We start from the raw sequence: 115,343 nt of genomic DNA on the forward strand, positions 1-115,343 counted from the left end.
ACGCCCGGTTACATTCCGAACCCGGAAGCTAAGCCTTTCAGCGCCGATGGTACTGCAGGGGGGACCCTGTGGGAGAGTAGGACGCCGCCGAACAATTATTCAAAGGGTTGGACCCCGAACTTCGGTTCCGGGTCCAACCCTTTTTTGTTCTCCGTCACTTGCAGTTCACGTGGCGCTACGACCATCGCCGGTATGGGTACTGCAGCAATGCTCAGGGCCGCCGGCGTAGGAGTCGGCGATGAGGTCGTCGTACCTGCCTTCGGGAACGTGGAAGTCGCCGAGGCCGTGGCCCTGGCCGGCGCGTTGCCGGTGTTCGCCGACATAGATTCGGCGACGTACTGCCTCGACGCGGACGCGGTGGAGGCGGCGCTGACGTGCCGGACCGCTGCCGTGGTCGCGGTGCATCGGTTCGGGCGGCCGGCGGACATGGGGCGGCTGCACGGGATCGGGCAGCGGCACGGGTTGCTCGTGCTGGAGCAGAGCGAGTCCGAGGTGCCGTACGACGAGATAGCGCAGCGCAGGCAGCGGGCGGCCTATCTGGACGGGAAGTTGAGGGGCGTGCGGACCCCGGACTGGAGTGACGGGCACACCTATCAGCAGTACGTCGTGCGGGTGCCGGGCAACGGACGGCCGGATCGCGATGCGTTCGCCCGGGCCGTGCGGGGAAGGGGAGTCGAGTGCCGGGTGCCGGTGAAGACGCCCGTGCACCGGATGCCGGGTTTTCGGCGGTGCGTGTCGTTGCCGGAGACGGAGCGGGCCACCGACGAGACGCTGGCGCTGCCGGTGGAGGCTTCCCTGACCAAGCGGGACATGCAGCGGATCGTGTCCGCGTGCAATGCTCTCGGCGGCCTGTTGCAGACCGCGCACTGAAATCGGTGGTTGGGAGCACCCGTCTGTTCGGGGTATGATCTATTCCGTTGCCGCGAGGGAAACCTCGGAAAGCGACAGGCCCCTATAGCTCAGTCGGTAGAGCGTCTCCATGGTAAGGAGAAGGTCAACGGTTCGATTCCGTTTGGGGGCTCCAGACGAAAGGCCCCGCCCGATTAGGCGGGGCCTTTCGCATGCCCTGGTTCGATGACTAGTCGGCGTGGGGCTCCGGGACGCGCATCGCGAGAATCGCCATGTCGTCGGACGGGGCGTCGGACGCGAAGCGCTCCACCGCACGCATGATGCGGGCGGCCACCGCGCCCGCGGTCAGTCCCGTGCAGGTGGTGAGGACGTCGGCGAGGCCGTCGTCGCCCAGCATGCGCGTGCCCTCGCGGCGCTCCGTGACGCCGTCCGTGACACAGAGGAGGACATCGCCCGGGTCGAGGGTGACCGTCTGCTCGTAGAGCTCCAGGTCCTCGATGACGCCGAGGAGGGGCTGGGGCTCGGCGGCCGGCTCGACCGTGCCGTCCTGACGCAGGCGGAGCGGGAGGGGATGGCCGGCGCAGACCACCTTCAGCTCCGCGCTGCCGTCCTCCTGCGGGCGCATCTCGCCGTAGAGGAGGGTGAGGAAGCGGCTGCGGGCGCCCTCGTCGAGGATGGCCGAGTTGAGGCGCTCCAGGACGGCGGGCCCGCTGAGGCCCTCGCGGGCCAGCAGGCGCAGGGCGTGGCGAGCAAGGCCCGTGACGGCCGCGGCGTTCGGTCCGGTGCCGCAGACGTCGCCGATGGCGAAGCCGTAGGCGTCGTCGCTGATGGGGAAGAGGTCGTAGAAGTCGCCGCCGACCTCGTTGCCCTCGCCGGCCGCGCGGTAGATGACCTCGACTTCCACGCCGTCGATGACGGGGAGCTCCGGGGGCAGCAGGCTGCGCTGGAGGGACTGGCTGATGGCCGTGCGCTCCGAGTACAGGCGGGCGTTGTCCAGCGCGAGGGCGGCCCTGCGGGAGAGGTCCTCGGCGAGCTCGAGGATCTCCTGGCGGAAGTGTTCGTCGGTGGGCTTGCCGAGCGTGAGCATGCCGATGACGCGGTTGCGGGCGACCAGCGGGAGGACCACGGTCTCGCCGCCGACCGCGGACGCCGTGGCCAGGGTGGGGCCGATACTGGAGCTCGGCTGGGGGGCCGGGCTGCCGGTCAGGCCGAGGTCGCGCATGGAAATGCGCAGCGCCGCCTGGTGGGCCAGCTCGCCGGGGGCCGTCCAGACGCGGGCGCCCGGGGTGGGTACCGGGTCGGGCGGGGCCATCTTGGACAGCAGGGACTTGATGCCGTCGATGAGCTCCTCGTCCTCGTGCAGGACGTAGGAGAGATAGGGCTCAGACGCCTGGTCGGCGATCGTGTAGACGGCGCACCAGGTGGCCAGGGTCGGGACCGTCATCTGGGCCATCAGGGCCAGGGTCTGGTCGCGGTCCAGGGTGCCGGCGAGGAGGTCGGAGGCCTCGACGAGGAAGCTGAGCGAGCCGCGGCGCAGGCGTTCGAGCTCGCCGAGGCGCGCGGACTCGACGGCCAGGGCGATGCGGTCGGCGGCGAACTGGAGGCGCAGTGCCTCTTCGTTGGAGTACCGGCCGGCGGATTCGGCCGCGACGCCGAGGGAGCCGGTGAGGCGGCCCTCGACCTTGAGCGGGACGGTGACGACCGAGCGCATGCCGGTGCCGTTGAGCAGCGGGACGGCGCCGGGGACTGCCGCGAGGTCGTCGTGCACGGCGGGCATGCGTGCCGAGCCGTAGCGGCCGGGGCCGGCCTCGACCGGGACGCGGGCGAAGCGCTGGCGGGCGGAGGGCAGGCCGGTGGAGGCGCGGACCTCCAGCTCCGTCTCGTCGTCGGTCGCCAGGAGCAGGAAGGCGGCGTCCGCGTCGAGCATGTCGCGGGCGCGTTCGACGGTGCGCTGGAGGAGGCCGTCGAGGTCGTCCGGGGCGGGGGAGCCGATGAACACCTCGAAGGGGTCGGTGCTCTGGCCCTCGGAGGAGGCGGCCGAGTCGGAGGCCGGCACACGCAACGGCGTCTGCAGGACGGCGCGTTCGTGGTCGCGGACGAGGAGGCAGACCGTGGACGGTTCACCGCCGGCGTCGCGGACACGGAGGTGGGAGGCGTAGACCGGGGTGACGCGGCCCTTGACGTCCCTCATGCCGTAGCTGCCCTCCCAGCGGGAGAGCTGGAGCGCCTCGGCGATGCCCGTGCTGGTGCCCGGGGTGTGCGGCCAGGCGGCGAGGTCGGTCAGTGGTTTGCCGACGACCTGCTCGGCGGGGTAGCCGAAGAGCTCCTCGGCGTCCTCGTTCCACGACGTGACGGCGCCGGTGCGGTCGATCTGGACCACGGCGACGCGGACGCGGCCGTCGGCGAGCGGCAGCAGTTCGGTGGGGAGGGCGGGGCCGGCGGTGCGGGTGCCGATCGGGCGTTCGGGCAGGTGCAGGTGGAACCAGACGTTCTTCAGTGTGGGCGTGTACTCGACGCCCCAGCGGTCGGCCAGGGCCGCGCACAACTGGAGGCCGCGGCCGCCCTCGCGGTCGAGGCTGCCCATGTCGGCGGGGGAGCCCTGAAGGGGGACCTCCCGCTCGGGGTAGTGGTCGGCCACCTCGATCCGTACGCCGTCGTCGCTGCGCAGGCACAGGACGTCGGCGGTGGTGCCGGCGTGCACCACGGCGTTGGTCACCAGTTCGCTGGTGAGGACCACGGCGTCGTCGACGATGTCGGCATGGCCCCAGCCCTGGAGCGTGTCGCGGACGAAGGACCGCGCGCTCGCCACCGATCGTCCGACGGGCTCGAAGCTGGCGGCCGCGCGCGCGGTGATCACAGAACTCCTCGACCCTCTCTCCCCGTGCACGGCCTCCTGGCCGACCGGCTCGCGCCGCTGCTGCGGCAGTCCACCCGTCGGCCCGGGATCCGGGGGCTGCTCCCCCGGGATCAGTCCGGTGGTCATTCCGGCCGCCCCTCCGATGCCCGCTTCGTCTCCGTGCCACCGCCCAGGCCGGACGGACCGGCGTGGCTGGACAGCCGCATGCAAGGTTACTTACCTTCGCCGCCCGTGCGGATGCCGGTCTGCAGTGTTTCCGCCCAGAGGGTGTGCGGACGGTGTGCGAAGCTGCCGAACTGTTATGGCCTGGTTCGGCCGAGGTGAAACACTGGGCAGGCTTCTTGTGCGGGTCCGGGCAGGTTGAATGCGCACGGAGTGTGGTGGGCAGCAGCCCTGGAAGCGGTCCGGAGTGTCTGGGCGGACCGCGCGGCAGCATGAGGAAGTACGCGGCAGAAACCGGTCGCCGAGCGTGGTAGCCGGGCACAGCAGTATCGGTCGACCCCTGCGGGAGGGACACAGTGGAGTCTGGCGCAGCGACGCGGGGCACGAAGACGCGCGCGAAAGGCGGACAGTCCCTGAGTAACCAGGGCAGAACGCGGGGTGGCAGTACGACGGTGGACACGGCCGCGTTGAATCGGCTGCTGGCGGCCCTCGTGGCCATGCGGGAGGGGAACTTCCGCAAACGGTTGACGGTCTCCGGCGACGGAGTGATGTCGGAGATCGCGGCGGTCTTCAACGAGGTGGCCGACCGCAATCTCCACCTCACGGGTGAGCTGGCGCGGGTGCGGCGCGTGGTCGGACGTGAAGGCAAACTCACGGAGCGGCTGGAGACGGGGGCTTGTGAGGGGTCCTGGGCGGCGGCGATCGACAACTCGAACGCGCTCGTGGACGACCTCGTACGGCCCGTCTCCGAGGTCAGCCGGGTGCTGTCGGCGGTGGCCGACGGTGATCTGTCGCCGCGTATGGAGCTGCGGACGCAGTCGGCGGAGGGCACCGGGCAGCCGCTGCGCGGTGAGTTCCTGAAGGTGGGCCGGACCGTGAACAACCTGGTCGACCAGTTGTCGACGTTCACGGACGAGGTCACGCGGGTGGCCAGCGAGGTCGGTACCGAGGGCAAGCTGGGCGGGCAGGCCCGGGTGCGCGGTATGTCCGGTTCCTGGAAGGACCTGACGGACTCCGTCAACACGATGGCGTACCGGCTCACCGCTCAGGTGCGGGACATCGCGCTGGTGACGACGGCGGTCGCCAAGGGTGATCTGTCGCGGAAGGTCACGGTGCACGTGGCCGGGGAGATGCTGGAGCTGAAGAACACCGTCAACACGATGGTGGACCAGCTGTCCGCGTTCTCGTCCGAGGTGACGCGCGTCGCCCGTGAGGTGGGCACCGAGGGTGCTCTGGGCGGGCAGGCCCAGGTTCCGGGTGTGGCCGGGGTGTGGAAGGAGCTCACCGACTCCGTCAACACCATGGCCGGGAACCTGACGGCCCAGGTGCGCGGGATCTCGGAGGTGACGACGGCGGTCGCCAACGGTGACCTGTCGCGGAAGGTGACCGTGCCGGCCCGCGGTGAGGTGGCGCAGCTCGCCGAGACCATCAACCAGATGACCGAGACGCTGCGGATCTTCGCGGACGAGGTCACGCGTGTGGCCAATGAGACCGGTGGTGAGGGCCAGCTCGGCGGTCAGGCGAACGTGCCGGGTGCGGCGGGCATCTGGAAGGACCTGACGGACTCCGTCAACACCGTCTTCCGGAACCTCACCACTCAGGTGCGGGACATCGCTGCGGTGACGACGGCGGTGGCCAACGGTGACCTGTCGCAGAAGGTCACGGTCGACGTGGCCGGCGAGATGCTGGAGCTGAAGAACACCGTCAACACGATGGTGGACCAGCTGTCCGCCTTCGGTGCCGAGGTCACGCGGGTGGCCCGGGAGGTCGGTGTCGAGGGTGAGCTGGGCGGTCAGGCGCAGGTGCCGGGTGCGGCGGGGACGTGGAAGGACCTGACCGACTCCGTCAACACCGCGTTCCGGAACCTCACCGGTCAGGTGAGGAACATCGCGCAGGTGACGACGGCGGTGGCCAACGGCGACCTGTCGCAGAAGGTCACCGTGGACGTCTCCGGGGAGATGCTCCAGCTGAAGAACACCGTCAACACGATGGTGGACCAGCTGTCGAGCTTCGCCGACCAGGTCACCCGGATGGCCCGGGACGTGGGCACGGAGGGCCGACTCGGCGGTCAGGCCCGGGTCGACGGGGTCTCGGGGACGTGGAAGGAGCTCACGGACTCCGTCAACTCGATGGCCTCCAACCTGACCGGTCAGGTGAGGAACATTGCGCAGGTGACGACGGCGGTGGCGCGCGGTGACCTGTCGCAGAAGATCGACGTCGACGCGCGCGGGGAGATCCTCGAGCTGAAGAACACCATCAACACGATGGTGGACCAGTTGTCGTCGTTCGCCGAGCAGGTCACGCGCGTGGCCCGTGAGGTGGGCACGGAGGGCCGTCTCGGCGGGCAGGCGCAGGTGCCGGGCGTGGCCGGGGTGTGGCGTGACCTGACCGACTCCGTGAACGGCATGGCCGGGAACCTCACCGCGCAGGTCCGCAACATCGCGCAGGTCGCCACGGCGGTGGCGCGCGGTGACCTGTCCCAGAAGATCACCGTGGACGCGCGCGGGGAGATCCTGGAGCTGAAGAACACGCTGAACACGATGGTGGACCAGCTGTCGTCGTTCGCCCAGGAGGTCACGCGTGTCGCGCGCGAGGTGGGCACCGAGGGCATCCTCGGCGGCCAGGCGGAGGTGCAGGGCGTCTCCGGCACCTGGAAGGACCTCACGCAGTCCGTGAACGGCATGGCCAACAACCTGACCATGCAGGTGCGCAACATCGCCGAGGTCACCACCGCCGTCGCCAAGGGCGACCTGTCGAAGAAGATCACTGTCGACGCCAAGGGCGAGATCCTCGAGCTCGTCACCACCGTCAACACGATGGTGGACCAGTTGTCGTCGTTCGCCGAGCAGGTCACGCGCGTGGCCCGTGAAGTGGGCACGGAGGGCATCCTGGGCGGCCAGGCGCACGTGCCCGGCGTGGTCGGCATCTGGAAGGACCTCAGCGACAACGTCAACCTGATGGCGAAGAACCTCACCGTTCAGGTGCGGAACATCTCCCAGGTGGCCGCGGCCGTCGCCAACGGCGATCTGACGCGGACGGTGACGATCGAGGCGCGCGGTGAGGTCGCGCAGCTCGCCGACACCTTCAACACCATGGTGAAGACGCTGAGTTCCTTCGCGGACCAGGTCACCAAGGTGGCCCGCGAGGTGGGCACGGACGGCATCCTGGGCGGCCAGGCGCACGTCCCGGGCGTGGCCGGTACGTGGAAGGACCTCACCGAGTCGGTGAACCAGATGGCGTCCAACCTGACCGGTCAGGTGCGCAACATCGCCATGGTCACGACCGCCATCGCCAAGGGCGACCTGACCAAGAAGATCGACATCGACGCGCGCGGGGAGATCCTGGAGCTGAAGACGACCATCAACACGATGGTCGACCAGCTGTCCTCGTTCGCCGAGGAGGTCACGCGCGTGGCCCGCGAGGTGGGCACGGAGGGACAGCTCGGCGGGCAGGCACGCGTGCGTGACGTCGACGGCACCTGGCGGGACCTGACCGAGTCGGTGAACGAGATGGCCGGGAACCTGACCCGGCAGGTGCGCGCCATCGCGCGCGTGGCGACCGCGGTGACGCGCGGCGATCTGAACCTGAAGATCGACGTGGACGCCTCCGGGGAGATCCAGGAGCTCCAGGACTACATCAACAAGATGATCGCCAACCTGCGCGACACCACGATCGCCAACAAGGAGCAGGACTGGCTCAAGGGCAACCTGGCCCGGATCTCCGCGCTGATGCAGGGCCGCCGCGACCTCCAGGACGTGGCCTCGCTGATCATGAGCGAGCTCACCCCGGTGGTCTCGGCGCAGCACGGGGCGTTCTTCCTCGCCATGCCCCTGGTCGACGGCCAGGAGCAGCCCGGCGGCGAGGGCGACCAGTACGAACTGCGCATGCTCGGGTCGTACGGCTACTCGATGGGCTCCATGCCCACGTCGTTCCGGCCGGGCGAGGCGCTGGTGGGTACGGCAGCCCAGGAGAAGCGCACCATCCTGGTGGAGCACGCGCCGAGCGGCTATCTGAAGATCTCCTCCGGGCTCGGGGAGGCGCCGCCCGCCCAGGTGATCGTCCTGCCGGTGCTGTTCGAGGGGCAGGTGCTCGGGGTCATCGAGCTGGCGTCCTTCAACTCCTTCACACAGATCCAGAAGGACTTCCTCAACCAGATCGCCGAGATGATCGCGACCAGCGTCAACACCATCTCCGTCAACACCAAGACGGAGGTGCTGCTGAAGCAGTCCCAGGAGCTGACCGAGCAACTGCGCGACCGTTCTGAGGAGTTGGAGCAGCGGCAGAAGGCGCTCCAGTCGTCCAACGCCGAACTGGAGGAGAAGGCCGAGCTGCTGGCGCGGCAGAACCGCGACATCGAGGTGAAGAACACCGAGATCGAGGAGGCGCGGCAGGTTCTGGAGGAGCGTGCCGAGCAACTCGCGGTCTCCATGCGCTACAAGAGCGAGTTCCTGGCCAACATGTCGCACGAGCTGCGCACGCCGCTCAACTCGCTGCTCATCCTGGCCAAGCTGCTCGCCGACAACGCCGACGCGAACCTGTCCCCGAAGCAGGTCGAGTTCGCCGAGACGATCCACGGCGCCGGCTCCGACCTCCTCCAGCTCATCAACGACATCCTGGACCTGTCGAAGGTCGAGGCGGGCAAGATGGACGTCTCCCCGACGCGCATCGCCCTCGTCCAGCTCGTCGACTACGTGGAGGCCACCTTCCGGCCGCTGACCGCGGAGAAGGGCCTGGACCTGTCGGTGCGGGTGTCGCCGGAGCTGCCCGCCACGCTGCACACCGACGAGCAGCGGCTGCTCCAGGTGCTGCGCAACCTGCTGTCCAACGCGGTGAAGTTCACCGACTCGGGAGCGGTCGAGCTGGTCATCCGGCCGGCCCGGGACGACGTGCCGCAGGCCATCCGGGAGCAACTGCTGGAGGCCGGTTCGATGACCGACGCGGACGCGCAGCTGATCGCGTTCTCGGTGAGCGACACCGGGATCGGCATCGCGGCCAGCAAGATGCGGGTCATCTTCGAGGCGTTCAAGCAGGCCGACGGCACCACCAGCCGCAAGTACGGTGGTACGGGCCTGGGGCTGTCCATCTCGCGGGAGATCGCGCAGCTGCTGGGCGGTGAGATCCACGCGCAGAGCGAGCCGGGCCGCGGGTCGACGTTCACGCTCTACCTGCCGCTGCACCCCAGCGAGCTGCCCCCGCACGGCTATCAGCAGGCCATGCCGGCCCTGGAAACGGGCGAGCTGCCGGCGTCCTCGGGTGCGACGGTCGAGCTGTCCGCGGCGGAGTCCGGGATGCCGGGCGAGGTGAAGTCGTACCAGGACTCGCAGAACGGTGCGGCGGCGCTGTTCCGGCGTCGACGTCGGGCGGTTCCGGAGGCCGAGGAGCGGTCCGCGAACCAGCCGCAGGAGCGGCAGGCGGCCGCCGGGCAGGAGGCGGAGCCGCAGTCGCACCGCGGGATCAGGTTCGGCGGTCAGAAGGTACTGATCGTCGACGACGACATCCGTAACGTCTTCGCGCTCACCAGCGTCCTGGAGCAGCACGGTCTGTCCGTGCTGTACGCCGAGAACGGGCGGGAGGGCATCGAGGTCCTGGAGCAGCACGAGGACGTGGCCGTCGTCCTGATGGACATCATGATGCCCGAGATGGACGGATACGCGACGACCACGGCGATTCGCAGGATGCCGCAGTTCGCCGGTCTTCCGATCATCGCGCTGACCGCGAAGGCGATGAAGGGTGACCGGGAGAAGGCGATCGAGTCGGGTGCCTCGGACTACGTGACGAAGCCGGTCGACCCCGATCACCTGCTGACGGTGATGGGGCAGTGGATGCGGGAGGAGTGAGGGGGCACGGCCCGGACGGGGCCGTGCGGTACGTCCGGCCGGGTGCCGGGTACCGGCTGCGCGGCACGTTCGGGCGGTGTGGGAACGTGGGGTGCACGAGCGTGGCGGGAACCTCGGGTGTTCACGCGGAGTTGCTGACTCAGTGTGCCCGAAGCCGTGTAGAAGTACGGGATTCGGGGAACCTTCTGGTCTCCCGCTGCGTTTCTGCTACGTGCACAGTGACATCGCGGTGACAGGGTGTGGCGACGGGCGGGGTGCGGCTACGATGACCGGCACAAGGACGGGCGGCGCAAGGGAGCCGTCCCCTGGGGCGGCGCTCGCCGGTGCTGCCCCAAGTCCTGCGGACAGGGGAGGCCCCACGCCGGGGCGAGGAGGGCGGGCCATGGTGCAGAAGGCCAAGATCCTCCTGGTCGATGACCGGCCGGAGAATCTGCTGGCGCTGGAGGCGATCCTCTCGGCGCTCGATCAGACGCTGGTGCGGGCATCGTCCGGGGAGGAAGCGCTCAAAGCACTGCTCACGGACGACTTCGCGGTCATTCTGCTGGACGTCCAGATGCCGGGGATGGACGGTTTCGAAACCGCCGCGCACATCAAGCGACGGGAGCGGACCCGGGACATCCCGATCATCTTCCTCACGGCGATCAACCACGGGCCGCACCACACCTTCCGCGGGTACGCGGCGGGCGCGGTGGACTACATCTCCAAGCCGTTCGACCCGTGGGTGCTGCGTGCGAAGGTGTCGGTCTTCGTCGAGCTGTACATGAAGAACTGCCAGCTGCGGGAGCAGGCGGCGCTGCTGCGGCTCCAGTTGGAGGGCGGCAAGGCCGAGGCCGGTGAGAGCAAGGAGCCGGCGGGGCTGCTCGCCGAGCTGTCGGCGCGGCTGGCGGCCGTGGAGGAGCAGGCCGAGGCGCTGTCCAAGCAGCTGGGTGACGAGTCCACGGACGCGGCGGCGGTGGCGACGGCGGCCCATCTGGAGCGCAAGCTCACCGGGCTGCGGCGGGCGCTGGACGCCCTGGAGCCGGGCTCGTCCGGAGGACCGGCCGCGGTCAACTGAGGCCGGTCGGCGGGGCGGCCCACGCCGGATGTGGCGGGCGGGCCGTGAGCGCCCGTCAGCCGCCATGGCGGAAACGTCAGTTCCGGATTTGCTCGCGGACGACACGAACGGGTGAAGCGGTGGGCACACGTGTCGACCGCCGTCTCCCCCGGTAACCTCACACCCATGGCCTCACGTCCCTCCGCAGCCAAGAAGCAGCCCGCGAAGAAGCCGGCCGCTCCCGCGAAGGCTCCGGCGAAGAAGGCCGCTGCGAAGAAGGCACCCGCCAAAAAGGCACCCGCGAAGAAGGCACCCGCCAAGAAGGCTGCGACGAAGAAGCCCGCGCCCGCACCGGCGCCCAGCCCGACCGGCGGTGTCTACCGTCTCGTACGCGCGCTCTGGCTGGGCATCGCGCACGCGGTCGGCGCCGTCTTCCGCGGCATAGGCCAGGGCGCGAAGAACCTCGACCCGGCCCACCGCAAGGACGGCGTCGCGCTGCTGCTGCTCGCCATGACGCTGATCGTCGCCGCGGGCACCTGGGCCGACCTCAAGGGCCCCGTCGGCGACCTGGTCGAGATCCTGGTGACCGGCGCCTTCGGCCGACTGGACCTGCTGGTGCCGATCCTGCTCGGCGCCATCGCCGTACGCCTCATCCGGCACCCGGAGAAACCCGAGGCCAACGGCCGGATCGTGATCGGTCTGTCCGCACTGGTCGTCGGCGTGCTCGGGCAGGTGCACATCGCCTGCGGCTCACCGGCGCGCGGCAACGGCATGCAGGCCATAAGGGACGCAGGCGGCCTCATCGGCTGGGGCGCGGCGACCCCGCTGTCGTACACGATGACCGACGTCCTGGCCGTACCGCTGCTCGTCCTGCTCACGGTCTTCGGGCTGCTGGTCGTCACCGCCACTCCGGTCAACGCCGTTCCGCAGCGGCTGCGGCAACTCGGGGTGCGGCTCGGCCTCGTCCGCGACGTGGAGACGGACGAGTTCACCGACGACGACGAGCGGTACGACGAGCAGTGGCGCGAGGCCCTGCCCGCGCGGCCCCGCAGGCGCGGGGGACCGGCTGCCGCCGAGCCGTACGACCCCGACGGGGCGGAGCAGGAGGCGCTCGCCCGGCGGCGCGGCAGGTCCCGGCGGTCCGCCGTGCCGCAGCCCGACATGAACCGGCCGATGGACGCCGTGGACGTCGCCGCCGCGGCCGCCGCCGCGCTCGACGGTGCCGTGCTGCACGGGATGCCCCCCTCGCCGCTGGTCGCCGATCTCACCCAGGGCGTGAGCGCGGGGGACCGCGAGTCGACGACGCCGACTCCGACGCCGGTCCCGGCCGCGCGTCCGCAGCCGGGGAAGCTCAAGAAGGACGCCGTTAAGGACCCCGAGCAGGGCCCGGTGGGCGGAGTCCCCGACCTCACCAAGACCCCCCTCCCCAAGGAGCGGGACCTGCCGCCGCGCGCCGAGCAGCTCCAGCTCTCCGGTGACATCACCTACTCCCTGCCGGCCCTCGACCTCCTTACGCGCGGCGGCCCGGGCAAGGCGCGCAGTGCCGCCAACGACGCCATCGTCGACTCGCTCACCACCGTCTTCACCGAGTTCAAGGTCGACGCCGCCGTCACCGGCTTCACCCGCGGCCCGACGGTCACGCGGTACGAGGTCGAGCTCGGACCGGCCGTGAAGGTGGAGCGGATCACCGCGCTGACCAAGAACATCGCGTACGCCGTCGCCAGCCCCGACGTACGGATCATCAGCCCGATCCCCGGCAAGTCCGCGGTCGGCATCGAGATCCCCAACACCGACCGGGAGATGGTCAACCTCGGTGACGTGCTGCGGCTCGCCGAGTCCGCCGAGGACGACGACCCGATGCTGGTCGCCTTCGGCAAGGACGTCGAGGGCGGCTACGTCATGCACTCGCTGGCGAAGATGCCGCACATGCTGGTCGCCGGCGCCACCGGCTCCGGCAAGTCGTCCTGCATCAACTGCCTGATCACCTCGATCATGATGCGGGCGACCCCGGAGGACGTCCGGATGATCCTGGTCGACCCCAAGCGCGTCGAGCTGACCGCGTACGAGGGCATCCCGCACCTGATCACGCCGATCATCACCAACCCGAAGCGGGCCGCCGAGGCACTCCAGTGGGTCGTACGCGAGATGGACCTGCGCTACGACGACCTCGCGGCCTACGGCTACCGGCACATCGACGACTTCAACCGCGCGGTGCGCGAGGGCAAGGTCAAGCCGCCCGAGGGCAGCGAGCGGGAACTCCAGCCCTATCCCTACCTGCTGGTGATCGTGGACGAGCTGGCCGACCTGATGATGGTGGCGCCGCGGGACGTCGAGGACGCGATCGTGCGCATCACCCAGCTCGCGCGCGCGGCCGGCATCCACCTGGTGCTCGCCACGCAGCGGCCGTCCGTGGACGTCGTCACCGGCCTGATCAAGGCCAACGTGCCCTCCCGGCTGGCGTTCGCCACCTCCTCGCTGGCGGACTCGCGCGTCATCCTCGACCAGCCCGGCGCGGAGAAGCTGATCGGCAAGGGCGACGGCCTCTTCCTCCCGATGGGCGCGAACAAACCGACCCGTATGCAGGGCGCGTTCGTGACCGAGGAGGAGGTCTCGGCCGTCGTCCAGCACTGCAAGGACCAGATGGCGCCCGTCTTCCGGGACGACGTCACCGTCGGGACCAAGCAGAAGAAGGAGATCGACGAGGACATCGGCGACGACCTCGACCTGCTGTGCCAGGCGGCCGAGCTGGTCGTCTCCACGCAGTTCGGGTCGACCTCCATGCTCCAGCGCAAGCTGCGCGTCGGCTTCGCCAAGGCCGGGCGTCTGATGGACCTGATGGAGTCGCGGAGCATCGTCGGACCGAGCGAAGGCTCAAAGGCTCGTGACGTTCTTGTGAAGCCTGACGAGCTGGACGGCGTGCTCGCGGTGCTCCGGGGGGAGTCTGAAGGGTAGGAACGGTATGCGAGGGGTTCCTGCGGTGGCGGGCCGGGCGGCCGGGTGGCCGATTCGTGACTCACCCGTTAGGGATCATTGAGCAACCGTTTCCCCATGGCGTACGTCAAGTTGAGGGAATCGACAAACAGGTGGTCCACCATGGGGACACGGTGCCATTCCGATGGCGTACAAAGTCCCGTCGTCCGGTTGCCCCACCCGTTTGTACCCCCCCTAGACTGAACGTCCAGCACAGGCGGCTATACGCTCGAAAGGCGCCCCCGTGTCCAACGGCAACTCCCCTGAAGACGAGCGTCCGATCGAAGACGTGTACCACGACGTTTCCGAAGACGTCTCCGAGGATGACCGCCCCTCGATCGGCCGTGCCCTGCAGCAAGCGCGGATCGCCGCCGGGTTGACCGTCGACGACATCAGCACCGCCACCCGTGTCCGGATCGCCATCGTGCACGCCATCGAGGCGGACGACTTCACGCCCTGCGGCGGCGACGTGTACGCGCGCGGTCACATCAGGACCCTGGCCAAGGCCGTCCGGCTCGACCCGGCGCCGCTGCTCGCACAGTTCGACGCCGAGCACGGCGGACGCCCGGCGCCCACGCCCGCCGCGCCGCTGTTCGAGGCGGAACGCATCCGTCCCGAGCGGCGCGGACCCAACTGGACCGCCGCCATGGTCGCCGCGATCGTCGCCGTGATCGGCTTCGTCGGGTTCACGTTCGTCAAGGGGGGCGACGACGGCGGCTCCGAGGCGAGCGTCGCCGAGGGGTCCGAGCCGACGGCCGGAGCAACCGCCTCGCCGAGCGCCAAGCCCAAGAAGCCGGCCGCCCCCAAGCCCGACCCGACCGACAGCGCCATCGCCGCGGCGCCCCAGGACAAGGTGACCGTCAAGGTCAGCGCCAGCGAGGGCCGCAGCTGGATCTCCGCCAAGGACCACAACGGCCGGCTGCTCTTCGACGGGCTGCTCAAGCAGGGCGACTCCAAGACGTTCCAGGACAGCGAGAAGGTCAACCTCGTCCTCGGCGACGCCGGTGCCATCGAGCTGTACGTCAACGGCAAGAAGATCGAGGACGACTTCCAGCCCGGCGCAGTGGAACGCCTCACGTACACGAAGGGCGACCCGGAGGTCGGATAAGGGGACCGAGGGGACGAGTCACTACGGGGTTGGCCAAGATCGGCCAACCCCGTCGACGTGGGCTGTCCGCGGGACGAAGTAGTCTTGAGCCCATGCCTGAAAGCCGTACCGTCGCACTCGTCACCCTTGGCTGCGCCCGTAACGAGGTGGACTCGGAGGAGCTCGCAGGCCGTCTGGAGGCGGACGGCTGGAAGCTCGTCGACGACGCCGAGGAAGCGGACGTCGCCGTCGTGAACACGTGCGGCTTCGTCGAGGCCGCCAAGAAGGACTCCGTCGACGCCCTCCTGGAGGCCAACGACCTCAAGGGTCACGGCAGAACCCAGGCCGTGGTGGCGGTGGGCTGCATGGCCGAGCGGTACGGCAAGGAACTCGCCGAGGCCCTCCCCGAGGCCGACGGCGTGCTCGGCTTCGACGACTACGCCGACATCTCCGACCGCCTGCAGACCATCCTCAGTGGCGGCGTCCACGCCGCCCACACCCCGCGCGACCGGCGCAAGCTGCTGCCGATCAGCCCGGCCGAGCGCCAGGAGGCCGGCGCCTCCGTCGCCCTGCCCGGGCACGCCCCGGCCGACCTTCCCGAAGGCGTCGCCCCCGCCTCCGGGCCCCGCGCGCCGCTGCGCCGCCGCCTGGACGGCTCTCCGGTCGCCTCGGTGAAGCTGGCCTCCGGCTGCGACCGGCGCTGCTCCTTCTGCGCCATCCCGTCCTTCCGCGGCTCCTTCATCTCCCGCCGCCCGAGCGACGTGCTGAACGAGACGCGGTGGCTGGCCGAGCAGGGCGTGAAGGAGATCATGCTGGTCTCCGAGAACAACACCTCCTACGGCAAGGACCTCGGCGACATCCGTCTGCTGGAGTCGCTGCTGCCCAACCTCGCCGACGTCGACGGCATCGAGCGCGTGCGCGTCAGCTACCTCCAGCCGGCCGAGATGCGCCCCGGCCTCATCGACGTACTGACCTCCACCCCGAAGGTCGTCCCCTACTTCGACCTCTCCTTCCAGCACTCCGCGCCGAACGTGCTGCGCGCGATGCGCCGCTTCGGCGACACCGACCGCTTCCTGGAACTGCTGGACACCATCCGGAGCAAGGCCCCCGAGGCCGGCGTCCGCTCCAACTTCATCGTCGGCTTCCCCGGCGAGTCCGAGGCCGACCTCGCCGAACTGGAGCGCTTCCTGAACCACGCGCGGCTGGACGCCATCGGCGTCTTCGGCTACTCCGACGAGGAGGGCACCGAGGCGGCGACGTACGACGACAAGCTGGACGAGGACGTCGTCGCCGAGCGGCTGGCACGTGTGTCCCGGCTGGCCGAGGAACTCGTCTCGCAGCGGGCTGAGGAGCGCGTGGGCGCGACCGTGCGTGTGCTCGTCGAGTCCGTGGATGCCGACGGCGAGGGGGACGGCGTCCGCGGCCGCGCGGAGCACCAGGCGCCGGAGACGGACGGCCAGGTGGTGCTCACGAGCGGCGAAGGCCTGAGTGTCGGAAGTATGGTCGACGCGAAGGTGGTCGGTACGGAGGGTGTCGACCTGGTGGCCGAACCGCTGCTGGGCTCGCCCGCGTGGAGTGAGGAGGCCGGCAGATGACGGGAGTCCCGGCGTCCGCGGCGGGCGGTTCCTCCGGTGCGCGCAGGACCGGCCCGCGCGGAGCCTCGGGCTCCGCTCAGGAACCGCCGGAGCGCACGGCTTCGGGGAGCGCCCTGCAACGGGGCTCGACCGAGGGCGGCGGAGCCGGACGCGGCGGCAAGATCGCAGCCGCCGCCGTCAACCAGGCGAGCGTCTGGAACGTCGCCAACCTCCTGACGATGCTCCGGCTGCTCCTCGTGCCGGCCTTCGTCGCGCTGATGCTCGGCAACGGCGGATACGACCCCGCCTGGCGTTCGTTCGCCTGGGCGGCCTTCGCCATCGCCATGATCACCGACCTCTTCGACGGTCATCTGGCGCGCACCTACAACCTGGTCACCGACTTCGGGAAGATCGCCGACCCCATCGCCGACAAGGCGATCATGGGGGCGGCGCTCGTCTGTCTGTCCGCGCTGGGCGATCTGCCCTGGTGGGTGACGGCCGTCATCCTCGGCCGGGAACTCGGGATCACGGTCCTGCGTTTTGTGGTCATCCGGTACGGCGTCATTCCGGCGAGCCGCGGCGGCAAGCTCAAGACCCTCACCCAGGGCGTGGCCGTCGGCATGTACGTCCTGGCACTGACGGGGCCCCTGGCGACCCTGCGGTTCTGGGTGATGGCCGCGGCGGTCGTCCTGACCGTGGTGACCGGACTGGACTATGTGAAGCAGGCCATTGTGCTGCGTCGGCGGGGAATCGCCGAGCGCCGGGCGGCGTTGAAGGAGACGGAAGTTTGAGTTCCACGGCCGCCGAGGTGGTGCGACTACTGACGGTGAGGGGCGAGACCCTCGCCGTCGCCGAGTCGCTGACCGGTGGGCTCGTGGCGGCCGAGATCACGGCGGTGCCCGGCGCGTCCAAGGCGTTGCGGGGGTCCGTCACCGCCTACGCGACGGAGCTGAAGCGGGAGATGCTCGGCGTCGACGCCACGCTGCTCGCGGACCGCGGCGCGGTGGATCCGCAGGTCGCCGCCCAGATGGCGGCGGGTGTGCGCAAGGCGCTGGGTGCCGACTGGGGCATTGCGACGACGGGTGTCGCGGGCCCGGATCCGCAGGACGGGCAGCCCGTCGGGACGGTGTTCGTGGCCGTCGAGGGCCCCTTTGCGGCGGACGCCGGCCCGGGTTTCGGTTCCGCCGGTGGCGGAAAAGTGGAGGCGTTGCGGTTGAACGGCGACCGCGCGGAAATTCGTATGGAGAGTGTACGGAGCGTACTCGCACTCCTTTTGAGGGAGCTTGCGGGCGAACAGACCGGGAATGAGCGGGCACAGGATACGGAACGGAACGGGGGGTTTTGATGTTTGCAGCCCTGAGTGAACACGACATCGCTCCCCGCACGGCCGCGGCGCGAGGCGGTACGGTGGGGCGTGAAGGATGCGGTTACGCGGTCCGAGGAGGGAGCCACCGATGATTCTGCTCCGTCGCCTACTGGGTGACGTGCTGCGTCGGCAGCGCCAGCGCCAGGGCCGTACTCTGCGCGAAGTCTCCTCGTCCGCCCGAGTCTCACTCGGCTATCTCTCCGAGGTGGAGCGGGGGCAGAAGGAGGCGTCTTCCGAGCTGCTCTCCGCCATCTGCGACGCGCTGGACGTACGGATGTCCGAGCTCATGCGGGAAGTGAGCGACGAACTCGCCCTCGCCGAACTGGCCCAGTCCGCCGCCGCCACGCCCAGCGAGACCGTACCCGCACCGGTGCGTCCGATGCTGGGTTCCGTGTCGGTGACCGGTGTGCCACCGGAACGGGTGACCATCAAGGCGCCCGCGGAAGCGGTGGACGTCGTCGCCGCCTGATCGCAGGCACGTGTGCGTGTGAGGCCCCGGCCGGGGTCTCTCCGGGAGACCGGAGAGGTGCGGTCGGGGTTTTTGCGTGCGCGGGCGAGTGCCGTCGGCGGTGCCCTCGCCGGTTTGCCGGTCCCCGGCGAGGCGGTCATCGTGGAGAGACATGGCCGGGGGGCGAACCGACGGAGGCGTGGATGTACGTCGTGAAGAGCCCGTTGTCCGACGCGAATCTGAAGACCGTGTCCGAGGCCCTCCAGGGCGGCCTCGTGGACCTGGTGGACCTCGCCCTGGTGGCCAAGCAGATCCACTGGAACGTGGTCGGCCCGCGGTTCCGCTCCGTGCACCTCCAGCTCGACGAGCTCGTCTCCACCGCGCGTACGCACTCCGACACCGTGGCGGAGCGCGCCTCGGCGCTCGGTGTGTCCCCGGACGGGCGCGCCGCGACGGTGGCCGTCGGAAGCGGCATCGACGTGACCCCCGAAGGGTGGGTCGACGACAACACCGCAGTACAGACCATCGTGGACGCGCTGGGCGCGGTGATCGGACGGATGCGCGAACGGATATCGGCGACCGGGGACCCGGATCCCGTCAGCCAGGACATCTTCATCCAGATCACGGCCGATCTCGAGAAGCAGCACTGGATGTTCCAAGCCGAGAACGGATGACTCGGACGGGCGGCCCCGGATGACCTGGGCGCGGACGGTTCGTCGGGCGGCCGCGCTGGGGCTCGGTGCGCTGTGGTGGTGGGCCGTGCTGCGACTGGCGCTGGAGCCCGGCGCGGGGGTGCTCGAGGGGGCCGTCGCGGTCGGCGGGTGGGGGCTGAGTGTGCTGCCGGTGCACTGTGTGCCCCAGCGCCGGGCCGCTGGGGCCGTGGCGGCGGGGCGGTGGCGGCGTGCCCTGCGAGCGGCCCTTTACGACGGTCGGTGACGGAGATAACATACAACCAAATGGTTGTAGATGGATTGACCGAAGAGGCCGAAGGCGGAGAGACCGAGGAAGGCGTGGACCGTCTGTTCCATGCCCTGGCCGACATGACGCGCCGCGACATCCTCCGTCGCTGTGTACGGGACGACCTGTCGGTGTCGCGGCTGGCCGAGGCCTACCCGATGAGCTTCGCCGCGGTGCAGAAGCACGTCGCGGTGCTGGAGCGGGCAGGGCTGGTGGTCAAACGGCGCCGCGGACGGGAGCAGCTCGTGCGCACCGACCCCGATGCCGTGGGGCGGGCGCGGCAGGCCCTCGACGAGCTGGAGACGGTCTGGCGTGGCCGGGTGGAGCGGATGTCCGGTCTGCTCGCCCGGGAAGTGGACTCCGACGTGCCCAACCCGACGGAAGGACCGGAACGATGAGCGTCACCAGCTTGGACAAGGACCTCGACCATCTGACCCTCACCCTCGTCGCCGACTTCGCCGCCCCCGTGGAACGGGTGTGGCAGCTGTGGTCCGACCCGCGGCTTCTGGAGCGCTGGTGGGGTCCGCCGACCTACCCGGCGACGGTCGAGGAGCACGACCTGACCCCGGGCGGGGACGTCAGGTACTTCATGACCGGCCCCGAAGGGGACAAGTACCGCGGCTGGTGGCGGATCGCCACGGTCGACGCACCCAGGTCGCTGGAGTTCACCGACGGGTTCGCCGATGCGGACGGGGTTCCGAACGCCGACATGCCGACGACCACGAACCGGGTGACGCTCACCGAGCGCGACGGCGGCACCCGCATGGAGATGCGTGCGGTCTTCGACACCCGGGAAGGCATGGACCAGCTCATGACGATGGGCATGGAGGAGGGACTGCGGGAGGCGGTCGGCCAGATGGACGGCCTGCTCGCCGGTTGAGCCACTCCTGGGCCGCACCAGATCCCTTGCCGGCCCTCCGAGTCACCTCGTTGCGCGCCACGGCCCGGTGCCGGTACGGCCGCCCGGACGCGGCGCGGGCCCGGCCTGGCAGGTGGGGCACCAGTACGTGGGGCGCTCGCGGGAACCGTCGCCCTGGTCGGCCACGCGGAGCGACGTGCCGCAGCGCAGGCAGGGGCGGGGTGCGCGGCCGTACACGAACAGGTCCTGGCCGCGCAGACCCGTCGTACGGCGGATCGGGCGGTCGCGGTTGGCGTCCAGGAGCCTCTTCGCGAGCGCGGGCAGCTTCGCGGCCCGGTCGGCGGGCAGCTCGCCGACCGGGAGCCACGGGGTGACGCCGAGCAGAAAACAGAGCTCACTCTTGTAGACATTGCCGATACCGGCGAGATTGCGCTGGTCGAGCAGGGCCTCCCCGAGGGGGCGGGCCGGCTCCGCGCGCAGATTGGCCAGGGCCTGCTCGGGGTCCCAGTCCGGGCCGAGCAGGTCCGGGCCGAGGTGACCGACGGCGCGCTGTTCGTCGGCGGTGCGGAGGATGTCCAGCACCGGGAGGCGGTAGCCGACGGCCGTGCGGTCGGCGGTGCCGAGGACCACCCGGATCTGGTGCGCGGGACCGCCGCTCCAGCGCTGACCGGCCGCGAACACCTTCCACGAACCGTCCATCCGGAGGTGCGAGTGCACCGTCAGGCCGCCCTCGACCCGGGTGAGCAGGTGCTTGCCGCGCGGGGTGACGTCCAGGACCGTGCGGCCGGTGAGGTCGACCGTGGCGTACCGGGGCACGCGGAAGTCGCTGCGGGTCAGCACCTTGCCCGCGAGGGCGTCGTGCAGCCGTCGCGCGGCCTGCCAGACCGTGTCTCCTTCGGGCATGGGACAAGGGTGACAGGCTCAGGCTCTGATGCGCAGGCCACGCGGGGTGGCGATGAACCCCGCTTCCTCCAGGAGCGGGCCGAGGGGGGACGTCAGCGCGGCCGCGCCGTTGACACGCTCGACCGTGACCGTGCCGAGGGAACCGGCGCGGGCGGCCGCTGCGAGTGCCTCCGTGGCCGCCCGCAGACGGAGGTCGTCGGCGGGCTCACCGTCCGGATCGGAGGGCCAGAGCAGGAGCGTCTTGCCGCCGCGCTCCATGTAGAGCGCCGGCTCGCCCTCGACGAGGACCACCAGCGACCCCGCTTTACGGCCCGGCTTGTGGGTGGCACCGGCCGGGGGCTCGGGCCAGGCGAGGGCCGCGCCGTACGCGTTCGCCGGATCCGCGGCAGCCAGGACGACGGCCCGCGGGCCGGCGGAGGGGCGGCCACGGCGACTGGAAAATCCGGGGTCGTACGCGGCGTACGGGCGCGCACCGCCGAAGCCGCCGTGCGTGCCGCCGCTCTGTGCGCCCCCGCCGCCGCGTGGGCCGCCGGCGCCCGGTTCGGCGTAGTCGCGGGGGGAGATGTCATCGCCCCGGGAGGGGGACCGGCCCAGGCGGTCAGGGTCTGCGAAGACGTCGTCGAAGGGGTCCGGGGCGCCGGGGCCCTGGCGACCGCCGGACGTGAAGACGAGGGGGGAGCCGGAGGCCCGGCCGACGGAGCCGTCTCCTGCGGCGCGGTCCTCGGGGTCGCCGCCGGTGTACTCCGTCCCCCCGGGTGAGCCGTCGCCGCGCTCGCGGGCGTTCGCCACCGCACGCAGCCGGTCCACGGCCCCCTCCATGGCGAACTGCGCCGCGCCGAGCCCCTCCACCACATAGCCGCGCCTGGCCTGCCCGCTCTCCTCGAAGGCGGCCAGGATGCGGTACACCGCCGAGAAACCGCCTTCGACGCCCTCGGCCGCGACGGCACCGCGGGTCACCACGCCGTGCCGGTCGAGGAGCGTGCGCGCCAGGGCGTGGGCACGCACCGTGGTGTCGGCCTCACGGGCCGGGAGCAGCGACCAGCGGCCCGCGACCGTCGGCGGGCCGGAGCGGGAGGCGGGCCGGGCGGCGGCCGTCAGCGAGCCGTAACGTCCGCGTGGCACGGCGCGCTTGGCGCGGTGGGCCGTGGAGCCCGCGGTGCGGCCCGAGCCCAGCAGGGAGCGCAGGGGCGCGAGCGTGTCGTTCGTCAGCCGTCCGGACCAGGCCAGGTCCCACAGGGCGTCGGCCAGCTGCGGATCGGTGACGTCCGGGTGGGTGGTGGCGCGGACCTGGTCGGCGATCTGCCGGAAGAACAGGCCGTAGCCGCCGGCGAGGACGGTCAGGACGGACTCGTGGAGGGCGGTCGGCTCCAGGGGGTGCGGGGGCGGCAGGAGCAGTGGGGCCGCGTCCGCGAGATAGAGGGAGACCCAGCCGTCCTTGCCGGGGAGCGAGCCCGCACCGGCCCACACCACCTCACCGGCGACCGTGAGCTCGTCCAACAGCGCAGGGCTGTAGTTCGCCACCCGGGACGGCAGGACCAGCTTCTCCAGGGCCGAGGCGGGCACGGAGGCACCCTGCAATTGTTCGACGGCCCGTACCAGCCCGTCGATGCCGCGCAGCGCGTGTCCCTTGCCGATGTGCTGCCACTGGGGGAGGAACTGACCGAGCGCGGCCGGCGGCACCGGCTCCAGCTCGTGCCGCAGCGCCGCCAGGGAACGACGGCGCAGCCTGCGCAGTACGGTCGCGTCGCACCACTCCTGGCCGATTCCGGCCGGATGGAACTCGCCCTGTACGACCCGGCCCGCCGCCGCCAGGCGCTGCAGGGCGCCCTCGGTGACCGCGACGCCCAGGCCGAAGCGGGCCGCCGCCGTGACCGACGTGAAGGGGCCGTGGGTGCGCGCGTGGCGGGCGAGGAGGTCGCCGAGCGGGTCCTTGACCGGCTCGGTGAAGGCCTCGGGGACGCCCACGGGCAGCGCCGTGCCCAGCGCGTCGCGCAGTCGGCCCGCGTCCTCGATCGCGGCCCAGTGGTCGGCGCCGGCGATGCGTACCCTGATCGCCCGGCGGGCGGTGGCCAGCTCCGGGGCCCACTGCGGCTCGGCACCCCGCTCGGCCAGCTCGGTGTCCGTGAGCGGGCCGAGCATCCGCAGCAGGTCCGCGACGCCCTCCGGGTCCTTGGCACGGCGGTCCTCGGTGAGCCACTGCAGTTCGCGCTCCAGCTCGGTCAGGACCTCTGCGTCGAGCAGCTCGCGCAGCTCCGCCTGGCCGAGCAGCTCGGCCAGCAGCCGCGAGTCCAGGGAGAGGGCCGCGGCACGGCGCTCGGCCAGCGGCGAATCCCCCTCGTACAGGAACTGGGCGACGTATCCGAAGAGCAGGGAGCGGGCGAAGGGGGACGGCTCGGGAGTGGTGACCTCGACCAGGCGCACCTTGCGCGACTCCAGGTCGCCCATCAGCTCGGCCAGCCCCGGCACGTCGAAGACGTCCTGGAGGCATTCGCGGACCGCTTCCAGGACGATCGGGAACGAGCCGTACTCGCTCGCCACCTCGAGCAGCTGCGCGGCGCGCTGGCGCTGTTGCCACAGCGGGGTCCGCCTGCCGGGGCTGCGGCGCGGCAGCAGCAGCGCGCGGGCGGCGCACTCGCGGAAGCGGGACGCGAACAGGGCCGAGCCGCCCACCTGGTCGGTGACGACCCGGTCGACCTCGCCCTTGTCGAAGACGACGTCGGCCGCGCCGACCGGCGCCTGCTCGGCGTCGTACTCGAGGCCGGGCTTCGCGGGGTCCTGGTCGAGGAAGTCCAGGCCCATCAGGTCGGCGTCCGGCAGGCGCAGCACGATGCCGTCGTCGGCGTGCATGACCTGCGCGTCCATGCCGTACCGCTCGGTCAGCCGGGCGCCGAGGGCGAGCGCCCAGGGAGCGTGGACCTGGGCCCCGAAGGGGGAGTGGACCACGACCCGCCAGTCGCCCAGCTCGTCCCGGAAGCGCTCGACGACGATGGTGCGGTCGTCGGGGACGTGGCCGCAGGCCTCGCGCTGCTCGTCGAGGTACGCCAGGACGTTGTCCGCGGCCCAGGCGTCCAGGCCCGCGGTGACGAGGCGCAGCCGGGCGTCCTCCTTGGAGAGGGAACCGACCTCGCGCAGGAACGCGCCCAGTGCGCGGCCCAGCTCCAGGGGGCGGCCCAGCTGGTCGCCCTTCCAGAAGGGCAGCCTGCCCGGGACGCCCGGTGCGGGGGAGACCAGGACCCGGTCGCGGGTGATGTCCTCGATGCGCCAGGAGCTGGTGCCGAGCGTGAAGACGTCCCCCACCCGGGACTCGTACACCATCTCCTCGTCGAGCTCGCCGACCCGGCCGCCGCCCTTCTTCGGATCGGCGCCGGCGAGGAAGACCCCGAAGAGCCCGCGGTCGGGGATCGTGCCGCCCGAGGTGACGGCGAGGCGCTGCGCGCCCGGGCGGCCGGTGACCGTGCCGGCGACCCGGTCCCACACCACGCGCGGGCGCAGTTCGGCGAAGGCGTCCGAGGGATAGCGGCCCGCGAGCATGTCCAGGACGGCAGTGAAGGCCGACTCCGGGAGGGAGGCGAAGGGGGCGGCGCGGCGGACGGTGGCGAGGAGGTCGTCGACCTGCCAGGTGTCCAGCGCGGTCATCGCCACGAGCTGCTGGGCCAGGACGTCCAGCGGGTTGGCGGGGATCCTGAGGGCCTCGATGGCGCCGCTGCGCATCCGCTCGGTGACCACGGCCGCCTGGACCAGGTCACCGCGGTACTTGGGGAACACCACGCCCGTGGAGACGGCACCGACCTGGTGCCCCGCGCGGCCGACGCGCTGGAGGCCGGAGGCGACGGAGGGCGGTGACTCGACCTGGACGACGAGGTCGACGGCGCCCATGTCGATGCCCAGTTCGAGACTGGAGGTGGCGACCACCGCGGGCAGGCGCCCCGCCTTGAGGTCCTCCTCGACGAGGGCACGCTGCTCCTTGGAGACCGAGCCGTGGTGGGCGCGGGCGATCACTGGTGGGGCGCCCTGGGCAGCGCCCGAGCCGCCCATGAGTTCGGCGGGGGAGTGGTGCTCGTCCAGGGGCTCGCCGGTCGCGCGTTCGTACGCGATCTCGTTGAGCCTGTTGCACAGGCGCTCGGCCAGGCGCCGGGAGTTGGCGAAGACGATCGTGGAGCGGTGCGACTGGACGAGGTCGGCGATCCGCTCCTCGACGTGCGGCCAGATCGACGGGCGCTCGGCGCCGTCGTTGCCGTCCGCGACCGGGGAGCCGCCGAGCTCCCCCAGGTCTTCGACCGGGACGACGACGGAAAGGTCGAACTCCTTGCCCGAGACCGGCTGAACGATCTCCACCTTGCCGCGGGGCGCGAGGAACCGGGCGACCTCGTCCACCGGGCGGACCGTCGCCGACAGGCCGATGCGGCGGGCCGGTTTCGGAAGCAGCTCGTCCAGCCGCTCCAGGGTGAGCGCGAGATGGGCGCCGCGTTTGGTGCCCGCGACCGCGTGCACCTCGTCCAGGATCACCGTCTCGACGCCGGTCAGCGCTTCACGCGTGGCCGAGGTGAGCATCAGGAACAGGGACTCGGGGGTGGTGATCAGGATGTCCGGTGGGCGGGTGGACAGGGCGCGGCGCTCGGCGGCCGGGGTGTCACCGGAGCGGATGCCGACCTTGACCTCGGGCTCGGGCAGGCCGAGGCGTACGGCTTCCTGGCGGATGCCGGTCAGCGGGCTGCGGAGATTGCGCTCGACGTCGACGGCCAGGGCCTTGAGCGGCGAGACGTACAGAACGCGGCAGCGCTTCTTGGGGTCGGCGGGCGGGGGCGTCGAGGCCAGCTGGTCCAGGGCGGCCAGGAAGGCGGCCAGCGTCTTGCCGGAGCCGGTGGGGGCGACCACCAGCACGTCCGAGCCCTCCGAGATGGCCTGCCACGCACCCGCCTGCGCGGCGGTGGGCGCGGAGAAGGCCCCCGTGAACCAGCCGCGGGTCGCGGGGGAGAAGCCGTCCAGGGCTCGATGTGCGGAGCTGACCATGGATCCATCGTGCACCCGAGCACTGACAATCGGCCTGACCTGGGCGGATGTGGTCGGCGGTGCGGCGACTTCTCGGCGGGGACGGTGAGGGCAGCCCCCGCGGGGGAGCCGGTGGCGTCGAACCCGTGTCGGAGAATAGGGGCATGGCGGGATCGGACGAGCGGGCACGGCACTGGCGGTACGCGGAACTGCCCGACGTCGATCTGCTGCGGGCCCAGTACATACGGAAGACCTTCGTACGCCACACCCACGAGCACTTCGTCATCGCCGCCATCGCCGACGGCGTGGAGATCTTCCACCACGGTGGGAGCGATCAGTACGCCGGTGCCGGATCACTCGCCCTGGTGAACCCCGACACCCCGCACACGGGACGGGCCGGCGTGCCGGAGGGATGGCGGTACGGGGCCGTCTATCCGGCGCCCGAACTGGTGTCCCGGATAGCGGCGGAGACGACCACACTGCGCGGCACGCCGGGGTTCGTCCGACCGGTGCTCGACGATCCGTACACCGTCGAGCTGGTGCACCGGGTGCTGCGGGCGGCCGACGAGGGGAACGCGCTTGCCGCCGACACCCTGCTGCGCGTGGCCGTGACCCGGCTGCTGCGATTGAACGGCGGTCCACTGCCGCGACGGGAGGTGCGGACGGCCGGGTCCCGGATCGCGGCACGCGCGCGTGCCGTGCTCGAGGAGCGGATGGCCGACCCGCCGACTCTGGAGAAGCTTGCCGCGGAGCTCGGGAGCAGCCCCTTCGCCCTGCTGCGCGCCTTCCGGGACGCCTACGGGATGCCGCCCCACGCCTGGCTGACGGACGCCCGGGTGCGCCGGGCGCGGCGCCTGCTCGACGCCGGGACGACGCCGTCCGAGGCCGCCGTCAGCGTGGGTTTCACCGACCAGCCGCATCTGAACCGGCACTTCGCGCGAATCGTGGGCGTACCGCCCGGCGCGTACCAACGGGAGCGCAAGAACGTACAAGACGCGCGGCGGCGGCTTCTCCTACCGTCCGAGGCGTGACAGAACAGACAGCCGTCCCCAAGGGCACGGCGGGCACGGAGGGCACCGAGGACTCGGGGAACACGGGCGACACGGGCGCCGGGGGCAAGCCGGACGTCGCCGTCGTACGGGACGCCCTGGGGGTCGGAGTCGCCGTCGGGCTGTCCGGGTTCGCCTTCGGCGTGACCTCGGCCGGCAGCGGTCTGACCCTGATGCAGACCTGCGCCCTCAGCCTCCTGGTGTTCACCGGTGCGTCCCAGTTCGCGCTCGTGGGCGCGCTCGCGGCCGGCGGCAACCCGCTCACCGCCGCGGCGGGGGCCTTCTTCCTGGGCGTGCGCAACGCGTTCTACGGACTGCGGCTCTCGCAGTTGCTGGCCCTCCCGCGCGCGGTGCGGCCGTTCGCGGCGCAGTGGGTCATCGACGAGACGACGGCTGTGGCCCTCGCCCAGCCCACACGGCGCAGCGTCCGGATCGGGTTCACCGTCACCGGACTCACCCTGTACGTGCTGTGGAACCTCACCACGCTGCTCGGCGCGCTGGGGGCGGAGGCCATCGGGGACACCGACGCCTGGGGCCTCGACGCCGCCGGACCCGCGGTCTTCCTGGCGCTGCTCGCACCGATGCTGAAGACCACCACCGAGCGCGCGGTCGCCGCTGGGGCCGTCCTCCTGGGGCTCGGCCTGCTGCCCGTGCTGCCCGCCGGCGTGCCCGTCCTGGTGGCCGCGCTGGCGGCGCCGGCCGTCCTGTGGGCGGAAGGGCGCCGCCAAGGAGATCGAGTGCGAGAGGGAGATCGAGAGCGTTGAGTGTCTGGATCGCGATCGGTGTGACTGCAGTGGGTTGCTACGCCGTCAAGCTCCTCGGGCTCCTGGTCCCCGCGGGCGCCCTGGAGCGGCCTCTGGTCCGGCGCCTCGCCGCCCTGCTGCCCGTCGCCCTCCTCGCCGCGCTCACCGCGCAGCAGACCTTCGCCGACGGGCAAGCGCTCGTGCTGGACGCGCGCGCGGCGGGAGTCGCCGCTGCCGCCGTGGCACTGGTGCTGCGGGCTCCGTTCCTGCTCGTCGTCGCGGCGGCCGTGGTGGTGACCGCGGGGGTGCGGGCCTTGGGCGGGTAATCGGATCAGCAGCCCAGGGAGCGGCCGTACGCGCGCAGCGTGCGCAGGGCGTCGAGCGTGACCCCTGGGCGGGCCTCCAATGTGGGGGCGGGCGCCCAGTGGCGCCAGCGGACGGGCCAGCCGCCGTCCTCCTCCTGCTCCGCCGCGAGGAAGTCGAGGGAGCGGGCCATCTCGTCGTCCGTGAACCACGCGCGCGCGAGGGACTTCGGGCTGCGCGCGTAGTCGTGGGGGAAGTGGTGTTCTCCCGGGGCATAGCCCGGGGCGACCGGGTATGCGTCGAGCTCGTCCGGGTCCAGCACCGCGAGGCGCTGGTCGCGCACCAGGCGGCCCAGCCGGTGGGCAGCCGCCTGCGCGCGCGGGCGGTCGGGAGCGGCATCAAGGAAGGCCACGGCGGCCTCGACCTCATAGGGGTGCGAGGTGCCCAGCGACTCGACCGCCTGCCAGCAGAAGTCCGTGGCCCGGAACAGCCAGGCGTGCCAGACCTCGTTGCGGTGGAGCAGACCGACCACCGGACCGGTGGCGAGGAGCTCGCCGGGAGGGTCGTCCACGACCGGCACGAAGGGCGCGGCCGGGTACCCGCGCAGGCAGGGATGGATCGCCGGCAGGGCACCGTCCGGGGTGGACACCGAGGTCAGATAGCGGCACATCCGTTCCACGCGCTGCCCGCCGCAACGTCCCACGGCGTCCAGGACGCGCAGGGCGCGCGCGGTGTGCAGCGGCTGGCTGACCGGGCCCCGGAGATCGGGCTCCAGTGCGTGGCCGTATCCGCCGTCCTCGTTGCGGTAGGCGTCCAGCGCGGTCTCCACCGGTGCGGCTTCGCCGTCGCGGAAGTGGTACGCGAAGAGGCGCTGCTCCAGTACCCGCGCGGTCAGCCAGACGAAGTGCTCCGCGCGCGCGAGCATCGAGCCCGACGGAGGCGTGAGGGGTGTCGGGGGGAGTGCGGAAGCTCCGGTTTCGGCCATGGGGCAGACCGTAGGCCGAGAACGGGCTCGCCACGGCGCCCCGGCGCGGGGCCCACCCTCAGGAGCGGGATACTGGAGTCATGCGGTTGACGGTCTTCTGGGAGCGGATGACGGATCACTTCGGTCCGGGGTACGCCGACACGTTCGCGCGCGACCATGTGATGGCGCAGCTGGGCGGGCGTACGGTGCACGAGGCGCTGGACGCCGGCTGGGACGCCAAGGACGTGTGGCGGGTGGTCTGCACCGTCATGAACGTGCCACAGGAACAGCGCTGATCGGTCACGAAGATCACCCGACCGGACTCCACGGCCGACGGAGTGGGCGAGACTTGGTCCGTGGCACCCACTGACGAGACCGGGCAGGCGGCCCGGCACCCCTCCTCGACCGGCACGACGCCCCCCGCCGAGCCCCCGTCCCGGGGCTCCGCCGGGCCGGGTGCCCGTATGCCGAGCTGGCTGCCGCGCGCCATGGTGCTGGCCCTCGCGCTCATCGCCGTCTTCCAGCTGGGCAGCTGGGCCTTCCACCAGCTCACCGGCCTGCTGATCAACATCCTCATCGCGTTCTTCCTGGCCCTCGCCATCGAACCCGCGGTGAGCTGGATGGCGGGCCGCGGTCTGCGCCGCGGGCTGGCCACCTTCCTCGTCTTCCTCGCCGTGCTGGTCGCGGCGGCGGGGTTCGTCACGCTGCTCGGATCCATGCTCGCGGGCCAGATCGTCAAGATGGTCGAGGACTTCCCCGACTACCTCGACTCGGTCATCAACTGGGTCAACGGCCACTTCCACACCGAGCTGCGCCGGGTCGACATCCAGGAGGGCCTGCTCCGTTCCGACTGGCTGCGCAACTACGTGCAGAACAGTGCCACCGGCGTCCTCGACGTGTCGGCCCAGGTCCTCGGCGGGCTCTTCCAGCTGCTGACGATCCTGCTGTTCTCGTTCTACTTCGCAGCCGACGGCCCCCGGCTGCGGCGCGCGCTCTGCTCCGTCCTGCCGCCCGCCCGGCAGGCCGAGGTCCTGCGCGCGTGGGAGATCGCCGTGGACAAGACCGGCGGCTACCTGTACTCGCGCGGTCTGATGGCGCTGATCTCCGGCATGGCGCACTACGTCCTGCTGGAGGTCCTGGAGGTGCCCTACGCGCCCGCACTGGCGGTGTGGGTGGGCCTGGTGTCGCAGTTCATCCCCACCATCGGCACCTATCTCGCGGGCGCCCTGCCCATGCTGATCGCCTTCACGGTCAACCCCTGGTACGCGCTGTGGGTACTGATCTTCGTGGTGATCTACCAGCAGTTCGAGAACTACGTACTGCAGCCCAAGCTGACGTCGAAGACCGTGGACATCCACCCCGCGGTCGCCTTCGGCTCGGTCATCGCGGGCACCGCGCTCCTCGGCGCGGTCGGCGCCCTGATCGCCATCCCGGCGATCGCCACGCTGCAGGCGTTCCTCGGGGCGTACGTCAGGCGCTACGACGTCACGGACGACCCTCGTGTCCACGGCCGCCGGATCCGCCGATCGGGGCCCGGTGAAGCGACGCGCCTGCGCAGACTGTGGACCCGGCGACCGGATCCGGAGAACCCACGGACGGAGGGGCCCGGGGGCGGCAGCTCCTCCTGAAGGGCCGCCCCCGGGTACGTGCGGCAAGGCCCAGCCGTCGGCTCTTGTGTCTCCGGCGGCCCACCGCGGCAGACGTACGCTCGGAGGTGCCGCGTGGTGCGCTTGACACAAAAATCGAACATCCATTCTTATGGAGGCTCCGGCGAGGCTCGTGACGGGCGATTCGACTGGGTTTGTATGGAGAAATGCCCGAGTTATCCACAGGCCGGACCCGCATCGGGGCGCATTGTCAGTGGCAGGCATTAGCGTCTTTGACGTGAAGCGATCGAATCAAGCAAACCGGGTGGAACCCATGGCAGGAACCGACCGCGAGAAGGCCCTGGACGCCGCGCTCGCACAGATTGAACGGCAATTCGGCAAGGGCGCGGTCATGCGCATGGGCGAGCGGTCGATGGAGCCCATCGAGGTCATCCCGACCGGGTCGACCGCGCTCGACGTGGCCCTGGGCGTGGGCGGCCTCCCGCGTGGCCGGGTCGTGGAGATCTACGGCCCCGAGTCCTCGGGCAAGACGACCCTCACCCTGCACGCGGTGGCCAACGCGCAGAAGGCCGGCGGCCAGGTCGCGTTCGTGGACGCGGAGCACGCCCTCGACCCCGAGTACGCGAAGAAGCTCGGCGTCGACATCGACAACCTGATCCTGTCCCAGCCGGACAACGGCGAGCAGGCCCTGGAGATCGTGGACATGCTGGTCCGCTCCGGCGCCCTCGACCTCATCGTCATCGACTCCGTCGCCGCGCTCGTCCCGCGCGCGGAGATCGAGGGCGAGATGGGCGACAGTCACGTCGGTCTGCAGGCCCGACTGATGAGCCAGGCCCTGCGGAAGATCACCAGCGCGCTCAACCAGTCCAAGACCACCGCGATCTTCATCAACCAGCTCCGCGAGAAGATCGGCGTGATGTTCGGCTCCCCGGAGACCACGACCGGTGGCCGGGCGCTGAAGTTCTACGCCTCCGTGCGCATCGACATCCGCCGCATCGAGACGCTGAAGGACGGCACGGACGCGGTCGGCAACCGCACCCGCTGCAAGGTCGTCAAGAACAAGGTCGCGCCGCCCTTCAAGCAGGCCGAGTTCGACATCCTCTACGGCCAGGGCATCAGCCGCGAGGGCGGCCTGATCGACATGGGCGTGGAGCACGGCTTCGTCCGCAAGGCCGGCGCCTGGTACACGTACGAGGGCGACCAGCTCGGCCAGGGCAAGGAGAACGCGCGCAACTTCCTGAAGGACAACCCCGACCTCGCCAACGAGATCGAGAAGAAGATCAAGGAGAAGCTGGGCGTCGGCGTGCGTCCCGAGGAGCCCGCCACCGAGCCGGGCGCGGACGCCGCCTCCGTCGCCAAGGCCGACGCCGCACCGGCGGTGCCCGCCCCCGCGACCGCCAAGGCGACCAAGTCCAAGGCCGCGGCAGCCAAGAGCTGATCCGTGACACGACGAACCGACTGGGCCGAGTACGCGGACGGCTCCGCCGGGACGGCTGACGGCGCGTACGGGGCAGCCGCGGCCCCGTACGAGACGGACCCGCACGAGATCGACCCATACGGGTCGGATCCGTACGAGACGGCTCCGACCGCCGTCGGTCCCTGTGACAGAGGCGAGGCGCGCCACGGTGACGGCGGGGCGCGCCGAGCAGGCGGACGGGGCCGTGGAACGGGCGGTGCGCGCGGGCGCCGGCGGCGCGAGCGCGGGGAGTCGTCCGCAGAGGACGGAGGTACCACTTCCTCGTCGAGGGCCGAGAAGGGGGAGCCTCCGCGGGACCCGGTCGAGCAGGCACGGGCGATCTGCCTGCGCCTGCTCACCGGGACCCCGCGCACGCGCAAACAGCTGGCCGACGCCCTGCGCAAGCGGGAGATCCCCGACGAGGCTGCCGAGGAGGTGCTGTCCAGGTTCGAGGAGGTCGGCCTGATCAACGACAGCGCCTTCGCGGACGCCTGGGTGGAGTCCCGGCACCACGGCCGCGGGCTGGCCCGGCGCGCCCTCGCCAGGGAGCTGCGGACCAAGGGCGTCGACGCCACGCTCATCGACGTGGCGGTCTCGCAGCTGGACTCCGAGCAGGAAGAGGAGACCGCGCGCGAACTCGTCGCACGGAAGCTGCGTACCACCCGGGGCCTCGACCGCGACAAGAGGCTGCGCCGCCTCGCGGGCATGCTGGCCCGCAAGGGCTACCCCGAGGGCATGGCCCTGCGGGTGGTCCGCCAGGCGCTGGAGGAGGAGGGCGAGGACACGGAGTTCCTCGGTGACTGACGCGGATTCCTGACCCGACGTCGCGGCGGGGCAGCACGGGAGATGGGGGCACTCTCCGGCCCGTACCGCGCAGGATTACCTTGCGCTCCCGGAGGGGTGAACCCCTCGCGTACGGCGGTACCGTCTGCGCCGTCGCGCGGCTGTCCGAGCCGCGTTCACTGCGCGCGTACGCCGCCCCTGGAGCTCCGGTCGGCGAACGGACCCGCACGGACACCCCGGTATGTCCAGAAAGGCGGCCCCGCCATGTCTCTGTCCGCGCGCCGCCGAAGAGCGACGCACATGCTGCTCCTCGGCGCCGGCCTGCTCCTGAGCTGCTGTGGTCCGAGCGGTTGTGCTCTTGGCGCATCCGCCTCCGGAGACAAGGACGACGGCCCGCTCACCCTCGGGTTCGTCAACGGCGGCGACAGCCAGTTCCACACGTGCCTGCAGCGGTCCGTGGAGATCACGGCCAAGAACAACTTCGCGAGGCTCGTCACGGCTAACTCCGCGCAGGACGCCACGACGGAGCTGTCCAACATCGAGGACATGATCGCGCGAGAGGTCGACGCGATCATCCTGCAGACCGTCAGCACGGACGCCTTGAAGAGCGGTCTGGCGAAGGCCAGGAGCGCGGGCATCCCCGTCTTCCTGACCTCGGTGAGCGCCGACCCGGACGACATCCTGGGCGCGGTGGTCGTCGACCTGACGGCCATCGGGCGACTGGACGCCCAGTGGGTTGCCGACGACGCGGCGGGCCGGGACGTACAGGTCGGCGTCATCGCAGGCGCGCCGGGCGGCGCCTCCGACCTGCTCGTGGACGGCTTCACCGAGGCGCTGCCGGCCAACGCCGAGGTGGTCGCCGACCAGCCCGGCATGTTCGATGCCGGCAAGGCCGGCAAGGTCGCGGAAACCATGGTCCGGGCCCACCCCGAACTGGACTACGTCTTCGTCGCCAACGAGCAGATGGCCTTCGCCGCCCGCAAGGCCTTCGACGCGGCGGGAGCCGACGAGGTCAGGATCGTGACGGTCAACGGCACCGACGAGGCCCTTGCCGCACTCAAGGACGGACGTTTCTCGGCGACGGTCTCCAACTCGGCAGGGAACACCGGCGAACTGGCCGTTCGCAACACCATCGCCCTGCTGCGCGACAGAAAGGCGGAGAAGATCGACAACACGCCGATCCGCCTGGTCACCGAGGACAACGCCGACACGGCACCGCTGTACTGCCCCGCCGCCGACTTCTGAGCCCGGCAGTCCGCACACCCTTCGGCGCGTCCGGCCGGCGGGCGGGCTACGGAACGGCCACCGGCAGTCCCGCCGCCCGCCACGCCTGGAAGCCGCCGATCAGATCGGTGGCCCGGTGCAGCCCCAGACGGTGCAGGGACTCCGCCGCCAGGCTGGAGGCGTAACCCTCGTTGCACACCACCACGACACGCAGATCGTGGTCCGTGGCCTCGGGGAGACGGTGGCTGCCCTGCGGATCCAGGCGCCACTCCAGTTCGTTGCGCTCGATCACCAAGGCACCCGCAATTACGCCGTCCCGCTCGCGCAGGGCGGCGTAGCGGATGTCCACGAGCAGCGCCGTACCCGCCTCGGCGGCGTTGTGGGCCGCACGCGGTTCGATCCGTCGGTAACCGCGGCGTACTTGTTCCAGCAGCGCGTCGATCCCGACCGGCTCGCTCACTGCCAGTCCTCCGGGCGCTCGACCTGCTCCAGCCGCAGGATCTGCCCGCTGCGGCTGTAGCGGCGGATCCGCGGCAGCGGCGGGTAGTAGGCGTGCACGGAGACCGCGTGCCGGTCGGGCGACTCGTTGAGCACCTCGTGGACGTGGTGCCGGCCGAATGAGCGCCCCTTTCCGGCGGACAGCCGGCGTTCCCGGTCCACGCCGTCGGTGAGTTCCAGTGTCCTCCAGCCGTCGCTGGGCAGCCGGGCGGCGAGCGCGTTCTCCTTGAGCTCGCCCGCCGCGGTCACGAAGGCGCCCACGGATTCGGCGTGGTCGTGCCAGCCGGTGCCGGTGCCGGGCGGCCAGCCGATCAGCCAGGCCTCGCTGCCGCCGGGTCCGTCCAGCCGCACCCAGGTGCGGCCCTCCGGGTCGAGCGGGAGGGAGGCGATCAGCTCGGCGTCGGCCGCTGTCCGCCGTACGAAGTCGAGGAGCTCGGCCTGCGTGGGAGGGGCCGAGGGCGCGGAGGAAGGGGCTGGAGAGGAAGGGGCGGAGGGGAAGACAGACACGGGTACCGTCCTGGGATGTTCGCGAGGAGCGCGCGACGGCACGTCGGAGCGGCGCGCGCGGGAGAAAGTGATGCGAATTCAGCAGGACGGGCGACACACGCAGCCCGCATAGCGGACGAGGTCCATATGGACCCTCCGCCACAGGCGCACATCGGTGTCGGTCACGATCCGGAGTAGACCATGACCGTGTGGGCCGGTCAACTCGCCGTCACCATACGGACAGCGATCGGCGACCCGTCGACGGGCGCCGGCGACCGCCGCCCCGCCTCTCCAGCGAACGCGTGCACGATCGCTCAGCGGACCCCGGCCGCGGCTCCTGCCTCCGCCTCCTCCTCCACGACTGCCTTCGTCGCCCCGCCCAGCGCCGCCTCCGCCGCCGCGTACAGATCGGCCGGGCGCACCCCGCTCAGCGCCGTGACGAGGAGGCCGTCGGGCCGCACCAGCAGCACCGTGTGGGCCGCGGCACCCGGGTAGCTCTCGGCGACCAGCAGCTCGGCCCGGTGCGGCAGCGCCGTCACCGCCGCCGCCAGCCGGGGCATGATCCCGGCGGTCATCCAGTGCTTGCGGTCCCACACACCGGTGCCCGGCGCGATCAGCAGTACCAGGAGCGCCCCGCGTCCGAGCCGGTCGCGCAACCGTACGAACGTGCCGTCCTCCGCCGTGACCACCACATCGTTGACCGGCGTACCGGGCGGTGTGCCGACGGAAACCTCTCCCGCGAGGTGCTCGGGCGCGAGCGGTGAGCCGGCGTACGCCCCCGGCGCGCCCAACGTCCCGCGCCCCAGATGGCCGTCGGCGAGCAGCGCGTCGTGGCCGCGGGCCGAACCGGGTACGAAGGAGCGCAGTCCGCCGCCGCCGCGCAGCAGCGGCAGCGCCTGGTCGGCGGCGCGCAGCCGTGCGGCGACCGCCGTGCGCCGCTCCTTCTGGTAGCTGTCGAGCAGCGCCTCATGCGGCCCGTGATGCCAGGCCAGGGCCAGCTTCCAGGCGAGATTGTCGGCGTCCCGCAGCCCTTCGTCGAGGCCCTGTGTGCCCAGCGCGCCCAAGAGGTGCGCCGCGTCTCCGGCGAGGAGGACCCGGCCCACCCGCCAGCGACGGGCCAGCCGGTGGTGGACCGTGTGGACCCCGGTGTCGAGGAGTTCGTACGACGGCGTCCCCCCGTCGGCCCAGCCGGTGAGGGTCTCGCGGACCCGGTTCACCAGCAGCTCCGGAGTGACCAGGTCCTTGCCGGGAGGCAGCAGCCAGTCCAGGCGCCATACACCGTCCGGCAGCGGGCGGCCGACGATCTCGCCGGCCGACGGGCCGGACGTCCGCCACGGTGGCATCCGGTGGAGCAAGGCCTCGCCGGTCCAGGGAAGTTCCGTGCGCAGCGCGGCGACGGCGTATCGTTCCACCGCCGTGCGGCCGGGGAAGCGGATGTCCTGGAGCTTGCGGACGGTCGAGCGGGGGCCGTCACAGCCGACCAGGTAACTGCCGCGCCACCAGGTGCCGCTGGGGCCGCGCGTGTGGGCCGTGACGCCTGAGGTCTCCTGCTCGACGCTGTCCAGGCGGCTGTCCGCCGCGACCTTGACGAGCGACTCGCGGGCGAGCGCCGCGCGCAGAATGCCGGTCAGCTCGTGCTGGGCGATGTGCAGCGGCGCCGGGTCGGTGTCGCCGAACACGACCTCGCGCGTCACCTGCTTGCGCCGCATCGACCGCCATCCGGCCCAACGGAAACCCAGCCCGGTCAGCGACGCGCCGGTCAGCCGCTCGACGAGCGTGACGGCGTCCTCACGCAGGACGACGGTGCGCGCGTGGCGCGGTTCGTCCTTGCCCGGCCCTTCGTCGAGGACGACACAGGGCACCTCCTGACGCGCCAGTGCCAGGGCGAGCGTGAGCCCGACGGGCCCAGCTCCGGCGATGATCACCGGGTCCACGGTGCGGCGCCCCCTGCCCGTGGCGGTGTCCCGGAGGACGTAGGTGAACAGGACGTTGGAGCAGGGTGCACGGTCACAGAACGTATGCAACCTACTGCCGCTGCTTGCGTCAAGCGACGGAGGCAGTGGCGAACACGCCACTGCCTCCGTTGGTGGTCATACGAGGTGACCGAGTGTCAGGTGTGCTAGACCTTGCCGACGGTTCCGGCGTCGGCGGTCTCCACGTCGTCCGCATGGAGCACCGCACCCGTCGACTTCTTCGCCCGCCGCAGCCGGCGCTCCAGCCAGCTCGCAAAGCTTGTGAGGGCGAAATTGAGCGCGATGTAGATCACGGCGACGACGGTGTAGCTGGCGATGACGTTTGCGCCGTAGTAGCCGCTCATGGTGTTGGCCGATGCGAGCAGCTCGGGGAAGGTGAGAATGGCGCCGCCGAGCGCAGTGTCCTTGAGGATCACGACGAGCTGGCTGACGATCGCCGGCAGCATCGCGGTGACTGCCTGCGGCAACAGGATCAGTCGCATGACCTGCCCCTTGCGCAGACCGATCGCCATCGCGCCCTCGGCCTGCCCCTTGGGGAGGGCCAGGATGCCGGATCGGACGATCTCGGCGAGGACGGAGGCGTTGTACAGCACCAGGCCGGTGACGACGGCGTAGAGCGGGCGGTCGTCCGAGCTGACGTTGGTGTACTCGGCGAACAGGGCCAGGCCGAAGATCATCAGGACCAGGACAGGGATGGACCGGAAGAACTCGACCACGATCGCAGCGGGAACCCTGACCCAGGCGTGGTCCGACAGTCGCGCGATGCCGAGCACGGCGCCGAGCGGCAGCGCGATGATCACCGAGAGTGCCGCGGCCTTCAGAGTGTTCTGCAGACCTGGCCAGATGTACGTCGACCAGGCCTCGGTGCCGGTGAAGAACGGCTTCCACAGGGCCCATTCCAGCTGGCCCTTGTCGTTGAGAGTGCTGAACACCCACCACAGCAAGGCGGCGAAGGCGACCAGGAAGACGATCGTGAAGACGACATTGCGTCGCTTGGCCCGGGGCCCCTGGGCGTCGTAGAGAACCGAACTCATCGCTTCACCGCCACCTTCTTGCCCACCCAGCCCAGGATCAGGCCGGTCGGCAGCGTCAACGCCACGAACACGAGAGCAATGACCGCGGAGATGAGCAACAGCTGGGCCTCGTTCTCGATCATTTCCTTCATCAGCAGCGCCGTTTCGGCCACGCCGATGGCGGCGGCCACCGTGGTGTTCTTGATGAGGGCGATCAGCACGTTCGCCAGGGGGACGACGGAGGAACGGAATGCCTGGGGCAGCACCACGTGGCGCAGCACCTGCCCGAAGCTGAGCCCGATCGCCCGGGCCGCCTCCGCCTGGCCGACGGGCACCGTGTTGATGCCGGAGCGCAGCGCCTCGCATACGAAGGCCGAGGTGTAGAGGATCAGACCGAGGACGGCGAGCCGGAAGTTGATCGTCTCGAAGTCGTCGCCGCCTCCGAGAGCCACGCCCAGCGTCTGGTTCAGGCCCAGTGACGCGAAGAGGATGATGACGGTCAGCGGGATGTTCCGCACGATGTTCACGTACGCGGTCCCGAAGCCGCGCATCAACGGCACCGGGCCGACCCGCATGGCGGCCAGTATGGTGCCCCAGATCAGGGAGCCGACGGCCGAGAGCACAGCGAGCTGTACTGTCGTCCAGATGGCTCCCGCCAGGTCGTAATCCTGAAGAAAGTCGAACACGATCTCCCGCGCTTCCGCGTGTAGGGATGCCCGCCCCGGTGCGCCGCCCCTTCCGGAGGGCGGCGCACCGGGACGGGCCCGGCCTCAGCTCTTGATGTCGCCGATCTTCGGCGCCGGCTCGTTCTTGTAGTTGGCCGGGCCGAAGTTGTCCTTGACGGCCTTCTCCCAGGACTTGTCGGCGACCATCTCCTCCAGGGCCTTGTTGATCTTGTCCTTGAGGTCGCTGCCCTTCTTGACGCCGATGCCGTAGTTCTCGTTCGTCAGCTTGAAGCCGCCGAGCTTGAACTTGCCCTTGAACTGCTCCTGGGAGGCGTAACCGGCGAGGATAGAGTCGTCCGTGGTCAGCGCGTCGACGGCGCCGTTCTGCAGGCCGGGCAGGCAGGCGGAGTACGTCGGGTACGGCTGCAGCTGTGCCTTGGGCGCCAGCTTCTTCTTGACGTTCTGCGCCGAGGTCGAGCCGGTGACCGAGCACAGCTTCGCGTCGTTCAGGTCCTCCGGCGCCTTGATCTTGTCGTCGTCGGCGCGGAGCAGCACGTCCTGGTGGGCGAGCAGGTACGGGCCGGCGAAGTCGACCTTCTCGGAGCGCTCGGGGGTGATCGAGTAGGTGGCGGCGATGAAGTCGACGTCGCCGCGCTGCAGCATGGTCTCGCGGTCGGCGCTCTTCGACTCCTTCCACTCGATCTGGTCGTCGGTGTAGCCGAGCTTCTTGGCGACGTACGTGGCGACGTCCACGTCGAAGCCCTCGTAGCCGTCCGGGGTCTTCTGGCCGAGGCCCGGCTGGTCGAACTTGATGCCGATGGTGATCTTCTTGCCGTCGCCACCGGAGGAGCCGCTGTCTCCGTCGTCGGAACCGCACGCGGTGGCGGTCAGGGCGAGGGCGAGAACGGTGGCCGAGGCGGCGGTGACCTTGCGGAGCTTCATGGTGAACATCCTTTGGCTGTGATCGAACTGCGATCGGACGATCAGAGGATCAGGCGATCGGATGCGGCCGACGGGTGCGGGCCGCCTGGGCGGGCGACGCAGGACGTCGGAGCCGCGCCGGGAGCGTCAGTGGTGGAGGATCTTCGACAGGAAGTCCTTGGCACGGTCGCTGCGCGGATTGCTGAAGAACTGGTCCGGCGTGGCCTCTTCGACGATGCGACCGTCCGCCATGAACACCACACGGTTGGCCGCGGACCGGGCGAAGCCCATCTCGTGGGTGACCACGACCATGGTCATGCCGTCACGGGCGAGCTGCTTCATGACCTCCAGCACCTCGTTGATCATCTCGGGGTCGAGAGCCGACGTCGGCTCGTCGAAGAGCATGACCTTCGGGTCCATGGCAAGCGCCCGCGCGATGGCGACGCGCTGCTGCTGGCCACCGGAGAGCTGCGCGGGGTACTTGTCCGCCTGGGCGCCCACGCCGACCCGGTCGAGCAGGGCGCGGGCCTTCTCCTCGGCCTTCTTGGCGTCGACCTTGCGGACCTTGACCTGGCCCAGGGTGACGTTCTCGAGCACGGTCTTGTGCGCGAAGAGATTGAACGACTGGAAGACCATGCCGACGTCGGCCCGCAGCCTCGCCAGCTCCTTGCCCTCCGCGGGAAGCGGCTTGCCGTCGATCGCGATCGTTCCGGAGTCGATGGTCTCCAGGCGGTTGATGGTGCGGCACAGGGTGGACTTGCCGGACCCGGAGGGTCCGATGACCACGACGACCTCGCCGCGGGTGATCGTCAGGTCGATGTCCTGGAGCACGTGCAACGCGCCGAAGTGCTTGTTGACACTCTTCAGGACGACCAGTTCGCCGGTCGAGGCCTTGTCTTCCTTGGCCACCGATACTTCGGTCATCGCTCTCGGGCTCCGTCCTCCTCGGTTTCGGAGGACAGTAGTAACGCCGAACGACCTGCGTCTCTACATCTGAGGGGAATCTGAGCATCACGATCCGATAGCAATCGGACACGAGTCGTAGCACTGATGAGCGGGGCTCATATCGGCCGGATAACTTCGAGCGGCCGCACCCGGAACCCTCTTGACGCCGTCCCCTTCCATCGGCGTCACTGCACAAGGCGCACGCGCGCGTGCGCCAGTCTTTCTACCCATCCCGATCGTACGGCCGATGAACCGAAGGGGGCCCGGATGAGACTGCTGCTCGTCGAGGACGACAACCACGTGGCCGCCGCTCTGTCCGCGATCCTGGCTCGGCACGGCTTCGACGTCACCCACGCGCGCAGCGGCGAGGAGGCACTCCAGGCGCTCGTCCCCGAAAGCGACTGCTTCGGGGTCGTCCTCCTCGACCTGGGCCTGCCCGACCAGGACGGCTACGAGGTCTGCGGCAAGATCCGCAAGCGCACCGGCACCCCCGTCATCATGGTCACCGCCCGCTCCGACGTCCGCTCCCGCATCCACGGCCTGAACCTCGGCGCCGACGACTACGTGGTCAAGCCGTACGACACGGGTGAGCTGCTCGCCCGCATCCACGCCGTCAGCCGGCGCAGCGTCCACGAGGACGCCACGGGAAACACCGAGACCGTGGTGCGGCTCGGAGCGGTGCGCATCGAACTGCCGACGCGCCAGGTCAGCGTGGACGGTTCGGTTGTCCAACTCACCCGCAAGGAGTTCGACCTTCTCGCCCTGCTCGCACAGCGCCCGGGAGTGGTCTTCCGCCGCGAGCAGATCATCAGCGAGGTCTGGCGCACCAGCTGGGAGGGGACCGGGCGCACGCTGGAGGTGCACGTCGCCTCCCTGCGCGCCAAGCTGCGCATGCCGGCGCTCATCGAGACCGTCCGCGGCGTCGGCTACCGCCTCGTCGCCCCCACCACGTAGCGGGGCCGGGTGAGCACACGCCTGCTCCCGCTGCTCATCGTCCTGATGGCGGCCGTACTGCTCGCGCTCGGTGTCCCGCTGGGCGTGAGCGTCGCGCGCGCGGAGCAGCAGCAGGTCGTCGTCGACCGCATAGACGACACGGCACGCTTCGCCGCACTCGCCCAGTTCGTCACCGAGGACACGCCCGGCGGCTCCCGCCGGACGACCACGGACGAGCGCCTGGAGACCCTGCAGACCGAGCTCATCAGCTACTACGAGGTCTACGGAATCAAGGCGGGCGTCTTCTACCGCAACCACATCCCGATGGCCAACGCGCCCACGACCTGGTTCCTCCCGCCGACGGGCGAGGTGCGGGACGCCTTCGACGAGGCGCTGCTCAGCCGCCGCAGCCATGATCCGCAGCAGGTGTGGCCCTGGGAGGAAGGCCGGCTCGTGGTCGCCTCACCGGTCATCCGGGACGGGGACGTCGTCGCGGTGGTGGTCACCGACTCGCCGACCGACTCGATGCGCTCGCGCACCCTGCGCGGCTGGCTGCTCATCGGAGCCGGCGAGGTCGCTGCCATGCTGCTCGCCGTAGGCGCCGCGCTCCGGCTGACGGGATGGGTGCTCAGACCGGTACGCGTCCTGGACGCCACCACCCACGACATCGCCACCGGACGGCTCAAGTCCAGGGTCGCGCCGGCCGGGGGACCGCCGGAGCTCCGGCGCCTGGCCCGGTCGTTCAACGAGATGGCGGACCACGTGGAGGACGCACTCGAGCAGCAGCGTGCCTTCGTCGCCGACGCCTCGCACCAGCTGCGCAACCCGCTCGCCGCTCTGCTGCTGCGCATCGAACTGCTCGCCCTGGAACTGCCGGAGGGCAACGAGGAGATCGCCTCCGTCCAGACCGAGGGCAAGCGCCTGGCCCGGGTCCTGGACGACCTCCTCGATCTGGCGCTGGCCGAGCACAGCGAGGCGGACCTGAAGGTCACCGACATCGGCGCGCTGGCCGCCGAGCGGCTGGCGGCCTGGTCGCCGACGGCCGAGGCCAAGGGCGTGAGGCTGGTGGGGGACTGCCCGCCGACCACGGGCTGGGCCGACCCGGTGAGCCTGTCCAGCGCCCTGGACGCGGTCATCGACAACGCGGTGAAGTTCACGCCGCGGGGCGAGACCGTCCGGGTCACGGTCGGCTCCACCGGGGAGGCCACCGACGTCGTCGTCACCGACAACGGGCCCGGGCTGACCGACGAGGAGCTCGCGCGCGTGGGCGACCGTTTCTGGCGCAGCGGCCGGCATCAGAACATCAAGGGATCCGGCCTCGGGCTGTCCATCTGCCGGGCGCTGCTCGCGGCGGGCGACGGCTCGATCTCCTTCGGCCACCACGAGCCGCACGGCCTGGAGGTGACGGTCACGGTGCCGAGGTCGGCACCGCGGAAGGAACCGGAACGGCCCTACGGCTTCACCGACGGTAGGCCTTACGGCTTCACCGACCGGTAGTAGCGCCGGGCCCCCTCGTGCAGCTCCAGGGGGTCGGTGTAGATCGCCGTACGCAGGTCCACCAGTTGCGCGGAGTGGACGTGTGCCCCGATGCCGTCGCGGCTGTCCAGCACCGTCCTGGTCAGCCACTCGGTGAGCCGCGGATCCACGTCCGCGCGGGTCACCAGCAGGTTGGACACGGCCATGGTGGGAACCACCGCGCCGTTCTGCACGGTGGGGTAGGCCGACTCCGCCATGTTGGTGGTGCGGTAGTAGCGGGTCGCGCCGCCGGACTCGTGCAACTTGGTGACGAGGTCCTCGCCGATCGGTACGAACCGGAAGGCGGAGTCCTCCGCGATCTTCCTGAGCCCGTCCGTCGGCACCCCGCCCGACCAGAAGAACGCGTCGAGCCCGTCGCCCAGCCGCCCGGGGCCGGTGTCGATGCCGTCCGCGCGGGGCGTGATGTCCGTCTCCGGGTCGATGCCCACGGCCCGCAGCAGCCGGGTGGCGATCAGCCGTACGCCCGAGTTGGGCAACCCTATGGCGACCCGCTTGCCGCGCAGGTCCGCGACCGACTGGATGTCCGAGTCGCTGGGTACCACGAGCTGCACATAGTCGTCGTAGAGGCGGGTGACTCCGCGCAGTTCCTCGGCGCCGGGCCCTCCGGCCATCTTGTACGTCTCCACCGCGTCGGCCGCGGCGATCGTGAAGTCGGCCTCCCCGGACGCCACCCGCTCGACGTTCTCCTGCGAGCCCGCGCTGGTCATCAGCCGTACCTTCAGACCCGGCATGTCCTTGCGCAGCTCGGTGCGCAGCAGCTCGCCGTACCGCTGGTAGACCCCCGCGCGCGTGCCCGTGCTGAACGTGATCGTCCCGCTCGGCGGCTCCTCGCCCAGCGGCAGCAGCCACCACAGGAGCAGCCCGAGGGCGACGACGCCGGCGACCGCCGCCCGGACGGCCCGGCGCCTGCCTGTGCGGGACAGCAGCGTGGACATGTGCGCGATCCTGCCAGCCCGCAACCACGCTGACCAGGGCCGAGCTCACACGACGGCCGTGCGGAAAGCGCCAGGGCCGACTGTCGGTGGCGCTCGCTACAGTCGTCGGCATGAGTACCTCGCCCGCCGACCTGGTCCGCGTCTTCCACCGTGCCTTCGGGCTGGACGCCCGCAGCACTCCGACGGAGGTCTCGCCCGAGCTGGCCGCCCAGAGAGGCGAGCTGCTCGCCGAGGAGGCCGCGGAGGTCGCAGAGGTGTCGGTGACGGGCCCGCTCGACCGGCTCGCTCACGAACTGGCCGACGTCGTCTACGTCGCCTACGGCACGGCTCTCGTCCACGGCATCGACCTGGACGCGGTGATCGCCGAGGTCCACCGCTCGAACATGACCAAGCTGGGTCCCGACGGCCGGGTCAGCCGCAGGGCCGACGGCAAGGTCCTCAAGGGCGAGCACTACGAGGCACCGGACGTGTCGGGCGTACTGCACCGCCAGGGGTGGACGCCCGGGACGCCGGAACAGTCGGGGGCCCTGGGCGCCTGACGCGCGATGCCGTATCCATGCCGCCGGCACCGACGCGGGCCGACCCCGGCACCCGCGTGCCGGGGTCGGGGTCGGCGTCAGTCGCCCACCGACGCCTCCGCACCGGCGGTCCGCGGCGTGCCGTCCGGTCCGCCCGGGACGCCGCCGGGACGGTCGGGGTCGTCGCGGCGGAACAGGCGGGTCGCCAGCGGCTCGGTGAAGCGGGCGGTGAGGGGGCCGAGGACGACCAGGATGAGCACGTAGGCCGTGGCCAGCGGGCCCAGGGACGGTTCGATGCCGGCCGAGACCGCGAGGCCCGCGATGACGATCGAGAACTCACCACGAGCCACCAGCGCGCCGCCCGTACGCCAGCGGCCCTTGACGGAGATCCCCGCACGCCGGGCGGCCCAGTACCCGGTCGCGATCTTCGTCACGGCGGTGAGCAGGGCCAGGGCGAGCGCGGGCAACAGGACCGGAGGAATGCTGGCCGGATCGGTGTGCAGCCCGAAGAAGACGAAGAAGACGGCGGCGAACAGGTCCCGCAGCGGGCTCAGCAGCGTGTGCGCCCCCTCCGCGACCTCCCCGGACAGCGCGATGCCCACCAGGAAGGCGCCCACCGCGGCCGACACCTGGAGCTGCTGCGCGACACCCGCGACCAGGATCGTCAGCCCGAGCACCACCAGCAGCAGCTTCTCCGGGTCGTCACTGGAGACGAACCGGGAGATGAGCCGGCCGTAGCGCACCGCCACGAACAGCACGAGGCCCGCCGCGGCCAGCGCGATCGCCAGCGTGATGCTCCCGGTCATCAGCCCGGCGCCGGCCACCAGAGCCGTGACGATCGGCAGGTACACCGCCATCGCCAGGTCCTCCAGGACCAGCACACTCAGGATCACCGGGGTCTCCCGGTTGCCGACCCGGCCCAGGTCGCCCAGCACCTTGGCGATGACGCCGGACGACGAGATCCAGGTCACACCCGCCAGGACGACGGCGGCCACCGGACCCCAGCCCAGCAGCAGCGCGGCCACCGCGCCCGGTACGGCGTTGAGCGCGCAGTCGACGAGGCCGGCCGGATAGTGGGCCTTGAGGTTGGTGACCAGGTCACCGGCCGAGTACTCCAGGCCCAGCATCAGCAGCAGCAGGATGACGCCGATCTCGGCGCCGATGGCGACGAATTCCTCGCTCGCGCCCAGCGGAAGCAGACCGCCCTCACCGAACGCGAGACCGGCCAGCAGGTACAGCGGGATGGGGGAGAGGCGGTAGCGGCCGGCGAACCGGCCGAGCAGCCCGAGCCCCAGGATGATGGAGCCGAACTCGATCAGGAGAACCGCGGAGTGCACCGGCTCACTCCTGCCCGAGTATCGCCGCGGCCGCGTCGACGCCCTCACGGGTGCCGATGACGATCAACGTGTCACCACCCACCAGACGGAAGTCCGGCGCCGGCGACGGAATGGCCTCGGCGCGGCGCAGCACCGCCACGACCGACGCGCCGGTGTCGGTCCGCATCCGCGTGTCGCCGAGCACCCGCCCGTTCCAGCGGGACGTGGCGGCCACCTCGATCCGCTCGGCGACCAGCCCGAGATCCGTGGTGTAGAGCAGGTTCGCGCTGTGGTGGGACGGCTTCAGCGCGTCGATCAGCGCGCTCGCCTCCGGGCCGGCCAGCCGAAGCGAGTGGGCGCAGGAATCGGGGTCGTCGGCCCGGTACACGTTCACCGTCCGGGTGCCGTCGCGGTGCGCCACCACCGACAGATGGCGGTGTTCGCGGGTCACCAGGTCGTACTGGACCCCGATACCCGGCAGCGGCGTCGCCCTGAGGCGTGGAGCTGACACGAGTTTCCCCTCATTCTCTTGCGTCTCTGGCTGCGCCTGGCGCACGTCAGTGACGTGCTCGCGGCCTCGCCATGCTGTCATCCGCACGTACGGTGGCGATATGGGTGTCGTGACGGATATACGCGGCCGGTCGCGGGCGGCGAAGCTGGTCGCGGCGGTGTTGCGCGCGAAGGCCGGGAGGAGCGGGAAGGGAACCGTGTCGCTGTTCTGGCGGATCTTCTCGCTCAACGCCGCGGGTCTCGTCGCGGCCACGGCGCTGCTGCTGGGACCGGTCACCGTGTCGACCCCCGTCCTGCCCGGCGAGGCACTGATCCTCCTCGGGGGCCTCGCGGCGCTGCTGGCCGGCAACGCGGTCGTCCTGCGCATAGGACTCACCCCACTGCACCGGCTGGGCCGGGCCATGGCCACCGCCGACCTGCTGGTCCCGGGGGCCCGCCCGACGGTCGCCGGGCCTGCGGAGGCGGCCCAGCTGATCGCGACGTACAACACCATGCTCGACCGGCTCCAGGCCGAACGGGCTGCCGGGGCGGGCCGCGCCCTGCACGCACAGGAACGCGAACGCCACCGCATCGCCAGGGAACTCCACGACGAGGTGGGCCAGACCCTCACCGCCGTCCTCCTCCAGCTCAAGCGGGTCGCCGACCGGGTCCCCGGGGAACTGCGCGAGGAAGTGTCCCTCGCCCAGGAGGCGACCCGGTCCGGCCTGGACGAGATCCGGCGCATCGCCCGCCGGCTGCGCCCCGGCGTCCTGGAGGAACTCGGCCTCGCCAGCGCCCTGCGCTCGCTCGCCGCCGAGTTCACGCACCACGGGCTCACCGTCCACCACCACGTCTCCGGCGACCTCCCTCCGCTCGCCCCCGAGGCGGAACTCGTGATCTACCGGGTCGCCCAGGAGGGTTTGACCAACACCGCCCGCCACGCCGCCGCCGACCGCGCCGAACTCAGCCTCCGCCCGCTGCCCGACGGTGTCGAACTACTCGTACGGGACAACGGCACCGGCCTCGGTGCGGCCCCCGAGGGCGCCGGAATCCGCGGCATGCGGGAGCGGGCCCTGCTGATAGGAGCCGAGATCCATTTCGAACCCGCCCCCGGACGGGGCACCGACGTACACCTGCGCGTCCCCGCTCATCCCGGGGAGGGCCGCGGTGACCACCACGGAGGCGACCCGACCGAAGGTCGAACCGAAGACCGACCCGGAGACCGCGCCTGATGCCCGCCCGGCCCCCGATCCGCGTCCTGCTCGCCGACGACCACACCCTCGTACGCCGGGGAGTGCGCCTCATCCTGGACGGAGAACCGGACCTGACGGTCGTCGCCGAGGCAGGCGACGGCGCCGAGGCGGTGGCGGCCGCGAGGGCCACCGAGGTCGACCTGGCCGTCCTGGACGTCGCCATGCCCCGCATGACCGGCCTCCAGGCAGCCCGCGAGCTCTCCCGCCGCCTGCCCGAGCTGCGCATCCTGATCCTGACCATGTACGACAACGAGCAGTACTTCTTCGAGGCCCTCAAGGCCGGGGCCTGCGGATACGTCCTCAAGTCCGTCGCCGACCGCGACCTGGTGGAGGCGTGCCGGGCAGCCGTGCGCGACGAGCCGTTCATCTACCCGGGCGCCGAACGTGCCCTGGTCCGTTCCTACCTGGACCGTCTGCACGGCGGCGGCGGTCTGCCCGAGCGGCCCATCACCGAGCGCGAGGAGGAGATCCTCAAGCTCGTCGCCGAGGGCCACACCTCCAAGGAGATCGGCGAGCTGCTCTTCATCAGCGCCAAGACCGTCGAACGCCACCGCGCGAACCTCCTCCAGAAGCTGGGCGTGCGCGACCGTCTGGAGCTCACCCGGTACGCGATCCGCGCGGGCCTCATCGAGCCCTGACCAGGTGCGATCGCGGTTGTCCACAGGTGGCCCGGGCCACCACCGCCGACCGCCTACCCTTATTGCCATGAGCAGCATCGACCGGAGCCAGTCAGCGGGCGGCACGCGCACCTACGAAGTACGCACCTACGGGTGCCAGATGAACGTCCACGACTCCGAGCGATTGTCCGGGCTGCTGGAAGACGCGGGTTACGTCCGCGCCCCCGAGGGCGCCGACGGCGACGCGGACGTCGTCGTCTTCAACACCTGTGCGGTGCGGGAGAACGCCGACAACAAGCTGTACGGCAACCTGGGCCACCTCGCCCCGAAGAAGGCGAGCCGCCCCGGGATGCAGATCGCCGTCGGCGGCTGCCTGGCGCAGAAGGACCGCGACACCATCGTGAAGCGGGCCCCCTGGGTCGACGTCGTCTTCGGCACCCACAACATCGGCAAGCTCCCGGTGCTGCTGGAGCGCGCCCGCGTGCAGGAGGAGGCGCAGGTCGAGATCGCCGAGTCCCTGGAGGCGTTCCCGTCCACGCTGCCCACCCGGCGCGAGAGCGCCTACGCGGCCTGGGTCTCCATCTCCGTCGGTTGCAACAACACCTGCACCTTCTGCATCGTCCCGGCGCTGCGCGGCAAGGAGAAGGACCGCCGGCCCGGCGACATCCTGGCCGAGATCGAGGCCCTGGTCGCCGAGGGCGTCTCCGAGATCACCCTCCTCGGGCAGAACGTCAACGCGTACGGTTCCGACATCGGCGACCGCGAGGCCTTCAGCAAGCTGCTGCGCGCCTGCGGGTCCATCGAGGGCCTGGAGCGCGTCCGCTTCACCTCCCCGCACCCGCGCGACTTCACCGACGACGTGATCGCCGCCATGGCCGAGACGCCGAACGTGATGCCGCAGCTGCACATGCCGCTCCAGTCCGGCTCGGACCCGGTGCTCAAGGCGATGCGCCGCTCGTACCGGCAGGAGCGCTTCCTGGGGATCATCGAGAAGGTGCGGGCCGCCATCCCGCACGCGGCGATCACCACCGACATCATCGTGGGCTTCCCCGGCGAGACCGAGGAGGACTTCCAGCAGACGCTGCACGTGGTGCGCGAGGCCCGGTTCGCGCAGGCCTTCACGTTCCAGTACTCGAAGCGGCCCGGCACCCCGGCCGCCGAGATGGACGACCAGATCCCCAAGGCGGTCGTCCAGGAGCGCTACGAGCGTCTTGTGGCCCTCCAGGAGGAGATCTCCTGGGAGGAGAACAAGAGGCAGGTCGGCCGCACCCTGGAGCTGATGGTCGCCGAGGGCGAGGGCCGCAAGGACGGCACCACTCACCGGCTCTCCGGCCGCGCCCCCGACAACCGCCTGGTGCACTTCACCAAGCCCGACCAGGAGGTCCGCCCGGGTGACGTGGTGACGGTCGAGATCACCTACGCCGCTCCGCACCACCTCCTCGCCGAGGGCGCGGTGCTCGACGTGCGCCGCACCCGCGCGGGCGACGCCTGGGAGAAGCGCAACGCGGCCGAGCAGGCCAAGCCCGTCGGCGTGATGCTGGGCCTGCCGAAGATCGGCGCTCCCGAGCCCCTGCCGGCCGTGGCGAGCGGCTGCGGCTGCGACTGACCGCAGGGCGGGCGCCTGCGGAGGGCGGTACGGGGTTACGCTGCCGATCATGCTTGTCGCCGCCGCCGTCTGTCCCTGCCCGCCGCTCCTCGTACCGGAGGTCGCCGCGGGCGCCGCACCCGAGCTGGACGCCGCGCGCGCCGCGTGCACGGACGCGCTGGGCGTGCTCGCCGCCGCCCGGCCCGACCGGCTGGTGGTCGTCGGACCCGCGGACTCCACGGGTCCCGAGGTCCACCCGCAGGGCACACGGGGCTCGTTCCGCGGCTTCGGCGTGGAGCTGGACGTGTGCCTGGGCACCGACATCGGCGCGGCCGCCGGACTGGGCCTGCCGTACGGGTTTGCCGTGGGTGCCTGGCTGCTCGGGCGGACCGGGTGGGTCGACGCCCCCGTCGAGGGGATCGGCGTGGGCGAGGCCCTCCCCGCCGAGCGCTGCGCCGCCGTCGGACGGGACGTCGCCGCGCGGGCCGGGCGGGTCTCGCTGCTGGTGCTGGGCGATGCCAGTGCGTGCCGCACGATCAAGGCCCCCGGCTACCTGGACGAGCGGGCGGCGCCCTTCGACGCCGCGGCGGGGCGTGCCCTGGGATCGGCGGACATGGCCGCTCTCATGGCGCTGGACGCCGGCCTGGCCCGCGAGCTGAAGGTGTCCGGCCGGGCGCCGTGGCAGGTCCTGGCGGGCGCGGCAGAGGGCACGTCCCTCACCGGTGAGCTGCTGTACGAGGACGCCCCGTACGGGGTGGGGTACGTGGTGGCGGCCTGGTCGTAGCCGTAGGAGGACGTTCGGGGGCGCACAGGCGGACGGCCCGGTGCAGATCGGCTGATCCGCGCCGGGCCGTCCGCCTGCGCGCCGGTGACCCGCCTGTGCGCCGAGGCGCGCGGATCCCGTGGTTCCTGCGGGTCAGGAAGCCGGCGGCGGCCCGGCGGGCGGGGGACCGCCCGGCGTGCCTCCGCCCCCGTCCGTGCCCTCGGCGTCCTTGTGGGCGAGGCGGTCCATGGCGCCCTTGGCCTTGTCCGTACCCGTGTGGATCCGGTCGCTGTACTTGTGCTTGGTCCTCTCGTCGACGGTCTTCGCCACCTTGTCGAGACCGCGATCGATCTTGTCCCCGTGCTGCTGTGCGAGGTCGGAGACCTTGCCCTTCGCAGGTTCCAGTCTGGCCTTCAGATTGTGCAGGAGACCCATGGTTCACCTTCCCTAGCGGGGCGTCAGGTGCGGGCGCCCTCGTCGGACTCGTTGTCCACGGCCTCCCCGGCGGACTGCTGCTTGGGGATCCCGACGCCTTCCGAGTCGGTGGCCGCGGCGGCCTCGTCCGGCTCCGCGGGCCGCGCCGTGTTGCGGGGCCCGGCGTCGGTCGATTCCGCGGCCTCGGCAGCGTTCTCCTCCGTCGCACGCGCGGGGCTCGGGGTGTCGGCCCGTGTTTCGGCGGCCGACGCCTCCTCCGTGGTCTTTGACCTCCGAAGAATCCGTGCAAAAACGCCCATATCAACTCCATACGTTACTCGTGCGGGCGAAATCCCGCGGTCATCCGGTGCGTCCGTTTGCGTGACCCGGGTCGCGGGCCCGGCGGTCCGGAGCCGGGAACCTCGCAACGGGCAACGACCCCGGCCGCGCCCCGTCACGTAACTCGTTCGAGGGCGGGCCGAGAGGTTTGCGAGACTGGGGCGGTGAGCAGCGCACCCCCCGCCCCCCGCGTCATCGCCGTCGTCGGACCCACCGCGGCCGGAAAGTCCGATCTGGGCGTTTTCCTGGCCCAGCGGCTCGGCGGCGAGGTCGTCAACGCCGACTCCATGCAGCTCTACCGTGGGATGGACATCGGCACCGCCAAGCTGACGCCCGAGGAGCGCGGCGGGGTCCCGCACCACCTCCTCGACATCTGGGACGTGACCGTCACCGCGTCCGTCGCCGAGTACCAGCGGCTGGCCCGGGAGCGGATCGACGCGCTGCTCGCCGAGGGACGCTGGCCGATTCTGGTCGGCGGCTCCGGCCTCTACGTCCGCGGCGCAGTCGACAACCTGGAGTTCCCCGGAACCGACCCCGAGGTCAGGGCCCGGCTGGAGGAGGAGCTCGCGCAGCGGGGGTCGGGAGCACTGCACACCCGCCTGGCCGCTGCCGATCCGGAGGCGGCGCGGGCCATCCTCCCCAGCAACGGGCGGCGGATCGTGCGGGCCCTGGAGGTCATCGAGATCACCGGCAGGCCCTTCACCGCCAACCTTCCCGGCCACGACTCCGTCTACGACACCGTCCAGATCGGCGTCGACGTGGCCCGCCCGGAGCTGGACGAGCGCATCGCCCGCCGGGTCGACCGGATGTGGGAGCAGGGCCTGGTGGACGAGGTGCGCGCCCTCGAGGCGCAGGGGTTGCGCGAGGGGCGTACGGCGTCGCGCGCGCTCGGCTACCAGCAGGTACTCGCGGCGCTCGAGGGCGAGTGCACGCTCGACGAGGCGCGGGCCGAGACCGTCCGTGCGACCAAACGCTTCGCGCGCCGTCAGGATTCATGGTTCAGGCGCGACCCGCGGGTGCACTGGTTGAGTGGGGCTGTGGTGGACCGCAGGGAACTTCCGCAGCTCGCGCTGTCGTTGATCGAACGACCGGTTACAGCCTGATCACGTGATGGCATCGGGACGCCCCGGCCGCCATCCCGGCCTTCGGCGGCGTGCCATCATCGAGCTTCGATCGACCGAGTGAGTCCTAGTTGGGAGGGCGCGTGGCGATGGAGGCCGGCCCTCGCGACACCGCACCGAGTACCGAACACGTCACCGCCGACCACGGTGACCCGGAGTCGGACGGAGCCGCTCTGAGTCCCGACGGCCCCGACGAGACGCCGGAGGGCGTGGCCGCCGACGGCCCCGAGCCCGACGCCATGTACGGGGACGAGGTGGAGGTCGAGCTGCGTCCGCAGCGGCGGCTGCGGCTCTGGCAGCTCGCCCCCATCGTGTGCCTGGCCGCGGTCGGCTCCCTGATGTTCGCCTTCCCGCTCGCCTTCGACTTCGGTGACAGCGGCGCAGTGATCGCGATGCTGGGGCTGCTGATCTGCTCGTGCGCGGCCGGCTGGGGCATGATGGCCGCCCGCCGCGTCGGTTACACGTGGCCGGGGTTGCCGCAGCGCGGCTCGGGTCGGCGCGCCGACTGGCGGATGATCCTCGCCTACGCCCTGGCGGTCGCCGCCGTCGTCGTCCTGGCCGTGTGGCGGGTGGCCCGGCTGCGGGGCTGACGCGAGCCCACCGCCGGGGACCGACGGCCACGCGCGCGTGGCCGTGCGGGTGACCAGGAGCACCGCCCGCTCCGTCGTACCCACCCCGTACGATTGAGGAATGAGCACGCGGATCGCCTTCCTCAAGGGTCACGGCACCGAGAACGACTTCGTGATCGTTCCGGACCCGGACAACGTCCTCGACCTGCCTCCCGCCGCCGCCGCCGCCCTGTGCGACCGCCGCGCGGGCCTCGGCGGCGACGGACTGCTGCACGTGGTGCGGTCCGCGGCGCACCCCGAGGCCAGGGCCATGGCCGCCGAGGCCGAGTGGTTCATGGACTACCGCAACGGCGACGGCTCGGTCGCGGAGATGTGCGGCAACGGCGTGCGGGTCTTCGCGCGCTACCTCCAGCGCGCCGGGCACGTCACCGAGGGAGACCTCGCCATCGCCACCCGCGGCGGCGTGAAGACCGTGCACCTCGCCAAGGACGGGTCCGGCAGCGGCGACGCCGCGGGCGACATCACCGTCGGAATGGGCCGGGCGCTGCTCCCCGAAGGCGACGTCGAGGTGAGCGTGGGCGAGCGCAGCTGGCCCGCACGCAACGTGAACATGGGCAATCCGCACGCCGTGGCCTTCGTCGCCGACCTGGACCACGCGGGCGACCTGTTCTCCCCGCCGCCGTTCCGGCCGGCCGCCGCCTATCCGGACGGAGTGAACCTCGAGTTCGTGGTCGACCGAGGCCCCCGCCACGTCGCGATGCGCGTGCACGAGCGCGGCTCCGGGGAGACCCGCTCGTGCGGCACGGGCGCGTGTGCCGTCGCCGTCGCCACCGCCCGCAGGGACGGCGTCGACCCGGCGGTCACCGGCACGCCGGTGACGTACACCGTCGACGTGCCGGGCGGCACCCTGGTGATCACCGAGCACCCCGACGGCGAGATCGAGATGACGGGCCCCGCGGTGATCGTCGCCGAGGGCGAGTTCGATGCCGGATGGCTGGAAGGGGTACTCGCCTGAACCACAGCCCGGTCCATGACACTCAGTGCGAAAACATAAACCCTCGGTCCATCGCTCGAATGGGTGATCCGTTTCACGCTCGGCGAGAGGCGGTCAGCGGCACGTGATGGGCTCGATAGCATCAAGCACCGGCCCGGACGGGGGACCGACACCATCCCCTGAGCCGTGTCCGCCCTGGGATACCCCGTCCGCCGGTCCGTGCAGCCGGAGGTGCCCATGAATGCGGAGGCCGTCAATCCATCCAGTCCGGGCGCAGTGCCGCCCGCGACCAACGGCGCCGTCGCGCCGACGGCGTCTCGCAGGAAGGCCCGCGCCCGGATCGACCTGCGCAGGCTGGGCCGCGTCGCGCTGCTCGGCCCCGCCGCCCGCGGCCGGCTGCCCGACGCCATCAGCCACGTCGTCGAGGCCCACCGCGCCCATCACCCCGACGCCGACCTCGACCCGTTGCGCCGCGCCTACCTGCTGGCGGAGTCCTCGCACCGCGGCCAGATGCGCAAGAGCGGCGAGCCGTACATCACCCACCCCCTCGCCGTGACGCTGATCCTCGCCGAACTCGGCGCGGAGACCACCACCTTGACCGCCTCCCTCCTCCACGACACCGTCGAGGACACGGACGTGACGCTGGACCAGGTCGGCGAGCAGTTCGGCGCAGAGGTCCGCTACCTCGTCGACGGCGTCACCAAACTGGAGAAGGTCGACTACGGCGCCGCCGCCGAGCCCGAGACCTTCCGCAAGATGCTCCTCGCCACCGGCAACGACGTCCGGGTGATGTCGATCAAACTCGCCGACCGGCTCCACAACATGCGCACCCTCGGCGTCATGCGCCGCGAGAAACAGGAGCGCATCGCCAAGGTGACCCGGGACGTGCTCATCCCGCTCGCCGAACGGCTCGGCGTCCAGGCGCTCAAGTCCGAGCTGGAGGACCTCGTCTTCGCGGTCATGCACCCCGAGGAGTACGAGCACACCCGGAAGTTGGTCACCGAGAACGCCGCCCGCGCGGACGACCCGCTCGCCGAGGTGGCCGACGAGGTGCGCAGGGTGCTCCGCGAGGCGGACATCACGGCCGAAGTCCTCATCCGGCCCCGCCACTTCGTCTCCGTGCACCGCGTCTCCCGCAAGCGCGATCCGCTCCGCGGCGCCGACTTCGGACGCCTCCTGGTGCTCGTGCAGGAGGACGCCGACTGCTACGCCGTCCTCGGCGAACTGCACACCTGTATGACGCCCGTCGTCTCGGAGTTCAAGGACTTCATCGCCGTACCGAAGTTCAACCTGTACCAGTCGCTGCACACCGCGGTGGCCCGCGCGCAGGACGGCCAGGTCGTCGAGGTCCTCATCCGCACCCACCAGATGCACAAGGTCGCCGAGGCCGGAGTCGTCGCGCTCGGCAATCCCTACGCACCGCCGTCGGAGGAGCAGACCGCGGGCGACGGCGAGCGCGTCGACCCGACCCGGCCGGGCTGGCTCTCCCGGCTGCTCGACTGGCAGCGCGGCGCCCCCGACCCCGACACCTTCTGGTCCACCCTCCGCGAGGACCTCGCGCAGGACCGCGAGATCACCGTCTTCCGGCCCGACGGCGGCACCCTGAGCGGCCTGCCCGAGGGCGCGACCTGCGTGGACGCCGCGTACGCCCAGTACGGCGAGGACGCGCACGCGTGCATGGGGGCCCGGGTCAACGGCCGCCTGGCGACCATGAGCACGGTGCTGCGCGACGGCGACACCGTGCAGCTCCTGATGGGGCAGGACCCCGCCTCCGAGCCCTCCCGGGAGTGGCTGGAGCACGCCCACACGCCTGCCGCGCGGATCGCCATCCAGCGTCGGCTCGCGGCCCACCCGGCACCGGAGCCCGCCGAACCGGACGAGACGACGCGCGGTCCCGTCGCCGGCGACGCGCCCGCCCCGCGTCCGACGGCCGACGGGCCGGCACCCCGGCTCGCCTTCGCCGACGTCCTCGTCGACGTGCCCGGGGCGACCGTGCGACTGGCCGGGTGCTGCACCCCCGTGCCACCCGACGAGATCACCGGCTTCGCCGTGCGCGGGGGAGTGGTGACCGTGCACCGCGCGGAGTGCGCCGTGGTGACGCGCATGAAGAGCGCGGGGCGCTCCGAGGTCGGTGTGCACTGGGGCGAGAGCCCCGAATGCCGGGTCACCCTGCTCGCCGAATCGTTCGGCCGACCGCATCTCCTGGCCGACCTCACCGAGGCCATGGCCCTCGAAGGCGCCGAGATCGTCTCCGCCACCGTCGAACCCCCCGACCGGCAGCGGGTCCGCCACACCTACACCGTCCTGCTCCCGGACGCCGCCCGGCTGCCCGCCCTCATGCGTGCCATGCGGGACGTGGCCGGGGTGTACGACGTCAGCCGGGCACAACCGCAGCCGACCGGCGCCTGACCTGGTATCCCACCGCAGAGCCGGAGCAGGCCACGGACGGACGGACGTACCCGTTCGGGTGCTCCGGGCGCGCGCCGTCGCCGCGGCGCACACCCGCGCTGATAGCCGTGGGGCATGCCGCACACCCCCCACTCCCCGGCTTCCCGACCCCGCGCCCGATCCCACCGCCGGTCCACAGCCGTCGCGCTGCTCGCCTCGGCCGTCTCCGTCTGCCTGGTCGCCGCGAGCGCCCCACCGGTCCCCCTGGGCGTCGGCGACCGCCTCTTCCCGTACCTGGGCAACCCCGGGTACGACGTGGCGGCGTACGACCTCGCCTTCACCTACTCCGGCAGCAACCGTGAGCCGCTGAAGGCCGTCACCACCATCGACGCCCGGACCACCGCCGACCTGGACCGGATCAACCTCGACTTCGCCCACGGAAAGGTCGTCTCCGTCGAGGTCGACGGCGAGCCCGCGGGCTTCGCCACCGCGGCCGAGGATCTCGTCGTCACGCCCGACGTCGCGCTCCACGAGGGCGAGCAGGTGCGGATCACCGTGCGGCACAGCAGCGACCCCGTGTCCCCCGAGGACCGCCAGGGCGGCTGGGTGCGCACCGCCGACGGACTCGCCATGGCCAACCAGGCCGACGTCGCCCATCTGGTGTTCCCCTGCAACGACCACCCCTCCGACAAGGCACGGTTCACCATCCGCGTCACCGCCCCCGACGGGCTCACGGCCGTCGCGGGCGGCCTGCCCACGGGCGTGGAACGGGCCGGCGGATCGACCACCTGGACGTACCGGACCGCGCACCCCATGGCCACCGAGCTGGCGCAGGTGTCCATCGGCCGCTCCACGGTGCTGCGCCGCACCGGCCCGCACGGACTGCCCGTCCGGGACGTCGTGCCGACGAAGCACCGCGCGGCGCTCGAACCGTGGCTGAAGAAGACCCCCGACCAGATCACCTGGATGGAGAACAAGGTCGGGCGCTACCCCTTCGAGACGTACGGCCTGCTCATGGCCGACGCCACCACCGGCTTCCAACTGGAGACCCAGACGCTCTCCCTCTTCGAGCGGGAGCTGTTCACCGAACGCGCCTACCCGAAGTGGTACCTCGAGTCGATCATGGCGCACGAGCTGGCTCACCAGTGGTTCGGCAACAGTGTCAGCCCGGGCACCTGGTCCGACCTGTGGCTCAACGAGGGACACGCCACCTGGTACGAGGCCCTCTACGCGGAGGAGACCGCGGACCAACCCCTGGCGGCGCGGATGAAGGCCGCCTACGGCGCCTCCGACCGCTGGCGCGCGGCCGGCGGACCGCCGGCCGCCCCGAAGCCGCCCGCACCCGGCAGCAAGACCGGCATCTTCCGTGCCAACGTCTACGACGGTGCCGCGCTCGTCCTCTACGCGCTGCGCCAGGAGATCGGCCGCACCGCCTTCGACCGCCTCGAACGGGCCTGGGTCGTCCGCCACCGGGACGGCACCGCGACCACCGCCGACTTCGTCCGGCTGGCCTCGGAGATCTCCGGCCGCGACCTGGGCGGCTTCCTCCGGGCCTGGCTGTACGACCAGAAGACCCCGCCGATGCCCGGCCACCCGGACTGGAGGCCGACGGAGAACGGCCGGGCGCCCGCGGCCGCCGCCGGGAAGGCACGCGGGGAATAAGCCGGTGACGAGACGACCCGTGCCGTGCGACCATCTTCGGGACGGCGCGGCACGGGCCGCGGGAATCTTCCCGGCGGCTCGCGCGTTGTCCCGAGTGCGGCGGTATCCGTGCCGCGCGCATCGTTTCCCAGCTACGTAAGGATCCAATGACCTCCTCTTCTTCCCCCTCCCAGGACACCAAGCGTCTCGCGCAGACCTACCCCGAGGGCCTTCGGGCCGATGCCCTGATGGAAGAGGACGTCGCCTGGAGCCACGACACCGACTCGGAGTGGGACGGCGAGCAGTTCGACCGCTCCGACCGCGCGGCTCTGCGCCGGGTGGCGGGCCTCTCCACCGAGCTCGAGGACGTCACCGAGGTCGAGTACCGCCAGCTCCGCCTGGAGCGTGTCGTCCTCGTCGGCGTATGGACCTCGGGCACCGTGCAGGACGCGGAGAACTCCCTCGCCGAGCTGGCTGCCCTCGCGGAAACCGCGGGCGCGCTCGTGCTCGACGGCGTCATCCAGCGCCGCGACAAGCCCGACGCCGCGACCTACATCGGCTCCGGCAAGGCCGAGGAGCTGCGCGACGTCGTCCTCGAGACGGGCGCGGACACCGTCATCTGCGACGGTGAGCTCAGCCCCGGTCAGCTGATCCACCTCGAGGACGTCGTCAAGGTCAAGGTCATCGACCGGACCGCCCTGATCCTGGACATCTTCGCCCAGCACGCCAAGTCCCGAGAGGGCAAGGCGCAGGTCGCGCTCGCGCAGATGCAGTACATGCTGCCCAGGCTCCGCGGCTGGGGTCAGTCGCTGTCCCGTCAGATGGGCGGCGGCAAGGGCGGCGGTCTCGCCACCCGTGGTCCCGGTGAGACCAAGATCGAGACGGACCGGCGCCGGATCCGCGAGAAGATGGCGAAGATGCGCCGGGAGATCGCGGAGATGAAGACCGGCCGCGAGATCAAGCGCCAGGAGCGCAGGCGCAACAAGGTGCCGTCCGTCGCCATCGCGGGCTACACCAACGCCGGCAAGTCCTCGCTGCTCAACCGCCTCACCGGCGCGGGCGTGCTGGTGGAGAACGCGCTGTTCGCCACCCTCGATCCGACCGTGCGCCGCGCGGAGACACCGAGCGGTCGGCTGTACACGCTGGCGGACACCGTCGGCTTCGTCCGGCACCTGCCACACCACCTGGTCGAGGCGTTCCGCTCCACGATGGAGGAGGTCGGCGACTCCGACCTGATCCTGCACGTGGTGGACGGTTCGCACCCGGCTCCGGAGGAGCAGCTGGCCGCCGTGCGCGAGGTGATCAGGGACGTCGGTGCCACCGACGTGCCAGAGATCGTCGTGATCAACAAGGCCGACATGGCCGACCCGCTGGTGCTCCAGCGGCTGCTGCGGGTCGAGAAGCGGTCCATCGCGGTCTCGGCGCGCACCGGTCGGAACATCGACGAGCTGCTCGCGCTGATCGACAACGAGCTGCCGCGGCCCGCGGTCGAGATCGAGGCGCTCGTGCCGTACACCCACGGCAAGCTGGTCGCCCGCGCCCATGACGAGGGCGAGGTGATCTCCGAAGAGCACACCCCGGAGGGCACCCTGCTCAAGGTGCGGGTGCACGAGGAACTGGCGGCGGAGCTCACGCCGTACGTTCCGGCCCAGCTGGCCTGAGGCTCGCACAGCGACGACCGAGGCCCGCCCCCTGCCGACGGCAGGGGGCGGGCCTCGGTCACGTCCGTGTCACTGACCGCCGTACGTCCTGCTCATGTTCTGGTACATCGCCTCGGCGTCGCGGCCCAGCTGCGGGCCCGCCAGCCAGGTGTTGTCGAGGGGACCGATCGAGGTGTTCGAGACCAGCTTGGTCTCTCCGTCCACCACCCGGAACCAGCCGCCACCGGACGAACCGCCGGTCATGGTGCAGCCGATGCGGTACATCGTCGGCAGCGACGCGCTCAGCGACAGCCGGCCGGGCCGGTCGATGCACTTGAACATCTTCAGGCCGTTGTAGGGCGGGGCGGCCGGATAGCCCCAGGCCCCCATGCTGCCGGCCTCGGAGGCGGACGGCGTGGAGAAGTCCACGTCCAGCGCCGCGCCCACCGTCTCCTCCAGGGACTTGCTGCCCTGCTCCGGCTTCACATGCAGCACGGAGTAGTCGTACGCGGCCCCGTCGCCGCCACTGCCCGAACCACCCTGGATCCACTGGTTCGAGGTCGACGCCCAGTCGGCCCACCAGGTGCCGTACGGGGCCATCTCGGTGGTCGTCGCACCGGCCAGCTCCGCCTCGGACTTGTCGAGGTCGTTGTACGACGGCACGAAGGCGATGTTGCGGTACCAGCCGCCGCTGCCGCCGGCGTGCACGCAGTGGCCCGCCGTCCACACCAGGTTGGACTTGCCCGGGTGGTTCACGTCCTTGATGACGGTGCCGGAGCAGACCATCGATCCCTCGGGGGAGTCGAAGAAGACCTTGCCGACCGGGGCGGCGTTCTGGTGGTACGGCGTCTTCTCCGCCACGGCCTCGACGGGCACCGGCTCCGGGTCGCTGACGCCCGGGTCGGCGGTGGCGTCCTGGGTCGTGATCGTCTTGTCGGCCTCCTTCGCGGACTTCATCCGGTCCGGCTTCCACAGGCCCTCGATCACCGGGTTGACGAAGTCCTTGGCCTCACTGAGCCACTTGTCCTTGTCCCAGTTCTTCCAGCCGCCGTCCTTCCACTGGTCGACGTCGATGCCGTGCTCCTTGAGCCGGTCCGTGAGACCGGCCGGGAGCTCGGCCCCGCCGTCGCCGCCGGTGTCGGCCGCCTGGGAGGTGCCGCCACTGGGCTTGGCGTCGGCCTCGTTCTTTTCCGCTCCGCCGCAGGCGGTCGCGGTGAGCGCCAGGGAGGCGACGAGACCGGTGGCGGCGAGTGCGGTGCGCCGGCCGCGCCGTGGCACGGCGGGCATGAAGGTGAAACGCATGATGTGGTGACCCCCGTTGAGAATGTGAGACATACGAATGTCGGGAGAGGCTGCGGTGGGGTGTGCCGGCGTGCTCGCCCGACCCACCCCACCGTCCTCCGAGTTGAGCGCGGTGTTCAGCGCACGGTCACTGGCCGGCGAACTTGTCACTCACCGCGTCGAACACGCCCTTGGCCTCCTCGCCCAGCCGCGGACCCGCGAGCCATCCGGCCGTCACCGGGCCGATCGAGGTATTGGACACCAGCGCAGGCTTGCCGTCGGAACCGGCCGCGACCCAGCCGCCACCGGACGAACCGCCCGTCATGGTGCAGCCGATGCGGTACATCGTCGGGTCGGAGGCGTTGAGCGACAGCCGCCCGGGCTTGTCCTCGCACTGGTACATCTTCTGACCGTCGTACGGCGGCGCGGCCGGGTAGCCGATCGCCTTCATGCTCTCGATCTCCGGCACGGCGGGCGCGTCGAAGTCCACCGGCAGCGCCGCGCCGACCGTCTCCTCCAGCGACTTGCCGTCGCTGCCCTTCTCCGGCGTCACATGGATGACGGCGAAGTCGTAGGAGGCGCCGGCACCGCCGGTCGCACCGCCCTGCTCGATCCACTGGTCCGAGGTCTGCGCCCAGTCACCCCACCAGACACCGTAGGTAGCGAGCTCCTCCTTGGTGGCGTTCGCCAGCTCCTCGAGCGACATGCCCGCGTCGTTGTACGACGGGACGAAGGCGATGTTGCGGTACCAGCCGCCGCTCTTGCCGGCGTGCACGCAGTGACCGGCCGTCCACACCAGGTTGGACTTGCCGGGGTTGGCCGGGTCCGCCACCACCGTCGCCGAGCAGACCATCGAGCCCTTGGGGGAGTCGAAGAGGAGCTTGCCGGCCGTGGCCGCGTTGTCGTGGTACTTGGCCGGGACGGCCGCCGCCTCGACGGGCGCCGGCTCCGGGTCGGTGACGCCCTGGTCACCCGAGAGGTCGCTGTCGTCGACCGGCTGGTCCGCCTCCTCGGCGTCGCGCATCCGGTCCGGGTCCCACAGGTCCTCGATGATCGGGTTGACGAAGTCCTGCGCCTCGCGCAGCCAGTCGTCCTTGTTCCAATTCTTCCAGGCGCCGTTCTTCCACTCGTCGACGTCGATCCCGTGCTCTTTGAGCTTGTCCTTGATGTGGTCCGGGATACGGATCTCGCCGTTGCCGCCGTCCGAGGCGGCCGCGGAGGCCGAGGCGTCGCCGCCCGCCTCGGGATCGCCCGACTCGCAGGCGGTGGCGGTGAGCGCGAGCGCCGAGACGAGCGCCACGGTGACGGGTACGGGGGAGGTCCTACGCCGCCCGTGCCTGTGCCCGCGCATGGTGAACGACGGCCGTATGGATCGCATGGTGCTGACTCCCCCTGCTGTGAACGAACGTGGTGCCGCGGCCGTGCCCCTCCGCCGGTCCCGGGTCAGGTTCCCGGGCTCCCGCGGAGCTGACGGCGCTCTGGGACGGCACCACACACTATTCGTTCGCTGTGGGGGAGTTCCGATGGAACGGCAACGGTTCGGATACAGCCGTCTGACCTGGCACACCGCACTCGGGCGGCCCCGAACGACCCGGAGAGCCGTGCCGTGACCGGGGACGAGGAGCGAACGACCCTCACCCGCGCGGTCCCGGCAGCGGTCTCCGTGTGAACCCGTAACCCGGTGCACGATGCGCGGTTGGTAGGGGGGCGGGGCCCGCTGACCGGATGCGGCCCCCTGTGCCGAGGGCGCCCCGACACGTCGGGCGTGTCTGGACAGCGGGAGGGTCGGAGCCGTGGCGGAATCCGCGCGTGGGGGGTTGGTGTCCGAGGGCGGGTGCGTCGGGCCGACCGCGGGGAAGGGGCTCATGGGCGAGGCGCCCGTGCGGGCGCGCGCCGGGCAGGAGGGCGCACCGAAGCGTCAACCGGCGCGAGAGGCCGCGGCCCGCACCTACGCGCACGCCCTGCCGGTCGTGCCGGTCCGGGCCCGGGGCCTCACCATCGAGGGCGCCGACGGCCGCCGTTACCTGGACTGCGTCTCGGGCGGCGGGTCACTGGCACTGGGGCACAACCACCCGGTCGTCCTGGAGGCGATCCGCAAAGTGCTCGACTCGGGCGCTCCGTTGCAGGTCATGGACCTCACCACGCCCGTCGAGGACGCCTTCGTCACCGAGTTGCTGCGCACCCTGCCGCCCGGCCTCGCCGACCACGCGCGCGTGCGGTTCTGCGGGCCCACCGGGGCGGACCCGGTCGCCACCGCCGTAGGCCTCGTCCGCGCCGCCACCGGGCGGACCCGGATCGTCGCCTTCACCGACGCCCACCACCGGGCGGGCGCAGAGGCGTGCGCGGGTCCGGGCGACGCCTGTGGCACGCGGCTCGCGCGCCTGCCGTACCCGCAGGACCCGTACGGCCCGTTCGGCGTCGACGGCGAGCGCGGTGCCGAACTCGCCGCGCACGGGGCCGAGTCGGTGCTGGACGACCGTATCTCGGGGGAGGCACTGCCCGCCGGGGTGATCGTCGAACCGGTCCACGGCGAGGGCGGGGTGCTCACCGTGCCGGACACCTGGATGCGGTGCGTGCGCCGCACCACTGCCGAACGGTCCGTCCCGCTGATCGCCGACGAGACCGGGACGGGTGTCGGGCGGACCGGCGCCTTCTGGGCGGTCCAGCACAGCGGAATCACCCCCGACGTGCTGGTCCTCTCCAAGGCGATCGGTGGCAGCCTGCCGCTGACCGCGGTGGTGCACCGCGACGATCTGCACCCGGGGGAGCCCGGTGCCGGTGCCTTCCGCGGCAACCAACTCGCCCTCGCCGCGGGCGCGGCGACCCTCTCCCACGTCCGCGAGCACCGCCTCGCCGACCACGCCGCCGCACTGGGGTCCCGGACACTGACCCGACTGCGCGCCCTGGCCGAGGAGTTCCGGTGCGTCGCCGACGTACGGGGGCGAGGTCTGATGCTCGGCATCGAGCTGGCGGCGCCGGACGGTGTGCGCGACAGCGTCGCGAGCGGCAACCGCCCCGGAGACGCCGCCGAAATCGCCGCCGCCGTCCAACGGGAGTGTCTGCGCCGCGGGTTGATCGTGGACGTCGCGGGTCCGTCCGCGAACGTCGTCCGTCTCCTGCCGCCGCTGATCGTCACCGAGGAGCAGATGACGGCGGTGGTGGACCGACTCGCCGACGCGGTGAAGGCGGTCGCGGTGACCGGGCAGGTGAGCCGAGGCCGTAACGACCATGCGCCGCCGCGCCCGGAACGCACCGCACATTGAGACCCGCTCCTGGCCACCGCACGTCACAGGGAACCGCGTTGCACACCACCACCCCCGCACTCGCAGTCAGCACGTCCGTATCCATGGTCGATGCCGAGCCTGCGCCCCGGCCCGTAGCGGCGTCCGCCGACGACCCCGCGCCCTCCGACCTTGGGGGCGGCCCCGACCCGTACGGCGTGGCCCAGGCCGCGGCCGTCGAACACCTGCTCCGCTGCTGGGCCCGCGAGGCCGACGTGCCCGCCCCCGACAACGGCGTCCTCCGGGTGCCGCTCCCGGGCAGCGGCACGACCCTGGCCGTCCCCGTCCACTACTGGTCCCCGACGGGCCAGCACCGTTTCGGCCTCCCGCGCCTGGCCCACGCCCCCGTCTCGGCGCCGCCCGTGGACGCGGTGACGGTGGCCGCGCTTCTGGCCCGGGAGACGTCCGGCGTCCTGGGGCCCGACGGTGCCGACCTCGTCGCGCGGGTCGCCGACTCCGTCCGCCGCACCGCGGTCTTCCTTCGCGCCCGGCGGGAGGAGCAGGAGCGGCAGGAGGGCGGCGAACGTCCCTCCGACGGCACCGACCTCTTCCTCGACGCCGAGCAGGCCCTCCTCCTCGGACATCCCCTGCACCCCACTCCGAAGAGCCGCGAAGGCCTCACCGAGGGGGAGGCCCGTCGGTACTCACCCGAACTGCGCGGCTCCTTCCCCCTGCACTGGGTGGCCGTGGCCCCCGGCGTACTCGCCACCGACTCGGCCTGGACCGAGCGCGGCCGCCCGGTCACCGCGGCCCGGCTCACCGCGCGCCTCGCCGGGGACGTGCCGGTACCACCGGACGGGTACGCGGTCTTTCCCCTGCACCCTTGGCAGTTCCGTGCCGTGGCGCACCGACCGGAGACCGCGGCCCTGCTGGACGCGGGGCTGCTCCGGGACCTCGGCGCCCAAGGCGCCCCCTGGCACGCCACCTCGTCCCTCCGGACCGTCCACCGAACCGGCGCCCCCGCCATGCTCAAACTCTCGCTGGCCCTGCACATCACCAACTCCCGCCGGGAGAACCTGCGCAAGGAACTCCACCGCGGAGTCGAGGTCCACCGTCTGCTGCGCGGCGGCCTGTTCCGTCAGTGGCAGGCCGCCCACCCGCACTTCGACATCGTCCGCGACCCGGCCTGGCTCGCCGTCGACGGACCCGACGGCCGGCCCCTGCGCGGGCTCGACGTGGTCATCCGACACAACCCGTTCCGGCCCTCGGACGACGTCTCCTGCGTCGCCGGCCTCGTAGCCCCCCGGCCCCACGTGCGGCCGGACGCCCCCGGCGGGCAAGCCGCCTCCGCGGCGCCCTCCCGGCTGGCCGAGGTCGTCGCCCGACTCGCCGGGCGGACCGGCCGGACGCGCCGAGCCGTCGCCGCCGAGTGGTTCCTGCGGTACCTCCACCACGTCGTACGTCCCGTCCTGTGGCTGGACGCCAACGCCGGGATCGCCCTGGAGGCGCACCAGCAGAACACGCTGCTTCTGCTGGACGCACACGGCTGGCCCGCCGGCGGCCGCTACCGCGACAACCAGGGCTACTACTTCCGTGAGTCCCGACGCGCGGAACTCGACGCCCGGCTCCCCGGCATCGGCGAGCGCAGCGACACGTTCGTCGCCGACGAGGTCACCGACGAGCGCTTCGCGTACTACCTGGCCATCAACAACGTGCTCGGCGTCATCGGTGCCTTCGGCTCCCAGCACCTGGCCGACGAACGGCTGCTGCTCGCGGCCTTTCGCCGCTTCCTCCGCGAGCTCGCCTCCGGGCCCGCCCCGCTGAGCAGTCCGCTGCCCGCGCACCTCCTCGACTCACCCGTACTGCGCTGCAAGGCCAACCTGCTGACCCGGCTGCACGGCCTCGACGAACTCGTCGGCCCGGTGGACACCCAGTCCGTCTACGTCAGCATCACCAACCCACTGCATGCCTGAGCCCACCGCTGCACCTCTGAGCCCACCGCCGACCGGCCCCACCGGTCCTTCATCCGACGCCCTCTTCGTCTTCCGAAGGAGTGACACCGTGGCTTCCACCGATGCGAGCGCCGACGACACCCTGGATCTCCACCTGCCCGAGGAGTTCGTCGCCCTCTTCGGGAAGCAGAGGAACGCCCCCGCCGGGACGCCGGTGCCGCCGACCGGCCCAGACCTGCTCGACCGCGTCGCCGACTGGGGCCCGGCCCTCACCCCCGCCGGGGTGTTCCACCTGGTGCCCGTCGACGCCGAACGGGACGTTCCGCTCATCGGCCGCTGGATGAACGACCCCGCCGTCGCCGCGTTCTGGGAGCTGACCGGCCCCCGGAGCGTGACCGAGGACCACGTACGCGCCCAGCTGGCCGGCGACGGACGCAGCGTCCCGTGCGTCGGCCTCCTGGACGGCGTGCCGATGAGCTACTGGGAGATCTACCGCGCCGACCTCGACCCGCTGGCCCGGTACTGCCCCGTCCGGCCGCACGACACCGGCATCCACCTCCTGATCGGCGATGCCGCCGACCGGGGCCAGGGCATCGGGACCGCCCTGATCAGGGCCGTCGCCGACCTCGTGTTCGCCGCGCGGCCCGCCTGCAGACGGGTCCTCGCCGAACCCGACGTCCGCAACGCGCCGTCCGTGGCCGCGTTCCTCGGCGCGGGGTTCCGGTGTGCCGGCGAGGTCGTCCTGCCTGCCAAGCGCGCCGCCCTCATGGTGCGGGAGCGGTCGTCGCGCGAGGCGCCGTAGCACCGACCAGCACCGCGCCCGACCGCCGACCGGCACACGCGCCCGCCCGCCAAACAACCCCTGCCGGCTCGCCCGCCAGTCCGTCCGCCACAGGAGCCTTCCTTGTCCCAGCTGTCCCCTCCGGCCCTTGTGCCTCTCACATCCCCTCTGACTCTCGCGTCGCCTCCTCCGCCCCTTGCACCCGTCGCGCGCACTCGCTTGTCAGTCCCGGGCCGTAGGCTGGTCGCGCTATGACGAAGCCCTCACTCCCCGAACTCCTGCACGCCGCCGTCACCGCCGTCGGCGGTACGGAGCGTCCCGGCCAGGTGGCCATGGCCGAAGCCGTCGAGGAAGCGATCGACAGCGGCTCCCATCTGCTGGTCCAGGCCGGCACCGGCACCGGCAAGTCCCTGGGCTACCTCGTGCCCGCGCTGGCCCACGGGGAGCGGGTCGTCGTGGCCACCGCGACCCTGGCCCTGCAGCGCCAGCTCGTGGAGCGCGACCTGCCGCGCACGGTGGACGCGCTCCATCCACAGCTGCGCCGCCGCCCGGAGTTCGCGATGCTCAAGGGCAGGTCGAACTACCTGTGCCTGCACCGCCTCCACGAGGGGGTCCCGCAGGACGAGGAGGAGGGCCTCTTCGACCAGTTCGAGGCCGCCGCCCCCACCAGCAAGCTGGGCCAGGACCTGCTGCGGATGCGTGACTGGGCGGACGAGACCGAGACCGGCGACCGTGACGACCTCACGCCCGGCGTCTCCGACCGGGCCTGGTCGCAGGTGTCGGTGTCCTCCCGGGAGTGTCTGGGCGCCTCGAAGTGTGCCTACGGCGCCGAGTGCTTCGCCGAGATGGCCCGCGAGCGCGCCAAGCTCTCCGAGGTCGTCGTCACCAACCACGCGCTGCTCGCGATCGACGCCATCGAGGGTGCCCCCGTGCTTCCGCAGCACGAGGTGCTGATCGTCGACGAGGCGCACGAGCTGGTCTCCCGGGTCACCGGGGTGGCCACCGGCGAGCTCACCCCCGGGCAGGTCAACCGGGCGGTGCGGCGCGCCGCGAAGCTGGTCAACGAGAAGGCGGCCGACCAGCTCCAGACGGCCGCCGAGGGCTTCGAGCGGCTGATGGAGCTGGCGCTGCCCGGCCGGCTGGAGGAGATCCCGGAGGACCTCGGTTACGCCCTGATGGCGCTGCGCGACGCCTGTCGTACGGTCATCTCCGCCATCGGGACCACCCGGGACAAGTCGGTGCAGGACGAGGACGCGGTCCGCAAGCAGGCGCTGGCCTCCGTGGAGTCCGTGCACGACGTGGCGGAGCGGATCACGAACGGCTCGGAGTGGGACGTCGTCTGGTACGAGCGGCACGAGCCCCGCGGCGGAGCCGCATATCGATACAGCGGGGCCTCGCTGCGGGTCGCCCCCATGTCCGTCTCGGGCCTGCTGCGCGAGAAGCTCTTCACGGAGCGCTCGGTCGTCCTGACCTCCGCGACCCTGAAGCTGGGCGGCGACTTCAACGGCGTCGGCGCCTCCCTGGGCCTCGCCCCCGAAGGCACCGAGGGCGACGACGTGCCCCAGTGGAAGGGAGTCGACGTCGGCTCGCCCTTCGACTACCGCAAACAGGGCATCCTCTACGTCGCCAAGCACCTGGCGCGCCCCGCCCGTGACGGCGACCGCGGCGACATGCTCGACGAGCTCACGGAATTGATCCAGGCGGCGGGCGGCCGCACTCTGGGACTGTTCTCGTCCATGCGCGCGGCCCAGCTGGCCGCCGAGGAGCTGCGCTCCCGCATTCCGGAGTTTCCGATCCTCCTCCAGGGCGAGGAGACGCTCGGCGAGCTGATCAAGAACTTCGCCGCCGATCCGAAGACCTGTCTCTTCGGCACACTGTCGCTGTGGCAGGGCGTCGACGTTCCCGGGCCGAGCTGTCAGCTGGTCGTCATGGACAAGATCCCGTTCCCGCGCCCCGACGACCCGTTGATGAGTGCACGCCAGAAGGCGGTGGAGGAGGCCGGGGGCAACGGCTTCATGGCGGTGGCCGCCACGCATGCCGCGCTGCTGATGGCCCAGGGCGCCGGCCGGCTCGTCCGGGCGTCGGGCGACCGCGGCGTGGTCGCCGTACTGGACCAGCGGCTGGCGACGGCTCGGTACGGGAGCTATCTGAAGGCGTCACTGCCCGACTTCTGGTTCACCACGGACCGCAACCAGGTCCGCAGGTCGCTCGCCGCGATCGACGCGGCGGCGCGGCAGACGGAGGGCGACTGAGCGCGGGGCCCTCACGTCGCCCGGGGCGCGACAGCGCAGGGCCCCGGAACCGGCGCAGAGGTTCCGGGGCCCGGTCGGGTCGGCGGGTCGCTGTCGTGGCGCACCCGCCCGCCGTGGCGCTCAGACGCGGCGCAGTACGGCCACCACCTTGCCGAGGATGGTCGCGTCGTCGCCGGGGATCGGCTCGTATGCCGCGTTGTGCGGGAGGAGCCAGACGTGGCCGTCCTCGCGCTTGAAGCGCTTGACGGTGGCCTCGCCGTCGAGCATGGCGGCGACGATGTCGCCGTTCTCGGCGACGGGCTGGCGGCGGACCGTGACCCAGTCGCCGTCGCAGATGGCCGCCTCGATCATCGAGTCACCGACGACCTTCAGGACGAACAGCTCGCCGTCACCGACCAGCTGCCGGGGCAGGGGGAAGACGTCCTCGACGGACTCCTCGGCGAGGATCGGTCCACCGGCGGCGATGCGCCCGACGAGCGGGACGTACGACGCGGCGGGCTTGCCGGCGGTGTCCGTGGGCTGCACGGAGGCGGCCTGGTCCGAGCCGCGCACCTCGTAGGCGCGCGGACGGTGCGGGTCGCGGCGCAGGAAGCCCTTGCGCTCCAGCGCCATCAGCTGGTGCGCGACCGACGAGGTGCTGGAGAGGCCGACGGCCTGGCCGATCTCACGCATCGACGGCGGATATCCACGCCGCTGCACGGAGTCCCGGATGACCTCGATCACCCGGCGTTGGCGGTCGGTGAGTCCGGAGCTGTCAGCCCGGATGCCGGGAGGTCGGCCCGGCAGGGAGCGCTTGTGCCCCTCGGGATTCGTGGCGTCGCTCATGGTGTGCACCGGCTCAGGTCGGCCCTGGGGGCGGTCCTGGGCAGTGATGGTGGCACTGTCGGCGGTGGTGGTCACGTCGGCCCCTCTCGATGGTCTCCCTGCTGCACAACGGTAGTAGCTTTCGAAAGGTTGCGCCAAACACACGTTCGAGTGAAAAAACGCGAATCACTCGCCCTGATCGTGTGTGTGGGTGTATGGCTACCGCGGTGCCCGGCGGGCGAATGGGCTCACTGCTGTACCCTTCACCGCCGTGGTGGCAGCCTCGAGGACGTCGCTCCAGTCTGCCATCCGGCATCCCCGCCGGCGGGGCCGGTTCCCCCTCTGTGCGGTAGTCGCACGTCCCCTCCCCGCGGCGCCCACGGTATCTCCGCATGCTCGGAGGGGTGCGGTCGGCGCGTCCGCGTCCGCCATATGGCCGTGTCCGTGCGCCACCTGTACGTATGGGCACGACACGCGTGCAGGGCGTGAAAGTGTGAGTCAAGCCCCACATCTAGTGGTTGGATTGCGGTAGCAGCCCACAAGTTGTGGTCCCCTGGGTCTTCGGGCCCGCCGCGATCGCCTATGCTGGGGGCTGCTTCGAGAGGCCTGAGGGGCCTTTCGGGGCTGTTGAGTCTGCTGTGAGGAGGGTTCGGAGTTCATGCACTGCCCCTTCTGCAGGCACCCCGACAGCCGGGTCGTCGACAGTCGTACGACCGACGACGGCACGTCGATCCGCAGGCGCCGCCAGTGCCCTGACTGCTCCCGTCGTTTCACGACCGTGGAGACGTGCTCGCTCATGGTGGTGAAGCGGTCCGGGGTCACCGAACCGTTCAGCCGCACCAAGATCATCAATGGTGTGCGCAAGGCCTGCCAGGGTCGGCCCGTCACCGAGGACGCCCTCGCCCAGCTCGGCCAGCGGGTCGAGGAGGCGGTGCGGGCCACCGGAAGTGCCGAGCTGACCACCCATGACGTGGGGCTGGCCATACTCGGCCCGTTGCAGGAGCTCGACCTTGTCGCCTATCTGCGGTTCGCCTCTGTCTACCGGGCGTTCGACTCGCTCGAGGACTTCGAGGCCGCGATCGTGGAGCTCAGGGAGGCGACGGGACGCCCCGGCGCGGTCGGTCGGGAGGCCGACGCGGGGAGCCAGGAAGACGGCCGCGGGTCCACGGGGGCGGCACAGGTCCCCGAACCCGCCGGCGCCGCCGACTGACCGGCGGGTCGGACCCGGACTTCGGCGCCCGGGCCCGGCCGGACGGCGGCGAGTGAGAAAGACCTGTTGCGGGCGGAGCGAGACATGCCCGCAACACCAGACAGAACACCGTGCCACGGGAACAATCGGGGCACTTCAGGGCGTTTTCGCCCGTACCAGGGAGGCGGCATGACAGAGACGGCGAGCGGTCCGGCACGGAGTTCCCGCGCCAAGGGCACCAAGGCGGGCAAGGGACTCCGCGTCGAGCGCGTCCACACCACTCCCGGCGCCCACCCCTATGACGAGGTGGCCTGGGAGCGTCGTGACGTCGTCATGACCAACTGGCGCGACGGCTCGGTCAACTTCGAGCAGCGCGGCGTCGAGTTCCCCGACTTCTGGTCGGTGAACGCGGTCAACATCGTCACCAGCAAGTACTTCCGGGGCGCCGTCGGCACCCCGCAGCGCGAGGTGAGCCTGAAGCAGCTCATCGACCGCATCGTGAAGACGTACCGGAAGGCCGGTGAGGACCACAAGTACTTCGCCTCGCCCGCCGACGCCGAGATCTTCGAGCACGAGCTGGCCTACGCCCTCCTGCACCAGATCTTCAGCTTCAACAGCCCCGTTTGGTTCAACGTCGGCACGCCCCAGCCGCAGCAGGTCTCCGCCTGCTTCATCCTGTCCGTCGACGACTCCATGGAGTCGATCCTCGACTGGTACAAGGAAGAGGGCATGATCTTCAAGGGCGGCTCGGGCGCCGGCCTGAACCTGTCCCGCATCCGCTCCTCCAAGGAGCTGCTCTCCTCGGGCGGCAACGCCTCCGGCCCGGTCTCCTTCATGCGCGGCGCCGACGCCTCCGCCGGCACGATCAAGTCCGGTGGCGCCACCCGCCGCGCCGCCAAGATGGTCATCCTCGACGTCGACCACCCCGACATCGAGGACTTCATCGAGACCAAGGTCAAGGAGGAGGAGAAGATCCGCGCCCTGCGCGACGCGGGCTTCGACATGGACCTGGGCGGCGACGACATCACGTCCGTCCAGTACCAGAACGCCAACAACTCGGTCCGCGTGAACGACACGTTCATGAAGGCCGTCCAGGACGGCGGCAAGTTCGGCCTGACGTCCCGCATGACCGGCGAGGTCATCGAGGAGGTCGACGCCAAGGCGCTCTTCCGCAAGATGGCCGAGGCCGCCTGGGCGTGTGCCGACCCCGGCATCCAGTACGACGACACCATCAACGCCTGGCACACCTGCCCGGAGTCCGGCCGCATCAACGGCTCGAACCCCTGCAGCGAGTACATGCACCTGGACAACACGTCCTGCAACCTCGCCTCGCTGAACCTGATGAAGTTCCTGAAGGACGACGGCAAGGGCAACCAGTCCTTCGACGCCGAGCGCTTCTCCAAGGTCGTCGAGCTGGTCATCACTGCGATGGACATCTCCATCTGCTTCGCGGACTTCCCGACCCAGAAGATCGGCGAGAACACCCGCGCCTTCCGCCAGCTCGGCATCGGCTACGCCAACCTCGGCGCCCTGCTGATGGCGACCGGCCACGCGTACGACTCCGACGGCGGCCGTGCCCTGGCCGGCGCCATCACCTCCCTGATGACCGGCACGTCGTACCGGCGCTCCGCCGAGCTCGCCGCGATCGTCGGCCCGTACGACGGCTACGCCCGCAACGCGCAGCCGCACCTGCGGGTCATGAAGCAGCACTCCGACGAGAACGCCAAGGCCGTCCGCATGGACGACCTGGACACGCCGATCTGGGCGGCCGCCACCGAGGCCTGGCAGGACGTGCTGCGCCTCGGCGAGAAGAACGGCTTCCGCAACTCCCAGGCCTCCGTCATCGCCCCGACCGGCACCATCGGTCTCGCGATGTCCTGCGACACCACCGGTCTCGAGCCCGACCTCGCCCTGGTCAAGTTCAAGAAGCTGGTCGGCGGCGGCTCGATGCAGATCGTCAACGGCACCGTCCCGCAGGCCCTGCGCCGCCTGGGCTACCAGGAGGAGCAGATCGAGGCGATCGTCGCCCACATCGCCGAGCACGGCAACGTGATCGACGCCCCCGGCCTCAAGCACGAGCACTACGAGGTCTTCGACTGCGCCATGGGCGAGCGTTCCATCTCCGCGATGGGCCACGTCCGCATGATGGCCGCGATCCAGCCGTGGATCTCCGGTGCCCTGTCCAAGACGGTCAACCTGCCGGAGTCGGCGACCGTCGAGGACGTCGAAGAGGTCTACTTCGAGGCCTGGAAGATGGGCGTCAAGGCGCTCGCCATCTACCGCGACAACTGCAAGGTCGGCCAGCCCCTCTCCGCAAAGAAGAAGGAGCAGGAGAAGGCGGAGGTCACCGAGAAGGCCGAGGCGACCATCCGCGAGACGGTCGAGAAGGTCGTCGAGTACCGCCCGGTCCGCAAGCGCCTCCCGAAGGGTCGTCCCGGCATCACCACCTCCTTCACGGTCGGCGGCGCCGAGGGCTACATGACCGCCAACTCCTACCCGGACGACGGTCTCGGCGAGGTCTTCCTCAAGATGTCCAAGCAGGGTTCGACCCTCGCGGGCATGATGGACGCCTTCTCCATCGCGGTCTCCGTCGGCCTCCAGTACGGCGTGCCGCTGGAGACGTACGTCTCGAAGTTCACCAACATGCGCTTCGAGCCGGCCGGTATGACGGACGACCCGGACGTGCGGATGGCGCAGTCGATCGTCGACTACATCTTCCGCCGCCTGGCGCTGGACTTCCTGCCCTTCGAGACGCGCTCCGCGCTCGGCATCCACTCCGCCGAGGAGCGCCAGCGTCACCTGGAGACGGGCTCGTACGAGCCGTCCGACGAGGAGCTCGACGTCGAGGGCCTGGCCCAGTCGGCGCCGCGCGCCCAGGAGCTGAAGGCCGTCGCCACGCCGAAGGCCGAGGTCGAGGTGGCCAAGCCCGCTCCCCAGCAGGCGCACACCAGCGCCGAGCTGGTGGAGATGCAGTTGGGTATCCAGGCCGACGCCCCGCTGTGCTTCTCCTGCGGCACGAAGATGCAGCGCGCCGGTTCCTGCTACATCTGCGAGGGCTGCGGCTCGACCAGCGGTTGCAGCTGACCTGTAGGGCTTCATGAGTAAGGGGCGTCCACTCTGGTGGGCGCCCCTTACTCAGCTGTTCATGAACAGCGCCGTCAGGACCGGCGTACCGCGCCCATCGTGGCGGCGAACGTCGCGGCATCGCCCTCGAAGCCCTGCACGCCGGCCCGGAACTCCCAACTCCCCGTCTCGTCCCGCACGAACTCCGCGACCGTCGCCGCCGTCGCGCCCAGGACCCCGCCGAAGTCGTCCGTGGCCAGGTCGGTGTAGCCCTCTCGGATGCGCAGGCCTGGGTTGGTCACGTCACCGAAGGTGCGGTCCTCGGTGCGCTGCTGGATCGCGACCCCGACCACCACGCGCGCGTACCGCGCGTCGAGACGCTCCAGCTCCAGGGTCATGACCTCGTCGAATCCGAAGCCCTTGCCGTCCCGGCTGTCCCGGTTGAGATAGATGGTGCCGTCGGGGGAGCGGCTGTCGAAGTGCACCACGTACGCGGGAGCGCCGTACGGGTCCGCCGCCACGTATGTCCCGGCGACGACGTCCAGGTCGGCGGGCGGCTCACCCGCCGGACTCGGGTCCCACCGCAGCGCGACCTCGACCTTTCGAATGCCCTTGCTGAGGCCGTTCACAGACTTCCCCTTCCCAGGTCCCCCGCCCTGCCCGGCCACCTCAACTGCCGAGCGATGACGGCCGGTTGCCCATCCTGCCACGCGCGCGGAGGCGGGCGGGGGCAAGTGGTCACCAGGAGAGTGACCGGTGCCACGTTCCTGGCCTTACCATGGCGCGGTGCTGGTCAAGTGGATTCGCTGCACCGTGGTGGACCGCCGCGGGTTCGAGCGGGGGCAGCGAAAGTGGGCGGGGCTTCCGGGGGAGCCGGGTTTTCGGGGGCAGGGGGGTGGCTGGAGCCGCGGGCGGCCGGACGTGGCGCACGTCTTCGCCTTCTGGGAGAGCCGCGCCTTCTACGACTCCTTCATGGCTCGATCCCATGACCGCCTCGCCTCGGCACAGGCGGGCACCTTCAAGGACGCCCAGGTCAGGCTCTTCGACCACCGGTTCGATGTGAAAACCGGCTTCGAGCCGCGTTTCACGGACGCCGACCTGCTGCGGGTGGCGCTCTGCCGTGTCCACGAGGAGCGGGCCGAGCACTACGTCCTCATGCAGGAGAAGGTCTGGAACCCCGCGATGGCCGGCTCGCCCGGTATGGTCCGGGGGCTGTTCGGTGAGGCGCCGGGGTACGAGTACCTGGTCCTGTCCATGTGGCGGTCGGCCGCCGAGCACGGCAAGTACCGCACCGAACGGGTGGAGCGGCTCGCGCTGCGCGCCCAGACGGAGGCCGACATCGCGGCGCTGACGGGGGACATCGTGCAGCTGGAACCCTCGTGGACCGTTTGAGAACCGGACTGACTCGCCCGGTGCCGTATGGCGACCGCGGTGTGGAAACCGTGTGATGTACACCGTGCGAGGCCGGTACGAGTCCATGATTTCACCCGGCTCGATCTAGGGTTCTGACATGGCACGACCACGGCGCATCGTTCTTGTCCGGCACGGCGAGTCGACCGGCAACGTCGACGACTCCGTGTACGAGCGCGAACCCGACCACGCGTTGGGCCTCACCGAGCAGGGCCTGGCGCAGGCGGAGAGGACGGGCAAGGCGCTGCGCGAGGTGTTCGGACGGGAGCGGGTCAGTGTGTACGTGTCCCCGTACCGCCGGACGCACGAGACACTGCGCGCCTTCCACCTCGACCCCGGGCTCATACGGATACGGGAGGAGCCCCGGCTGCGGGAGCAGGACTGGGGCAACTGGCAGGACCGCGACGACGTGCGCCTGCAGAAGGCCTACCGGGACGCCTACGGCCACTTCTTCTACCGCTTCGCCCAGGGCGAGTCCGGGGCCGACGTGTACGACCGGGTCGGCGGCTTCCTGGAGAGTCTGTTCCGCAGTTTCGAGGACCCCGACCATCCGCCGAACGTGCTCCTGGTGACCCACGGTCTGGCCATGCGCCTGTTCTGTATGCGCTGGTTCCACTGGACGGTCGCGGAATTCGAGTCGCTGTCGAACCCCGGGAACGGCGACATGCGGATGCTCGTTCTCGGGGAGGACGGCAAGTACACCCTTGACCGGCCCTTTGAACGCTGGCGAGATCCGGAACCGTACGGGATCACCGGATAGAGTGGCAGGGCGATGACCGCTCATTCATCTCCTGACGGGCGCCTGGACCGGGCCCTGTCCAGCCTGCGCGGACTCTCGGTGGGGGACGCGCTCGGCTCACAGTTCTTCGTGCCCGCGAACTACCCGCTGCTGAAGTGCAGGGAGCTGCCTCCCGGGACCTGGCAGTGGACCGACGACACGGAAATGGCCTGCTCCGTGGTCTCCGTCCTGGCCACCCACCACCGCATCGACCAGGACGCACTGGCACACTCCTTCGCCCACCACCACGACTTCGACCGCGGCTACGGCCCCGCGGTCAACCGGCTGCTGCGACTGGTCCGGGAGGGCGGCGACTGGCGCGAGCTCGCCGCCGCCCTGTTCAACGGGCAGGGGTCCTGGGGCAACGGGGCCGCGATGCGCATCGCGCCGCTGGGCGCCTGGTACGCGGACGATCCGGAGCAGGCGACCCACCAGGCCGAGATCTCCGCGTACCCCACGCATCAGCACCGCGAGGCGGTGGTCGGTGCCATGGCGGTCGCCGCGGCCGCGGCACTGGCCGCCGACCCCGGCGGCCCGCCCGATCCCCACGCGCTGCTCGACGGAGTGATCGCGCTGGTCCCCAAGAGCGCGGTCGGTGCCGGGCTGCGCCGTGCCCGGGACATGCTCGACTACGACGACGCGGCCACCGTCGCGGCCGTGCTGGGCTGTGGCAGGCGTACGACCGCGCACGACACGGTTCCTTTCGCCCTCTGGTCCGCCGCGCGCTCTCTCGGGGACTACGAGCACGCCTTCTGGACGACCGCACAGGTCGGCGGGGACGTGGACACGACCTGCGCCATCGTGGGCGGGGTGGTCGCCGCCACGAAGGACGGGGCGCCGCCGGCCGAGTGGGCCGGGCGCGTAGAGGCGCTTCCGGAGTGGATGGCCGCGTCGGTCTAGCGACGCCGCTTCCGGGCGGTGCTGCACATGGCTGCCGGAACTCTCCGTGCTCACCGGGAACTCTCGGTGACCGCGCATCCGTTGTCGTGACATCCGCTGTGTGAGGCCCGGGTCGCGCACGGGGGCCGGAGGGTCGCGAGGGGGTGGGGCATGGAGTCGGCGTTGGTGCAGGTCGGCGCGCTGCTGCCGGCCGTGCTGCTCGCCCTGCTGATCACGCTGCCGACCGCGAGCCGGCGGGGCGAGCGCCGAGCGGCGTGCGCGACGCCCTTCGGCGGTTCCCGGCCGGCTCGTGGTGGCGCACGGTCAGCCCATCCCCGGCCCGGCCGAGCCGGACAGGGCGTCGAGATCGCTCTTGCGCACCCGGATCACCAGCCATGCCGTGGCCAGGGCGAGTACGGCCATGGCGGCAGCCGGTATGAAGGCCGCCGAGATGCCCTGCGCCAGCACGTCGTGCCCCCAGGGAGCGGGCAGCTGGTGCGTCTGGGCGAACTCCGCCTTCTGCTCCGCCGAACCGTGGGCGAGGAAGTCCGGCACCTGCTTCTCGGCCTCGTTCTTGCTGGCCGTGCCGAACACCGTCGTCAGGATGGCCAGACCGATCGATCCGCCCACCTGTTGCATCGCGTTGAGCAGCCCGCTCGCCGCGCCTGCTTCGTGCTGGGCGACCCCGGACACCGCGGTCAGCGTCAGTGTCACGAAGTTCAGCCCCATGCCGAAGCCGAAGATCAGCATCGGTCCGAGGACTCCGCCGACATAGGAGCTGTCGGAGCTGATGAGCGCCTGCCAGCCGAGCCCGGTCGCGGCGAGCGCCGAGCCCACGAGCATGAACGGCTTCGGGCCGAACACGGGCAGGAGCCGTTGCGACAGACCCGCGCCCAGCGCGATCACCACCGTGACCGGCAGGAAGGCGAGTCCCGCCTGGATGGGGCTGTAGCCCAGCACGTTCTGGACGAACAGCACGATGTAGAAGAACATGCCGAACATCGCCGCGGCCAGGCTCAGCATGATCACATAGGTGCCGGAGCGGTTGCGGTCGGCGAACATCCTCAGCGGAGTGATCGGCTCCTTGGCCCGCGACTCGATGAAGACGAAGGCCAGCAGCAGCACCACCGCGGCCGCGAAGGAACCGATGGTCAGCCTGTCCCGCCAGCCCTCGTCCGCGGCGCGGATGAAGCCGTAGACGAGGGACGCCATGCCCGCCGTCGAGGTCACCGCCCCGGCGATGTCGAAGCGGCCGGAGTGCCGTTCGGACTCGCTGATGTACAGCGGGGTGAGCACGGCGATCAGGACGCCGATCGGCACATTGACGAAGAGCACCCAGCGCCAGTCGAGCCATTCGGTGAGCATGCCGCCCGCCAGCAGACCTATGGCGCCACCGCCCGCGGACACGGCCGCGAAGACACCGAAGGCCCGGTTGCGTTCCGGACCCTCGGGGAAGGTCGTGGTGATGAGGGCGAGCGACGTCGGCGAGGCGATCGCACCCCCCACGCCCTGCAGGACGCGCGCCGCCAGCAGCTGCCAGGGTTCCTGCGCGAAGCCGCCGAGCAGCGAAGCGAAGGTGAACAGCAGGATGCCGGTCATGAAGACCCGGCGCCGGCCGAGGATGTCACCGGCTCGACCGCCCAGCAGGAGCAGACCGCCGAAGGTGAGCGTGTAGGCGCTGACGACCCAGGTGAGGTCGGTGGTGCTGAACTTGAGCGCTTCTTGAATATGCGGGAGCGCGATGTTCACAATCGTCGCGTCGAGTACGACCATGAGTTGACAGGCCGCGATGACGGTGAGCGCGATGCCGGGGCGTCCCTCCCGGCGAGCCGCTCCCGGCTTCTGGTCTTTGAGCAGAGAAGAGGTTGTCACTATGTGTCCCCCACGAACGTCTTAGTGAACGCTCGCGTTCACTGTTGCTTCAACGTTAGTGACTCCCCGACAGTGAACGCAAGCGTTCACTTGTTGTGCCGCCGAGTGCCCCGTCCCCCGTTGTGGTCGCGCGGTAGGTCCCCCGTCCCCGAAAACCCGCCTTTCCTGTTCCCTGGAGATCCTCGACATGGTTGCTTCGCACTGGGCGGCCGCCTCCGCCCAGACGTCCTCCCGCCGGCGTGGCGCGGTCCTGGAGCGCGCGATCCTCGACGCCGCACTGGACCAGCTCGGCACCGTCGGCTGGAACGGCCTGACGATGGAGGGTGTGGCCGCCGGCGCCCAGACCGGCAAGGCGGCGGTCTACCGCCGCTGGCCTTCCAAGGAGGATCTGGTCGCGGACGCGCTGCGGTCCGGGTTGCCGCAATTCGATACGGTGCCCGACCTCGGGAATGTGCGTGATGACCTGCTGGCGCTGTGCCGGCGGGCGCGCGACGCGATGTTCTCCCGTCCTGGGTCCGCCTTGCGATCGGTCATTCACGAATGCGACAGCATGCAGGCGGAGCGCTTCCATGCGGTGATCATCGCGGGCGTGATCGAGCCGACCCTTGAGATGCTCCGCGAGGTCATCACCCGTGGAATAGAGCGGGGAGAGGTTCGGCGTGACGCGGCGAACGGCTATGTCTTCGATGCCATCCCGGCGATGATGATGTACCGGTCAAAGATTTGTGGAAGCGAATGGTTGGACCAGGAGCTCGAGGAAATGGTCGACCAGCTGATGGTTCCGCTGCTCCGGCCGGACGGCGTCTGATCCCGGGCTGCCCGGGGCCCGGTCGCGCTGGGGGAACCAGGGTGTCGCCGACGGTTCGGGGCGGCGTAGGCTAAGACCGCCATGCCGTACGAACCGCCTACTCACACCGTCGAGCGCTCACTCCGCGCCACGACCGGAGCGAAGATCATTGCCGGTGTCGACGAGGTGGGGCGCGGTGCGTGGGCCGGTCCGGTCACGGTCTGCGCCGCGGTCACCGGGCTGCGCCGACCCCCGGTCGGCCTCACCGATTCCAAGCTGCTGACCGTCAAGCGTCGCGTCGCACTCGCCGCGGAGCTGCGGACCTGGGTGACGTCCTACGCCCTGGGGCACGCCTCTCCGCAGGAGATCGACGCGCTGGGGATGACCGCGGCGCTGCGGCTGGCGGCCGTGCGCGCTCTGGAGACCCTGCCGGTCCGTCCCGATGCCGTCATCCTCGACGGCAAGCACGACTACCTCGGGGCGCCTTGGAAGGTCCGTACGGTGATCAAGGGCGACCAGTCCTGTGTCGCCGTCGCGGCCGCTTCGGTGCTGGCCAAGGTTCAGCGCGACAAAATGATGGCCGAACTGGCTATCGACCATGCAGACTTCGGTTTTGCGGACAACGCCGGGTATCCGTCACCCGTGCACAAGGCGGCACTGGCGGAGCGGGGACCCACCCCGCACCACCGGTTGTCGTGGGCGTATCTTGATGCGCTGCCCCAGTGGCGGCACCTCAAGAAGGTCCGCAGTTGGGTGGACGGAAGCGTTCCGGAAATCGAGGGTCAGCTCGGATTCGATTTCTGACGGTTCCGCTCGCAGGCATGTGCCACCCGCCGACGCGAGCCGCACCAACGTTTGATAAACATCAGCTCATGCCTCTCAGTCCCGAGGAGCCTCAGATTCACGAGAAGGCCCAGGGTCCCCGCGCCACTCCGGCCGGCGGCCGCACCGCGTCGACCCCCCGCCCCGTACCCGGCCCCCGTCCCGCGGCCCCGCCGCGCCCCGGCCGTCCCGGCCCGGTGCGGCCCGTGCCACCGGCGCAACGTGCGTCGCGCGACACGGCCGCGGCCAAACCCGGACCGCCGGGTCCGGCCGCGCCGGCAACTGCCCCGGCCAGCCCGCAGATCCAGCTGATCCCGGCTTCGCCCGAAGGCGCGCTCGACGCCGCCGATGAGGCCGTGGACCTGCTTCTGGACTCGGGCCGTGCCCCCGGTGACGTGCTGGTGATCACCACCGGTAAACCGCACCCGTGGGCCGCCCACGAACTGTCCTTCGGCGATGCCGCCTACTGGGCGCAGCACGACGCGGGCGACGACGTCTTCTACGCGGACGCCGCCGTCGCGGACCGTGCCGCGTCGCGGGCCGTGGTCGTGGTCGTGGTCAACGGCGGCCCCGAAGCCGCCGCTGCCACCGCCCTGTCCGTGGCCCACTCGAGGGCCGGCGCCCTGCTGATCGTCTGTGGTGACCCACAGCGGATCAACTCGGTGCTGGGCGCGGGCGTCTGAGCCCACCGCCGCATGTGCGGCGGGCGCCGGTGCGACCCAAGGGTGCCGGAACGGCTCGCACAGTGGCGGCCCAGTGGTGGCCTCGGCGTGCCTGTGCCCTTGGGTGGAGCCTGCCCGGAGGACGCCACACGGCGCCGCAGCGGGGACCAGTCTCCGTGCTCAGCGGGCCGCCGCGCGGCGCAGCACGTCCGAGGCGACGCCCCCGGTGCGCGGTGGCGGGGGCGGCGCCTCCGACGTGGCGAACGGCTCCGGCGCCGATGCCGCGTTGGGCCGACGTCCACCGCGTCCCTCACCGAGGACCTGCCAGCCGTCACGGGTCAGCGTGATGTACGCGCCGCAGCGCAGCCCGTGCAACGTGCAGGCGTCCCGCAGCCCCCACATCCACGCGCCGTCCTCCTCCGTCCAACGAGCGTCGCCCTCACGGCAGTAGAGCAGCACGGCGGTGCGCACCGGGGTACGGCGCCGCAGGTCGTGCGGGATGACCCGGCGCAGTTGGGCGAGCAGCGCGTTGCGGAACATCCACCCGTCGGCCGGAGCCCGGCGGTTGGTGAACGAGGCGCTCGCGCGCAGTCGTTCGTCCGGATCGAGTACGGCCACGATCGCGGTCGCCGGCCTGGGGCGGTGCCGTGCGTGCAGTCCGCTGACGACTTCCCGCGGGTTGCGCAGCAGCGGAATCCCGGCGGCGGCCCACTCCGCCGGTTCGAGCAGGCGAGTGGCGGAAGCGGCGGGCGACGACAGTGACGCCGCCGAGGACGGAGCGAATCCGAAGGTCACGTTCCTCCCTTCGGCTACGCGCCCACACTGCGGGCGGGGTCGGATTCGGGGGAGCGCGCACCGCAGTGAAGCCCTGCCGGATCACGGACGAGCCGTGCGGGGAGCGGACTTCAATTCTTCCTGTCGAACTTGAATGCGGCAACGAGCAATTGGGACCGACGACCGTTATCGGATGATGCGCGTCCTATCTCCCTACCCACAGCACAGCCGGGTGACGCACGGGGCGCGCCACTCGGGGTCGCGCTAGGCCGTCGGCCGGTGCGGTGCCCCGAGGCGGGCGATCAGCCCTGCACGGCCAGGACCAGCGGCAACACCCCGTGGGCACCGGCACGACGCAGCAGCCGGGCCGCCACCGCCAGGGTCCAGCCGGTCTCGGTGCAGTCGTCCACGAGGAGCACCGGGCCCTGGAGGCCGCTCAGCGTCGCGGCCAGGGCGGGCGGCACCGACAGCGCGCCGTCGAGCACCTTGAGCCGCTGCGCGCTGTTGCTGCGGGACGCCCTCGGCGCCTCACCCGTGTACTCGACCGCACCGAGCAACGGCAGCCGGCCGACCTCGGCGATGCGTGCTCCCAGGGACTGGATCAGCTGAGGCCGGGTGCGCGAGGCGACGGTCACCACCCCGGCCGGGCGTGGCAGGCCGTCGGCCTCGCCCGAGGCCCAGCCCCCGGGCCCCTTGGCCCAGTCGGCCAGCACCGCCACGACCGCCTTCGCGACATCGTCCGGCACCGGACCGTCCGGCGCCTGGGCGGAGAGCATCGGCCGCAGCCGGTTGCCCCAGCCGATGTCGGAAAGCCGACCCAGTGCCCGGCCCGCAGCGGCCTGTTCTCCTGCCGGAATACGCCCCTTCAGGTCGACGCCGATCGCCGGAAGCCCGGTCGGCCACATACGGCGCGGTTCCACCTCGACTCCGGCCCGGCCCAGGTCCACGCGCGCGGCGTCGAGGGCGTCGGTGGAGGTGTCCGCGGTGAAGCGGGCGCCCGCGCAGTTGTCGCACTGGCCGCAGGGCTTGGCGCCCTCGTCGTCCAGCTGACGTTGCAGGAACTCCATCCGGCACTCGGTCGTCGAGGCGTAGTCCCGCATCGCCTGCTGCTCGGCCTTTCGCTGCCGCGCGACCCAGTCGTACCGCTCCGCGTCGTACGTCCACGGCTGGCCGGTCGCGATCCAGCCGCCCTTGACCCGCTTGACCGCGCCGTCCACGTCGAGGACCTTGAGCATGGTCTCCAGCCGGGAGCGGCGCAGCTCCACCAGGGGCTCCAGGGCGGGCAGCGACAGGGGCCGTTCCGCGCGCGCGAGGACGTCGAGAGTGCGGCGCACCAGATCCTCCGACGGGAAGGCCAGTGAGGCGAAGTACTCCCAGATCGCCTCGTCCTCCCTGCCCGGCAGCAGGAGCACCTCGGCATGCTCGACACCGCGCCCGGCCCGGCCGACCTGCTGGTAGTAGGCGATGGGTGAGGACGGCGAGCCCAGATGGACCACGAAACCGAGGTCGGGCTTGTCGAAGCCCATGCCCAGCGCCGAGGTGGCGACCAGCGCCTTGACCCGGTTGGCGAGCAGGTCGTCCTCGGCCTGCTGCCGCTCCGCGTTCTCGGTCTTGCCGGTGTACGACGCGACGGCGTGGCCGCGCTGCCGCAGGAAGGCCGTGACCTCCTCCGCGGCGGCCACGGTGAGTGTGTAGATGATCCCGGAGCCCGGCAATTCGTGAAGGTGGTCGGCGAGCCAGGCCATCCGGTGCGCGGCGTCGGACAGCCGCAGCACACCCAGGCTGAGGCTCTCCCGGTCCAGCGGGCCGCGCAGCACCAGCGCGTCCGACGTGCCTCCGGTCCCCAGCTGCTCCGCGACGTCGGCGGTCACACGTGCGTTGGCGGTGGCGGTCGTCGCCAGGACGGGCACCCCTGGTGGCAGGTCGGTGAGCATCGTGCGCAGCCGCCGGTAGTCCGGGCGGAAGTCGTGGCCCCAGTCGGAGATGCAGTGGGCCTCGTCCACCACGAGCAGTCCGGTCGCGGCGGAGAGCTTGGGCAGCACCTGATCGCGGAAGTCCGGGTTGTTGAGCCGCTCCGGACTCACCAGCAGCACATCGACCTCGCCCGCGGCGATCTCGTTCTGGATCGCGTCCCAGTCCTCGGTGTTGGAGGAGTTGATGGTCCGGGCGTGGATGCCGGCCCGGGCCGCGGCCTCGACCTGGTTGCGCATCAGCGCGAGCAGCGGCGAGACGATCACCGTGGGGCCGGCACCTCTGGCGCGCAGCAGCGCGGTCGCCACGAAGTAGACCGCGGACTTGCCCCACCCCGTGCGCTGGACGACCAGGGCCCGACGCCGGTCGGCGACCAGCGCCTCGATCGCCCGCCACTGGTCCTCCCGCAGCCGGGCGCCGCCCGAGGCGTCCCCGACGAGGCGGGCGAGGACCGCATCGGCCGCTGCCCGGAGATCCGCATTGCTCGTGTGCTCCATGCATTCCATACAACAGGACAGGACTGACAGCCGGGCCCGGAGGGACGCGGCGCGGTCGCCGGACGCATGGCGTGACGTGACCCTGATCAGAGTTATCCACAGGGCAAAGCGGAACTCCTTGATCTGCGAGATCGTCGGGCCATGACGAACCACAGCGAAACGACCGGATCCTCCGAGAACGGCGACATCCCGGGCCCGGGACAGCCGGGCCGCGCGGCCCCCGGCCCGTACGACAGCCTCGTCGACGAAGGCCAGGTCACCCTGCGCACCCCCGGCGAGCTGGCCGATGCCCTGCCCTACCTGCTGGGGTACCGCCCGGAGGACAGCATCGTGCTGGTCGCCCTGCGTGACAGGGACGGGCGTGGCCGGTTCGGCGGCCGTGCCCGTCTGGGCATCCCCGCGAACTCGGACGACTGGGCGAGTGCGGCCGGGCAGCTGGCCCACGGCCTGGTGACGGGCAGCGAGCGCCGAGGGGCCCGGCCCGAGCAGATGGTCGCCTACCTCTGCCAGGAACCGGGGCGGGGCGAGACCGGCCGAGAGGTCATGGAGCGGCTGCGTCCGCTGGCCCAGAAGCTGCGCGTCGAGTGCGGCGCCCTCGACGTACCGGTGGTCGAGGCGCTGTGCATCTCGGACGGGCGCTTCTGGTCGTACTGCTGCGACGACGAGGCCTGTTGCCCGGCCGAAGGTGTCCCGATGGGGCTGCCGGGCACGTCCGTGCTGGCCGCGGCGGCCACCTACGCCGGCATCCAGGTGCGAGGCTCGCTGCGCGAGCTGCGGGCCAGGATGCTGCCCTGGGAAAGCGGCGCGGCACGCGAGCAGACGGCCGCTCTGGACGCGGCCGCCATGACGGTGGTCTCCCGGATCCTCGACGACGCGGGCCGCGCGGAGGTGGCGGAGGAGACGCTGTGCCTGGCGCAGCGGGTCATGCGACGGCTCGGCGAGGCCCCGCCCGTGTCCGGCGTTCCCGCGGAGGACCTGCGCGACGACCAGCTGCTGGCGCACGACGAGGCGGCGGCGCTGATCCTCGGCCTCCAGGACCGTACGACCCGTGACCGTGCGGCCGCGTGGATGGAGGGCGACGAGGCCGGACCCGCGCTACGCCTCTGGCGGGCCCTGGCCCGCCGCTGCGTCGGCCCCTACGGCGAACACGCGGCTGCGCCGCTGACCCTCGCGGGGTGGGTCGCCTGGTCCGTCGGTGACGAGCTGGAGGCCCGAGAGGCTCTGGCCATGGCCTTGGGCGCAGATCAGGACTATCTGTTCGCCCGGCTCCTGCACCAGGCGTGCAACGAGGGCCTCGATCCCGAGTCGATTCGCCGCTGTCTGCGGGCGGGGCGTGAGGGCCGTGACGGCACCGGCGGTGGCACGTCGGGCGGTGAGGAGCAGGCCGGTGGGTCCGGGGAACGCGAGCCGGCCGATCCCACGCCCGCTCCGGCGGCGCGGGTCGGCCGACGGCGCCGCCCGCGCTCCGTCGCCTCGCCCGACGGTGTCCTTGGCCGTGCGAGGGTGCAGGGTCGTGAACCGCGCGCGAAGATCGTGCGTCCGCGCACTCCGGCGGGCGGTGAACGCCCTGGCGGGGCTCGGACGGGCCGCACGCGTCCGCGCGCCTCGCGGAAGGAGTCGACGGGTCAGGAGGGCGTCTGCCGAGGAGGTGGACGTACGGGAGAGCAGGGGGCCGAGGGCGGGAGCGAGCGCCTCTGAAGCGGGCGGCCCCGCCGAAGACAGCGGCGGTTCCCGGCTGTGTCCCGGACGCGGGCCCGGCTCTGGGCGAGCTCGGCCGACCGTGCCGTGCCGTGCCGGAGCAGCCTGCTCCGTGCGGATCGGCCGCTTCGGCCCGGTCATGGCCGAAGCGGCGGGGACTACGGGCGCAACCGGGTCGTGACCTGGCCTGACGAGACATGGAGGACACCCGGGCGCGGTTGGCGTGATGGATGTCCGACCGATGTGGATCAGTCGTCGGAGCGGCCGACGAAGGGAGTGTTTATCGTCAGGCAGACGACTATGATCGCCGCATGCCCTACGACCCGTCAGCCTTTCCGCCCTTCGCCGTCACCGTGGACCTGGTCGTGCTGACCGTGCGTCGCCACTCCCTGTGTGCGCTGGCGGTGCGCAGGGGTGAGCCGCCCTTCCAGGGCCGCTGGGCCCTGCCCGGTGGTTTCGTACGGGCAGACGAGGACCTGGCGCAGGCGGCGGCGCGAGAGCTGGCCGAGGAGACGGGACTGTGCGTCCACGACCCTGCTGCTCCCACCCAGGACAACGGTGCGCACCTGGAGCAGCTCGCGACGTACGGCGACCCCGAGCGCGATCCCCGGATGCGTGTGGTCAGCGTCGCCCACCTCGCGCTCGCTCCCGACCTGCCCGCTCCCCGGGCGGGCGGTGACGCCAGCAACGCGCGCTGGGCGCCGGTCGAGGAACTGCTGGAGCAGGGCGGTTACGGCCGTGACGGCGAGCCGACGGCGCTGCTCGCCTTCGATCACGCCCAAATCCTGGCGGACGGGGTGGAACGAGCCCGCTCCAAGATCGAGTACTCCTCACTTGCCACCGCGTTCTGCCCGCCCGAGTTCACGGTCGGCGAGTTGCGCCGCGTCTACGAGGCGGTGTGGAGCGTGTCGCTCGATCCGCGCAACTTCCACCGCAAGGTGACGGGAACCCCGGGCTTCCTCGTCCCCACCGGTGGGACGACCACCCGCCAGGGCGGCCGCCCCGCTCAGCTCTTCCGGGCCGGGGGCGCGACTCTCCTCAACCCCCCGATGCTGCGTCCCGAGGTCTGACACCGAGGCCCGGGCGGGCCCCGAGGTGAACGGCGAGCAAGGGGTCGGCCAGGGAATCGACCAGGAAATCGACCGGGGAGTCGACCAGGGAATCGTTACGCGGCACGTCACCTCGGGTCCGACAGGCCGCGCGATGCCCGAAAATACCGATATGGCACGCTATCTTGCTCAGGGTGATCCAGGCCTTCGGACTGACCAGCAACCCTCGCAAGGAGTTTCCGCCCGCAGCCGACGACGTCTCCTTCGAGGCGCGCGCCGGCCGCGTCACCGCACTGCTCGGAGCATCGGGCGCCGGCAAGACGACGGTGCTCAGACTCATGCTCGAACTCGAACGCGGTCGTGGTCTCACCCACTTCAGAGGCCGCCCCCTGCACCGCATCGCCCATCCTTCGCACGAGGTCGGCGTACTGCTGGGCGATGTGCCGGGCCACCCCGCCCGAACGGTTCGCGGCCATCTCCGCATGCTGTGCGCGGCGGCCGGTGTGCCGGTCCGGCGCGCCGACGAAGTCCTGGAGTCGGTCGGACTCGTGAGTCTGCGCGGCGAACGCCTCGGCGCCCTCTCGCGCGGCATGGACCGACGTCTCGGACTGGCCTGCGCCCTGCTTCCCGACCCGCACACCCTGGTCCTCGACGACCCCGCCGGCGCGCTCTCCGCCCGCGAGGCCCGCTGGCTCCACGGCATGCTGCGCGCTCACGCCGCTCAGGGTGGCACCGTTCTGTTCAGCACGGGGGACCCCAAGGAGGCCGCGCGTGCCGCCGACCACGTCGTCACGCTGGAGCGGGGCAGAGTCGTCGCCGACCAGGAGGCCGCGGTCTTCTCCCGCACCCGTCTGCGCCCCCGTGTCGCCGTCCGCAGCCCGCACGCCCCCCGCCTCGCCGCCGTCCTGACCAAAGAGGCCCGCGCGGCCCGCCGTTCCGTCGAGATCGTGCGCGAGGGCGGCAACCGCCTCGCCGTGTACGGCAGTACGTGTGCCGACATCGGCGAAACCGCGTTCCGCCACGGGGTTCTGGTACACCAACTGGCCGACGAGGTGGGGGACATGGGGCCCGGGGCGGGCACGACCGCCGCAGCCCGGCAGCAGCAGACGCAGAGCCGCCCACTGTCGGACACCGCGCCTGCCGCCTCGGAGCCGCTGCCACCCCCCCAGGGACGTCGTGCCGCTCCCCAACCCGGCAACGATCCCGCGCCCGACGGCGTCCCCGCCCCCGACGGCGTCCCCGCCCCCGATGGCGTCCCCGCCCCCGATGGTCAGCAGGAGCAGGAGCAGGAGCAGGAGACTGACCACCACGCCCCGTCCGCGACCGCCACCCCCGGGCCCCGGCCGCGCCCCTACACCGCGCTCAACCCCACCGCACGTGGCGCCCTCTCCCCGCTCCCACCCCCCATTTCCGTCAGCTCCGCCCCCAGCCCGCTGCGCCCCCTCCGCTACGAACTCCGCCGTGCGGTCGGCATCAGCACCGGGTTCGTCACCGGTGCCGTGGTGCTCGTCGTGTCCGCCGTCACCGCACTGGTGCTGGCCCGCATCGGGCACACCCCGCAGCCGCGTCTCCTGGCCGCGTGGCCGCGGGAACTGCCCCTGCCTCCCGCGGCGCTCGGCGCCGGGCTGCTCGGTGCGCTCGCCTTCGGCGACGAGTTCCGCCACCCCGCGCTGGCGGCGGACCGCGGCACCGTGCCCCGCCGGATCGGGCTGCTGACCGCCAAACTTCTCGTCTCCGCGGCCGGCGCGCTGGTGCTGGCCGCCCTGACGGTGGGCTGCAATGCCGAAGTGCTCCATCTCTTGTACGGACAGGAACTGGTGCGGCTCCCCGCCGACTGGCCCGCACTGAGCGCCGGTTGGCTCGGGCTCGTCGTTGGATGCGCATGGTCCGGCGTGCTCGCCGCGGGCGTCTTCCGGTCCACGACGGCCGGGCTCGCCGCGGTGGTCGCCGTTCCCGTCCTGGTCCTGCCGCTCGTACAGGAGCTCTGGGAAGGGCCGTCCGTGCGGACCGCCGCCGGCCTCCCGATGCGGGTGCGCGAGGTTCTCCTGACGCAGTGGCCGTTCGGTGGTGAGCGGTATGTGGCCGAAGTGCTGCGCGTGCTCGTCCAACCCGTGGGCAGCGCAATGACGTTGTCCCTCACCGTCTTGCTCTGCGCGTATCTGCTCATGACCCTGCGCAGCAGGGCCCGGTGAGGCCCGCCCACCCCTCCGGTCCGACCGTGTGCACAACTCCCCGGGGAAAGCACATTTCTTTCCGATAAGGCGTCAATTGCGACGGGGTGAGCGATCACCCTTTCGTGTGCTTTTCACCAAAGCCCTCAAGGGAGTTGAAGACGACGCCGACAAAGGATGCGTGACTACCCTTGCGCACTCCATGATGACCGCCGCCCGCTCCGCCGACTCCGGCCTCGCGAACCCGGGCGAACTCGACCGCTACCCCTACGCGGAGACGCCCGCCGTCGACCGCGTCGGGGCGCCCGCCTGGGAGGGGCCGGAGCCCGAGCTGGGCCGCGTGGGCCGGCGCACTGCGGGCAGCCGTGGCCGCGGACTGCACGGGCAACTCGTCCAGCAGCTGGGTCAGATGATCGTTTCGGGTGATCTGGGCGCCGACCGCCCGCTGGTGCCCGAGGAGATCGGCCAGCGTTTTGAGGTGTCCCGTACCGTTGTCCGTGAGTCCCTGCGCGTGCTGGAGGCCAAGGGCCTGGTCAGTGCCCGCCCGAACGTCGGCACGCGTGTGCGTCCCGTCAGCGACTGGAACCTCCTCGACCCGGACATCATCGAATGGCGTGCCTTCGGGCCGCAGCGCGATGACCAGCGCCGTGAGCTCAGCGAGCTGCGCTGGACGATCGAGCCGCTCGCCGCGCGCCTCGCCGCCGGGCACGGACGCGAGGACGTCCAGCAGCGTCTGTCCGACATGGTGGGGATCATGGGGCACGCCATGGGGCAGGGTGACGCTCTCACCTTCTCCCGTGCCGACGCCGAGTTCCACACCCTGCTCATCCAGGTCGCGGGCAACCGGATGCTGGATCACCTGTCCGGGATCGTGTCCGCCGCCCTCCATGTCTCCGGTGGCCCGGTCACAGGATGTGACCGGCCGAACGACGTGTCCCTGGCGCAGCACGGCCGGATCGTCGATGCCCTCGCCACGGGGGACGGCGCGGCGGCCGAGGCGGCCATGCGCCAGCTTCTGACCGTCCACCCCGAGGTGGAGCGCGTGGTGCCTGCACCGCGCGATCACTGACCGCGTTCCGCCGGAACGGCATGGGCCGGTCGCTCCAGACTCCTCCTATGGCAGTGGCCGGCCGGTGCGCCGCCGCGGACCCCGCGGAATCCTCGGCGATTCCGCGGGGTCCGACGGTGTGAGGGGTACGACGGTGTGATGAGAGGCCGAGCCTTCTCGGGCGGTCGGCGGTCGGCGGTCGGTATCCCGGCTCGACCGGGGCATATCCGTCGGCGACCGACTTCGTCCTTGTATGACCAATTTTGATAGCTTACGGGGTGTGACTCGGGCCACGCGGATTGGGCGTAACGCTCGTGGGAACAACGCGATGACCTAAGAGGTGACAGCCGCGGAGGGAATACGGACGCCGTTCATGGCGCTGTGCTTCTCCCCGGCCCCCGCCCGCGCCGTCGGCCCACTCCCAAGCCGGCGGTCGGCTCCTGTCCGCCTGGACGGGGCCGGAAGCCGTTTTCCAACGTTCCGAGAGGTTGTTCGTGTCGGCCAGCACATCCCGTACGCTCCCGCCGGAGATCGCCGAGTCCGTCTCTGTCATGGCGCTCATTGAGCGGGGAAAGGCTGAGGGGCAGATCGCCGGCGATGACGTGCGTCGGGCCTTCGAAGCTGACCAGATTCCGGCCACTCAGTGGAAGAACGTACTGCGCAGCCTCAACCAGATCCTCGAGGAAGAGGGTGTGACGCTGATGGTCAGTGCCGCAGAGCCCAAGCGCACCCGAAAGAGCGTCGCGGCGAAGAGTCCCGCCAAGCGCACCGCCACGAAGGCGGTCGCGGCGAAGACGGTGACCAGCAGGAAGGCCACCGCCCCCGCCACCCCGGCGGCGCCCGCCGCCGACCCCGCCGTCGAGGAAGAGACGACCGCCAAGAAGGCGGCGGCCAAGAAGACGACCGCCAAGAAGGCGGCCGTGAAGAAGACGACCGCCAAGAAGACGGCGGCCAAGAAGACGAGCGCCAAGAAGGAAGACGGCGAGCTTCTCGAGGACGAGGCGATCGAGGAGCCGAAGGCCGCGACGGACGAGCCCGAGGGCACCGAGAACGCGGGCTTCGTGCTGTCCGACGAGGACGAGGACGACGCTCCGGCCCAGCAGGTCGCCGCGGCCGGCGCCACCGCCGACCCGGTCAAGGACTACCTCAAGCAGATCGGCAAGGTCCCCCTCCTCAACGCGGAGCAGGAGGTCGAGCTCGCCAAGCGCATCGAGGCGGGGCTGTTCGCCGAGGACAAGCTGGCGAACTCCGACAAGCTCGCTCCCAAGCTCAAGCGTGAGCTGGAGATCATCGCCGAGGACGGCCGCCGCGCCAAGAACCACCTCCTGGAGGCCAACCTCCGCCTGGTGGTCTCCCTGGCCAAGCGCTACACCGGTCGCGGCATGCTCTTCCTGGACCTCATCCAGGAGGGCAACCTCGGTCTGATCCGCGCGGTGGAGAAGTTCGACTACACCAAGGGCTACAAGTTCTCCACGTACGCCACCTGGTGGATCCGTCAGGCGATCACCCGCGCGATGGCCGACCAGGCCCGCACCATCCGTATCCCGGTGCACATGGTCGAGGTCATCAACAAGCTCGCGCGCGTGCAGCGCCAGATGCTCCAGGACCTGGGCCGCGAGCCCACCCCGGAGGAGCTGGCCAAGGAGCTCGACATGACCCCCGAGAAGGTCATCGAGGTCCAGAAGTACGGTCGCGAGCCCATCTCGCTGCACACCCCGCTGGGCGAGGACGGCGACAGCGAGTTCGGTGACCTCATCGAGGACTCCGAGGCCGTCGTCCCGGCCGACGCGGTGAGCTTCACGCTCCTGCAGGAGCAGCTGCACTCCGTCCTGGACACCCTGTCCGAGCGTGAGGCCGGCGTCGTCTCCATGCGGTTCGGTCTCACCGACGGTCAGCCGAAGACCCTCGACGAGATCGGCAAGGTGTACGGCGTCACGCGCGAGCGCATCCGCCAGATCGAGTCGAAGACCATGTCGAAGCTGCGCCACCCGTCGCGCTCGCAGGTGCTGCGCGACTACCTCGACTAGGCCGCACTCGTACCACCGCGAAGGCCCGGTTCCCGCTCAGGCGGAAACCGGGCCTTCGCGCTGACCAGCGGGTGCGCCGTACCGCGGTCTGAATCACTCTGGGTGTCCCATGACCACCTCAAAGTGAGGAGCCTGCATGCGTGGCCTCGTTGCCCGGGCGCTGGCCCGGCCGCTGGTCCTGGCGGCCGCGGCGACCGCGATACCTCTGGTGTCCGCCGCTCCCGCAGCCGCCGACAGCATCGTCGTAGGGGGGTTTCCGGTCGATGTGGCAGAGAGCCCCTGGACCGTCGCCCTGTCCAGTCGTGACCGGTTCGGTGGTACGCGGGCGGGACAGTTCTGCGGGGGAGTGGCCGTCGGCCGGACCACCGTACTCACGGCGGCGCACTGTCTGGGGGAGGAGGTTCTCGGGTCGCCGCCCCAGCAGGTGCGCGACCTGAAGGTCATAGCGGGTCGTACGGACCTGCGCTCGGACCAGGGTCACGAGATCCCCGTGCGCGACGTCTGGGTCAACCCGGCGCACGACGATGTCACCAACGCAGGTGACTTTGCCGTACTCACCCTGTCCAAGGCGCTTCCCACCGGCTCGGACATAGGCATGGCGGCGGCCGGCGATGCCGCCTACGAACCGGAAACGGGGGCGCTCGTCTACGGATGGGGAGACGCCTCGGGCACCGGGGACTATGCGAACGGGCTGCGCGCGGCACGCGTGCGTGTGCTTCCCGACGCGGACTGTGAGCGGGCATACCCCGGAAGCCATGACGGGCGGTATCACGCCGACACCATGCTGTGCGCGGGGGAGCAGGGCGGCGGCCGCGATGCCTGCCAGGGGGACAGTGGTGGGCCGCTGGTCGCCAAGGGCAAGCTCATCGGACTCGTGTCCTGGGGGAGTGGCTGCGGGCGCCCGGGCAATCCCGGGGTGTACACGCGCGTCTCCGCTGTTCTACAGGCGCTGGGCTGGGGCGGCACCGCCGAACGGCAGCACGAGGGCGTCTGACGGCCCTCTGACGCCTCCCCGGTACCCGACGAGTACGAGCGGCCGCCTCCGGACTGCGGAGACGGCCGCTCGTTCAATCGGCCTGTGCCGGGTTCGCTCGTCGTCGGGCGCGTAGTGTCAGCGCTCTTCCTCGGCGGAAGATGCCGGAACGGCCGTGAGCCGCTCCGTCTCGTCCTGTATCTCAGCGGCGATCTTCTTGAGTTCCGGCTCGAACTTGCGCCCGTGGTGGGCGCAGAAGAGCAGTTCTCCGCCGCTCAGCAGGACGACGCGCAGGTATGCCTGGGCGCCGCAGCGGTCGCACCGATCGGCGGCCGTCAGCGGGCTTGCGGAAGTCAGAACAGTAGTCACGTCGCCTCTTCTCTAGCTCGACGAGCTGTCGTACCAGGGTCAACATCCAACCAGCCCCAAAACGTTCCCGCTCGTGGCTTTTCCTCGAAAAAATTTTCCGAGGGGCCGGCTGTTGCCGGTTGGCGGCGAATGTGCCGTATTGCGTGTCTCTGTGTCGTACGGGTTCGCGCAGTCGGTCAGGGTCGGTCCCGCCGGCTGGGTTGCCGGTTTGTTCATGAGGACGTGCCCGGAGCCTAAATGGTTCATGCCTCGAAGGGAACGTGATGTGCACTTCACCCCATCGAGGGATCGAACAGGCATGCGACCCTGGACTAGGGTGAGTCTTCGACGAGGGTGGCATTACAACGGCTCTACCAGGCCTCGGTACCCTCTGACCGGTGAACCGAGCCGCGCCCTTACCCAGCGGGGCCCCATCTGAAATTCAGCGAGGAGCGAACCGCGTGACCGCCGAGACATCCGTGCCGTCCACTGCGCTGCTGGCAGGAGCAGACCGGGACGGATCCAACTACACCGCGCGGCACCTGCTCGTCCTCGAGGGGCTCGAGGCCGTGCGCAAGCGTCCGGGCATGTACATCGGATCGACCGACAGCCGTGGTCTGATGCACTGCCTCTGGGAGATCATCGACAACTCCGTCGACGAAGCTCTCGGTGGTTACTGCGACCACATCGAGGTGATCCTCCACGACGACGCCTCGGTGGAGGTCAGGGACAACGGCCGCGGCATCCCGGTCGACGTCGAGCCCAAGACCGGCCTGTCCGGTGTCGAGGTCGTCATGACCAAGCTGCACGCCGGTGGAAAGTTCGGCGGCGGCTCGTACGCCGCTTCCGGCGGTCTGCACGGCGTCGGCGCCTCCGTGGTGAACGCCCTGTCGGCCCGGCTGGACATCGAGGTGGACCGTGGCGGGAACACCCACGCCATCAGTTTCCGGCGCGGTGTTCCGGGTGCGTTCGCGGGGGCGGGGCCGGAGGCCAAGTTCGAGGCCAAGAACGGACTGCGCAAGGCCAAGAAGATCCCCAAGTCCCGCAACGGCACGCGCGTGCGGTACTGGGCGGACCGCCAGATCTTCCTCAAGGACGCCAAGCTCTCCCTGGAGACGCTGCACCAGCGCGCCCGCCAGACCGCGTTCCTGGTGCCCGGGCTGACGATCGTCGTCCGTGACGAGTTCGGCCTCGGTGACGGCGGCAGCAAGGGCGAGGAGTCCTTCCGCTTCGACGGCGGCATCAGTGAGTTCTGCGAGTTCCTGGCCGGCGACCGGCCCGTCTGCGACGTCCTCCGCTTCAGCGGGCAGGGCAGCTTCAAGGAGACGGTCCCGGTGCTCGACGAGCACGGCCAGATGACGCCCACCGAGGTCACCCGCGACCTCGGCGTCGACGTCGCGATGCGCTGGGGCACCGGTTACGACACCACCGTCAAGTCCTTCGTCAACATCATCGCCACGCCCAAGGGCGGGACCCACGTCGCCGGCTTCGAGCAGGCGGTCGCGAAGACGATGAACGAGGCGCTGCGGGCCAAGAAGCTGCTGCGCGTCGCCGAGGACGACATCGTCAAGGACGACGCCCTGGAGGGACTCACGGCGGTCGTGACGGTCCGTCTCGCCGAGCCCCAGTTCGAGGGGCAGACCAAGGAGGTCCTCGGTACCTCCGCCGCCCGCCGCATCGTGAACAACGTGATCACCAAGGAACTCAAGGCGTTCCTGACCTCCACCAAGCGGGACGCCGCCCAGCAGGCGCGTGTGGTCATGGAGAAGGCCGTCGCCGCGGCGCGCACCCGCATCGCCGCCCGTCAGCACAAGGACGCCCAGCGCCGCAAGACGGCTCTGGAGTCCTCCTCGCTGCCCGCGAAGCTCGCCGACTGCCGCAGCGACGACGTCGATCGCAGCGAGCTGTTCATCGTCGAGGGCGACTCCGCGCTGGGCACGGCGAAGCTCGCCCGGAACTCCGAGTTCCAGGCGCTGCTGCCGATCCGCGGCAAGATCCTCAACGTTCAGAAGTCGTCCGTGACGGACATGCTGAAGAACGCCGAGTGCGGCGCCATCATCCAGGTCATAGGGGCCGGGTCCGGCCGTACCTTCGACATCGACGCGGCCCGCTACGGCAAGATCATCATGATGACCGACGCCGATGTGGACGGCTCCCACATCCGTACGCTCCTGCTGACCCTGTTCCACCGCTACATGCGGCCCATGGTGGAGGCGGGCCGGGTCTTCGCCGCGGTGCCGCCGCTGCACCGCATCGAGCTCGTCCAGCCGAAGAAGGGCCAGGACAAGTACGTCTACACGTACTCGGACCGCGAGCTGCGCGACAAGCTCATGGAGTTCCAGAGCAAGGGCATCCGGTACAAGGACTCGATCCAGCGGTACAAGGGCCTGGGCGAGATGGACGCCGACCAGCTGGCCGAGACGACCATGGACCCGCGGCGCCGTACCCTGCGCCGGATCAACCTCACCGATCTGGACTCCGCCGAGCAGGTCTTCGACCTGCTCATGGGCAATGACGTCGCTCCTCGCAAGGAGTTCATCTCCAGCTCGGCGGCGACGCTGGACCGCTCGCGCATCGACGCGTAGCCGTCGGGCCTGCCCGGGACCGAGTCCCGGGCAGGCCCGGGGGGGGAGTCACCTGATGGGGTGAAGTACGCAGGGAAGAAGAGTCAGGGATCTTCCCGTTCTGTCCATCCTTGGGCATGCAGCCAAGCAACGATCGCCCACGCGGTGCCGGGGGTGGTTCCGAAAGCGTGGTCGACCCCCGCGACGGCCTGGACCCGGCCTTCGGTCAAGGGTCTCCGACTCCGCGGTACGACGATCCGTGGTATGACGCCCTCGCCTCCGGCTGGGGCGAGCCGGCGGGCCCGGCGGCCTCCGACGCGGCGCTGCCCTGGATGCGCCCGCAACCGGCCGGGGAGCCGCCTCGGGCCGCAGCCGACGTGTACCTGGAGGTTCAGCGCAGCGCGGCCTTCCGAGAGGTCCGCAGCCGGTACCGCAGGTTCGTGGTCCCGGCGGTGGCCGCCTTCTTCGTCTGGTACGTCGCCTACGTCGTGACCGCCACCACCGCGCCCGCGCTGATGGCCCGGCCGGTGGCAGGGGCGGTGAACGTGGCGATGCTCGCAGGGCTCGGGCAGTTCCTCACCACGTTCCTGCTCACCTGGGCGTACGCCCGGCACGCTCGGCTGCGCAGGGACCGGGCCGCGCTCGAGCTGCGCTGGGACACCCAGGAACTGACGCGTGGCGTACGAGGCGGTGCCTCGTGACCGGCGACCATCAGTCACTGGCGCTGCTGCTGTTCAGCACGTTCGTCGCCGTGACGCTGGCGATCACGACGTGGGTGAGCCGCACCCGGCACGGATCCGCGGAGGAGTTCTACGCGGGCGGCCGCCTCTTCTCCCCCATGGAGAATGGTTTTGCCATCGCGGGTGACTACATGTCGGCCGCGTCCTTCCTGGGCATCTCCGGCCTCATCGCGCTCTACGGCTACGACGGCATGCTGTACTCGGTGGGCTTTCTGGTGGCCTGGCTCGTGGTGCTGTTCCTCGTCGCCGAACTGGTCCGCAACTGCGGCAGGTTCACCCTCGCCGACGTCGTCGCCGCACGGATGCGGGAGCGGCCCGTGCGGATCGCGGCGGGCACCTCCTCGGTCACCGTGTCCGTCCTGTACCTGGTGGCGCAGATGGTGGGCGCGGGCAGCCTGGTCGCGCTGCTGCTCGGGGGCACGACCGAGGCGGCCCGGACCTGGACCGTCATCGGCGTCGGCGCGCTCATGGTGATCTATGTGTCGCTGGGCGGGATGCGGGCCACCACCTGGATCCAGATCGTGAAGGCGGTCCTGCTGCTCGGCGGCACCGTGGCCCTGACCGCGCTCGTCCTGGTGCGCTTCCACGGCGACATCGACCGGCTGCTGCGCACGGCGGCCGAGCGCAGCGGACACGGCGACGCCTTCCTGGCGCCCGGCCTGGCGTACGGCGGGGACTGGATCTCCCGCTTCGACTTCATCAGCCTCGGACTCGCCCTCGTGCTGGGCACGGCCGGCCTGCCGCACATCCTGTCGCGTTTCTACACGGTGCCCACCGCCCGCGCGGCACGGCGCTCGGTCGTCTGGTCGATCGGCCTCATCGGCGGCTTCTACCTGATGACGATCGTGCTCGGCTTCGGTGCCGCCGCCCTCGTCGGGCCGCATGCGGTGCGAGAGTCGAACGCCGCCGGGAACACGGCGGTCCCGCTGCTGGCCCTCGACCTTGGCGGCGGCGCGGACTCCACCGGCGGGACGGTTCTGTTCGCGGTCGTGGCGGCCGTCGCCTTCGCCACCATCCTCGCGGTGGTCGCCGGAATCACCCTGGCCTCCTCGGCATCCGTGGCCCACGACCTGTACGCGTCTTTGCGACGCCGCGGCGCCCGGCCGCGCAGTGAGGTCGCCGTGGCCCGCACCGCCGCCGTCGGCATCGGTGCCGTCGCGATCGGCCTCGGCCTGCTCGCCCGCGACCTCAACGTGGCGTTCCTGGTGGGCCTCGCCTTCGCCGTCGCGGCGTCCGCGAACCTCCCGGTGCTGCTCTACTCGCTGTTCTGGCGCGGTTTCACCACACGCGGCGCCGTGTGGGCCGTGTACGGCGGTCTGATTCCGGCGGTGGTGCTCGTACTGCTGTCCCCGGTGGTGTCGGGCAGCCCGCAGGCGCTGTTCCCGGGCGTCGACTTCCAGTACTTCCCGCTGCAGAACCCCGGCCTCGTCTCGATCCCGCTGGGCTTCGTCGCGGGCTGGCTCGGCACGGTCACCTCGCCGGAGGTTCCGGACGAGGCACGACACGCCGAGACGGAGGTGCGCTCGCTCACCGGGGCGGGGGCCGTCTAGCAGGCGCAGCGAACCCGGCCCTTCTCAGGCGCGGGTCGCCCACTCGTAACGGTGCTCCGGGCGGCCCGCGTCGCCGTACTTGAGGGTCAGCCTGGCCCGCCCCGTGCGCTCCAGGAGCTTCAGATAGCGCTGGGCGGTCTGGCGGCTCACCCCCGTCCGCTCTGCGATCTCCTGCGCGGAGAGGGGACCGTCCGCCTTCATCAGGCACTGGCGCACGAGCTCGGCGGTGGTGGGGGAGTGCCCCTTGGGCAGTCCCGGCTCCGACGGCGCCGACAGGGCGCCGAAGATGCGGTCCACCTCCGCCTGCTCCGCCTCACCACCGCCGTCCAGCGTGCGGCGCAGCTCCGCGTACGCCTCCAGCTTCGCGCGCAGCCCCGCGAAGGCGAACGGCTTGACCAGGTACTGCAGCGCGCCCTGGCGCATCGCCGCCTGGACGGTCGACACGTCCCGCGCGGCCGTCACCATGATCACGTCGGTCTGGTGGCCCCGCCGCCGCATCTCCTGGACGACCTCCAGACCGGTCCGGTCGGGCAGGTAGTGGTCCAGCAGGATCAGATCCAGACGGGGCAGCTCCTCCACGCTGCGCAGTGCCTCCAGCGCGCTGTGGGCCTCGCCGGCCACGTGGAAGCCCGGCACCTTCTCGACGTAGGCGGCGTTGACCCGCGCGACCCTCGTGTCGTCGTCCACCACCAGGACCTCGATCATCGGGACTCCTCCTCGGCAGCGGTGGTCACGGGGACGGGCGGGGCGGGGGCGGTGCCTGCGGGGTCCAGGTCCGGTTCGGCCAGTGCCTCGGGCAGGACGACGACGAACTCCGCGCCGCCGCCGCGCGCCTCGCCGACGGTGGCGCTGCCTCCCTGCCGCTCGGCGAGCCGGCGTACCAGGGACAGCCCGATGCCGCGCTGTCGGTGCGCCGGTGGCTCCTTGGTGGACCACCCCGCCGTGAACACCAGCTCGCGGTGTTCCGACGGGACCCCGGGCCCCGTGTCGCGCACCCTGAGCGTCGCGGTGCGTCCCTGCGCACGCAATTCGACCTCCACGCGCGCGTGCGCCGTCCCCGCGACGGCGTCGAGCGCGTTGTCGACCAGGTTGCCGACGATCGTGACGAGCCCCCTGGGATCCACCAGACGGTCCGGCAGCCGTGTGCGGTCCGACACCCACAGGGTCACTCCGCGTTCGGCCGCGACGGTCGCCTTGCCGACCAGCAGGGCGGCCAGGAGGGGGTCCTGGATCCTCTCGGTGATCTGCTCCGCGGTGGCCCGGTGATCGCCGACCACCTCGCCGACGAACTCCATGGCGTCGTCGTACATCTCCAGCTCGAGCAGCCCCAGCAGGGTGTGCATGCGGTTGGCGTGCTCGTGGTCCTGCGCCCGCAGGGCGTCGATCAGGCCGCGGGTCGAGTCCAGCTCGCGGCCGAGCTGCTCCAGCTCGGTGCGGTCGCGCAGGGTGGCGACGGCGCCGCCGTCGTCGGTCGGCATCCGGTTGGCGATCAGGACCCGCTGCCCGCGCACGGTCAGCAGGTCGGTGCCGGTCACCCGGCCGGCGAGGACATCGGCCGTGCGTCCCGCGCCGAGCGCCTCGTCGGGGGAGCGGCCGACGGCCTCGGTGCCGATGCCCAGCAGGCGCTGCGCCTCGTCGTTCAGCAGGCGCACCCGGCCGCCGCGGTCCAGGGCGACGACGCCCTCCCGGATGCCGTGCAGCATGGCCTCCCGCTCCGCGAGCAGCCCCGCGATGTCCGAGAAGGCCAGGTCCCGGGTCTGTCGCTGCACCCGGCGCGAGATCAGCCAGGCGGCCAGAGCGCCCACGGCCAGCGCGCCACCGGCGTACGCGAACAGGCCGGGAATGGCGTGGATCAGCCGGGCCCGGACGCTGTCGTAGGCGATGCCGACCGAGACCGCGCCGACGACGTCGCCCTCGCCGTCGCGCAGCGGCACCTTGCCGCGGGCGGAGCGGCCCAGGGTGCCGTTGTCGATCTCCATGACCTCACGGCCGGCCAGGGCCTGCCCGGGGTCGGTCGAGACGACGTCGCCGATCCGCTCCGGGTCGGTGTGCGACCAGCGCACACCCTGCCGGTCCATCACGACGACGTACTCCGCCTTCGTGGCCTTCCGGACCCGCTCCGCCTCCTGCTGCACCGGGCCGTCCGGCGTCGGCGCGGTGTTCCGCAGGTCCCGCACGATCTGCGGCTGCTGCGCGGTGGTCTGCGCGATCGCGAGCGCCCGGCGCATCGCCTGGTCGTCCAGCTGGTCACCGAGCGGAGCCAGGAACAGGCCGGTCGCGAGCACCGCGACTCCCGCGGCGATCGCCAGCTGCATCATCAGCACCTGCGAGAACACCCGCCGCGGCAGGCCGAGGCGCCGGCGGCGTACGGGGGGAGTGGAGCTCATACCCATGACGGTACGTGGGGGCGGGCGGCAGACCGTAGAGGGGTGTGGCGCGGATCTCCTGATCGCCTACGGAGGTGGGAGCCGCAGTCGGCCGCTGGACGGCCCCGACGGCCCCCAACTGCCCGGACGGCCCCGACCGTCCGGAGTGCTCGGGGTACTCGCGGCACTCGGAGTACTCGGAGAAGTACTCGGTGTGAGGGTCAGCTCGCGAGCGCCGCCGTGACCGACAGCTCGCGCACCGCCGTGACCTCCATCCGCGCCGGCGAGCCCAGCACCGATGCCCCACAGCTCTCCGGACGCGGCGGCGCCGAGGCGCCCTGGGCGACGGTGACCCGCCAGTGCCGGCCGTCGGTGTGGGCGACGGTCACCTCCCAGTGCGGTGCGGCACCGTCCGTCCGGACGACGCTCAGCGCCTGGGCCGCCTGCTCGCCCGTCGCCGAGCGCACGGCCAGCTCGGCCGCCTGACCCGGACGCTCCCACGCGGAGTTCCCGCGGCACCCTTCGGCGACGATCCGCCCTTCCCGGGCACCGTGCAGGATCTCCTTGACGGCGGGGGCCTGGACCCGGCCGTACGCGTAGCCGTGGGGCAGCACGAGCAGCGTCGGCGAGAAGCGGTGACCACCCAGATGGGTGACTTCCCAGACGCCGTCGGCACCGGATGCGGCCAGTTCGGCCGCCAGCGGCCGGCCCAGGAGGGCGCAGCAGCGGTCGCGCTTGCCGTTGGTGCAGACGAGGGCGAGCGGATCACCCAGGTGGGGGCCGCCGTCGAGCGCCGAGTCGAAGGCACGGTGGTCGCCCCTGCCGAGCGCGGCGAAATCGAGGCCGAGCAGCCGGCGGGGGTCCGTCAGGGTGGTGCCGTGCAACCACACGTTTCCCGGGACGGTGTGGGACGCGTACACCCGGCGCTCGGCGGGGGTGCCGCGGTCCGCGTGCCGACCGGGGCGGCGAATCAGCGCGAGGCGTACGCCCGTACCCTTCGCCGCCGCCTCCAGGGCGCGACCCAGTGCGGGGTCCAGGTGGCTCGAGGTGAGCGCCTTGGCGCCCCATGGCCCGGGCTGTTCGAGCAGCAACCAGGTCCTCGCGACGGGTGCGGTGCCCGAGACGGGCTCGGCGAGGTCCCGGGAGACGGTTGAGCACGTACTCACACAGGTGAGCCTAACCTGACTTCCCTAGCAACGACGTCCAGCCGCGCCTGAGCGTTACTCCGGCAGAAGTGGTGGGGGCGCCGTGCCGGGGGGAAGCCACCCCGGCTGGGAGATGCGTGTGGCCTGGTGCCGTTCGGGCGCCAGGCCTCATCGGTGGGGCGTCGAGCGGGACGGGGTGCCGAGGCTCGACGGGTGGTTGGTCCGGCTCGTTGGACGGTTGCGTGCGGCCGGGACGGGGTGGACGCGTACTGGCGAGACGGAAGTCAGGCGTCCGGGATGTCCGCCTTGGCGCGGATCAAGGTCTCTCTGCTGATGACCACGATGCGTTCGTAGCCCGCACGGGAAGCATCGGCGGGGAGTTCACGCTCCAAGACCTCGGTGGCCTCCGTGCCGATGACGGCGAAATTGCCGTCGCTCAGCTCGAAGAGGTCGGGGCAGCTCGCTCCGGACGTACTGCCGCGCGAGCTTGGAGGCACACCGATACGGCGCACGATTTTCAAGGGGTACCGGTCCTTAGAGGTTGGGCCCAATGCTAGTCAGCACGTTACTGGAGCCTCAGGCGGACGGAGGCGTGCCCACCACCCACCACTCATCCGTGTCGGCTTCGTCGAGGTCCTTGATGAGTCCGTCCACAATGCGACCGACGTCTGACTCGTTGGTTGTCGCAAGCGAGGCCCGGTGCTCCTTCGAAGCCTCCCAGTACTCCCGCATCAGGTTGGTCTGGAAAAGCTCACGCAAGCGTCCGAACAGTTCCTCCTGGTCCACGAAGCCCGCCTCGTAGAGGTGGTACAGGTTGACGTACCACGCGTTCGCGTAGAAGAACTGGCGCCGCCTCTCCGCAGGGATGCTCTTGTCGTACGTGTCGATGACCTCCGCCAGCGAAGGGTCGTCGATCGCCCTGGTCAGCAGCTCCCAGTGCATGCGCTGCTGGTGTTGCAGCGACTTGCGCCGGATCGCCAGTTCCTCCAGTTCCAGCCGACGCACGTGCAGACGTACCGCCTCGAGTCGCCGCTGATGTGCGGCCAGTGTCAACCCGGCCGTGGCGAGCAGCATCCCCGCTGCCGCGGAGCCGAACCTCCCCGTGAGCTTCTTCCGTGTGACCATGTCAACCCCCGAATCAGGCGACCGCCCGCCGGTCGTCGAGTGCGGGTCGGCTGACGGGGACCGGCGAGCGATGGGTGGCGCTGCCACCTCCAGAGTGCCGAGCGGCGCTGACCGGCGGGGAGGCGGAGAGGAGGCGCACGGAGGGAAGTGAGGGTCGCACAGTCCGGCGCCATGCAAAACGTCTGCCCAGCAAGTGCTGCTAACAATCGTTCACTTCGCGGGTACTCCGCCGACTCGTATCCTGAGCAGGCAATTCCGTATGTGGGTGCACGTCCTCCCACGGACCGGCGTACGCGTAGGTGAGAGAGAGGTCGCACGGTGGGGCAGCGCCCGACTCCGCAGCAGATCCCGGTCGTCGTGCTGGCCGGATTCCTGGGCTCCGGAAAGACCACTCTCCTCAACCACCTCCTGCACCGCAGCGGAGGCAGCCGGATCGGCGCCATCGTCAACGACTTCGGCTCCATCGAGATCGACGCGATGGCCGTCGCCGGCGCCCTCGGCGACTCCACCGTCTCGCTCGGCAACGGGTGCCTGTGCTGTGCCGTCGACGCGAGCGAACTCGACGGGTACCTGGAGCGGCTCGCCCGGCCCGACGCCGGCATCGACGTCATCGTCATCGAGGCCAGCGGCCTCGCCGAGCCGCAGGAACTCGTGCGCATGCTCCTCGCCAGCGAGCAGCCGGGGGTCGTCTACGGCGGACTCGTCGAGGTCGTCGACGCCGCCGAGTTCGACGACACGCGCGCGAAGCACCCCGAGATCGACCGGCACCTGGCGCTGGCCGACCTGGTCGTGGTCAACAAGACCGACCGCACCCCGGACGCCGAGCGGGTGCTCGCCCTCGTCCGCTCGCTCAGCGACCGCGCCGCGGTCGTGCCCGCGACCTACGGCCGCATCGATCCCGAGTTCCTCTACGACTGCCGGCCGAGCGAGGAGCGCGTGGGGCAGCTGTCCTTCGACGACCTGCACGACCACTCCCCGCACGGCGCGTACGCCGAGCATCTGCACGCCGCCTACGACACCCTGTCGTTCGTCTCCGACCTCCCGCTCGACCCGCGCCGGCTCATGCGGTTCCTCGACAGCCGGCCGGAGGGCCTGTACCGGATCAAGGGATACGTCGACTTCGGCCCGCACGACACGCGGAACCGGTACGCCGTCCACGCGGTCGGGCGTTTCCTGCGCTTCTACCCGGAGCCCTGGCCGTCCGGCGAAGCCAGCCGTACCCGGCTGGTCCTCATCGGCTCCGGCATCGACGCGCCGGCCCTCGGCAAGGAGCTCGACGCGTGCCGCAGCGACACCCCGCATGCCGATGAGCACGCCATGTGGGGCGTCCTGCGCTATGTACCGGAACCGGACGAGCAGGATCCGCCGGAGTAGGCCCTAGGCCGGACCCGCCACCACCGAGACCGTCTTCGGCAGTGACACGCCCGAGCCGTCGCGGCGTGGGTCGATGTCCGGGAGCTGGGCCGGGGTGCCGTTCTTCTGCGCGGCCAGGGCCGGTGTGGCGCCCGCCCAGGCGAAGGCCAGGCAGTCCTCCCCCTTCAGGAACCGCTGGCAGCGCACGCCACCCGTGGCGCGGCCCTTGCGCGGGTACTGGTCGAACGGTGTGAGCTTGGCCGTGGTCTGCACGGAGTCGTCCAGCGTGCCGCGCGACCCGGCGACCGTGAAGACCACCGCTTCCGCGGCCGGGTCCACCGCCGTGAAGGAGATGACCTTCGCACCGTCGGTGAGCTTGATGCCCGCCACGCCACCCGCCGGTCGGCCCTGCGGGCGGACCTGCGAGGCCTGGTAGCGCAGCAGTTGCGCGTCGTCGGTGATGAAGACCAGGTCCTCGTCGCCGGTACGCAGCTCGGCACCGCCGACGATCCGGTCGCCCTCCTTGAGGCTGATGACCTCCAACTCGTCCTTGTTGGACGGGTAGTCGGGCACCACGCGCTTGACGACACCCTGCTCCGTACCGAGCGCCAGGCCGGGCGAGGACTCGTCCAGTGTGGTCAGGCAGACCACCGTCTCGTCGTCCTCCAGGGAGACGAACTCCGCCAGCGGCGCGCCCCCCGAGAGGTTCGGCGTGGGCATGGACTCCGGGAGCTGGGGCAGGTCCACGACGTTCAACCGCAGCAGACGCCCGGCGGACGTCACCACGCCGACCTCGCCGCGTGCCGTGGCCGGCACGTCCGAGACGATCAGGTCGTGCTTGACGCGCTTGGTGCCGGTGGCAGCGGCGAGGGGCTCGTCGTTCGCGGTACGGGCCAGGAGACCCGTCGAGGACAACAGCACCCGGCACGGGTCGTCCGCCACCTGGAGCGGCACGGCGGCCACCGGGGCGCCGGCCGACTCCAGCAGCACCGTACGCCGGTCGGTGCCGAACTTCTTCGCCACCGCGGCCAGTTCGGCGGAGACCAGCTTGCGCAGCTCCGCGTCGGACTCCAGGATCCGGGTCAGCTCCTCGATCTCCGCGTTGAGCCGGTCCTTCTCCGCCTCCAGCTCGATGCGGTCGTACTTGGTGAGCCGGCGCAGCGGGGTGTCCAGGATGTACTGGGTCTGGACCTCGCTCAGCGAGAAGCGATCCATCAGGCGCTGCTTGGCCTGCGCGGAGTTCTCGCTGGAGCGGATCAGGCGGATGACCTCGTCGATGTCGACCAGCGCGGTGAGCAGGCCCTCGACCAGGTGCAGACGGTCGCGGCGCTTGGTGCGGCGGTACTCGCTGCGGCGGCGCACGACGTCGAAGCGGTGGTCGAGGTAGACCTCCAGCAGCTCCTTGAGGCCCAGGGTGAGGGGCTGGCCGTCGACCAGCGCGACGTTGTTGATGCCGAAGGACTCCTCCATCGGCGTCAGCTTGTAGAGCTGCTCGAGCACCGCCTCCGGCACGAAGCCGTTCTTGATCTCGATGACCAGACGCAGTCCGTGCTCGCGGTCGGTGAGGTCCTTGACGTCGGCGATGCCCTGGAGCTTCTTCGAGCCGACCAGGTCCTTGATCTTGGCGATCACCTTCTCCGGGCCGACCGCGAAGGGCAGCTCGGTCACGACGAGACCCTTGCGGCGGGCCGTCACCGTCTCCACGCCGACCGTCGCGCGGATCTTGAACGTGCCGCGGCCCGTCTCGTAGGCGTCCCGGATGCCGGGCAGGCCGACGATCCGGCCGCCGGTGGGCAGGTCGGGGCCCGGAACGTGCTTCATCAGGGCTTCGAGGTCGGCGTTCGGGTACCGGATCAGGTGCCGGGCGGCCGCGATCACCTCGCGCAGGTTGTGCGGCGGCATGTTCGTGGCCATGCCGACCGCGATGCCCGAGGCGCCGTTGACCAGCAGGTTCGGGAAGGCGGCGGGCAGGGCCGCCGGCTCCTGCTCCTGGCCGTCGTAGTTGGGACCGAAGTCGACGGTGTCCTCGTCGATGGACTCCGTCATCAGGCCGGCGGCCTCGGCCATCCGGCACTCGGTGTACCGCATGGCGGCCGGCGGGTCGTCGTTGCCCAGCGAACCGAAGTTTCCGTGGCCGTCCACCAGGGGCACGCGCATGGAGAACGACTGGGCCATGCGCACCAGGGCGTCGTAGATCGACGCGTCGCCGTGCGGGTGGAGCTTGCCCATCACCTCGCCGACGACGCGCGCGCACTTGACGTAGCCACGCTCGGGGCGCAGGCCCATCTCGCTCATCTGGTACACGATGCGGCGGTGCACCGGCTTGAGGCCGTCGCGGGCGTCCGGCAGGGCGCGGGAGTAGATGACCGAGTACGCGTACTCGAGGAAGGAGCCCTGCATCTCGTCGACGACGTCGATGTCGAGGATCTTCTCCTCGTACGAATCGTCGGGCGGCGGGGTCTTCGTACTACGGCGGGCCATCGCTGCCGGCTCCTTGCTGAAGCGTGAACGGTGATCTGACGCGGTCCATTGTGGACTGCGGCACTGACAGCGACCGACCAGGACCCGTCAGGGGCTGCCCGGCCGCCCGGCGCTGCCCGCAGCGTACGCCCTCGTGTCCGGCGGCCCGCCAACCCCGTTCTCGCTCTCGGCGTACCGGACCCGGGAACTCCACCGACGGCCCGCGCGCTTGCATACAGTGGCAGGATCGGTGGGAATTCCGCAGTTCCGCCCAATGATTCCACTTAGGTTTCCGCGATCGAAGGGACGTACATGCCCATGGGTCACACGGCCACAGCCCAGGCAGGCTCCGGGGGCCTGACAGCGACCGAGCACCGCCTGGCCAACGGTCTGCGCGTGGTGCTCTCCGAGGACCACCTGACCCCGGTCGCGGCGGTGTGCCTCTGGTACGACGTCGGCTCGCGCCACGAAGTCAAGGGGCGTACCGGCCTGGCTCACCTCTTCGAGCACCTCATGTTCCAGGGCTCCGCCCAGGTCAAGGGCAACGGCCACTTCGAGCTGGTGCAGGGCGCCGGCGGCTCGCTCAACGGCACCACCAGCTTCGAGCGCACCAATTACTTCGAGACCATGCCCGCCCACCAGCTGGAGCTCGCCCTCTGGCTGGAGGCCGACCGCATGGGCTCCCTGCTGGCCGCCCTGGACGACGAGTCGATGGAGAACCAGCGGGACGTCGTCAAGAACGAGCGCCGCCAGCGCTACGACAACGTGCCCTACGGCACGGCGTTCGAGAAGCTGACCGCCCTCGCCTACCCGGAGGGCCACCCCTACCACCACACGCCGATCGGATCGATGGCCGACCTGGACGCGGCGACGCTGGAGGACGCGCGCGCGTTCTTCCGTACCTACTACGCGCCGAACAACGCCGTGCTGTCGGTCGTCGGCGACATCGACCCGGAGCAGACGCTCGCCTGGATCGAGAAGTACTTCGGCTCCATCGCCGCGCACGACGGCAAGCCCGCCCCCCGGGACGGCTCGCTGCCCGACGTCATGGGTGAGCAGTTGCGCGAGATCGTCGAGGAGGAGGTCCCGGCCCGCGCGCTGATGGCGGCCTACCGGCTGCCGGAGGACGGCACGCGCGCGTGCGACGCGGCCGACCTGGCCCTCACCGTCCTGGGCGGCGGCGAGTCGTCCCGCCTGTACAACCGGCTGGTGCGGCGCGACCGCACGGCCGTCGCCGCCGGGTTCGGCCTGCTGCGGCTCGCCGGGGCGCCCTCCCTGGGCTGGCTGGACGTGAAGACGTCCGGTGACGTCGAGGTGCCCGTCATCGAGACCGCCATCGACGAGGAGCTCGCCCGGTTCGCCGAGGAGGGCCCCACCGCCGAGGAGATGGAGCGCGCCCAGGCCCAGCTGGAGCGCGAGTGGCTCGACCGTCTCGGCACGGTCGCGGGCCGCGCCGACGAACTGTGCCGGTACGCCGTCCTGTTCGGCGACCCGCAGCTCGCCCTGACCGCCGTGCAGCGCGTGCTCGAGGTGACCGCGGAGGAGGTCCAGGAGGTCGCCAAGGCCCGCCTGCGGCCCGACAACCGCGCGGTGCTCGTCTACGAGCCCACCGCCCCGGCGGACGAGACCGGCGCAGACGAAAACGACGCAGACGAGAACGAGGAGGCGGCCAAGTGAGCGAGCTCGCCACCATGGAATTCCACGCGCAGCCGCAGGCCGGTGAGCCCAAGCCGTGGGCGTTCCCGGCCCCCGAGCGCGGCAGTCTCGACAACGGCCTCACCGTGCTGCGCTGCCACCGCCCCGGCCAGCAGGTCGTCGCCGTCGAGGTGCTCCTCGACGCCCCCCTGGACGCCGAGCCGGCCGGCCTCGACGGCGTCGCCACGATCATGGCGCGCGCCTTCTCCGAGGGCACCGACAAGCACTCCGCGGAGGAGTTCGCCGCCGAGCTGGAGCGCTGCGGCGCCACCCTCGACGCGCACGCCGACCACCCCGGCGTCCGGCTGAGCCTGGAGGTGCCGGCCTCGCGCCTCGCCAAGGCGCTCGGCCTGCTCGCCGACGCACTCAGGGCGCCCGCGTTCGCGGACAGCGAAGTGGAACGGCTGGTCCGCAACCGGCTCGACGAGATCCCGCACGAGCTGGCCAATCCCTCCCGCCGCGCGGCCAAGGAACTCTCCAAGGAGCTGTTCCCGGCCGAGGCGCGCATGTCGCGCCCGCGTCAGGGCACCGAGGAGACGGTCGAGAGCATCGACGCGGGGGCCGTACGCGCCTTCTACGAGAAGCACGTCCGCCCCGCCACGGCCACCGCCGTGGTCGTCGGCGACCTCACCGGCATCGACCTCGACGCGCTGCTCGGCGACACGCTGGGCGCGTGGACCGGCTCGGCCGCCGAGCCGCGCCCCGTGCCCCCGGTGACCGCCGACGACAGGGGCCGGGTCGTCATCGTGGACCGCCCCGGCGCCGTCCAGACGCAGCTGCTGATCGGCCGCACCGGCTCCGACCGGCACGACCGCGTGTGGCCCGCGCAGGTCCTCGGCACCTACTGCCTGGGCGGCACCCTCACCTCCCGCCTGGACCGTGTCCTGCGCGAGGAGAAGGGATACACCTACGGCGTACGGGCGTTCGGCCAGGTGCTGCGGTCCGCCCCCGACGGCACGGGCGCGGCCATGCTCGCCATCAGCGGCTCCGTCGACACCCCCAACACCGGCCCCGCCCTGCAGGACCTGTGGACCGTGCTGCGCACGCTCGCGGAGGGTGGTCTCACCGACGCCGAGCGCGACGTCGCCGTGCAGAACCTGGTCGGTGTGGCGCCGCTGAAGTACGAGACCGCGGCGGCCGTGGCGAGCACGCTGGCCGACCAGGTCGAGCAGCACCTGCCCGACGACTACCAGGCCACGCTCTACCGTCAACTCGCCGCCACCGGCACGGTGGAGGCCACGGCGGCGGTCGTGAACGCCTTCCCGGTGGACCGGCTGGTGACGATCCTCGTCGGCGACGCGGCGCAGATCAAGGAGCCGGTCGAGGCCCTCGGCATCGGCGAAGTCACCGTCGTGGCCGCCGAGTAGGGGACACGCGCGCGTGGCGGCCCTGGTGACGGATGTGTCACCAGGGCCGCCTTTTGTCCGAATTGAGGGAGAGGTTGCCTGTCTGCCCTGTGGCATGCGCTACAAAAAGCCGGTTGCGTTTGAGGATTGAAGAAGGCCGCGCTTAACGTCGTCCGGGCTGTTCGTCAGGCAGTGCGCCGCACCCGCGGCACCGGACAGTCATCGCCGAGTCCCCGTACGGCGCGAGCCAGGGGAGCCGGGGACCCATCGCAGTCCCTGGGGTGAATCGGACGCCCGCGCGTGCAGCGAGGGGGTCCGTAGGAGACCTTCCTGCTCCGAACCCGTCAGCTAACCCGGTAGGCGAGAGGGAAGGAAAGGACCAGCCTCTACATGGCGTTCACGCGCGCCACCGGGAAGCACCGCCGTCCCAGCCGGATGCACCGCACCACCGCCCGCGCGGCGGGTGTCGCGGCCCTCGCCACCACCGGCGTCGTCGGCACCCTCGCCGCTCCGGCGCTCGCCGCCGAGCCCGAGGTCGAGCAGAGCGGACTCACCCCGGTCATCACCATCGGCGACTCCGTTGCCGACGAGATCGACGCCCAGGCCACCGCGCAGAAGCAGGCCGCCCTGGACGCCGCCGCCCGTGAGGCGGCCATGGAGGCCGCGCGCGAGCGGGCGGCCGAGGCGGCCAAGGAGGCGCGCGAGGCCAAGGAGCGCGCCGCCCGCGAGGCGGAGCGCAAGCGCCTCAACACCTTCGTGTCGCCGATCACCGCCTCCTACGTCTCCACCGCCTACCAGGCCGGCAGCTCCCTGTGGTCCTCCGGCAGCCACACCGGCATCGACTTCCACGCCTCCAGCGGCACCTCCGTGCACGCGGTCGGCGTCGGCACCGTCGTGGAGGCCGGCTGGGGCGGGGCGTACGGCAACCAGGTCGTCATCAAGATGCACGACGGCACGTACACGCAGTACGGCCACCTGTCGTCCGTGGGTGTCTCGGTGGGCCAGTCGGTCGAGCCCGGCCAGCAGATCGGCCTCTCCGGCGCCACCGGCAACGTCACCGGACCGCACCTGCACTTCGAAGCCCGGACGAGCCCCGAGTACGGCTCGGACATGGACCCCGTCGCCTATCTCCGCTCCCACGGCGTGAACCTCTGACGACGGACGGCACGGCAACCGAAAGCCCCGGCTCCCCGAGCCGGGGCTTTCGCGTTTTCGGACCGGTCTCTGTCCAAAAAATATCCATGAAATCCGCCCTGCCGTCGGAATACCCGCCGCATTGGCCTAGAGTCACTGAACACGCGTCAATCGTCGACGTTTCACGGGGATTAAGGCGGAGGTCGGTCATGCGTATTCCGGCGCACTCGGTGTGCACGGCGATCCGGGACGACATCGTCGCAGGCGTCCACGGGCGCGGCAGCCGGCTCACCGAGGAACTCCTCGCCCGCCGCTACGGCGTCTCCCGCGTCCCCGTCCGCGAGGCCCTGCGCACGCTGGAGGCCGAGGGCTTCGTGGTGACCCGGCGGCACGCGGGCGCGTGTGTCGCGGAGCCGACCGAACAGGAGGCCGCCGACCTGCTCGAGACGCGCACCCTCCTGGAGCCCCTCGGCGCCTCCCGGGCCGCCCGGCGCCGCACCGAGGCCCACCTCAAGGTGCTGCGCGGGCTGGTCCGGCTGGGGCAGGAGCGCGCCAGGCAGGGCAGTAGCGAGGATCTGCGCTCACTGGGCGGCTGGTTCCACGAAACCCTCGCCCAGGCCGCCGGCAGCCCCTCCCTGACGGCGCTGCTGACCCAGCTGCGCCACAAGATCGCCTGGATGTACGCCGTGGACGCGCAGACCGGGCCGGTGGAGTGCTGGGCGGAGCACGGCGCGATCGTCGACGCGGTGGCCCGGGGCGACGCCGAGCGCGCGCGGGCGCTCATGGCTCTGCACACCGAGCGGTCGATGCCGGCGCACCGGTTGCGCTTCTCCTCCGGCGGCGAACAGCGGGCGGAGCGTGTGAGGAACTCGCAACGTGCTGTAAACATGCCGAGCCTGCGCCATTAACACGGGCACCGTATACAAAGACGAGGTAATTGGGGGGCTATTTTCTGCTGCCCGGAAAAGGGAAAGCGAAAAGGCCCGCCCGATGATTCGGGGCGGGCCTTTCGGTGCTGCCGTGGGTCAGACGGTCTCGGGAAGCTCCTCGAGACCCTCGGCGACCAGCTTCGCCAGCCGCTCCAGGGCGGCGTCCGCGCCCTCGGCGTCGGAGGCGAGGACGATCTCCTCGCCACCCTGGGCGCCGAGGCCGAGGACGGCCAGCATGGAGGCCGCGTTGACGGGGGATCCGTCGGCCTTGGCGATCGTCACCGGGACGCCTGTGGCCGTGGCGGCTCGGACGAAGATGGAGGCGGGGCGGGCATGGAGACCCTCGGCCCAGCCGACGTTGACGCGGCGCTCAGCCATGTGATGCTGCCCTTCAGGTGTTCAGGGTTGTCTAGACCAGTTTCCCACATCGTGAAGCATGCCCCGACGGACACACTCCGCCGGGGGTGGTGGTCTTCGGACCGCGGCCTCGGTCCGACCCTCCGTCCTCCACAGACTGCCTCGCGCCGTTGTCGTACGCGAGCCGTACTCTGGGGCCCATGCAGACCTCGTCGGACCGGCACGAGTACCCCGCCCACTGGGAGGCCGACGTGGTGCTGCGCGACGGCGGCACCGCGCGCGTCCGCCCCATCACCGTTGATGACGCCGAGCGCCTGGTCAGCTTCTACGAGCAGGTCTCCGACGAGTCGAAGTACTACCGCTTCTTCGCGCCGTACCCTCGCCTGTCCGCCAAGGACGTCCACCGCTTCACGCACCACGACTTCGTGGACCGGGTGGGACTCGCGGCCACCATCGGCGGCGAGTTCATCGCCACCGTACGCTACGACCGGATCGGCGCCGGCGGAACACCCGCGTCTGCACCGGCCGACGAGGCCGAGGTCGCCTTCCTCGTCCAGGACGCCCATCAGGGGCGCGGCGTCGCCTCGGCGCTCCTGGAGCACATCGCGGCCGTCGCGCGGGAGCGCGGCATCCGCCGCTTCGCCGCTGAGGTGCTGCCCGCCAACACCAAGATGATCAAGGTGTTCATGGACGCCGGGTACACCCAGAAGCGCAGCTTCGAGGACGGCGTGGTCCGCCTGGAGTTCGACCTCGAGCCCACCGACCGCTCACTCGCCGTCCAATACGCGCGCGAGCACCGCGCGGAGGCGCGCTCCGTGCAGCGGCTGCTGCAGCCCGGCTCGGTGGCGGTCGTCGGCACCGGACGCACGCCGGGCGGCGTCGGCCGCAGCATCCTCGGCAACATCCGGGACGCGGGCTACACCGGCCGGCTGTACGCCGTGAACAAGGCCTTCCCCGGGTACCAGGAGGAACTCGACGGCGTGCCCGCCCGCCGCTCGGTGCGCGACATCGACGGGCCCGTCGACCTCGCCGTCGTCACCGTGCCCGCGGAGCGCGTCCCCGAGGTCGTCACCGAGTGCGGCGAGCACGGCGTGCAGGGCCTGGTGGTGATCTCCGCCGGGTACGCCGACAGCGGCCCCGAGGGACGGGAACGCCAGCGTGCCCTCGTCCGCCAGGCGCGTACCTACGGCATGCGGATCATCGGACCCAACGCCTTCGGGATCATCAACACCTCCCCGCAGGTGCGGCTCAACGCGTCCCTCGCCCCCGAGACGCCCCGCCCCGGCCGGATCGGCCTGTTCGCCCAGTCCGGCGCGATCGGCATCGCCCTGCTGTCCCGGCTGCACCGGCGCGGCGGCGGAGTCACCGGCGTCACAGGCGTGTCGACCTTCGTCTCGTCCGGCAACCGGGCCGACGTCTCCGGCAACGACGTCCTGCAGTACTGGTACGACGACCCGGACACCGACGTCGTCCTGATGTACCTGGAGTCCATCGGCAACCCGCGCAAGTTCACGCGCCTGGCCCGGCGGACCGCCGCCGCCAAGCCACTGGTCGTGGTGCAGGGCGCCCGGCACGGCGGCGTGGCACCGCAGGGCCACGCCGTCCGGGCGACGCGGCTGCCGCACGCGACGGTCTCCGCGCTGCTGAGGCAGGCCGGCGTGATCCGCGTCGACACGATCACGGACCTGGTCGACGCGGGACTGCTGCTCGCGCGCCAGCCGCTGCCCCCCGGCCCGAGGGTGGCCATCCTGGGGAACTCCGAGTCACTGGGACTGCTGACGTACGACGCGTGCCTCTCCGAGGGGCTGCGTCCCCACCCGCCCCTGGACCTGACCACGGCCGCCTCGGCGGACGACTTCCACGCGACCCTGTCCCGGGCCCTGGCGGACGACACGTGCGACGCGGTCGTGGTGACCGCCATCCCGACGGTGGGGGAGGGATCGGCGGGAGACTCGGCGCTGGCGGAGGCCCTGCGCTCGGCGGCGGCCGCGGTGCCCGCCAAGCCGGTCCTGGTGGTCCACGTGGAGCTGGGCGGCCTGGCGGAAGCCCTGTCCGCGGCGGCGAGCACGGCACCGCAGGCCGCTGCGGACGTCCCCGAGGAGTCCTGGCCCGCCGCCCCGGCCCAGCGGCCACCCACCGTCCGGGCCCCCGAAGGCGCCCACCTCATCCCCGCCTATCCCGCCGCCGAACGCGCCGTCCGTGCCCTCGCCCATGCGGTCTCCTACGCCCAGTGGCGACGCGACGCCGCCGACCCCGGGAAGGTGCCGGAGTACGAGGACATCGACGAGAGGGGCGCCGCGGAACTCATCGGCGGGCACCTCGCGCGCGGCCAGGGCCTCACGCTCGGTGCCCAGGAGACCTGCGAGCTGCTCGGCCGCTACGGCGTCCACGTCCACCGTGCGCTGCCCGCTCCCACCCCCGACGACGCCGTCGCCGCCGCGCGGACCCTCGGCTACCCCGTCGCCCTCAAGGCCACCGCCCCCCACCTGCGCCACCGCGCCGACCTGGGCGGCGTACGCCTCGACCTCGCGGACGAGGAGCAATTGCGCCGGGCGTACGCCGAGTTGACCGAGCTGTTCGGCAAGCCCGAGGAACTGCGCCCGGTGGTGCAGGGCATGGCCCCGCGCGGCGTCGACACGGTCGTACGGGCCGTCATCGACCCGGCGGCCGGCGCGGTGCTCTCCTTCGGGCTGGCCGG

The 115,343-nt window shown here is 71.2% G+C and carries 92 protein-coding genes, 1 tRNA gene, 1 rRNA gene, 1 pseudogene and 1 riboswitch (1 of these 96 running past the window's edge); of the genes and pseudogenes, 63 read left to right on the forward strand and 32 right to left on the reverse strand.

Annotated elements, in window-relative coordinates; all coding sequences use genetic code 11:
* The 3 genes from rrf to ACIGO6_RS09585 form a co-directional block, all read left to right on the forward strand.
* Window positions 1–93 (forward strand): 5S ribosomal RNA (rrf, locus tag ACIGO6_RS09575); the annotation flags it as partial.
* 114 nt (window positions 94–207) lie between these two features.
* Window positions 208–870 carry a DegT/DnrJ/EryC1/StrS family aminotransferase gene (locus ACIGO6_RS09580; RefSeq protein WP_399874867.1) on the forward strand — a complete coding sequence of 221 codons (663 nt, stop codon included), beginning with the start codon at window positions 208–210 and terminating at the stop codon, window positions 868–870.
* A 78-nt stretch (window positions 871–948) separates the two neighbouring features.
* Window positions 949–1,024: transfer RNA gene (locus ACIGO6_RS09585), tRNA-Thr, on the forward strand.
* A gap of 54 nt (window positions 1,025–1,078) precedes the next feature.
* Here the strand turns inward: ACIGO6_RS09585 and ACIGO6_RS09590 are convergent.
* Window positions 1,079–3,832: a SpoIIE family protein phosphatase gene (locus tag ACIGO6_RS09590; protein ID WP_399873677.1), complete on the reverse strand. Its 2,754-nt coding sequence runs from the start codon at window positions 3,830–3,832 to the stop codon at window positions 1,079–1,081.
* A gap of 392 nt (window positions 3,833–4,224) precedes the next feature.
* On the opposite strand from ACIGO6_RS09590, the gene ACIGO6_RS09595 reads away from it, so the two are divergent.
* The 12 genes from ACIGO6_RS09595 (at window position 4,225) to ACIGO6_RS09650 (ending at window position 20,020) form a co-directional block, all read left to right on the forward strand.
* A complete protein-coding gene (locus ACIGO6_RS09595) occupies window positions 4,225–9,705 on the forward strand; it encodes a HAMP domain-containing protein (RefSeq protein WP_399873680.1) in 5,481 nt (1,826 codons plus the stop codon).
* 382 nt (window positions 9,706–10,087) lie between these two features.
* Window positions 10,088–10,759: a two-component system response regulator gene (locus tag ACIGO6_RS09600; RefSeq protein ID WP_399873681.1), complete on the forward strand. Its 672-nt coding sequence runs from the start codon at window positions 10,088–10,090 to the stop codon at window positions 10,757–10,759.
* A gap of 165 nt (window positions 10,760–10,924) precedes the next feature.
* A complete protein-coding gene (locus ACIGO6_RS09605) occupies window positions 10,925–13,690 on the forward strand; it encodes a DNA translocase FtsK (protein ID WP_399873684.1) in 2,766 nt (921 codons plus the stop codon).
* A gap of 262 nt (window positions 13,691–13,952) precedes the next feature.
* On the forward strand, window positions 13,953–14,816 hold the full coding sequence (locus ACIGO6_RS09610; RefSeq protein ID WP_399873687.1) for a helix-turn-helix domain-containing protein: 864 nt from the start codon (window positions 13,953–13,955) through the stop codon (window positions 14,814–14,816).
* A gap of 92 nt (window positions 14,817–14,908) precedes the next feature.
* Window positions 14,909–16,390, forward strand: a complete 1,482-nt coding sequence (gene rimO / locus ACIGO6_RS09615; protein ID WP_399873689.1) for a 30S ribosomal protein S12 methylthiotransferase RimO — start codon at window positions 14,909–14,911, stop codon at window positions 16,388–16,390.
* Window positions 16,387–17,160 (forward strand): CDP-diacylglycerol--glycerol-3-phosphate 3-phosphatidyltransferase, encoded by a 774-nt coding sequence (pgsA, locus tag ACIGO6_RS09620; RefSeq protein WP_399873691.1) that lies wholly within the window; start codon window positions 16,387–16,389, stop codon window positions 17,158–17,160. The genes rimO and pgsA overlap by 4 nt, the downstream gene beginning before the upstream one ends.
* Window positions 17,157–17,714: a CinA family protein gene (locus tag ACIGO6_RS09625; protein WP_399873694.1), complete on the forward strand. Its 558-nt coding sequence runs from the start codon at window positions 17,157–17,159 to the stop codon at window positions 17,712–17,714. The genes pgsA and ACIGO6_RS09625 overlap by 4 nt, the downstream gene beginning before the upstream one ends.
* 109 nt (window positions 17,715–17,823) lie before the next feature.
* The gene (locus tag ACIGO6_RS09630; RefSeq protein ID WP_007387871.1) at window positions 17,824–18,204 is read left to right on the forward strand and encodes a helix-turn-helix domain-containing protein; all 381 of its coding nucleotides are present in this window, start codon (window positions 17,824–17,826) and stop codon (window positions 18,202–18,204) included.
* Window positions 18,205–18,386: 182 nt separating this feature from the next.
* A complete protein-coding gene (locus ACIGO6_RS09635; protein ID WP_399873698.1) occupies window positions 18,387–18,857 on the forward strand; it encodes a Dps family protein in 471 nt (156 codons plus the stop codon).
* A 19-nt stretch (window positions 18,858–18,876) separates the two neighbouring features.
* On the forward strand, window positions 18,877–19,119 hold the full coding sequence (locus ACIGO6_RS09640; RefSeq protein WP_399873700.1) for a hypothetical protein: 243 nt from the start codon (window positions 18,877–18,879) through the stop codon (window positions 19,117–19,119).
* A gap of 20 nt (window positions 19,120–19,139) precedes the next feature.
* Complete coding sequence (locus ACIGO6_RS09645; protein WP_399873703.1) at window positions 19,140–19,538, forward strand: ArsR/SmtB family transcription factor; 399 nt, start codon at window positions 19,140–19,142, stop codon at window positions 19,536–19,538.
* On the forward strand, window positions 19,535–20,020 hold the full coding sequence (locus tag ACIGO6_RS09650) for an SRPBCC domain-containing protein (protein ID WP_399873706.1): 486 nt from the start codon (window positions 19,535–19,537) through the stop codon (window positions 20,018–20,020). The genes ACIGO6_RS09645 and ACIGO6_RS09650 overlap by 4 nt, the downstream gene beginning before the upstream one ends.
* A gap of 42 nt (window positions 20,021–20,062) precedes the next feature.
* Here ACIGO6_RS09650 and ACIGO6_RS09655 read toward each other — a convergent pair whose 3' ends face one another.
* The gene (locus ACIGO6_RS09655) at window positions 20,063–20,902 is read right to left on the reverse strand and encodes an Fpg/Nei family DNA glycosylase (RefSeq protein WP_399873709.1); all 840 of its coding nucleotides are present in this window, start codon (window positions 20,900–20,902) and stop codon (window positions 20,063–20,065) included.
* 18 nt (window positions 20,903–20,920) lie between these two features.
* The gene (locus ACIGO6_RS09660; RefSeq protein WP_399873712.1) at window positions 20,921–25,912 is read right to left on the reverse strand and encodes an ATP-dependent helicase; all 4,992 of its coding nucleotides are present in this window, start codon (window positions 25,910–25,912) and stop codon (window positions 20,921–20,923) included.
* A gap of 143 nt (window positions 25,913–26,055) precedes the next feature.
* On the opposite strand from ACIGO6_RS09660, the pseudogene ACIGO6_RS09665 reads away from it, so the two are divergent.
* From ACIGO6_RS09665 to ACIGO6_RS09675, 3 genes and pseudogenes are all read left to right on the forward strand, one after another.
* Window positions 26,056–26,919 (forward strand): annotated as a pseudogene (locus tag ACIGO6_RS09665) (AraC family transcriptional regulator); the annotation flags it as partial.
* Window positions 26,919–27,704: an AzlC family ABC transporter permease gene (locus tag ACIGO6_RS09670; protein ID WP_399873714.1), complete on the forward strand. Its 786-nt coding sequence runs from the start codon at window positions 26,919–26,921 to the stop codon at window positions 27,702–27,704. The pseudogene ACIGO6_RS09665 and the gene ACIGO6_RS09670, both read left to right, overlap by 1 nt.
* Entirely contained in the window at window positions 27,701–28,009 is a 309-nt protein-coding gene (locus ACIGO6_RS09675; protein WP_399873717.1) for an AzlD domain-containing protein, read from the forward strand. Before ACIGO6_RS09670 ends, ACIGO6_RS09675 begins: the two co-directional genes overlap by 4 nt.
* A gap of 5 nt (window positions 28,010–28,014) precedes the next feature.
* Here the strand turns inward: ACIGO6_RS09675 and ACIGO6_RS09680 are convergent, their stop codons facing one another.
* Window positions 28,015–28,971, reverse strand: a complete 957-nt coding sequence (locus ACIGO6_RS09680; RefSeq protein WP_399873720.1) for a hypothetical protein — start codon at window positions 28,969–28,971, stop codon at window positions 28,015–28,017.
* Window positions 28,972–29,051: 80 nt separating this feature from the next.
* Here ACIGO6_RS09680 and ACIGO6_RS09685 point away from each other — a divergent pair, with 80 nt between their 5' ends.
* From ACIGO6_RS09685 to ACIGO6_RS09705, 5 genes are all read left to right on the forward strand, one after another.
* Window positions 29,052–29,246, forward strand: coding sequence for a DUF3046 domain-containing protein (locus tag ACIGO6_RS09685; RefSeq protein ID WP_217139662.1), 195 nt, complete (start codon window positions 29,052–29,054; stop codon window positions 29,244–29,246).
* Between the two features lie 60 nt (window positions 29,247–29,306).
* Window positions 29,307–30,578, forward strand: a complete 1,272-nt coding sequence (locus ACIGO6_RS09690; RefSeq protein WP_399873723.1) for an AI-2E family transporter — start codon at window positions 29,307–29,309, stop codon at window positions 30,576–30,578.
* 292 nt (window positions 30,579–30,870) lie between these two features.
* Complete coding sequence (gene recA, locus ACIGO6_RS09695) at window positions 30,871–31,995, forward strand: recombinase RecA (RefSeq protein WP_399873725.1); 1,125 nt, start codon at window positions 30,871–30,873, stop codon at window positions 31,993–31,995.
* A 3-nt stretch (window positions 31,996–31,998) separates the two neighbouring features.
* Window positions 31,999–32,817: a recombination regulator RecX gene (recX, locus tag ACIGO6_RS09700; RefSeq protein ID WP_399873728.1), complete on the forward strand. Its 819-nt coding sequence runs from the start codon at window positions 31,999–32,001 to the stop codon at window positions 32,815–32,817.
* Between the two features lie 243 nt (window positions 32,818–33,060).
* Complete coding sequence (locus ACIGO6_RS09705; RefSeq protein WP_399873731.1) at window positions 33,061–34,041, forward strand: sugar ABC transporter substrate-binding protein; 981 nt, start codon at window positions 33,061–33,063, stop codon at window positions 34,039–34,041.
* 46 nt (window positions 34,042–34,087) lie between these two features.
* Here ACIGO6_RS09705 and ACIGO6_RS09710 read toward each other — a convergent pair whose 3' ends face one another.
* From ACIGO6_RS09710 to ACIGO6_RS09745, 8 genes are all read right to left on the reverse strand, one after another.
* Window positions 34,088–34,480 (reverse strand): rhodanese-like domain-containing protein, encoded by a 393-nt coding sequence (locus ACIGO6_RS09710; protein ID WP_399873732.1) that lies wholly within the window; start codon window positions 34,478–34,480, stop codon window positions 34,088–34,090.
* Window positions 34,477–35,025: a cysteine dioxygenase gene (locus tag ACIGO6_RS09715; protein ID WP_399873734.1), complete on the reverse strand. Its 549-nt coding sequence runs from the start codon at window positions 35,023–35,025 to the stop codon at window positions 34,477–34,479. The genes ACIGO6_RS09710 and ACIGO6_RS09715 overlap by 4 nt, the downstream gene beginning before the upstream one ends.
* A 78-nt stretch (window positions 35,026–35,103) precedes the next feature.
* On the reverse strand, window positions 35,104–35,190 hold the full coding sequence (locus ACIGO6_RS09720; protein WP_311605579.1) for a putative leader peptide: 87 nt from the start codon (window positions 35,188–35,190) through the stop codon (window positions 35,104–35,106).
* Window positions 35,191–35,318: 128 nt separating this feature from the next.
* On the reverse strand, window positions 35,319–36,938 hold the full coding sequence (locus ACIGO6_RS09725; protein WP_399874869.1) for an FAD-dependent monooxygenase: 1,620 nt from the start codon (window positions 36,936–36,938) through the stop codon (window positions 35,319–35,321).
* A 185-nt stretch (window positions 36,939–37,123) separates the two neighbouring features.
* Window positions 37,124–38,011, reverse strand: coding sequence for an amino acid ABC transporter permease (locus ACIGO6_RS09730; RefSeq protein ID WP_399873737.1), 888 nt, complete (start codon window positions 38,009–38,011; stop codon window positions 37,124–37,126).
* Window positions 38,008–38,676: an amino acid ABC transporter permease gene (locus ACIGO6_RS09735; protein ID WP_399873739.1), complete on the reverse strand. Its 669-nt coding sequence runs from the start codon at window positions 38,674–38,676 to the stop codon at window positions 38,008–38,010. Before ACIGO6_RS09735 ends, ACIGO6_RS09730 begins: the two co-directional genes overlap by 4 nt.
* Before the next feature lie 84 nt (window positions 38,677–38,760).
* Window positions 38,761–39,597, reverse strand: a complete 837-nt coding sequence (locus tag ACIGO6_RS09740; protein WP_399873742.1) for a glutamate ABC transporter substrate-binding protein — start codon at window positions 39,595–39,597, stop codon at window positions 38,761–38,763.
* Between the two features lie 126 nt (window positions 39,598–39,723).
* On the reverse strand, window positions 39,724–40,500 hold the full coding sequence (locus ACIGO6_RS09745; RefSeq protein WP_399873745.1) for an amino acid ABC transporter ATP-binding protein: 777 nt from the start codon (window positions 40,498–40,500) through the stop codon (window positions 39,724–39,726).
* A 288-nt stretch (window positions 40,501–40,788) separates the two neighbouring features.
* Between ACIGO6_RS09745 and ACIGO6_RS09750 the strand changes: the two genes are divergently transcribed.
* The gene (locus ACIGO6_RS09750) at window positions 40,789–41,475 is read left to right on the forward strand and encodes a response regulator transcription factor (protein WP_399873747.1); all 687 of its coding nucleotides are present in this window, start codon (window positions 40,789–40,791) and stop codon (window positions 41,473–41,475) included.
* A 9-nt stretch (window positions 41,476–41,484) separates the two neighbouring features.
* On the forward strand, window positions 41,485–42,951 hold the full coding sequence (locus ACIGO6_RS09755; protein WP_399873750.1) for an ATP-binding protein: 1,467 nt from the start codon (window positions 41,485–41,487) through the stop codon (window positions 42,949–42,951).
* Here ACIGO6_RS09755 and ACIGO6_RS09760 read toward each other — a convergent pair.
* On the reverse strand, window positions 42,930–43,925 hold the full coding sequence (locus ACIGO6_RS09760; RefSeq protein WP_399873752.1) for a TAXI family TRAP transporter solute-binding subunit: 996 nt from the start codon (window positions 43,923–43,925) through the stop codon (window positions 42,930–42,932). The two genes, ACIGO6_RS09755 and ACIGO6_RS09760, sit on opposite strands and share 22 nt — an antisense overlap.
* Window positions 43,926–44,035: 110 nt before the next feature.
* On the opposite strand from ACIGO6_RS09760, the gene ACIGO6_RS09765 reads away from it, so the two are divergent.
* Window positions 44,036–44,464, forward strand: a complete 429-nt coding sequence (locus ACIGO6_RS09765; protein WP_399873755.1) for a MazG nucleotide pyrophosphohydrolase domain-containing protein — start codon at window positions 44,036–44,038, stop codon at window positions 44,462–44,464.
* A 77-nt stretch (window positions 44,465–44,541) separates the two neighbouring features.
* On the opposite strand, the gene ACIGO6_RS09770 is transcribed toward ACIGO6_RS09765, so the two are convergent.
* Together ACIGO6_RS09770 and ACIGO6_RS09775 are read right to left on the reverse strand one after the other, a co-directional pair.
* Window positions 44,542–45,780 (reverse strand): cation:proton antiporter, encoded by a 1,239-nt coding sequence (locus tag ACIGO6_RS09770; RefSeq protein ID WP_399873758.1) that lies wholly within the window; start codon window positions 45,778–45,780, stop codon window positions 44,542–44,544.
* 4 nt (window positions 45,781–45,784) lie between these two features.
* Window positions 45,785–46,270 (reverse strand): cation:proton antiporter regulatory subunit, encoded by a 486-nt coding sequence (locus ACIGO6_RS09775; RefSeq protein ID WP_399873761.1) that lies wholly within the window; start codon window positions 46,268–46,270, stop codon window positions 45,785–45,787.
* Between the two features lie 100 nt (window positions 46,271–46,370).
* Here ACIGO6_RS09775 and ACIGO6_RS09780 point away from each other — a divergent pair, with 100 nt between their 5' ends.
* From ACIGO6_RS09780 to ACIGO6_RS09795, 4 genes are all read left to right on the forward strand, one after another.
* The gene (locus tag ACIGO6_RS09780; protein WP_399873764.1) at window positions 46,371–47,480 is read left to right on the forward strand and encodes a sensor histidine kinase; all 1,110 of its coding nucleotides are present in this window, start codon (window positions 46,371–46,373) and stop codon (window positions 47,478–47,480) included.
* On the forward strand, window positions 47,480–48,139 hold the full coding sequence (locus tag ACIGO6_RS09785) for a response regulator (protein ID WP_395573424.1): 660 nt from the start codon (window positions 47,480–47,482) through the stop codon (window positions 48,137–48,139). Before ACIGO6_RS09780 ends, ACIGO6_RS09785 begins: the two co-directional genes overlap by 1 nt.
* Window positions 48,140–48,206: 67 nt before the next feature.
* On the forward strand, window positions 48,207–49,724 hold the full coding sequence (gene miaB / locus ACIGO6_RS09790) for a tRNA (N6-isopentenyl adenosine(37)-C2)-methylthiotransferase MiaB (RefSeq protein WP_399873767.1): 1,518 nt from the start codon (window positions 48,207–48,209) through the stop codon (window positions 49,722–49,724).
* A 49-nt stretch (window positions 49,725–49,773) separates the two neighbouring features.
* Complete coding sequence (locus tag ACIGO6_RS09795) at window positions 49,774–50,487, forward strand: class III extradiol dioxygenase subunit B-like domain-containing protein (RefSeq protein WP_399873770.1); 714 nt, start codon at window positions 49,774–49,776, stop codon at window positions 50,485–50,487.
* Window positions 50,488–50,619: 132 nt separating this feature from the next.
* Here the strand turns inward: ACIGO6_RS09795 and ACIGO6_RS09800 are convergent, their stop codons facing one another.
* Together ACIGO6_RS09800 and ACIGO6_RS09805 are read right to left on the reverse strand one after the other, a co-directional pair.
* Window positions 50,620–50,901 (reverse strand): antitoxin, encoded by a 282-nt coding sequence (locus ACIGO6_RS09800; RefSeq protein ID WP_399873773.1) that lies wholly within the window; start codon window positions 50,899–50,901, stop codon window positions 50,620–50,622.
* A gap of 23 nt (window positions 50,902–50,924) precedes the next feature.
* Window positions 50,925–51,200 (reverse strand): hypothetical protein, encoded by a 276-nt coding sequence (locus ACIGO6_RS09805; RefSeq protein WP_399873775.1) that lies wholly within the window; start codon window positions 51,198–51,200, stop codon window positions 50,925–50,927.
* A gap of 183 nt (window positions 51,201–51,383) precedes the next feature.
* Between ACIGO6_RS09805 and miaA the strand changes: the two genes are divergently transcribed.
* From miaA to hflX, 6 genes are all read left to right on the forward strand, one after another.
* Window positions 51,384–52,322 carry a tRNA (adenosine(37)-N6)-dimethylallyltransferase MiaA gene (gene miaA / locus ACIGO6_RS09810; protein WP_399873778.1) on the forward strand — a complete coding sequence of 313 codons (939 nt, stop codon included), beginning with the start codon at window positions 51,384–51,386 and terminating at the stop codon, window positions 52,320–52,322.
* A 107-nt stretch (window positions 52,323–52,429) separates the two neighbouring features.
* Window positions 52,430–52,930, forward strand: a complete 501-nt coding sequence (locus ACIGO6_RS09815; protein ID WP_399874871.1) for a hypothetical protein — start codon at window positions 52,430–52,432, stop codon at window positions 52,928–52,930.
* 100 nt (window positions 52,931–53,030) lie between these two features.
* A complete protein-coding gene (gene dapF, locus ACIGO6_RS09820) occupies window positions 53,031–53,924 on the forward strand; it encodes a diaminopimelate epimerase (protein ID WP_399873781.1) in 894 nt (297 codons plus the stop codon).
* A 216-nt stretch (window positions 53,925–54,140) separates the two neighbouring features.
* Entirely contained in the window at window positions 54,141–56,312 is a 2,172-nt protein-coding gene (locus tag ACIGO6_RS09825) for a RelA/SpoT family protein (protein ID WP_399873783.1), read from the forward strand.
* 114 nt (window positions 56,313–56,426) lie between these two features.
* Window positions 56,427–57,953, forward strand: coding sequence for a M1 family metallopeptidase (locus tag ACIGO6_RS09830; protein ID WP_399873785.1), 1,527 nt, complete (start codon window positions 56,427–56,429; stop codon window positions 57,951–57,953).
* A gap of 146 nt (window positions 57,954–58,099) precedes the next feature.
* The gene (hflX, locus tag ACIGO6_RS09835) at window positions 58,100–59,593 is read left to right on the forward strand and encodes a GTPase HflX (RefSeq protein ID WP_399873788.1); all 1,494 of its coding nucleotides are present in this window, start codon (window positions 58,100–58,102) and stop codon (window positions 59,591–59,593) included.
* 69 nt (window positions 59,594–59,662) lie between these two features.
* On the opposite strand, the gene ACIGO6_RS09840 is transcribed toward hflX, so the two are convergent.
* Complete coding sequence (locus tag ACIGO6_RS09840) at window positions 59,663–60,859, reverse strand: trypsin-like serine peptidase (RefSeq protein ID WP_399873791.1); 1,197 nt, start codon at window positions 60,857–60,859, stop codon at window positions 59,663–59,665.
* Between the two features lie 142 nt (window positions 60,860–61,001).
* The gene (locus tag ACIGO6_RS09845) at window positions 61,002–62,231 is read right to left on the reverse strand and encodes a trypsin-like serine peptidase (RefSeq protein WP_399873794.1); all 1,230 of its coding nucleotides are present in this window, start codon (window positions 62,229–62,231) and stop codon (window positions 61,002–61,004) included.
* 487 nt (window positions 62,232–62,718) lie between these two features.
* Between ACIGO6_RS09845 and ACIGO6_RS09850 the strand changes: the two genes are divergently transcribed.
* From ACIGO6_RS09850 to ACIGO6_RS09865, 4 genes are all read left to right on the forward strand, one after another.
* The gene (locus ACIGO6_RS09850) at window positions 62,719–64,116 is read left to right on the forward strand and encodes an aminotransferase class III-fold pyridoxal phosphate-dependent enzyme (protein ID WP_399873797.1); all 1,398 of its coding nucleotides are present in this window, start codon (window positions 62,719–62,721) and stop codon (window positions 64,114–64,116) included.
* A gap of 83 nt (window positions 64,117–64,199) precedes the next feature.
* The gene (locus ACIGO6_RS09855; RefSeq protein WP_399874873.1) at window positions 64,200–66,047 is read left to right on the forward strand and encodes an IucA/IucC family protein; all 1,848 of its coding nucleotides are present in this window, start codon (window positions 64,200–64,202) and stop codon (window positions 66,045–66,047) included.
* Window positions 66,048–66,135: 88 nt separating this feature from the next.
* Entirely contained in the window at window positions 66,136–66,828 is a 693-nt protein-coding gene (locus tag ACIGO6_RS09860) for a GNAT family N-acetyltransferase (RefSeq protein ID WP_399873798.1), read from the forward strand.
* A 230-nt stretch (window positions 66,829–67,058) separates the two neighbouring features.
* On the forward strand, window positions 67,059–69,059 hold the full coding sequence (locus ACIGO6_RS09865) for an ATP-dependent DNA helicase (protein ID WP_399873802.1): 2,001 nt from the start codon (window positions 67,059–67,061) through the stop codon (window positions 69,057–69,059).
* A gap of 120 nt (window positions 69,060–69,179) precedes the next feature.
* On the opposite strand, the gene lexA is transcribed toward ACIGO6_RS09865, so the two are convergent.
* The gene (lexA, locus tag ACIGO6_RS09870) at window positions 69,180–69,959 is read right to left on the reverse strand and encodes a transcriptional repressor LexA (protein ID WP_399873805.1); all 780 of its coding nucleotides are present in this window, start codon (window positions 69,957–69,959) and stop codon (window positions 69,180–69,182) included.
* A gap of 562 nt (window positions 69,960–70,521) precedes the next feature.
* Here lexA and nrdR point away from each other — a divergent pair.
* Both nrdR and ACIGO6_RS09880 read left to right on the forward strand, forming a co-directional pair.
* Complete coding sequence (nrdR, locus tag ACIGO6_RS09875) at window positions 70,522–71,073, forward strand: transcriptional regulator NrdR (RefSeq protein ID WP_399873807.1); 552 nt, start codon at window positions 70,522–70,524, stop codon at window positions 71,071–71,073.
* Between the two features lie 168 nt (window positions 71,074–71,241).
* A complete protein-coding gene (locus ACIGO6_RS09880) occupies window positions 71,242–74,136 on the forward strand; it encodes a vitamin B12-dependent ribonucleotide reductase (RefSeq protein ID WP_399873810.1) in 2,895 nt (964 codons plus the stop codon).
* Window positions 74,137–74,210: 74 nt separating this feature from the next.
* Here ACIGO6_RS09880 and ACIGO6_RS09885 read toward each other — a convergent pair whose 3' ends face one another.
* Window positions 74,211–74,744: a TerD family protein gene (locus ACIGO6_RS09885; protein ID WP_399873813.1), complete on the reverse strand. Its 534-nt coding sequence runs from the start codon at window positions 74,742–74,744 to the stop codon at window positions 74,211–74,213.
* A gap of 157 nt (window positions 74,745–74,901) precedes the next feature.
* On the opposite strand from ACIGO6_RS09885, the gene ACIGO6_RS09890 reads away from it, so the two are divergent.
* The 3 genes from ACIGO6_RS09890 to ACIGO6_RS09900 all read left to right on the forward strand — a co-directional run bounded on the left by ACIGO6_RS09890 (window position 74,902) and on the right by ACIGO6_RS09900 (window position 77,203).
* A complete protein-coding gene (locus ACIGO6_RS09890; RefSeq protein ID WP_399873816.1) occupies window positions 74,902–75,507 on the forward strand; it encodes a YdbC family protein in 606 nt (201 codons plus the stop codon).
* A gap of 118 nt (window positions 75,508–75,625) precedes the next feature.
* Window positions 75,626–76,285, forward strand: a complete 660-nt coding sequence (locus ACIGO6_RS09895; RefSeq protein WP_399873819.1) for a histidine phosphatase family protein — start codon at window positions 75,626–75,628, stop codon at window positions 76,283–76,285.
* A 12-nt stretch (window positions 76,286–76,297) separates the two neighbouring features.
* A complete protein-coding gene (locus ACIGO6_RS09900; protein WP_399873821.1) occupies window positions 76,298–77,203 on the forward strand; it encodes an ADP-ribosylglycohydrolase family protein in 906 nt (301 codons plus the stop codon).
* Window positions 77,204–77,506: 303 nt separating this feature from the next.
* On the opposite strand, the gene ACIGO6_RS09905 is transcribed toward ACIGO6_RS09900, so the two are convergent.
* On the reverse strand, window positions 77,507–79,054 hold the full coding sequence (locus tag ACIGO6_RS09905; RefSeq protein WP_399873824.1) for an MFS transporter: 1,548 nt from the start codon (window positions 79,052–79,054) through the stop codon (window positions 77,507–77,509).
* Between the two features lie 187 nt (window positions 79,055–79,241).
* Between ACIGO6_RS09905 and ACIGO6_RS09910 the strand changes: the two genes are divergently transcribed.
* The 3 genes from ACIGO6_RS09910 to ACIGO6_RS09920 all read left to right on the forward strand — a co-directional run bounded on the left by ACIGO6_RS09910 (window position 79,242) and on the right by ACIGO6_RS09920 (window position 81,346).
* Entirely contained in the window at window positions 79,242–79,862 is a 621-nt protein-coding gene (locus ACIGO6_RS09910) for a TetR/AcrR family transcriptional regulator (protein WP_399873827.1), read from the forward strand.
* An 81-nt stretch (window positions 79,863–79,943) separates the two neighbouring features.
* Window positions 79,944–80,645 carry a ribonuclease HII gene (locus tag ACIGO6_RS09915; protein WP_399873830.1) on the forward strand — a complete coding sequence of 234 codons (702 nt, stop codon included), beginning with the start codon at window positions 79,944–79,946 and terminating at the stop codon, window positions 80,643–80,645.
* Between the two features lie 68 nt (window positions 80,646–80,713).
* Window positions 80,714–81,346: a hypothetical protein gene (locus tag ACIGO6_RS09920; RefSeq protein ID WP_399873832.1), complete on the forward strand. Its 633-nt coding sequence runs from the start codon at window positions 80,714–80,716 to the stop codon at window positions 81,344–81,346.
* A gap of 159 nt (window positions 81,347–81,505) precedes the next feature.
* Here the strand turns inward: ACIGO6_RS09920 and ACIGO6_RS09925 are convergent, their stop codons facing one another.
* Complete coding sequence (locus ACIGO6_RS09925; protein ID WP_399873834.1) at window positions 81,506–82,120, reverse strand: hypothetical protein; 615 nt, start codon at window positions 82,118–82,120, stop codon at window positions 81,506–81,508.
* Between the two features lie 281 nt (window positions 82,121–82,401).
* The gene (locus ACIGO6_RS09930) at window positions 82,402–84,567 is read right to left on the reverse strand and encodes a RecQ family ATP-dependent DNA helicase (RefSeq protein WP_399873837.1); all 2,166 of its coding nucleotides are present in this window, start codon (window positions 84,565–84,567) and stop codon (window positions 82,402–82,404) included.
* Between the two features lie 141 nt (window positions 84,568–84,708).
* On the opposite strand from ACIGO6_RS09930, the gene ACIGO6_RS09935 reads away from it, so the two are divergent.
* The 6 genes from ACIGO6_RS09935 to ACIGO6_RS09960 all read left to right on the forward strand — a co-directional run bounded on the left by ACIGO6_RS09935 (window position 84,709) and on the right by ACIGO6_RS09960 (window position 93,554).
* Entirely contained in the window at window positions 84,709–86,265 is a 1,557-nt protein-coding gene (locus ACIGO6_RS09935; RefSeq protein ID WP_399873839.1) for a DUF4192 domain-containing protein, read from the forward strand.
* Window positions 86,266–86,576: 311 nt separating this feature from the next.
* Window positions 86,577–87,335 carry an NUDIX domain-containing protein gene (locus ACIGO6_RS09940; RefSeq protein WP_399873842.1) on the forward strand — a complete coding sequence of 253 codons (759 nt, stop codon included), beginning with the start codon at window positions 86,577–86,579 and terminating at the stop codon, window positions 87,333–87,335.
* Window positions 87,336–87,508: 173 nt separating this feature from the next.
* Window positions 87,509–89,506: an ATP-binding cassette domain-containing protein gene (locus ACIGO6_RS09945; RefSeq protein ID WP_399873844.1), complete on the forward strand. Its 1,998-nt coding sequence runs from the start codon at window positions 87,509–87,511 to the stop codon at window positions 89,504–89,506.
* A 160-nt stretch (window positions 89,507–89,666) separates the two neighbouring features.
* Window positions 89,667–90,554 carry a sporulation transcriptional regulator WhiH gene (gene whiH, locus ACIGO6_RS09950; RefSeq protein WP_399873846.1) on the forward strand — a complete coding sequence of 296 codons (888 nt, stop codon included), beginning with the start codon at window positions 89,667–89,669 and terminating at the stop codon, window positions 90,552–90,554.
* 473 nt (window positions 90,555–91,027) lie between these two features.
* Window positions 91,028–92,560, forward strand: a complete 1,533-nt coding sequence (locus ACIGO6_RS09955) for an RNA polymerase sigma factor (RefSeq protein ID WP_399873849.1) — start codon at window positions 91,028–91,030, stop codon at window positions 92,558–92,560.
* Between the two features lie 136 nt (window positions 92,561–92,696).
* A complete protein-coding gene (locus ACIGO6_RS09960) occupies window positions 92,697–93,554 on the forward strand; it encodes a S1 family peptidase (RefSeq protein ID WP_399873851.1) in 858 nt (285 codons plus the stop codon).
* 117 nt (window positions 93,555–93,671) lie between these two features.
* Here the strand turns inward: ACIGO6_RS09960 and ACIGO6_RS09965 are convergent, their stop codons facing one another.
* On the reverse strand, window positions 93,672–93,902 hold the full coding sequence (locus ACIGO6_RS09965) for a hypothetical protein (RefSeq protein ID WP_007445070.1): 231 nt from the start codon (window positions 93,900–93,902) through the stop codon (window positions 93,672–93,674).
* 440 nt (window positions 93,903–94,342) lie between these two features.
* Between ACIGO6_RS09965 and ACIGO6_RS09970 the strand changes: the two genes are divergently transcribed.
* The 3 genes from ACIGO6_RS09970 to ACIGO6_RS09980 all read left to right on the forward strand — a co-directional run bounded on the left by ACIGO6_RS09970 (window position 94,343) and on the right by ACIGO6_RS09980 (window position 98,735).
* Window positions 94,343–96,466, forward strand: coding sequence for a type IIA DNA topoisomerase subunit B (locus tag ACIGO6_RS09970; protein WP_399873854.1), 2,124 nt, complete (start codon window positions 94,343–94,345; stop codon window positions 96,464–96,466).
* A 116-nt stretch (window positions 96,467–96,582) separates the two neighbouring features.
* The gene (locus tag ACIGO6_RS09975; protein WP_399873857.1) at window positions 96,583–97,146 is read left to right on the forward strand and encodes a DUF485 domain-containing protein; all 564 of its coding nucleotides are present in this window, start codon (window positions 96,583–96,585) and stop codon (window positions 97,144–97,146) included.
* On the forward strand, window positions 97,143–98,735 hold the full coding sequence (locus ACIGO6_RS09980; protein WP_399873859.1) for a cation acetate symporter: 1,593 nt from the start codon (window positions 97,143–97,145) through the stop codon (window positions 98,733–98,735). The genes ACIGO6_RS09975 and ACIGO6_RS09980 overlap by 4 nt, the downstream gene beginning before the upstream one ends.
* Window positions 98,736–98,759: 24 nt before the next feature.
* Here the strand turns inward: ACIGO6_RS09980 and ACIGO6_RS09985 are convergent, their stop codons facing one another.
* The 5 genes from ACIGO6_RS09985 to ACIGO6_RS10005 all read right to left on the reverse strand — a co-directional run bounded on the left by ACIGO6_RS09985 (window position 98,760) and on the right by ACIGO6_RS10005 (window position 103,320).
* The gene (locus ACIGO6_RS09985) at window positions 98,760–99,440 is read right to left on the reverse strand and encodes a response regulator (protein ID WP_399873861.1); all 681 of its coding nucleotides are present in this window, start codon (window positions 99,438–99,440) and stop codon (window positions 98,760–98,762) included.
* A complete protein-coding gene (locus ACIGO6_RS09990) occupies window positions 99,437–101,122 on the reverse strand; it encodes an ATP-binding protein (RefSeq protein WP_399873864.1) in 1,686 nt (561 codons plus the stop codon). The genes ACIGO6_RS09985 and ACIGO6_RS09990 overlap by 4 nt, the downstream gene beginning before the upstream one ends.
* Before the next feature lie 200 nt (window positions 101,123–101,322).
* Entirely contained in the window at window positions 101,323–102,267 is a 945-nt protein-coding gene (locus ACIGO6_RS09995) for a sucrase ferredoxin (protein ID WP_399873867.1), read from the reverse strand.
* Window positions 102,268–102,530: 263 nt separating this feature from the next.
* Window positions 102,531–102,767: a hypothetical protein gene (locus ACIGO6_RS10000; protein WP_399873869.1), complete on the reverse strand. Its 237-nt coding sequence runs from the start codon at window positions 102,765–102,767 to the stop codon at window positions 102,531–102,533.
* Between the two features lie 55 nt (window positions 102,768–102,822).
* Complete coding sequence (locus ACIGO6_RS10005; protein ID WP_399873870.1) at window positions 102,823–103,320, reverse strand: DUF6082 family protein; 498 nt, start codon at window positions 103,318–103,320, stop codon at window positions 102,823–102,825.
* A 369-nt stretch (window positions 103,321–103,689) separates the two neighbouring features.
* On the opposite strand from ACIGO6_RS10005, the gene ACIGO6_RS10010 reads away from it, so the two are divergent.
* Window positions 103,690–104,745, forward strand: a complete 1,056-nt coding sequence (locus ACIGO6_RS10010; RefSeq protein ID WP_399873873.1) for a CobW family GTP-binding protein — start codon at window positions 103,690–103,692, stop codon at window positions 104,743–104,745.
* 3 nt (window positions 104,746–104,748) lie between these two features.
* Here the strand turns inward: ACIGO6_RS10010 and ACIGO6_RS10015 are convergent, their stop codons facing one another.
* Window positions 104,749–107,205 (reverse strand): DNA topoisomerase (ATP-hydrolyzing) subunit A, encoded by a 2,457-nt coding sequence (locus ACIGO6_RS10015; RefSeq protein ID WP_399873875.1) that lies wholly within the window; start codon window positions 107,203–107,205, stop codon window positions 104,749–104,751.
* 291 nt (window positions 107,206–107,496) lie between these two features.
* Here ACIGO6_RS10015 and ACIGO6_RS10020 point away from each other — a divergent pair, with 291 nt between their 5' ends.
* The 4 genes from ACIGO6_RS10020 (at window position 107,497) to ACIGO6_RS10035 (ending at window position 112,267) form a co-directional block, all read left to right on the forward strand.
* Window positions 107,497–108,861, forward strand: a complete 1,365-nt coding sequence (locus ACIGO6_RS10020) for a M16 family metallopeptidase (RefSeq protein WP_399873877.1) — start codon at window positions 107,497–107,499, stop codon at window positions 108,859–108,861.
* Window positions 108,858–110,246 (forward strand): M16 family metallopeptidase, encoded by a 1,389-nt coding sequence (locus ACIGO6_RS10025; protein WP_399873880.1) that lies wholly within the window; start codon window positions 108,858–108,860, stop codon window positions 110,244–110,246. Before ACIGO6_RS10020 ends, ACIGO6_RS10025 begins: the two co-directional genes overlap by 4 nt.
* A gap of 192 nt (window positions 110,247–110,438) precedes the next feature.
* Window positions 110,439–110,603, forward strand: a riboswitch (cyclic di-AMP (ydaO/yuaA leader).
* A gap of 12 nt (window positions 110,604–110,615) precedes the next feature.
* Complete coding sequence (locus ACIGO6_RS10030) at window positions 110,616–111,380, forward strand: M23 family metallopeptidase (protein WP_399873883.1); 765 nt, start codon at window positions 110,616–110,618, stop codon at window positions 111,378–111,380.
* A gap of 188 nt (window positions 111,381–111,568) precedes the next feature.
* On the forward strand, window positions 111,569–112,267 hold the full coding sequence (locus ACIGO6_RS10035) for a GntR family transcriptional regulator (RefSeq protein ID WP_399873884.1): 699 nt from the start codon (window positions 111,569–111,571) through the stop codon (window positions 112,265–112,267).
* A 117-nt stretch (window positions 112,268–112,384) separates the two neighbouring features.
* On the opposite strand, the gene ACIGO6_RS10040 is transcribed toward ACIGO6_RS10035, so the two are convergent.
* On the reverse strand, window positions 112,385–112,666 hold the full coding sequence (locus ACIGO6_RS10040; protein ID WP_356612781.1) for an HPr family phosphocarrier protein: 282 nt from the start codon (window positions 112,664–112,666) through the stop codon (window positions 112,385–112,387).
* Between the two features lie 179 nt (window positions 112,667–112,845).
* On the opposite strand from ACIGO6_RS10040, the gene ACIGO6_RS10045 reads away from it, so the two are divergent.
* Window positions 112,846–115,343 carry the 5' portion of a GNAT family N-acetyltransferase gene (locus ACIGO6_RS10045; protein WP_399873886.1) on the forward strand. The gene runs 322 nt beyond the window's last position, so the window shows 2,498 of its 2,820 coding nt (coding positions 1–2,498); its start codon is at window positions 112,846–112,848; its stop codon lies beyond the right edge, outside the window.

It is taken from the genome of Streptomyces sp. NPDC053750 (genome assembly GCF_044544295.1).
GTDB lineage: Bacteria > Actinomycetota > Actinomycetes > Streptomycetales > Streptomycetaceae > Streptomyces.

Excerpts from the sequence above, each read along its gene's own strand:
- ACIGO6_RS09580 (WP_399874867.1), top strand. The coding sequence starts at position 208 with ATGCTCAGGGCCGCCGGCGTAGGAGTCGGCGATGAGGTCGTCGTACCT.
- ACIGO6_RS09590 (WP_399873677.1), bottom strand. The coding sequence starts at position 3,832 with ATGACCACCGGACTGATCCCGGGGGAGCAGCCCCCGGATCCCGGGCCG.
- ACIGO6_RS09600 (WP_399873681.1), top strand. The coding sequence starts at position 10,088 with ATGGTGCAGAAGGCCAAGATCCTCCTGGTCGATGACCGGCCGGAGAAT.
- ACIGO6_RS09605 (WP_399873684.1), top strand. The coding sequence starts at position 10,925 with ATGGCCTCACGTCCCTCCGCAGCCAAGAAGCAGCCCGCGAAGAAGCCG.
- rimO (WP_399873689.1), top strand. The coding sequence starts at position 14,909 with ATGCCTGAAAGCCGTACCGTCGCACTCGTCACCCTTGGCTGCGCCCGT.
- pgsA (WP_399873691.1), top strand. The coding sequence starts at position 16,387 with ATGACGGGAGTCCCGGCGTCCGCGGCGGGCGGTTCCTCCGGTGCGCGC.
- ACIGO6_RS09630 (WP_007387871.1), top strand. The coding sequence starts at position 17,824 with ATGATTCTGCTCCGTCGCCTACTGGGTGACGTGCTGCGTCGGCAGCGC.
- ACIGO6_RS09635 (WP_399873698.1), top strand. The coding sequence starts at position 18,387 with ATGTACGTCGTGAAGAGCCCGTTGTCCGACGCGAATCTGAAGACCGTG.
- ACIGO6_RS09640 (WP_399873700.1), top strand. The coding sequence starts at position 18,877 with ATGACCTGGGCGCGGACGGTTCGTCGGGCGGCCGCGCTGGGGCTCGGT.
- ACIGO6_RS09645 (WP_399873703.1), top strand. The coding sequence starts at position 19,140 with ATGGTTGTAGATGGATTGACCGAAGAGGCCGAAGGCGGAGAGACCGAG.
- ACIGO6_RS09650 (WP_399873706.1), top strand. The coding sequence starts at position 19,535 with ATGAGCGTCACCAGCTTGGACAAGGACCTCGACCATCTGACCCTCACC.
- ACIGO6_RS09655 (WP_399873709.1), bottom strand. The coding sequence starts at position 20,902 with ATGCCCGAAGGAGACACGGTCTGGCAGGCCGCGCGACGGCTGCACGAC.
- ACIGO6_RS09660 (WP_399873712.1), bottom strand. The coding sequence starts at position 25,912 with ATGGTCAGCTCCGCACATCGAGCCCTGGACGGCTTCTCCCCCGCGACC.
- ACIGO6_RS09680 (WP_399873720.1), bottom strand. The coding sequence starts at position 28,971 with ATGGCCGAAACCGGAGCTTCCGCACTCCCCCCGACACCCCTCACGCCT.
- ACIGO6_RS09685 (WP_217139662.1), top strand. The coding sequence starts at position 29,052 with ATGCGGTTGACGGTCTTCTGGGAGCGGATGACGGATCACTTCGGTCCG.
- recA (WP_399873725.1), top strand. The coding sequence starts at position 30,871 with ATGGCAGGAACCGACCGCGAGAAGGCCCTGGACGCCGCGCTCGCACAG.
- ACIGO6_RS09705 (WP_399873731.1), top strand. The coding sequence starts at position 33,061 with ATGTCTCTGTCCGCGCGCCGCCGAAGAGCGACGCACATGCTGCTCCTC.
- ACIGO6_RS09730 (WP_399873737.1), bottom strand. The coding sequence starts at position 38,011 with ATGAGTTCGGTTCTCTACGACGCCCAGGGGCCCCGGGCCAAGCGACGC.
- ACIGO6_RS09740 (WP_399873742.1), bottom strand. The coding sequence starts at position 39,597 with ATGAAGCTCCGCAAGGTCACCGCCGCCTCGGCCACCGTTCTCGCCCTC.
- ACIGO6_RS09745 (WP_399873745.1), bottom strand. The coding sequence starts at position 40,500 with ATGACCGAAGTATCGGTGGCCAAGGAAGACAAGGCCTCGACCGGCGAA.
- ACIGO6_RS09750 (WP_399873747.1), top strand. The coding sequence starts at position 40,789 with ATGAGACTGCTGCTCGTCGAGGACGACAACCACGTGGCCGCCGCTCTG.
- ACIGO6_RS09760 (WP_399873752.1), bottom strand. The coding sequence starts at position 43,925 with ATGTCCACGCTGCTGTCCCGCACAGGCAGGCGCCGGGCCGTCCGGGCG.
- ACIGO6_RS09765 (WP_399873755.1), top strand. The coding sequence starts at position 44,036 with ATGAGTACCTCGCCCGCCGACCTGGTCCGCGTCTTCCACCGTGCCTTC.
- ACIGO6_RS09780 (WP_399873764.1), top strand. The coding sequence starts at position 46,371 with ATGGGTGTCGTGACGGATATACGCGGCCGGTCGCGGGCGGCGAAGCTG.
- ACIGO6_RS09785 (WP_395573424.1), top strand. The coding sequence starts at position 47,480 with ATGCCCGCCCGGCCCCCGATCCGCGTCCTGCTCGCCGACGACCACACC.
- miaB (WP_399873767.1), top strand. The coding sequence starts at position 48,207 with ATGAGCAGCATCGACCGGAGCCAGTCAGCGGGCGGCACGCGCACCTAC.
- ACIGO6_RS09795 (WP_399873770.1), top strand. The coding sequence starts at position 49,774 with ATGCTTGTCGCCGCCGCCGTCTGTCCCTGCCCGCCGCTCCTCGTACCG.
- ACIGO6_RS09800 (WP_399873773.1), bottom strand. The coding sequence starts at position 50,901 with ATGGGTCTCCTGCACAATCTGAAGGCCAGACTGGAACCTGCGAAGGGC.
- ACIGO6_RS09805 (WP_399873775.1), bottom strand. The coding sequence starts at position 51,200 with ATGGGCGTTTTTGCACGGATTCTTCGGAGGTCAAAGACCACGGAGGAG.
- ACIGO6_RS09815 (WP_399874871.1), top strand. The coding sequence starts at position 52,430 with ATGGAGGCCGGCCCTCGCGACACCGCACCGAGTACCGAACACGTCACC.
- dapF (WP_399873781.1), top strand. The coding sequence starts at position 53,031 with ATGAGCACGCGGATCGCCTTCCTCAAGGGTCACGGCACCGAGAACGAC.
- ACIGO6_RS09825 (WP_399873783.1), top strand. The coding sequence starts at position 54,141 with ATGAATGCGGAGGCCGTCAATCCATCCAGTCCGGGCGCAGTGCCGCCC.
- ACIGO6_RS09830 (WP_399873785.1), top strand. The coding sequence starts at position 56,427 with ATGCCGCACACCCCCCACTCCCCGGCTTCCCGACCCCGCGCCCGATCC.
- hflX (WP_399873788.1), top strand. The coding sequence starts at position 58,100 with ATGACCTCCTCTTCTTCCCCCTCCCAGGACACCAAGCGTCTCGCGCAG.
- ACIGO6_RS09840 (WP_399873791.1), bottom strand. The coding sequence starts at position 60,859 with ATGCCCGCCGTGCCACGGCGCGGCCGGCGCACCGCACTCGCCGCCACC.
- ACIGO6_RS09845 (WP_399873794.1), bottom strand. The coding sequence starts at position 62,231 with ATGCGATCCATACGGCCGTCGTTCACCATGCGCGGGCACAGGCACGGG.
- ACIGO6_RS09850 (WP_399873797.1), top strand. The coding sequence starts at position 62,719 with ATGGGCGAGGCGCCCGTGCGGGCGCGCGCCGGGCAGGAGGGCGCACCG.
- ACIGO6_RS09855 (WP_399874873.1), top strand. The coding sequence starts at position 64,200 with ATGGTCGATGCCGAGCCTGCGCCCCGGCCCGTAGCGGCGTCCGCCGAC.
- ACIGO6_RS09865 (WP_399873802.1), top strand. The coding sequence starts at position 67,059 with ATGACGAAGCCCTCACTCCCCGAACTCCTGCACGCCGCCGTCACCGCC.
- nrdR (WP_399873807.1), top strand. The coding sequence starts at position 70,522 with ATGCACTGCCCCTTCTGCAGGCACCCCGACAGCCGGGTCGTCGACAGT.
- ACIGO6_RS09880 (WP_399873810.1), top strand. The coding sequence starts at position 71,242 with ATGACAGAGACGGCGAGCGGTCCGGCACGGAGTTCCCGCGCCAAGGGC.
- ACIGO6_RS09895 (WP_399873819.1), top strand. The coding sequence starts at position 75,626 with ATGGCACGACCACGGCGCATCGTTCTTGTCCGGCACGGCGAGTCGACC.
- ACIGO6_RS09900 (WP_399873821.1), top strand. The coding sequence starts at position 76,298 with ATGACCGCTCATTCATCTCCTGACGGGCGCCTGGACCGGGCCCTGTCC.
- ACIGO6_RS09910 (WP_399873827.1), top strand. The coding sequence starts at position 79,242 with ATGGTTGCTTCGCACTGGGCGGCCGCCTCCGCCCAGACGTCCTCCCGC.
- ACIGO6_RS09915 (WP_399873830.1), top strand. The coding sequence starts at position 79,944 with ATGCCGTACGAACCGCCTACTCACACCGTCGAGCGCTCACTCCGCGCC.
- ACIGO6_RS09920 (WP_399873832.1), top strand. The coding sequence starts at position 80,714 with ATGCCTCTCAGTCCCGAGGAGCCTCAGATTCACGAGAAGGCCCAGGGT.
- ACIGO6_RS09930 (WP_399873837.1), bottom strand. The coding sequence starts at position 84,567 with ATGGAGCACACGAGCAATGCGGATCTCCGGGCAGCGGCCGATGCGGTC.
- ACIGO6_RS09935 (WP_399873839.1), top strand. The coding sequence starts at position 84,709 with ATGACGAACCACAGCGAAACGACCGGATCCTCCGAGAACGGCGACATC.
- ACIGO6_RS09940 (WP_399873842.1), top strand. The coding sequence starts at position 86,577 with ATGCCCTACGACCCGTCAGCCTTTCCGCCCTTCGCCGTCACCGTGGAC.
- ACIGO6_RS09960 (WP_399873851.1), top strand. The coding sequence starts at position 92,697 with ATGCGTGGCCTCGTTGCCCGGGCGCTGGCCCGGCCGCTGGTCCTGGCG.
- ACIGO6_RS09975 (WP_399873857.1), top strand. The coding sequence starts at position 96,583 with ATGCAGCCAAGCAACGATCGCCCACGCGGTGCCGGGGGTGGTTCCGAA.
- ACIGO6_RS09985 (WP_399873861.1), bottom strand. The coding sequence starts at position 99,440 with ATGATCGAGGTCCTGGTGGTGGACGACGACACGAGGGTCGCGCGGGTC.
- ACIGO6_RS09990 (WP_399873864.1), bottom strand. The coding sequence starts at position 101,122 with ATGAGCTCCACTCCCCCCGTACGCCGCCGGCGCCTCGGCCTGCCGCGG.
- ACIGO6_RS10005 (WP_399873870.1), bottom strand. The coding sequence starts at position 103,320 with ATGCTGCTCGCCACGGCCGGGTTGACACTGGCCGCACATCAGCGGCGA.
- ACIGO6_RS10015 (WP_399873875.1), bottom strand. The coding sequence starts at position 107,205 with ATGGCCCGCCGTAGTACGAAGACCCCGCCGCCCGACGATTCGTACGAG.
- ACIGO6_RS10020 (WP_399873877.1), top strand. The coding sequence starts at position 107,497 with ATGCCCATGGGTCACACGGCCACAGCCCAGGCAGGCTCCGGGGGCCTG.
- ACIGO6_RS10030 (WP_399873883.1), top strand. The coding sequence starts at position 110,616 with ATGGCGTTCACGCGCGCCACCGGGAAGCACCGCCGTCCCAGCCGGATG.
- ACIGO6_RS10035 (WP_399873884.1), top strand. The coding sequence starts at position 111,569 with ATGCGTATTCCGGCGCACTCGGTGTGCACGGCGATCCGGGACGACATC.
- ACIGO6_RS10040 (WP_356612781.1), bottom strand. The coding sequence starts at position 112,666 with ATGGCTGAGCGCCGCGTCAACGTCGGCTGGGCCGAGGGTCTCCATGCC.